83 protein-coding genes (1 of these 83 only partly in view) are annotated in these 85,911 nt (G+C 65.7%); 48 read left to right on the top strand and 35 right to left on the bottom strand.

Annotated features, from left to right (window positions below):
- The 3 genes from TX79_RS15500 to TX79_RS15490 all read right to left on the bottom strand — a co-directional run.
- A partial coding sequence (locus tag TX79_RS15500; protein ID WP_268257994.1) for an isocitrate/isopropylmalate family dehydrogenase occupies window positions 1-489 on the bottom strand: 489 nt, incomplete at its 3' end.
- A gap of 102 nt (window positions 490-591) precedes the next feature.
- Complete coding sequence (locus tag TX79_RS15495) at window positions 592-1,551, bottom strand: NAD(P)-dependent oxidoreductase (RefSeq protein WP_049928554.1); 960 nt, start codon at window positions 1,549-1,551, stop codon at window positions 592-594.
- Window position 1,552: 1 nt separating this feature from the next.
- Window positions 1,553-1,987: a universal stress protein gene (locus TX79_RS15490; RefSeq protein ID WP_049928553.1), complete on the bottom strand. Its 435-nt coding sequence runs from the start codon at window positions 1,985-1,987 to the stop codon at window positions 1,553-1,555.
- Window positions 1,988-2,195: 208 nt separating this feature from the next.
- Between TX79_RS15490 and TX79_RS15485 the strand changes: the two genes are divergently transcribed.
- The 4 genes from TX79_RS15485 to TX79_RS15470 all read left to right on the top strand — a co-directional run bounded on the left by TX79_RS15485 (window position 2,196) and on the right by TX79_RS15470 (window position 7,032).
- Window positions 2,196-3,650: an SLC13 family permease gene (locus TX79_RS15485; RefSeq protein WP_081655614.1), complete on the top strand. Its 1,455-nt coding sequence runs from the start codon at window positions 2,196-2,198 to the stop codon at window positions 3,648-3,650.
- A gap of 151 nt (window positions 3,651-3,801) precedes the next feature.
- Window positions 3,802-4,860: a Bug family tripartite tricarboxylate transporter substrate binding protein gene (locus TX79_RS15480; RefSeq protein ID WP_195892523.1), complete on the top strand. Its 1,059-nt coding sequence runs from the start codon at window positions 3,802-3,804 to the stop codon at window positions 4,858-4,860.
- Window positions 4,861-4,933: 73 nt separating this feature from the next.
- Entirely contained in the window at window positions 4,934-5,515 is a 582-nt protein-coding gene (locus TX79_RS15475; protein ID WP_049928552.1) for a tripartite tricarboxylate transporter TctB family protein, read from the top strand.
- Window positions 5,512-7,032, top strand: a complete 1,521-nt coding sequence (locus TX79_RS15470; RefSeq protein ID WP_049928551.1) for a tripartite tricarboxylate transporter permease — start codon at window positions 5,512-5,514, stop codon at window positions 7,030-7,032. Before TX79_RS15475 ends, TX79_RS15470 begins: the two co-directional genes overlap by 4 nt.
- A gap of 209 nt (window positions 7,033-7,241) precedes the next feature.
- Here TX79_RS15470 and TX79_RS15465 read toward each other — a convergent pair whose 3' ends face one another.
- Entirely contained in the window at window positions 7,242-8,219 is a 978-nt protein-coding gene (locus TX79_RS15465) for an aminopeptidase (protein WP_049928550.1), read from the bottom strand.
- A gap of 201 nt (window positions 8,220-8,420) precedes the next feature.
- Here TX79_RS15465 and TX79_RS15460 point away from each other — a divergent pair, with 201 nt between their 5' ends.
- The 5 genes from TX79_RS15460 (at window position 8,421) to TX79_RS15440 (ending at window position 15,494) form a co-directional block, all read left to right on the top strand.
- Window positions 8,421-9,548: a 2-methylaconitate cis-trans isomerase PrpF family protein gene (locus tag TX79_RS15460; RefSeq protein ID WP_049928549.1), complete on the top strand. Its 1,128-nt coding sequence runs from the start codon at window positions 8,421-8,423 to the stop codon at window positions 9,546-9,548.
- 190 nt (window positions 9,549-9,738) lie between these two features.
- Entirely contained in the window at window positions 9,739-10,698 is a 960-nt protein-coding gene (locus tag TX79_RS15455) for an aminopeptidase (protein ID WP_195892522.1), read from the top strand.
- A 344-nt stretch (window positions 10,699-11,042) separates the two neighbouring features.
- Window positions 11,043-13,637, top strand: coding sequence for a methyl-accepting chemotaxis protein (locus tag TX79_RS15450; protein ID WP_049928547.1), 2,595 nt, complete (start codon window positions 11,043-11,045; stop codon window positions 13,635-13,637).
- Between the two features lie 280 nt (window positions 13,638-13,917).
- Window positions 13,918-14,307 carry a cupin domain-containing protein gene (locus TX79_RS15445; protein WP_049928546.1) on the top strand — a complete coding sequence of 130 codons (390 nt, stop codon included), beginning with the start codon at window positions 13,918-13,920 and terminating at the stop codon, window positions 14,305-14,307.
- A gap of 86 nt (window positions 14,308-14,393) precedes the next feature.
- Window positions 14,394-15,494, top strand: a complete 1,101-nt coding sequence (locus TX79_RS15440; RefSeq protein ID WP_049928545.1) for a zinc-dependent alcohol dehydrogenase — start codon at window positions 14,394-14,396, stop codon at window positions 15,492-15,494.
- 4 nt (window positions 15,495-15,498) lie between these two features.
- On the opposite strand, the gene TX79_RS15435 is transcribed toward TX79_RS15440, so the two are convergent.
- Complete coding sequence (locus TX79_RS15435) at window positions 15,499-16,767, bottom strand: MFS transporter (RefSeq protein WP_049928544.1); 1,269 nt, start codon at window positions 16,765-16,767, stop codon at window positions 15,499-15,501.
- 451 nt (window positions 16,768-17,218) lie between these two features.
- Between TX79_RS15435 and TX79_RS15430 the strand changes: the two genes are divergently transcribed.
- The 8 genes from TX79_RS15430 (at window position 17,219) to TX79_RS15395 (ending at window position 24,630) form a co-directional block, all read left to right on the top strand.
- Window positions 17,219-18,559, top strand: coding sequence for an MFS transporter (locus TX79_RS15430; RefSeq protein ID WP_049928543.1), 1,341 nt, complete (start codon window positions 17,219-17,221; stop codon window positions 18,557-18,559).
- Window positions 18,560-18,628: 69 nt separating this feature from the next.
- A complete protein-coding gene (locus TX79_RS15425; RefSeq protein WP_049928542.1) occupies window positions 18,629-19,186 on the top strand; it encodes a carboxymuconolactone decarboxylase family protein in 558 nt (185 codons plus the stop codon).
- Window positions 19,187-19,286: 100 nt separating this feature from the next.
- On the top strand, window positions 19,287-20,078 hold the full coding sequence (locus tag TX79_RS15420; protein ID WP_049928541.1) for an SDR family oxidoreductase: 792 nt from the start codon (window positions 19,287-19,289) through the stop codon (window positions 20,076-20,078).
- Window positions 20,075-20,425, top strand: a complete 351-nt coding sequence (locus tag TX79_RS15415; RefSeq protein WP_049928540.1) for a cupin domain-containing protein — start codon at window positions 20,075-20,077, stop codon at window positions 20,423-20,425. The genes TX79_RS15420 and TX79_RS15415 overlap by 4 nt, the downstream gene beginning before the upstream one ends.
- 439 nt (window positions 20,426-20,864) lie before the next feature.
- Window positions 20,865-22,046 carry a threonine synthase gene (locus TX79_RS15410; RefSeq protein ID WP_049928539.1) on the top strand — a complete coding sequence of 394 codons (1,182 nt, stop codon included), beginning with the start codon at window positions 20,865-20,867 and terminating at the stop codon, window positions 22,044-22,046.
- Between the two features lie 86 nt (window positions 22,047-22,132).
- Window positions 22,133-22,648, top strand: coding sequence for a gamma carbonic anhydrase family protein (locus TX79_RS15405; protein ID WP_049929221.1), 516 nt, complete (start codon window positions 22,133-22,135; stop codon window positions 22,646-22,648).
- Window positions 22,649-22,807: 159 nt separating this feature from the next.
- Entirely contained in the window at window positions 22,808-23,782 is a 975-nt protein-coding gene (locus TX79_RS15400; protein WP_049928538.1) for a PLP-dependent cysteine synthase family protein, read from the top strand.
- Window positions 23,783-23,910: 128 nt separating this feature from the next.
- Entirely contained in the window at window positions 23,911-24,630 is a 720-nt protein-coding gene (locus TX79_RS15395) for a hypothetical protein (RefSeq protein WP_081655612.1), read from the top strand.
- A gap of 63 nt (window positions 24,631-24,693) precedes the next feature.
- On the opposite strand, the gene TX79_RS15390 is transcribed toward TX79_RS15395, so the two are convergent.
- The 3 genes from TX79_RS15390 to TX79_RS15380 all read right to left on the bottom strand — a co-directional run bounded on the left by TX79_RS15390 (window position 24,694) and on the right by TX79_RS15380 (window position 27,357).
- Window positions 24,694-25,314 carry a DUF5804 family protein gene (locus tag TX79_RS15390; protein ID WP_049928537.1) on the bottom strand — a complete coding sequence of 207 codons (621 nt, stop codon included), beginning with the start codon at window positions 25,312-25,314 and terminating at the stop codon, window positions 24,694-24,696.
- A gap of 61 nt (window positions 25,315-25,375) precedes the next feature.
- A complete protein-coding gene (locus tag TX79_RS15385; protein ID WP_049928536.1) occupies window positions 25,376-26,089 on the bottom strand; it encodes a DUF2270 domain-containing protein in 714 nt (237 codons plus the stop codon).
- Between the two features lie 89 nt (window positions 26,090-26,178).
- Complete coding sequence (locus TX79_RS15380; protein ID WP_049928535.1) at window positions 26,179-27,357, bottom strand: tRNA sulfurtransferase; 1,179 nt, start codon at window positions 27,355-27,357, stop codon at window positions 26,179-26,181.
- 153 nt (window positions 27,358-27,510) lie between these two features.
- On the opposite strand from TX79_RS15380, the gene TX79_RS15375 reads away from it, so the two are divergent.
- Window positions 27,511-28,905, top strand: coding sequence for a methyl-accepting chemotaxis protein (locus TX79_RS15375; RefSeq protein WP_081655610.1), 1,395 nt, complete (start codon window positions 27,511-27,513; stop codon window positions 28,903-28,905).
- A 152-nt stretch (window positions 28,906-29,057) separates the two neighbouring features.
- On the opposite strand, the gene TX79_RS15370 is transcribed toward TX79_RS15375, so the two are convergent.
- On the bottom strand, window positions 29,058-29,888 hold the full coding sequence (locus TX79_RS15370; RefSeq protein ID WP_049928533.1) for a hypothetical protein: 831 nt from the start codon (window positions 29,886-29,888) through the stop codon (window positions 29,058-29,060).
- Between the two features lie 302 nt (window positions 29,889-30,190).
- Here TX79_RS15370 and TX79_RS15365 point away from each other — a divergent pair, with 302 nt between their 5' ends.
- Window positions 30,191-30,751 carry a hypothetical protein gene (locus TX79_RS15365; RefSeq protein ID WP_049928532.1) on the top strand — a complete coding sequence of 187 codons (561 nt, stop codon included), beginning with the start codon at window positions 30,191-30,193 and terminating at the stop codon, window positions 30,749-30,751.
- Between the two features lie 39 nt (window positions 30,752-30,790).
- Here TX79_RS15365 and TX79_RS15360 read toward each other — a convergent pair whose 3' ends face one another.
- From TX79_RS15360 to TX79_RS15350, 3 genes are all read right to left on the bottom strand, one after another.
- Complete coding sequence (locus TX79_RS15360; RefSeq protein WP_049928531.1) at window positions 30,791-31,996, bottom strand: methionine adenosyltransferase; 1,206 nt, start codon at window positions 31,994-31,996, stop codon at window positions 30,791-30,793.
- A 130-nt stretch (window positions 31,997-32,126) separates the two neighbouring features.
- Window positions 32,127-33,884, bottom strand: coding sequence for a Na+/H+ antiporter NhaC family protein (locus TX79_RS15355; RefSeq protein ID WP_049928530.1), 1,758 nt, complete (start codon window positions 33,882-33,884; stop codon window positions 32,127-32,129).
- Window positions 33,885-33,991: 107 nt separating this feature from the next.
- Window positions 33,992-35,104 (bottom strand): OBG GTPase family GTP-binding protein, encoded by a 1,113-nt coding sequence (locus TX79_RS15350; RefSeq protein WP_049928529.1) that lies wholly within the window; start codon window positions 35,102-35,104, stop codon window positions 33,992-33,994.
- 225 nt (window positions 35,105-35,329) lie between these two features.
- On the opposite strand from TX79_RS15350, the gene TX79_RS15345 reads away from it, so the two are divergent.
- The 3 genes from TX79_RS15345 (at window position 35,330) to TX79_RS15335 (ending at window position 38,365) form a co-directional block, all read left to right on the top strand.
- Entirely contained in the window at window positions 35,330-35,533 is a 204-nt protein-coding gene (locus TX79_RS15345) for a VNG_1110C family protein (RefSeq protein ID WP_049928528.1), read from the top strand.
- A gap of 288 nt (window positions 35,534-35,821) precedes the next feature.
- On the top strand, window positions 35,822-37,813 hold the full coding sequence (locus TX79_RS15340; protein WP_049928527.1) for a hypothetical protein: 1,992 nt from the start codon (window positions 35,822-35,824) through the stop codon (window positions 37,811-37,813).
- An 81-nt stretch (window positions 37,814-37,894) separates the two neighbouring features.
- Window positions 37,895-38,365, top strand: a complete 471-nt coding sequence (locus TX79_RS15335) for a hypothetical protein (protein WP_049928526.1) — start codon at window positions 37,895-37,897, stop codon at window positions 38,363-38,365.
- Between the two features lie 54 nt (window positions 38,366-38,419).
- Here the strand turns inward: TX79_RS15335 and TX79_RS15330 are convergent, their stop codons facing one another.
- Complete coding sequence (locus tag TX79_RS15330) at window positions 38,420-39,745, bottom strand: tRNA(Ile)(2)-agmatinylcytidine synthase (RefSeq protein ID WP_049928525.1); 1,326 nt, start codon at window positions 39,743-39,745, stop codon at window positions 38,420-38,422.
- Between the two features lie 237 nt (window positions 39,746-39,982).
- On the opposite strand from TX79_RS15330, the gene TX79_RS15325 reads away from it, so the two are divergent.
- Window positions 39,983-40,954, top strand: coding sequence for a transcriptional regulator (locus tag TX79_RS15325; RefSeq protein ID WP_049928524.1), 972 nt, complete (start codon window positions 39,983-39,985; stop codon window positions 40,952-40,954).
- A gap of 30 nt (window positions 40,955-40,984) precedes the next feature.
- On the opposite strand, the gene TX79_RS15320 is transcribed toward TX79_RS15325, so the two are convergent.
- Window positions 40,985-41,230: a glutathione S-transferase N-terminal domain-containing protein gene (locus TX79_RS15320; protein ID WP_049928523.1), complete on the bottom strand. Its 246-nt coding sequence runs from the start codon at window positions 41,228-41,230 to the stop codon at window positions 40,985-40,987.
- A gap of 74 nt (window positions 41,231-41,304) precedes the next feature.
- Window positions 41,305-42,750: an NCS2 family permease gene (locus tag TX79_RS15315; protein WP_049928522.1), complete on the bottom strand. Its 1,446-nt coding sequence runs from the start codon at window positions 42,748-42,750 to the stop codon at window positions 41,305-41,307.
- Window positions 42,751-42,916: 166 nt separating this feature from the next.
- On the opposite strand from TX79_RS15315, the gene TX79_RS15310 reads away from it, so the two are divergent.
- Window positions 42,917-43,579, top strand: a complete 663-nt coding sequence (locus tag TX79_RS15310; RefSeq protein ID WP_049928521.1) for a potassium channel family protein — start codon at window positions 42,917-42,919, stop codon at window positions 43,577-43,579.
- A 262-nt stretch (window positions 43,580-43,841) separates the two neighbouring features.
- On the opposite strand, the gene TX79_RS15305 is transcribed toward TX79_RS15310, so the two are convergent.
- Window positions 43,842-44,864 carry a DNA methyltransferase gene (locus tag TX79_RS15305; RefSeq protein WP_049928520.1) on the bottom strand — a complete coding sequence of 341 codons (1,023 nt, stop codon included), beginning with the start codon at window positions 44,862-44,864 and terminating at the stop codon, window positions 43,842-43,844.
- Between the two features lie 103 nt (window positions 44,865-44,967).
- Here TX79_RS15305 and TX79_RS15300 point away from each other — a divergent pair, with 103 nt between their 5' ends.
- The gene (locus TX79_RS15300; protein WP_049928519.1) at window positions 44,968-45,948 is read left to right on the top strand and encodes a calcium/sodium antiporter; all 981 of its coding nucleotides are present in this window, start codon (window positions 44,968-44,970) and stop codon (window positions 45,946-45,948) included.
- Window positions 45,949-46,030: 82 nt separating this feature from the next.
- Entirely contained in the window at window positions 46,031-47,038 is a 1,008-nt protein-coding gene (locus tag TX79_RS15295; protein WP_049928518.1) for a glutathione S-transferase family protein, read from the top strand.
- Between the two features lie 26 nt (window positions 47,039-47,064).
- Here TX79_RS15295 and TX79_RS15290 read toward each other — a convergent pair whose 3' ends face one another.
- Together TX79_RS15290 and TX79_RS15285 are read right to left on the bottom strand one after the other, a co-directional pair.
- Window positions 47,065-47,340, bottom strand: coding sequence for a DUF7535 family protein (locus TX79_RS15290; protein WP_049928517.1), 276 nt, complete (start codon window positions 47,338-47,340; stop codon window positions 47,065-47,067).
- A gap of 60 nt (window positions 47,341-47,400) precedes the next feature.
- Window positions 47,401-48,207 (bottom strand): NAD-dependent epimerase/dehydratase family protein, encoded by an 807-nt coding sequence (locus TX79_RS15285; RefSeq protein WP_049928516.1) that lies wholly within the window; start codon window positions 48,205-48,207, stop codon window positions 47,401-47,403.
- A gap of 96 nt (window positions 48,208-48,303) precedes the next feature.
- Here TX79_RS15285 and TX79_RS15280 point away from each other — a divergent pair, with 96 nt between their 5' ends.
- Both TX79_RS15280 and TX79_RS15275 read left to right on the top strand, forming a co-directional pair.
- Complete coding sequence (locus TX79_RS15280) at window positions 48,304-49,926, top strand: potassium channel family protein (RefSeq protein ID WP_049928515.1); 1,623 nt, start codon at window positions 48,304-48,306, stop codon at window positions 49,924-49,926.
- 315 nt (window positions 49,927-50,241) lie between these two features.
- Window positions 50,242-50,670 (top strand): hypothetical protein, encoded by a 429-nt coding sequence (locus tag TX79_RS15275; protein ID WP_154660557.1) that lies wholly within the window; start codon window positions 50,242-50,244, stop codon window positions 50,668-50,670.
- Between the two features lie 270 nt (window positions 50,671-50,940).
- Here the strand turns inward: TX79_RS15275 and TX79_RS15270 are convergent, their stop codons facing one another.
- On the bottom strand, window positions 50,941-53,292 hold the full coding sequence (locus tag TX79_RS15270) for an IGHMBP2 family helicase (RefSeq protein WP_081655609.1): 2,352 nt from the start codon (window positions 53,290-53,292) through the stop codon (window positions 50,941-50,943).
- Between the two features lie 139 nt (window positions 53,293-53,431).
- Between TX79_RS15270 and TX79_RS15265 the strand changes: the two genes are divergently transcribed.
- The 5 genes from TX79_RS15265 to dps all read left to right on the top strand — a co-directional run bounded on the left by TX79_RS15265 (window position 53,432) and on the right by dps (window position 57,862).
- Window positions 53,432-53,806, top strand: coding sequence for a 2Fe-2S iron-sulfur cluster-binding protein (locus tag TX79_RS15265; RefSeq protein WP_049928513.1), 375 nt, complete (start codon window positions 53,432-53,434; stop codon window positions 53,804-53,806).
- Between the two features lie 109 nt (window positions 53,807-53,915).
- Window positions 53,916-54,122, top strand: a complete 207-nt coding sequence (locus tag TX79_RS15260) for a hypothetical protein (RefSeq protein ID WP_049928512.1) — start codon at window positions 53,916-53,918, stop codon at window positions 54,120-54,122.
- A 117-nt stretch (window positions 54,123-54,239) separates the two neighbouring features.
- Window positions 54,240-54,695 carry a DCC1-like thiol-disulfide oxidoreductase family protein gene (locus tag TX79_RS15255; protein WP_049928511.1) on the top strand — a complete coding sequence of 152 codons (456 nt, stop codon included), beginning with the start codon at window positions 54,240-54,242 and terminating at the stop codon, window positions 54,693-54,695.
- A 187-nt stretch (window positions 54,696-54,882) separates the two neighbouring features.
- Complete coding sequence (locus TX79_RS15250) at window positions 54,883-57,084, top strand: universal stress protein (RefSeq protein WP_049928510.1); 2,202 nt, start codon at window positions 54,883-54,885, stop codon at window positions 57,082-57,084.
- Between the two features lie 115 nt (window positions 57,085-57,199).
- Window positions 57,200-57,862 carry a DNA protection during starvation protein gene (dps, locus tag TX79_RS15245; protein ID WP_049928509.1) on the top strand — a complete coding sequence of 221 codons (663 nt, stop codon included), beginning with the start codon at window positions 57,200-57,202 and terminating at the stop codon, window positions 57,860-57,862.
- Window positions 57,863-57,931: 69 nt separating this feature from the next.
- On the opposite strand, the gene TX79_RS15240 is transcribed toward dps, so the two are convergent.
- The gene (locus TX79_RS15240) at window positions 57,932-58,585 is read right to left on the bottom strand and encodes an HAD family hydrolase (RefSeq protein ID WP_049928508.1); all 654 of its coding nucleotides are present in this window, start codon (window positions 58,583-58,585) and stop codon (window positions 57,932-57,934) included.
- Between the two features lie 177 nt (window positions 58,586-58,762).
- On the opposite strand from TX79_RS15240, the gene TX79_RS15235 reads away from it, so the two are divergent.
- Window positions 58,763-59,314 carry a DUF6735 family protein gene (locus tag TX79_RS15235; RefSeq protein WP_049928507.1) on the top strand — a complete coding sequence of 184 codons (552 nt, stop codon included), beginning with the start codon at window positions 58,763-58,765 and terminating at the stop codon, window positions 59,312-59,314.
- A 7-nt stretch (window positions 59,315-59,321) separates the two neighbouring features.
- Here the strand turns inward: TX79_RS15235 and TX79_RS15230 are convergent, their stop codons facing one another.
- On the bottom strand, window positions 59,322-61,091 hold the full coding sequence (locus tag TX79_RS15230; protein WP_049928506.1) for a MutS-related protein: 1,770 nt from the start codon (window positions 61,089-61,091) through the stop codon (window positions 59,322-59,324).
- A 212-nt stretch (window positions 61,092-61,303) separates the two neighbouring features.
- Between TX79_RS15230 and TX79_RS15225 the strand changes: the two genes are divergently transcribed.
- From TX79_RS15225 to cheA, 3 genes are read left to right on the top strand one after another with little or no spacing between them, the layout of a single operon-like run.
- The gene (locus TX79_RS15225; RefSeq protein ID WP_049928505.1) at window positions 61,304-61,534 is read left to right on the top strand and encodes a hypothetical protein; all 231 of its coding nucleotides are present in this window, start codon (window positions 61,304-61,306) and stop codon (window positions 61,532-61,534) included.
- Window positions 61,534-62,589, top strand: coding sequence for a chemotaxis-specific protein-glutamate methyltransferase CheB (gene cheB / locus TX79_RS15220; protein WP_049928504.1), 1,056 nt, complete (start codon window positions 61,534-61,536; stop codon window positions 62,587-62,589). Before TX79_RS15225 ends, cheB begins: the two co-directional genes overlap by 1 nt.
- Window positions 62,577-64,568 (top strand): chemotaxis protein CheA, encoded by a 1,992-nt coding sequence (cheA, locus tag TX79_RS15215; protein WP_049928503.1) that lies wholly within the window; start codon window positions 62,577-62,579, stop codon window positions 64,566-64,568. Before cheB ends, cheA begins: the two co-directional genes overlap by 13 nt.
- A gap of 16 nt (window positions 64,569-64,584) precedes the next feature.
- Here cheA and TX79_RS15210 read toward each other — a convergent pair whose 3' ends face one another.
- Window positions 64,585-65,253, bottom strand: a complete 669-nt coding sequence (locus tag TX79_RS15210) for a hypothetical protein (protein WP_049928502.1) — start codon at window positions 65,251-65,253, stop codon at window positions 64,585-64,587.
- 1 nt (window position 65,254) lies between these two features.
- Window positions 65,255-65,965: an RAD55 family ATPase gene (locus TX79_RS15205; RefSeq protein WP_049928501.1), complete on the bottom strand. Its 711-nt coding sequence runs from the start codon at window positions 65,963-65,965 to the stop codon at window positions 65,255-65,257.
- Between the two features lie 234 nt (window positions 65,966-66,199).
- Between TX79_RS15205 and TX79_RS15200 the strand changes: the two genes are divergently transcribed.
- The gene (locus tag TX79_RS15200; protein ID WP_049928500.1) at window positions 66,200-66,946 is read left to right on the top strand and encodes a protein sorting system archaetidylserine decarboxylase; all 747 of its coding nucleotides are present in this window, start codon (window positions 66,200-66,202) and stop codon (window positions 66,944-66,946) included.
- A gap of 78 nt (window positions 66,947-67,024) precedes the next feature.
- Window positions 67,025-68,227, top strand: a complete 1,203-nt coding sequence (locus tag TX79_RS15195) for a cystathionine gamma-synthase (RefSeq protein WP_049928499.1) — start codon at window positions 67,025-67,027, stop codon at window positions 68,225-68,227.
- 36 nt (window positions 68,228-68,263) lie between these two features.
- Here TX79_RS15195 and TX79_RS15190 read toward each other — a convergent pair whose 3' ends face one another.
- The gene (locus tag TX79_RS15190) at window positions 68,264-69,253 is read right to left on the bottom strand and encodes a hypothetical protein (protein ID WP_049928498.1); all 990 of its coding nucleotides are present in this window, start codon (window positions 69,251-69,253) and stop codon (window positions 68,264-68,266) included.
- Window positions 69,254-69,401: 148 nt separating this feature from the next.
- Here TX79_RS15190 and TX79_RS15185 point away from each other — a divergent pair, with 148 nt between their 5' ends.
- Both TX79_RS15185 and TX79_RS15180 read left to right on the top strand, forming a co-directional pair.
- Entirely contained in the window at window positions 69,402-70,073 is a 672-nt protein-coding gene (locus tag TX79_RS15185; RefSeq protein WP_049929218.1) for an MBL fold metallo-hydrolase, read from the top strand.
- Between the two features lie 77 nt (window positions 70,074-70,150).
- On the top strand, window positions 70,151-70,933 hold the full coding sequence (locus TX79_RS15180) for a hypothetical protein (protein ID WP_049928497.1): 783 nt from the start codon (window positions 70,151-70,153) through the stop codon (window positions 70,931-70,933).
- A gap of 115 nt (window positions 70,934-71,048) precedes the next feature.
- On the opposite strand, the gene TX79_RS15175 is transcribed toward TX79_RS15180, so the two are convergent.
- Window positions 71,049-72,170, bottom strand: a complete 1,122-nt coding sequence (locus TX79_RS15175) for an RNA ligase (protein WP_049929217.1) — start codon at window positions 72,168-72,170, stop codon at window positions 71,049-71,051.
- Window positions 72,171-72,286: 116 nt separating this feature from the next.
- Here TX79_RS15175 and TX79_RS15170 point away from each other — a divergent pair, with 116 nt between their 5' ends.
- Both TX79_RS15170 and TX79_RS15165 read left to right on the top strand, forming a co-directional pair.
- Window positions 72,287-72,724 carry a hypothetical protein gene (locus tag TX79_RS15170; RefSeq protein WP_049928496.1) on the top strand — a complete coding sequence of 146 codons (438 nt, stop codon included), beginning with the start codon at window positions 72,287-72,289 and terminating at the stop codon, window positions 72,722-72,724.
- A gap of 57 nt (window positions 72,725-72,781) precedes the next feature.
- Window positions 72,782-73,456 (top strand): RNA ligase partner protein, encoded by a 675-nt coding sequence (locus tag TX79_RS15165; protein ID WP_049928495.1) that lies wholly within the window; start codon window positions 72,782-72,784, stop codon window positions 73,454-73,456.
- Window positions 73,457-73,493: 37 nt separating this feature from the next.
- On the opposite strand, the gene TX79_RS15160 is transcribed toward TX79_RS15165, so the two are convergent.
- From TX79_RS15160 to TX79_RS15150, 3 genes are all read right to left on the bottom strand, one after another.
- Entirely contained in the window at window positions 73,494-74,801 is a 1,308-nt protein-coding gene (locus TX79_RS15160; RefSeq protein WP_049928494.1) for an MFS transporter, read from the bottom strand.
- A gap of 140 nt (window positions 74,802-74,941) precedes the next feature.
- On the bottom strand, window positions 74,942-75,208 hold the full coding sequence (locus tag TX79_RS15155) for an elongation factor 1-beta (protein ID WP_049928493.1): 267 nt from the start codon (window positions 75,206-75,208) through the stop codon (window positions 74,942-74,944).
- 5 nt (window positions 75,209-75,213) lie between these two features.
- Complete coding sequence (locus tag TX79_RS15150) at window positions 75,214-75,393, bottom strand: HVO_2753 family zinc finger protein (RefSeq protein WP_049928492.1); 180 nt, start codon at window positions 75,391-75,393, stop codon at window positions 75,214-75,216.
- A 379-nt stretch (window positions 75,394-75,772) separates the two neighbouring features.
- Between TX79_RS15150 and nreA the strand changes: the two genes are divergently transcribed.
- The gene (gene nreA / locus TX79_RS15145; RefSeq protein ID WP_049928491.1) at window positions 75,773-77,125 is read left to right on the top strand and encodes a DNA repair protein NreA; all 1,353 of its coding nucleotides are present in this window, start codon (window positions 75,773-75,775) and stop codon (window positions 77,123-77,125) included.
- A 37-nt stretch (window positions 77,126-77,162) separates the two neighbouring features.
- Here nreA and TX79_RS15140 read toward each other — a convergent pair whose 3' ends face one another.
- A complete protein-coding gene (locus TX79_RS15140; RefSeq protein ID WP_049928490.1) occupies window positions 77,163-77,429 on the bottom strand; it encodes a hypothetical protein in 267 nt (88 codons plus the stop codon).
- Between the two features lie 159 nt (window positions 77,430-77,588).
- Between TX79_RS15140 and TX79_RS15135 the strand changes: the two genes are divergently transcribed.
- Window positions 77,589-77,795, top strand: a complete 207-nt coding sequence (locus TX79_RS15135; RefSeq protein WP_049928489.1) for a hypothetical protein — start codon at window positions 77,589-77,591, stop codon at window positions 77,793-77,795.
- A gap of 200 nt (window positions 77,796-77,995) precedes the next feature.
- Window positions 77,996-79,432: an arginine/ornithine antiporter ArcD gene (arcD, locus tag TX79_RS15130; RefSeq protein ID WP_049928488.1), complete on the top strand. Its 1,437-nt coding sequence runs from the start codon at window positions 77,996-77,998 to the stop codon at window positions 79,430-79,432.
- A gap of 17 nt (window positions 79,433-79,449) precedes the next feature.
- Here arcD and TX79_RS15125 read toward each other — a convergent pair whose 3' ends face one another.
- Both TX79_RS15125 and TX79_RS15120 read right to left on the bottom strand, forming a co-directional pair.
- The gene (locus TX79_RS15125) at window positions 79,450-80,541 is read right to left on the bottom strand and encodes an AI-2E family transporter (protein ID WP_049928487.1); all 1,092 of its coding nucleotides are present in this window, start codon (window positions 80,539-80,541) and stop codon (window positions 79,450-79,452) included.
- A 198-nt stretch (window positions 80,542-80,739) separates the two neighbouring features.
- Window positions 80,740-81,204: a DUF302 domain-containing protein gene (locus TX79_RS15120; protein ID WP_049928486.1), complete on the bottom strand. Its 465-nt coding sequence runs from the start codon at window positions 81,202-81,204 to the stop codon at window positions 80,740-80,742.
- Between the two features lie 120 nt (window positions 81,205-81,324).
- On the opposite strand from TX79_RS15120, the gene TX79_RS15115 reads away from it, so the two are divergent.
- Window positions 81,325-82,860 (top strand): outer membrane protein assembly factor BamB family protein, encoded by a 1,536-nt coding sequence (locus TX79_RS15115; RefSeq protein ID WP_049928485.1) that lies wholly within the window; start codon window positions 81,325-81,327, stop codon window positions 82,858-82,860.
- 187 nt (window positions 82,861-83,047) lie between these two features.
- On the opposite strand, the gene TX79_RS15110 is transcribed toward TX79_RS15115, so the two are convergent.
- Both TX79_RS15110 and TX79_RS15105 read right to left on the bottom strand, forming a co-directional pair.
- The gene (locus tag TX79_RS15110) at window positions 83,048-83,740 is read right to left on the bottom strand and encodes a CPBP family glutamic-type intramembrane protease (protein ID WP_049928484.1); all 693 of its coding nucleotides are present in this window, start codon (window positions 83,738-83,740) and stop codon (window positions 83,048-83,050) included.
- 11 nt (window positions 83,741-83,751) lie between these two features.
- Window positions 83,752-84,039 (bottom strand): DUF5789 family protein, encoded by a 288-nt coding sequence (locus TX79_RS15105; protein WP_049928483.1) that lies wholly within the window; start codon window positions 84,037-84,039, stop codon window positions 83,752-83,754.
- A gap of 136 nt (window positions 84,040-84,175) precedes the next feature.
- Here TX79_RS15105 and TX79_RS15100 point away from each other — a divergent pair, with 136 nt between their 5' ends.
- On the top strand, window positions 84,176-85,219 hold the full coding sequence (locus TX79_RS15100; protein WP_049928482.1) for a DUF7139 domain-containing protein: 1,044 nt from the start codon (window positions 84,176-84,178) through the stop codon (window positions 85,217-85,219).
- A 76-nt stretch (window positions 85,220-85,295) separates the two neighbouring features.
- Here TX79_RS15100 and TX79_RS15095 read toward each other — a convergent pair whose 3' ends face one another.
- Window positions 85,296-85,793 (bottom strand): metal-dependent hydrolase, encoded by a 498-nt coding sequence (locus tag TX79_RS15095; protein WP_049928481.1) that lies wholly within the window; start codon window positions 85,791-85,793, stop codon window positions 85,296-85,298.
- Window positions 85,794-85,899: 106 nt separating this feature from the next.
- Window positions 85,900-85,911: the final stretch of a CinA family protein gene (locus TX79_RS15090; protein WP_049928480.1), read on the bottom strand. It continues 507 nt past the right edge of the window; the window shows 12 of its 519 coding nt (coding positions 508-519); the start codon falls outside the window, past its right edge; its stop codon occupies window positions 85,900-85,902.

The raw sequence follows: 85,911 nt of genomic DNA, 5'->3' as shown, positions 1-85,911 counted from the left end.
TTCCCACTCGATGCCGGCGTAGACGTCCTCCGTATTTTCGCGGAAGGTGACCATGTCCATCTGTTCGGGCTCGGACATGGGCGAGGGGACGCCATCCAGATGATACGTAGGCCGGACGTTGGCGTAGAGATCGAGCAGTTTGCGCAGGCCGACGTTCAGCGAGCGAAAGCCCGCGCCGACGGGGGTCGTCAGCGGCCCCTTGATGGCGACGCGGTGTTCCTTGATCGCCTCGACGGTCTCGTCGGGCAGGTTCTCGCCGTACTTCTCGCGGGCGCTCTCGCCGGCGTAGACGCGCATCCAGTGGATTTCGCGGCCGGTCGCCTCCGCCGCGGCCTGCAGCACCTTCTGGGCGGCGGGACCGACGTCGCTACCGACGCCGTCGCCGTAGATGATCGGGATGATCGGATTCTCCGGCACCTCGAGTTCGCCGTCGTCGGTCGCCGTGATCTGCTCCCCGTCTTCGGGGACCTCGATCTTGTCGTACGTCATAATCGTTCGGAGGGGCTCTCTCCACGACCATAAACTGTGCTATTCGAACGGCATCGTCGTGTTCGCCGTTCGATCGCTATGGCTAGAGGCCGCTCGAGGGAGTTACGCGGGATCGGCGGCGACGAATCGGTCGGGAAGCGACTCCTCCCGGACGTAGGCGTTGACCAGTTCGATCAGCGCCTCGATGGTGGCACGGCGGGAGCGATCCGTCGAGGCGGCGATGTGGGGCGTCACGACGATCTCGTCGTACTCGTGCAGCGGGGAGTCGGCCGGGAGCGGTTCGGTCTCGAAGACGTCGAGTCCGGCACCGGCGATGGACCCGGTGCGGATGGCGTCGACGAGCGCCGACTGATCGACGATGGGGCCGCGTGCGGTGTTCACGAGCGTCGCGTCCTCGGACAACTTCTCGAACGCCGCTTCGTCGATCATGCCACGCGTCTCTTCGGTCAGTTCGGCCGTCACCACGACCGCGTCGGATTCGGTGAGCAGGCGGTCGAGCGAGACGAGTTCCGCCCCCGTGATCTGGGTATCGATCTCGTGGACGTAGGGGTCGTACGCGAGCACGTCCGCGTTGAAGCCGTCGAGCAGGCCGGCGACCCTGCTGCCGACGTTTCCGAACCCGACGATCCCGATCGTCTGGCCGGCGACGGGTCGGCTCGTCGGCATCGCGTCGCGCCACTTGCCAGCCTCGAGCGCCTGTTGGCCGAGGAACACGTTCCGGTTGACCGCAAGAAGCAAGGAGAGCGCGTGTTCGGCCACGGAGAGCGCGTTGAGTCCGGGCGTGTGGACGACGGTGACGCCGTTGTCCGCCGCTGCCACGAGGTCGACCGAGTCCAGCCCAGTCCCGATCTTGGCGACGAGTTCGAGGTCCGGGGCCGATTCCAGCACCCGTTCGGTGACCGGCAATCTGGAAGAGGTGACCAGTACCGGCGTGTCGGCCAGCGCCTCGATGAGCGCGGATTCGTCGCTCTCGACGCCGACCTCGAACTCGAGGCGGTCGTCGGCGACGTCGAAGAGTATCTCCCTGGGTTTGATGTCCTGATCGACCAGCGCCCGTACCATGTTATTCTTCGCCCCGCGTAATCGTAACGACCGGACACGACGCGCTCAGAAGCACCGGCTGAGCTGTACTCCCGAAGAGCACCTTCCCGACGGGGGACCGTCTCCGTCCACCGAGGACGATGTACCTCGCGTCGACGTCCTCGACGTACTCGAGCAGTTCCTCCGCGGCTTCGCCGACGAGGCCGACCGGCTCGTACTCCTGGGCGATCCCGTCAGCCGCGTCGTCGGCGATCCCTTCGGCGTACTCACGGATCTCGTCCAGGGGGACGGTCGTCCCCGTCTCCTCGACGCTCGCGCGTTCGATCCCGCGGAACTCCTCCTGGCTCAGCACGTGGACGACGTGGAGGTCTTCGTCCATCGCTTTCGCGAGCGTCTCCGCCTCCGTAACCACGTCGTCGGTCGATTCGCCTCGATCGACTGCTGCTACAACGGTCATACGTCCCGTCATACTCACTAACGGGATATATAGACTGGTGCTTGTGTTAGTCGATCACATGGGCGAAGGAAACGAGTGACGGCACTACGGAGACGTGCGTCAGAGGGAGTCGGGTCGACCGAACTGCAGCGCTGTCTCGGCCCACAGAACGGGTGCAGAATCCCCGGAACAGTAGCCTTTTTCAGCGCCGTCTCGGAATGCCCCTCCAATGGATTCGGACGACGAAGAGACGGAACCGGTATCACGCCGTACCCGTCTCATCGAGCTGGGCGGTACGCTCGTTTCGGTCTCGATCCTGGTCGCCGGCCTCGCGTTGCCGCCGCTTGGCGGTCTCGAGCGGGAGATGCAGTTGGTCCTGGCCGTCTTCCTGTTGACGATCGTCCTGTGGGTCACGAAGCCGGTGCCGTTTACGATCTCGAGCGTGCTGGCGATGGCTTTGCTGTTCGCTCTCGGCATCACCGACTCGTTCGACGCGGCCGTCAGCGGGTTCGCCTCCGAACTCGTCTTCTTCCTGTTTCTGCTCATCCTGCTCGGGAACACGATCGCGAAGACGGGGCTCGACGAACGAGCGGCCCAGCAGGTCCTCTCGAGGGAAAGTACGCCACGGCGGACGATTCGAGCGCTGGCGGCGAACCTGTTTGCGTTGTCGTTTTTCATGCCCTCGGCGGTCGCACGGACGGTTACCTTCGTTCCCCTCGTCAAGGGAATCACCGACCGGTACGGGCTCGGCCGGGGGAGTAACTTCGAGAAATCCTCGTTTTTCATCCTCGGACACGTGAATCCGATCGCCTCGATGTCGCTGATGACCGGCGGCGGGATGGCGATCATCACCTCGGAAGTGATTCGGTCCACGGTTCGGGACGTCACCTGGGTCGAGTGGGCGGTGTACATGATCCCGCCCGTCGCCGTTCTCTACGCGTGCGGAGCGATCGCGGCAGCGCGGCTGTACCCGATCGACGATACGACGACGATCGGCGACGGTGGATCGACCGCCAACGACGAGGCCGCCGTTGATGGTGACGACCCCGATCCCCTGAGTCGCGACGAACGGATCGTCGCTCTGGTCATGGGTGGAACGGTAGCCGCCTGGGTCGTCGGCTCTTTCCTCGGCGTGCCGACGATCCTGCCGGCCGTCGCCGCCGTGGTCGTGCTCGCGCTCCCCGGCATCGAGATCATCACGGCCGAGGACGTTCGCTCGATGAGCTGGGGTATTCTCTTCGTGATCGGTGCGATGTTCTCGATTCTGGAAGTGATGGAGACGACCGGCACGCTCACGTTCATCGTCGATACGATGACCGACCTGATCCCGTTCGGGACGATGACGACGTGGCAGATCGTCGCCATCCTGTTGGCCATCGCCATCGTCATGCGCACGTTCTTCTCGACGGCCTCCGCCGCGATCACCGTCGTTCTCCCGATCGTCCTCGAGTTCGGCGGCGTGCTGGGTATCGACCAGTTCTATCTCGCGCTGTCGATCCTGCTGGTCATCGGGTCGACCACGTTCCTCCCGTTCAACACGACTGCCGTCCTGGTCTCGTTCGATCAGGGGCCGCTGGACTTGCGAGAGGTGTTCGCCTTCGGCTGTCTCACCATGCTGTTCGCGCTCGTCGTTATCCCGCTCACCTGGCTGTTCTACTGGCCCCTCGTCGACGTCATGCTCTAACCCGGCGCTCGTGGGGCATCCTCGAACCTGCACAGTGTCACTTGTGTAGGACGAAATCGTCGCGATATGACGGAACACAGCCGTATTCGAACCTCGTTCACAGTCGACCACCAAAATTATAAATATGAGGAGAAGCAACGTGCGGGTTGCAATGGCACGCAAGTTCACTACGGACGACTGCAACCGCCGGAAAGTGCTGCAAGGCGCTGGGGCACTTTCTGTCGCCGGGCTGACCGGTATTGCGGGTTGCCTGGGTGACGACGGTGAAGGCAACGGCAACGGCAACGGCAACGGTGGGGGCGACGACTATCCCTCGCAGGACCTTCGATACATCATTCCCTTCGGCGAAGGTGGGGGGACCGACACCTACGCTCGAGAGATGGTCCCGCTGATCGACGAGCGACTCGACGTCAACATCGCGATCGAAAACATCTCCGGGGCCGCGTCGCTGCGTGGCACGGGTGAGATGATGTACTCCGACCCGGACGGCTACACGCTGGCCGCGTTCAACCCGCCGTCGACCCCGGTCTCCGAGATGGTCAACCCGCAGGACTTCGACCTCGAGGAGGTCACCGGCGTCTGTACGTACGCGAGCACGCCGTTCGTCATCGTCGCGAACCCCGAACACGAGATCGAGGGCTACGACGACCTGATGGACCGCTACGCTGACGGCGACCTCGAGATCTTCAGCGGGAAGGAACGTGGCGGCGTCGACCACGTGATGGCGATTCTCATGCAGAACCTCCACGGCCTCGAGTGGGACCAGTACGTCGGCTACGACGGGACCGGTCCGGCCGTCCAGGCGACTATCTCCGGCGAGGTGCCGGCCTGTATCGCGACCGACACGGGTGCCGAGGCGGCCGTCGAAGGCGGCGACGTCGACCTCGTCACCGGTCTCGTCAGCGACGGAACCGAGGTCTTCCCGGACGTCGAGACGATCACCGATCTCGGCTACGAGAACATCGACTTCATCTCCCAGCTCAGCCGCGGGATCTACGCGCCCCCCGAGACGCCCCGTGAACGCACGGAAGTCATCGCCGACGTCGTCGAGGAAGTCCTCCAGACCGACCACATGCAGGAGTGGTCCGAGGAGACCGGTAACGTGATCCGGTTCGGCGACGGCGAATCCGCCGAGCAGGCCGTCCAGGACGCCTACGAGATCATCCCCGAGAACGTCGATCTCGAGGCAATCCGAGAAGAAGCCAACTAACGGATCGAGAACCAACTGCCGCCGGGTCGGCGGTCAACAATACTTATATACCATCCATTAAAATACATCGGTTATGGGTTTCCAATCAGCGTACCGTGAGGTAGTCTCCCGGATCAATCTCGAGTACGTGCTTCTTCTGCTGATGGTGGGCTCGTCCACGTACATGATCTGGGAGTCGTACAACTTCTCGATCAGCGCCGCTGCGACGTTCCCACGGCTGACCGGTGGCTTCGTGTTGATCGGTTCGCTGTTGCTGCTTTTCCGGTCGTACCTCCCGGAACCGCTGTACTCGTTCGTGGCCGAATCGGCCGACCTCCTCGACGTCGAGGACGAAGAGCTCTCCGACGTCGAGGACGAGGACGCGAGGGAGGCGAGCGACGAGGCCACCGACATCTCGACGGTCGGACGGCCGATCCACGATTCGGTCTTCACCGGCGCGTCGGCCTTGGGGTATGGAATCCTGTCGTACGCGATCGGAATCATGTGGGCGAGCCCGATTTTCGTGCTGGTGTACGGACTCTGGTTCAAACTCTCGTGGAAGTCGCTGCTCGTCCTGATTCCGCTGTCGTTGCTGATCTGCTTCGGCTTCTACGAGGCGCTCAACCTCCGCGTCGACAGGGGTAACTTCATCTTCACGGAAGGTGTCCTCCAATGAGTACGATAGCAGCACTCACGGAAGCGTTGCAAGTTCTCTTTACGGGACAGACGTTCCTCTGGGTGGTCGTCGGAATTACCCTGGGAACGATCGCGGGCGCGCTGCCCGGCGTCGGCAGTTCGATGGGGATGGCGATCGTGCTACCGCTGACGCTCCCGCTCGAGCCGGTCAACGCGATCATCTTGCTCGTCAGTATGTACAGCGGAGCGATGTACGGCGGTTCGATCGCGGCGATTCTGGTCAACGTCCCGGGTACCGGTGGTGCGGCCGCGACCACGCTGGACGGCTATCCGATGTCACAGAAAGGGCAGGCTGTTCAGGCGCTGTCGATGTCGGCGACCTCGTCGGCCATCGCCGGCTTCCTGTCCGTGCTGACGCTGTTGCTGTTCTCGCCGGTGCTGATCGAGGTCGTCCTCATGTTCGGCTCGCCCGAGTTCTTCCTGATGGCTGCGTTCGGGCTGGCGATGATCACCGTCGTCGTCCAGGGGTCGATTGTCAAGGGACTCGTCGCCGGCGCGTTCGGCCTGATGCTGACCTCGATCGGTATCGCCCCGAACTCGCCCGAACTCCGGTATACGTTCGGCTCGCTCGCGCTGTACGACGGCCTCGATTTCATCGCCGCACTGATCGGGATGTTCGCGATCGCCGAGATGATCAAGCTCTCGTCGAAGGAAGGCGGTATCGCCGACAAGTCGATCAGCATGGGCGGCAGCGCAATCCAGGGGATTCGGACGACCATCAGCCATCCGATCACCGTCGTCAAGTCCGGCTACATGGGGATGTTGATCGGCGCTATCCCGGGTGCCGGCGCGACCGTCTCGAACTTCTTCGCGTACGGCGAGGCGATGCGGTCCTCGGACGATTCCGAGAGCTTCGGGAAGGGGAACCCACTCGGCGTGATCTCGGCCGAGGCGTCGAACAACGGGACCATCGGTGGCTCGCTGATTCCCACGCTCGCGTTCGGGATCCCTGGCAGCGGATCGACGGCAGTGTTGCTGGGCGGACTCCTGATGCACGGGCTTCGTCCGGGGCCCCAGCTGTTCGATTTCAACGAAGAACTCGCGACGACGTACACGTTCCTCCTCGCGTTGATGGTCGGGAACGTCTTCATCCTGCTCGCCGGCGTCTTCCTGGTCACGCGAGCGGGCCGCATCACGCAACTCGACACACACCTCATCATCCCCGTCATCATCGTGCTCTCGGTCGTCGGCGGCTACTCGCTCAACACCAACTGGGCGGACGTCGCGACCGTCCTGATTCTCGGCATCGTCGGCTACATCATGGTCCAGCACGACTACTCGATCATCGCGTTCGTCCTGGGGGTGGTCCTCGGTCCCATCGCCGAGGAGAACCTCATGCGATCGTTACAGCTGTCCGATGGGTCCTACCTGATATTCATCAATCCGTACGAGCAGCCCATCTCGTTCCTGATCACGATCATGATCTTCGTGGTCATCTTCGGACCGTTCATCAAGCCGTGGCTCGCGAAGAAACGGGCCGGCGCAGGCGGTTCGTAGGAAGGCATCGGCCGCTCGTTCTCCTGCAGTCTCTCGGTGTTCGGTTTTCTGCGTTCGCGGTACCGTTCGTCTCCGATCCACGGAGTCGGTCGGCCGCTTCTCCCTGACGGCAGACTTCCAGCAGGACGCCGAAACCGAGCCACGGCCGACGAATCACGATCGTCCCGTGGCTCGAGACGGCAGGCTCGAAAAACGAGGACTGCTCGCGGTTAGAAGAACGTAAACTCGCCGTCCTCGAGGACGACCTCGCCGTCGAGTTCGAGCGTCGGTTCGGCCATCATCGCGTCGAAGTGGACCGGCGCTCGGGTGGTACCGCCGAGGTTGCTGCTCGTGCCGATCCCGAAGTGGACGTTGCCGTAGCGGCCGTGGTCGTTCGAGAACCAGCCGTTGAACTCGGGACACTCGGGGTTCATCCCGACCGCGAGCTGGGCGATGTTGTAGACGGCGGGATCGTCGTGTTCCTCCCAGACGCGCTGAATCGTCTCGGCTTCCTTGCCGCCCTCGACCGACGTGACAGCGCCGTCTTCGATCTCCATCTCGACCGGCTCCTCGAGGACGCCGATGTCGAGGTTCGGGATAGCGCCGTCGAAGACGACGGTCCCTTCGGTCGTCCCCTCGACGGGAGCGATGTTGGATTCGATGTGGACCAGGGCGGTGAACTCGCCGGGCTCGTCGGCGATGCCGGGGTGGGCGTTGCCGTCGCGGCCCTCGAGGCCGACGGTGACGTCGGTCCCCTGCGGGGACGTGACGCGGGCCTCGCTGGCTTCGGAGAACTTCCGGGCCATCTCCTCGCAGTGGGGACGCATCCCCTCGTAGTCGGCGTAGAGGCCCCCGCGGACGAGCTGTTCGTCGGTGAACTTGACCATGCTGATCAGGCGAGCGCCGTTCTCCTTGGCCTCCGCGGCGGCCTCGGAGTGGGTGATCGAACGGTGGACCGGCGTGATGATGACGTCGGCCTCGAGCATGGCGGCGGCGACGGTCTCCTCGGGCTCGTTCCCGTCGTACTCGCGGGGGTCCATCAGCGTCATCGTCACGTTGGCGTCGCGTTCGTTCGCGGCGGCGGCGACGCGCTCGGCGACGTCCGCGACCTTCCAGTCGCTGACGACCAGCACGTCCTCGCCGGGTTCGATCGCTGCACAGGTTTCGACGACGATACTCGCGCCTTTCATCTCCTGAACGGAGTCCATGGTCACCGTTCGAGTAGCGCGCTACTAATACGTTCCTGAAGCGGTCATCACCCGACGTTCAGGCGATCGAACACCTGCGACCGTGCTCCGTTCCACTCTCTCCCCGTCTTAGCGCCACCGGGAACAGACGACCGTGGCAACCGGGAATTTGCGAGAAGCGACACTATCAATTAGCCGCGCCCCCAACCGGCACGTAGACTGATGGATCAAGAGCAACTAGAGTGTGCGATCGTACGCGGCGGAACCAGCAAGGGCGTCTACATCCGGGAGGAGGAACTCCCCGAAGAGAACCGGGACGAGGCGATCCTCTCGCTGTTCGGGAGCCCGGACGACCGACAGATCGACGGACTCGGCGGCGCGACGTCGACGACTTCGAAGGTGATGCTCGTCACGGACAGCGACCGCGACGGCGTCGACGTCGACTACACCTTCGGCCAGGTCGCCATCGAGGAACCGGTCATCGACTGGGGTGGCAACTGTGGCAACCTCACGTGTGCGATCGGTGCGTTCGCCGTCGACGAGCGCGTCGTCCCGATCGACGAGGACGCCGACGAGGTCACCCTGCGGCTGTACAACACGAACACGGACTCGATCATCGACCAGACCGTCCCGCTGGCCGACGGCCGCGCGGCGACGGAGGGCGATTTCAAGGTCCACGGCGTCCCGGGAACCGGCGCTCGCGTCGATACGACGTTCGTCGATCCCGCGGGCGCGGTGACCGACGACCTCCTTCCGCTGGGCGAGCCGACGACAGAAATCGAGGTCGACGGCGAGACGCTCGAGGTCAGCGTCGTCGACGTGACGACGCCCTCGGCGTTCGTCCGCGCCGAGGACGTCGGCCTCACCGCGACGGAACTGCCCGAAGAGATCGACAGCGATCCCGATCTGCTCGAGCGCCTCGAGCGCATCCGCGCCGAGGTCTGTGCCGCACTCGGCCTCGTCGACGACCCCGAGCGAGCCGAGATCGAATCGCCGGGCTATCCGAAACTCGCGTTCGTCACGGAGCCGACGACCTACGAGGCGACGACCGGCGAGACGATCCACGCGGAGGAGCAGACGATCACCTCGCGGATCATGAGTATGCAGAAGCTCCACCCGGTCTACGCGGTGACGGGCGCGTCCGTGACGGCGGCCGCCGCACTCATCCCCGGAACGATCCCCAACGAGGTCGCCGTCGACGACGGCGACGAGGTCGTCATCGGCCACCCGAAAGGGACGATGACCGTTCGCGCGGACGTCGACCGCGACGAACCCGCCGTCGACGGCGTCACGATCTACCGGACCCAGCGTCGGCTCATGGACGGGACCGGCTACTACAACGTCGACTGATACGGACCACCGAAACGAGTATCGATGCAGCCGCGACCGGACTGCGATTGCACCGGAAAAGGCTTCCAGCAGCCCGTATGGCTCGCTGACGCCGAACGCAGCAACGCCCTAGGCGATCGATAGCCGGCTTCGGTATTTTTATCTCGCGTGCGACCCTGTTTCACACGAACCACACATGCTCGACGTAGAGATGGCAGCGGCAGCACGGGGTATCGTAGAGAATTGTCTGGACGTCCAGCCCGGCGAGGAGGTGCTGGTCATCGCCGACGCGAAAAAGGAGGAGGTCGGACGCGCCGTCGCCCGAGCCGCGACGGGCGCAGGTGCCGACGCGATCACGACGACGATGCCGTTGCTCGAGAGCCACGGCAACGAGCCACCGGAGACGGTCGCGGAAGCGATGAAAGCCGCCGACGTCGCCTTTACGTGTACCACCCACGCGATCACGCACACGCGCTCGCGCCTCGAGGCCGCCGAGGCCGGCACCCGATTCGGGATTCTCCGGAGCGTCACCGAGGAGATGATGGTCGAGGGCGCGATGAGCGTCGACTTCGAGGAACTCCGCCGCCGCACGGAGGCCGTCCGTGACGTCCTCGACGCCGCCTCGGACGTCCACGTGACCAGCGACAAAGGGACCGACGTCACGTTCAGCGTCGACGGCTGTTCGGCCTTCTCGCTCGACGGCTACTTCCACGAGAACTACGGCTTCGCGACCCTCCCGCCGGGCGAGTCGCCGACCCATCCCGCGGAGGATACGGCCAACGGGACCATCGTCGTCGACGTCTCGATGGACAACCTCGGCCAGCTCGAGGAACCGATCACGCTCGAACTCGAAGACGGCTACGTCAGCGAGGTCTCGGGCGGTGAACAGGCCGACGAACTCCGCCAGCTGATCGAAGAGAGCGACGAGAACGCCGGCAACCTCGCCGAGTTCGCGATCGGAACGAATCCGGAGGCGAAGTTGATCGGCAACCTCGCCGAGGACAAGAAGCGGGCCGGCACCGTCCACTTCGCCATCGGCGACAACGAGTCCCTCGGCGGCACCCGCAAGAGCGAGATCCACCTCGACGGCGTCGTTCGCACGCCGACGGTCCGACTCGACGACCAGGTCGTCGTCGAGGACGGCCAGCTGGTCGAGGACGTCGTGCAGTAAGAACGGGAAGGGAGCGAGACCGGACCCGCGTTCGGCCCGGGAAGTTCCCACTACCGCGACGACCTGCCTGCGGACGTGCAGCCGTATTCTCTTCGCCTGTCAGCGTTCGAGTCACGATCCTCTGATCACGTCCCCGGAGGAGGCGTCCGCTCGAGACGGTCAGATCACGCTCGAGTTACGGTGCGCCCTCGTCGGGAACCGCTGCAGGTCTCCTCGCCCGGCGTGCGTACACCGGCGGCCGGGGGTGGGCTGTGACGTTACTACAGACCGAAAGAACACACAAATGGATTGGCCGGAATATACTTTGACACGTCGCCGAATCGGTTTGGTATACTCGAGAAACAATGGTAGGATTATCAACGACGGTGCTCCCGGATCGGATTAGCCGGAGCTATCTCGCCAAATTCGGGATCGTGCTCGGAGTCATCCTCTTGCTCACTACGATCGTCGGGATGTACTTTTTCTTCGATATCTCGGGGACGATTACGAGCGACCGACAGGACGAGATGGTGCTCTCGACCGATACCGAGGCCGACGAGGTCAGCAACTGGCTCGAGAACCACAAACAGAAGACGAGACTGCTCACCACCCACGAGGCGATCGTTAGCCAGGACGAGAGCAGAATCGAACGAGCGCTCGAGGAGGAGCTCGCGGAGTTCCCCGAGACGACGCAGGCGATCCACTACTTCGAGTACGGACTGGGGTCCGCTGACGCCAGAATCGCTGCGAGTAGCGATCCCGAATCCGTCGGCGAGGACGTCCGCATGCTGGTCGGGACGGCGGAGGTCCACCTCCCCACGGAGGACGGCGTTCGGGAGGAGGACATGAGCAATCTCGACGAGGAGTTCGAGACGACCTACACGGACACGTTCGAACACGACGGCAACGCGTTGGTCGGCTTCCTGAGCCCCATCCACGTCGACGGCGAAGCCACTGGGATGGTGATGGTCACGGTCGACGTCGAAGAACGGGCGTCGATGTTCCACACCCCCATCGACGGCAGCTACACGCAGGTACTCGATCAGAACGACGAGGTAATCGAGTTCGCGGCGAACGACGAAGCCGTCCTCGAGACCTACCGGGAGGATCGAGAGGAGTCGGTCCTCGACCTCGAACCCGATCAGCCCGACTTCACCGAGTACGCGAGTACCGGCGAAGCGGTCTCGTACGCTCCGATCGAGGGCACCGACTGGCTCCTCGTCTCGCACGCGCCCCAGGCGAACGCCTACGCCCTCACCGACGACGTGAGGCAATCGCTGGTCTGGGTCATCGGGGTCGCGCTGCTCGGGCTGGTCATGGTCGGCGTGCTCATCGGCCGACCGACCGCCAAGACGCTCGACGACCTCGCGGCGAACGCGAACGCACTCTCCGAGGGGGACCTCGACGTCGACGTCGCCACGACCGACCGGCGGGACGAACTCGGACGCGTCCAGAACGCGTTCGCGAGCATCCAGACCTACCTCCAGACCGTGGCCGGGCAGGCCGACGCCATCGCACGCCAGGAGTTCGACGACCCCGCTCTCGAGGAGGAGGTCCCGGGCGACGTCGGCGAGGCACTCGAGACGATGCGAGCCGATCTCGAGGCGTTCATCGAGGAACTCGAGGCCTCGAAGGCCGAGGCCGAACAATCCCGGGAGAACGCCGCACAGGCGCGGCAGGAGGCGGAGGAACTCGCGCGGCGACTCGAGACCCAGGCCGAGCGCGTCGGCGAGGCGATGGCCGCCGCGGCCGACGGGGACCTCACTACGGAACTCGACGAGGATCTCGACAACGAGGCGATGGCCGCGATCGCGGAGTCGTTCAACGCGATGCTGGCCGACCTCGAGGAGACGATCCTGACGATTCAGGAGTTGGCCGGGGAGGTGAACGAGGTCAGCGTCGACGTCGCGACCAGCGTCGACGAGATCGAACAGGCCAGCCGCGACGTCAGCGAGTCCGCCGAGGAGATTTCCGTCGGAACGACCACCCAGACGGACCAGTTCCAGGAGGTGCTCTCGGAGATGAACAGCCTCTCGGCGACGGTCGAAGAGATCGCCTCGACGGCAGACGACGTCGCAACCGTCTCCGATCGTGCGGCCGACCGCGCCGACGACGCGAGCGACGTGACGGGCGAGGTACTCTCGGAGATGGACCGCCTCGAGCACCGCACGGAGGAAATCACGGCGCAGATCACGGCGCTGGACGAGGAGATGGACCGCATCAGTGCGATCGTCGACCTGATCGACGACATCGCCGAGCAAACGAACCTGCTGGCGCTGAACGCCTCGATCGAGGCTGCCAGCGCCGGCGAGAGCGGCGACGGGTTCGCCGTCGTCGCGAACGAGGTCAAGAGCCTCGCCGAGGAGACCAACGACGCGACCCAGCGCGTCGACGACCTGATCAGCGACGTTCAGCAGTCGACGACCGAAACTGTCGAGGACATCGAGGAGATGCGCGAGCAGGTCGCAGACAGCATCGACGCCGTCGAGGACGGCATGACGGCCATCGACGACATCGCGACCCAGGTCGACGACGTGAACAACGGCATCCACGAGATCAACGAGGCGACGGACGAACAGGCCGCGGCCAGTCAGCGCGTCGTCTCGATGGTCGACGAAGCGACCGAGATCAGCGAGGAGACCAACGCGGAAGCCGACAGCGTGGCCGCCGCGGCGGAAGAACAGACCGCCACCGTCTCCGAGGTCGCCTCGGGAACCGCGGCGCTGGCCGAGTCGGCGCAGTCCCTCGAGGAGTCCGTGGCCGTCTTCGACGTCACCGAGGGCGTGCTCGAGGGGGACGGAGCGTCCGGTGCACGCGACGCAGCGACCGACGTGGAAGCGGACGGGGACCGATCCGCCGCGGCGTCCACGGACGAGGTCGTCCCGGTCGAGGACGAGGCGGCCGGCGAACTGGTCGAGTACGACGAAACGGAGTCGCACGCGCCTGACGGCGAGGAATAGTTCCCGTTCTCACAACTTCGAGCCACAGATCCGACACTGGTCGAGTTCGGTCTCCGCTGTGATCTTGTGGACGAAGCCACAGCTTCGACATCGTTCGAATCGGTCCGCGGAACAGTTCGACATACTGTGTCGTATTCCAATCAGGACGATTATTCATCGTATCGGAGAGAATTTTGCCCCTTCGTGACGATTGGTTCCCACGTTCGATGCCGTCGGCAACGGATTCAGCGGACGGACACGGCAGAGATATCGTTATATCCGCACGGTCGCTTCCATCGGTATGGTTCGCGACTACGACGAGTCGGCGATTCCGACCGTGCACAACCTGCAGGACGCTCCCGCGTACCGCGAGGGCGAGGGGATCACCCAGACGGTCTTCAGGGGCATCGATCGCATGCTCGGGTTCTCGGTCATCGACCCGGACAAGCCGGATGCCGAGCCACACGACCATCCCTACGAACAGCTGAACGTCCTGCTCGAGGGAGAACTCGACTTTATCGTCGGGGACGAGCAGGTCTCGCTCGAGCGCTACGATACGATCGTCATCCCGCCGGAAGTAGAACACACCTCCCGGGCCGTCTCGGACGAACCGGCCGTGCTCCTCGCGGTCTGGCCGCTCCGGGAGGATCGGCTGTCGGGGACGGAGTACCAGACGGAGTTCCGGATCTAGGTGGTCGGACGGCGGCAGTGATCGGGACGGGGCAAGAACCGGGGGCACCACAGCTACTTTACCCGTGCTAGGGAATCGTTCCCAGTATGGAAACAGTCCTGGTCGACGACTTCGAGTCGTCACGAGTCGCCGAGGTCCCGCGACCGACGCCGGAGCCCGGCGAGGTGCTCGTCGAGGTCTCGCGCGTCCAGTTGAGCGTCACGGAGTGTCTGCTCTACCGCGGGGCGGAGATCATCCACCACGAGTCCGTCAAAGAACGGCTCGAAGGCGGACCGGCGCGGCTGTTCGGCCACGAGTTCTGCGGCCGGATCGTCGAGGTCGGCGACGAAGTCACGGCGTTCGACCCCGGCGAACGGGTGTACGCGCCCGGCAAGATCCATTGCGGCGAGTGTACCTACTGTCGGTCCGGCTACGACAACCTCTGTCCGGACACGGTCGGTATCGGCTACGATCGGCCGGGGGCACTGGCCGAGTACGTCAGCCTGCCGACCGATCCGCTGGTGACGCTCCCCGAGGACGTTTCGGACGCCGCGGGGGCGGCGCTGCAGCCGATGGCCAGTTCCCTGCTTTGCGTCCTCGATGCGGACATCGATCCGGGCGACACCGTCGTCGTCTTCGGGACCGGCGTCATGGGCTTTCAGTGTGGGCTCTCGGCCGCCCAACTCGGTGCCGGGGAGGTGTTCACGGTCGACGTCCGCGACCGACCGCTCGAGATCGCCGAACGCAACGGCCTCACACCGATCGACGCGAGCGAGGCGAATCCGATCGCGGTCGTCGAGGAGGCGACGGACGGCCTCGGTGCGGACGTCGCCTTCGAAGCCGTCGGCGGCGAACAGGACCACGCGACGTCGGGCGACGACCCGCTGGCCCAGGCCTTCGAGAGCGTCCGGCGCGGCGGGACCGTCGTCCAGGTCGGTCACGTCACCGGCGATATCGAACTCACACCACGGACCCTCCGGTCGAAGATGGTTCGCTGGATCAACCCGGAGAAAGGCTACAAGTCGGTGGGGCCGGGCACGTCGACGGGCGACCTCGCCGCCGAACTGGTCGCCGACGGCGACGTCCCCATCGAGGAGTACGTGACCCACGAACTCGAGGGCCTCGAGTCGTTCGAGAAGGCCGTCGACGTCACGCTCGAGAAGGGCGAGTACGACGCGCTCGGGCCGGCCCAGCTGGTGCTGGAGTAGCCGCTCACCGGCTGTCGGTCCCTGCCTTCGCGTACTGCGCGTCCGAGAGCGGCGGCAACGCGAGACACAGCAGGAACATGACGGCGCTCACGCCTGAGAGCAGCCAGAAGGCGTGATCGAAGAACCCGGCCTCGCCGAGCACGCCGACGACGACCGGGCTGGTCGCCCCGAGCAGGATGTAACACGTCCGCAGAACCCCCAGTCCCGTGCCACGGATCTCCTCGGCCAGCGATTCCGTGAGGTAGGTGAGCGCGAGCACCGCTCGAGCGAGGAGACTGCTCAACGCGACCGTGATCCCGAGGAGCGGCCAGAAGCCCTCGACGAACGGGAGCACGGCGAGGACGCCGGTGACGAAAAGCAGTACCGAAAACAGGGTCGTCCGTTCGCCGAGCCTGTCGCCGATCATTCCGACGACCGGCTGGATGAGGATGCCGCCGGCGAAGAAGACGCTGAACAGCAGCGAGGCCTGGCCCGCGGAGAGCCCCTTCACGTCGATGAGGTAGGTGGGGTAGAAGCCGGTGAACCCCTGATAGGTGAACGACCCCAACATCTGGATCGTCGCGACGACCAGCACCGACCTGACCGCGAGTCGCGAGAGCACGAAGCGGGCCGACTCCAGGGAGAGCGACAGCGACGAGCCGTCGGCATCGTCGCTCGAGCCGGCGCGTCGGGGGACGGCCCACCGGATTCCAACGGCGACGACCGCGAACAGCGGGACGAACAGCAACGTCCCGAGTTGCCAGGCGGCGACGCCCGCGAGCGTTCCGACGATCAGCGGAAGGAGCGTGTTCCCGAGGTTGCCGGTCGCCTGCGTCAGTCCGATCGCGGTTCCGGGGCGTTCGGAGAACACGCCCGAGAGCACGGGGAACCGCGAGGGACCGTACATCGCCGTGCTGAACCCGAGCAGCGCGGTCGTGCCGAACAGCACTGCTGCGTGCGGCGACAGCGACACGAGGAGGATGGAGACGCCCGAGAGGCTGGTGCTCGTGAGCAGGACGAGCCCGGCACCCCAGCGGTCGGCGAGTACGCCGCCCGGGAACTGTCCGAGTGCGTACGCGGTCCAGAGGACCGTCAGCAACAGGCCGGCCATCGACAGGTCCAACTCGAGGTCGCCCATGATATGCGGCAGCGCGACGGGATAGCTGAGCCGAACGCCCATCGAGAGGAACCAGCCAAAGGCGACCGCGACCAGGATCCAGCCGCGGCCGTCGCTCCGGAGGTATCGGGTCGTCTCCCGCAGCTCTCGGACGTACCGATCGACGAGCGCCTGCATTGGCTTCGAGCACTCGCGTCGGCTGTCGAAAAGGTATCAGCTCCGGCAAGACGGTCCGCCAATCCCGACGGTCGCCCCGAACTCCGCACTCGAGTCGGTCGGGGCCGTCGACCTGTACCGGATCGGGCGTCCCGAACAGTTCCATGATCACCTCGTCTCGGTCGTCGGGATCGGTCGGAAACACGTCCGGCGTCGCGAAGAACCCCTAGCTCGTCCCGCCACGGATGAGCCGCCCCTCTACGCCGTGCTGGAGGGACGAATCGTCGCGTACCATGGCCTCGAGTTCGACCAACGAAACGGAAATCCTGGTGTCGGACTTCGGTCGGCGTCGCCGGACGACCGGAGTGTGGAACCCGTTGCCGCGAATCCGTACACTCATTGGGCCGTGGGACCGAACCCCACTAACGATGGCGATTCGACCGAGTGCTGCTCGAGCGACGAGGAGGGGACGATGCGCGAACTGATCGACGACTACCGAGGAATCGAACGGCCGCGCAACGTCGCGCTCGTCAGCCTCTCCCACGGAATCAACGAGTTCTACGGGCTCGTTATCCCGCCGATCATCCCGCTGCTAGTGACGGATCTCGAGATCACGTACGCGGCGGCGGGGCTGCTGCTGACCGTCTTCTACGCGATGTACTCGATCTTCCAGCTACCCGCGGGGATGATCGCCGACCGAATCGGGAAGAAACGCCTCCTCGTCTGGGGCCTGGTCGGGATGGCGATCGGACTCCTCGTCGCCAGTACGGCCCGGAGCTACGAGGTCCTTCTGGTGGCGAAAGTACTGATGGGAATCGCCGGCAGCACCTACCACCCGGCCGGGATGGCGATGATCAGCGACAGCGAGACGAACGATACCGAGGGGAAGGCGATGGGCGTCTTCGGCCTCGGCGGCCAGATCGGCGTCGCGAGCGCGCCGGTGATCATCGGCGGTATCGCGGCACTGTTCCACTGGCGTACGGCCTTGCTCGTCGCGGCAGGCGTCGGGATCGGCTTCACGGTCGCGTTCCAGTTTCTCTACCGGACGCCGCCGGCGACCACGCCCGACGGTGGGGCAGTCGACGAGTCGCCGGACTGCGAGACCGATCCCTCGAGCACCGACGACGAGCCAACAGCCGCCACGGACGCGCACGGGTCGGGTCGATCGACCGGCGACGGTGGCGGCTCGTCGCGACTGCAGGGTTGGTTCCGGCGCGTCCTCCGGTTCGAACTCACCCCTGGAATCGTGCTCGTCTCACTGGTCACCCTGCTCGTCTCGCTACAGATCCGCTCGATCCAGACGTTCGCCACGGGTTTCGTCGCCGACGGCGTCGGACAGGGGACCTCGATGGCCAACGGCGTCTTCTTCGTGATGCTGTCGGCCAGCGCGGTGTCGTCCATCTGGGTCGGCAGCCTGGCCGACCGGTTCGACCGCGGCCGACTGGGTGCACTCGCCGCGATCACCACCTCACTGCTGTTGCTGTCGACGATCCTGGTCGTCGTGATCGAGGGCGCGCTGGTCGACTGGATGGTAGCCGGACTCCTCGTGGTCCTGTTCGCCCTCCTCGGACTGGCTGTCTACGGCTGTACGCCGATCAAGAACGCGCTGATCTCGGAGTACGCGACGACCGAGGCCAGCGGGAGCATCTTCGGGGTCACGCAGACGGCGTCCTCGGCCGGAAGCGCCGCCGGACCCGCGATGTTCGGCTACGTGGCGACCGAGTACGGCATCGCGGTCGCGTTCCCGCTGATCGCCGTCGTCGGCGGGATCATCGCCGTCGGCTTCTACTCGCTCTCCCGGCGGACCGCCTGAGTGGCCGCGATCGGGCGTTTCCCGTCGACCGCCGAACGATACATGTGGCCGGCCGTCGCAGATCCGTGCATGCCCGACGACGCACCGAGAGTTCCGTTTCTCGACTCGAAAGCCGACCTCCCCGCCGACCAGCACCACAACTACGAGCGGATCGTCGAGAGTCGCGGGCAGGTCATCGGCCCGTTCGGCGTCCTGCTGAACAGTCCGGAGATCGCCGGCCGAACGGGCCATCTGGGAACCTACGTCCGCTTCGAGAGCAAACTCCCCGGCGACGTACGGGAACTCGCGATCGTCACGACGGCCCGCGAACACGACTGCGCCTTCGAGTGGGCGACCCACGAACCGATCGCCCGCGAGGAGGGGGTCAGCGACGCCGCCATCGAGGCGGTCGAAACGCGGGCGGACCTCGACGACCTCGAGGATCGCGAGGCCCGGATCGTCCGCTTCGGCCGCGAACTCCTCCGGGAGAACGAGGTGTCGGACGCGACCTTCCAGCCGGTAGCCGAGCGCCTCGGCGATACCGGCGTGACGGAACTGGCCGCGACGTTCGGTTACTACAGCATGCTCGCCGTCGTCCTCAACGCCCTGGAGGTAAACCCGGGCGAGGACGCACCGACGCTCTCGTAATGACGGACGAAAGTTCGCCGTTGCTCCGGTCACGGCCGGCGACACAGAGGTTACCGCAACGACAATCTTTTTTCCCTTCTCGTGGGGCACTACGCACGAGATGGACCTACAGATCGACGGCAACGCGGCACTGGTAACGGCCTCCTCGAGCGGGCTCGGGAAGGCCTCGGCGACGGCGCTGGCCCGCGAGGGAGCGAACGTCGTCATCAACGGGCGCGACGAGGACCGCCTCGAGGACGCCAAGGCGGAGATCGAGGCGGTCGCGACCGGCGAGGTCGTCACCCAGCAGGGCGACCTGACCGACGAAGACGACCTCACGCGACTGGTCGAGACGACCGTCGACGAGTTCGGCACGATCGACCACCTCGTCACCAGCGCCGGCGGCCCGCCTTCGGGCCCGTTCCTCGAGACCGACGACGAGGACTGGTATCACGCCTACGACCTGCTCGTAATGAGCGTCGTTCGACTCGCCCGCGAGGCCGAACCGTACCTGAGCGAGGGCGAGGAGACGGGTACCATCGTCAACATCACCTCCCGCAGCGTCAAGGAGGCCCTCGACAGCCTCGTCCTCTCGAACTCCGTCCGGATGAGCGTCATCGGCCTCGAGAAGACCCTCTCCCAGGAGTTCGCTCCCGACGTGCGGGCCAACGCGGTGTTGCCCGGCCCCCACGAGACCTCGCGCATCCAGGACCTCGTGGAGCAGGCCGTCGAGCGCGACGAGTACGACTCCTACGAGGAGGGCCTGGACGACTGGGCCGGCAACCCGCTCGAGCGCGTCGGCGACCCGATGGAACTCGGCAACACGGTCGCGTACCTCTCCTCGCCGGTCTCGGGCTTCATCAACGGCGATAGCATCGTGATCGACGGCGGTTCCACGGGGGCGAACCTATGAAGCCCGTCGACTTCGACGACGCCGAGACCTACGAACCCGACGAGGGGTGGCAGCGGCGCTCGCTCGCGGGCAGCGACGCGTTCAGCTTCGAGTGGTTCGAGAAGCCGCCGGGCCACAGTTCGCCGATGCACCACCACGAGAACGAGCAGGTGTGTCTCTGCCTCGAGGGCGAACTCACCGTCACCAACGAGGACGGCGAGTCGGTCACCCTCCAGCAGTACGACTCCGTCTGGCTCGAGTCCGACGAACCCCACAAGGTCGAGAACACCGGCGACGAACTGGCCGTCGGCCTCGACGTCTTCGCGCCCGGTCGGTCGTTCGACTTCTGGACGGATCGCGAAGAGTAAGGCCCTCTGCGGGGTCGATTCGGCAGGCGACTCGTCCGTCTGATCCGCACTATCGAAGAACAATTATCAGATCAAGCATCTGAATGTGAAACAGATAGGTTCCGATAAGTCATCAGTCGGTTGTCGTACCGGTCGTCGCCGGAGTCGATCCCGATAATAACCGATATGGAGACTGTGACCGGCCAGAACCGGACGGTTCTGTCCCGGGTACACTCCGAAGGCTGCCACGACCGGCGAGTCACGAACCACTCGAGACGAACGTCAGAATACGAACCGAAAAAGTACTTTACCGGACGCATATCTGGCGTAGACGGCCGATCGATTCTCCGATCGACGGTGTCGGGATCTGACCCTCTCCAAAACTATCGGTTATGATATAGTACCCCAATAGTATTTAAACACGAATGATTTTATTCGTGCGGCGTGATCGACGCGATAGATGACCGATCGTGTGCGCTGTTACGACTGCGGAAACGACTACGAACTCGGCGAGCAGGCGCACTGTACGTGTGGTGAAACCCTTTGGCTCGAGACCGACGTCGGCGACTTCGAGTGGCCCGGCGGCGGAATCGACGATAGCTGGCGCTACGCGGACGTCCTCCCGACGGTCGAGCGAGTCGGGGTCGAGCCAGGTGGTACGCCGCTGGTCCGTGCGGAACGGGTCGACGCGTTCGCCGGGTGCCAGGTCTCGCTGAAGGTCGAGGGCTGTAATCCGACGGGGAGTTTCAAGGACCGCGGCAGCGCCGTCGGCGTCGGATACGCCGCGCGGGCGGGCTACGACTGGGTCGGCACCGTCTCCCACGGCAACATGGCCCTGAGCACGAGCGCCTACGCGGCCGCCGCCGGCCTCGAGTGTGCCGTCTTCGTCCCGTCGGAGACGCCGCCCGAACGGCTCGAACTGATCGCCCGTCACGATCCGCACGTCTTCCGCGTCGAGGGAGATTACGGCCAGTTGTACGCCGATACGCTCTCGCTGGAGGCCGACGTCGCGTTCGTCAACTCCGACACCCCGTTGCGGGTCGCCGGCCAGAAGACGACCGCCTACGAGATCCTCGAGGCGTTCGCGCCGTCGGTGCCCGACGCTATCGTCCTGCCGACGAGCAGCGGCGGCCACGCAAGCGGCGTCTGGAAGGGCCTCCGCGAACTCGAGCGGGCGGGACTGATCGACGAGGTGCCCCGGATCTACGTGGCCCAGGCGGCCCCTTGCGATCCCATCGCGACCGCGTATCGCGAGGGTCGGGGGACGGTCACGGCGGTCGACGCCGACGAGACCATCGCGGTCTCGATCGCGAACAGCGATCCGCCGAGCGGTACGCGAGCCCTCAGGGCCGTCCGCGAAACCGGCGGCGGGGCCGTCTCCGTCACCGACGACGAGACACGCGCGGCGATGGCCGAACTGGCGACGACGGCCGGCATCTCGGTCGAACCATCGAGCGCCGTCGCGCTCGCCGGAGTGCGAAAACTGAGCCGGGACGGCGAGTTGGCGGCAGACGACGAAGTCGTGACGATCCTCACCGGATCGGGCTACACGGAACGGCTCCAGACCGACGTCGGCCAACGGACGCGGACGATCGACCTGGCGGACCTCGAGACGGAACTCGACGCGATCGTTGGGGAGTGAGCCGCGGTTCGAGACAGGTGTGGTACTGTGGAACAGTCACGGCAAGCTGAACTACCGTTATGTCGTTGCTCGTGGACGCCTCGGCTATGGACAGCCGACGTTACGCGTTCGAGGGGGCGGAGCCGTCGATCGACGACGAGGCCGCAGTGAGCCGTGACGCGGTGCTCGTGGGCGACGTCGAGGTCGCGTCCGGGGCCAGCGTCTGGCCGGGCGTCGTCCTCCGGGGCGACATCGGACCGGTTCGGATCGGGTCGCACACCCACGTCGGGGACAACGCGACGATCCACGCCTCGCGGCTCGCTGACCGCGTGATGGTCGGACACGGGGCGGTTCTGAACGAGGCGACGGTCGAAGACAACGCGCTGGTCGGGTTCAACGCGACCGTCAACACCGACGCGACGGTCGGCCGAGGCTCGGTCGTCGCCGCTGGCACCGTCATTCCCGACGAGTACGACATCCCACCGGAGTCGTTCGTCCGGGGCGTCCCCGCCGAGATCACGCCGCTCGAGGAGACGACGATCGACCCCGAGGCGATCTTCGAGGACTTCTCGTCGGGCGACTACACGAACCTCGCCCAGCGCCACGGTGATCTCTTCGAGTGATCCGCGACCGTCGGATCGTCGCAGTCGGGCGCGTCGACGCCGATCGGCTCGTCCCGTGGTCCGATCTCGAGTCGACTCGGTGCGCGTGGACGCCTGAGCCGGTCGCCACTGTCGCCGGGACAGCAAACAGTTTACGGCTCGACTCGTTACGAATCGGCAATGAACGGGAGCATTCTGGACACCATCGGGTCGCCGCTCGTCCAGGTCGACTCGCCCGAAGGGGCAATCGTCGCCGCGAAGGTCGAGTCGTTCAACCCCGGCGGGTCGGCGAAGGACCGGCCCGCACTGGAGATGATCCGGGCCGCCGAACGTGAGGGCCGGATCGAACCGGGCGACCGACTCGTGGAACCGACCAGCGGCAACACCGGGATCGGCCTCGCGCTCGTCGCCGCCGCGCGGGGGTACGACCTGACGATCGTCATGCCCGCGGACAAATCCGAGGAGCGCCGCCGGATCATGGCCGCCTACGGGGCGGACCTCGAACTCGTCGAGGGCGACATGACCGACGCGCGCGAGCGCGCCGACGAACTCGAGGCCGAAGGTGCGACCCAGCTCGGCCAGTTCGAGAATCCCGCGAACCCCGAGGCGCACTATCGTACGACCGGCGAGGAGATCGTCGAACAGGTCGGCGACCGCGAGATCGACGCCTTCGTCGCGGGCGTCGGCACCGGCGGCACCATCTCGGGCACCGGGAGACGGCTCCAGGAGGCGTTCCCCGAGATGGAGGTCGTCGCCGTCGAACCCGAGCGCAACGCCGTCCTCTCGACCGGCGAGGCCGGCGACGACGACTTCCAAGGGATGGGGCCGGGGTTCGTCAGCGAGAACCTCGATCGCGACCTGATCGATCGCGTCGAGACCGTCGCGATCGAGGACGCCGAACGGGAGTGTCGCCGACTCGCTCGCGAGGAGGGAATTCTCGTCGGCCAGTCCAGCGGCGCGACCAGCCTGGTCGCCCAGCAGGTCGCGAGCGAAATCGCGGATCCGGACCGTGACTGTCCGACCGTCACCGGCGCGTTCGACGAACCGGCAGTCCCCGAGACCGACGGCGGCCAGGACGTCGAGGACTGTCCGCTCGTAGTGACGGTGTTCCCGGACAACGGCGAGCGATACCTCTCGACTGGACTGTTCGACTAGCGCGGTCACCGACCCGATCGGACAGCGGTCGTCCGATCGCGTGTAAGCAGTTTCGGTTGTCACCGTAGGCAAAATCACTCTTTCAGTTTGGCGAACCGTTTTTTGAACCGGGATCGTTGACTCCGATAATGACGGACCTATCCCGACGAACCCTGCTGTGTGGAGCCGCCGGCCTCGCCGCGGTCAGTGCCGGCTGTCTCGACGAAGGTAGTGATCCAGCGACCGGCGGTAACACCGGCGACGGCACCGAAACGAGCGGCGACGACACCGACGGCGACGCAGGCAACGAGACCGACGGGTCGGACGACGGGGGCGAGTCCGACGAGAGCGACGCCGAGGACGGAGACGACGAGAGCGACGGATCGGCAGAGGGTGAGACGGACGCCGACCAGGCGTCCCTCGAGTCGACGGGGTTCTCACACCCGAACGTGCCGACTGAGCCCGACGTCGAACTGATCGACGACGCCGACCAGGCGTCCGAGTGGGTCGAACAGCGGAACCTGGACGAGACCGCGGAGTTCGTCGACGAGACCGACTTCGAGGAGCAGGTGCTCGTCGCCCTGGAGGCCGACGCGCCGAACCTCTGTCACACGATGTCCCTCGAGGGCCTCTCGTTCGAGGACGACGAACTCGAGGTCCGTGCCGCCGTTCACGACGAATCGACGCCGGACGAGGCCTGCGCACAGGCCGAGACGACCGTCGGCCAGTTGGTTCGCGTCCCGACGACGGAACTGACGGTCTCGGCGACCATCACCGACCGCGACGGACGGACCCGCGGAATCAGCATCGCGAGCGCCCGCGATTCCGAGAGCGACACCGGTATCGAGTCCGACGGTGGAGACGAGTAAGCAGGCGGACGACGTCGAGTAGAACGACCACGGTAGACGACCGGCCGGAGCGAACGCCGATTGCTACGGCGTGTGTTCGGCTTCGGTCACGCGGACGACGAGCGTCTCGTCGACGTCCCGCAGGTCGTACTCCGGCAGATCGCTGCCCGTCCGGCGAACGTACAGCGGTTCGACCAGCCGCCACGACGGGCCGCTTCTGCGTGCCCGATCCGCGTCGTCGGTCGCGGTTTCCTCGCCGTCGTCTCCGCTCGAGTCCGCGTGCTCGTCCCCGTTCCGCTCGTCGGCGTCCGCGCGATCGGTCTCGCTCGAGTCACCGGCCGACTCCCCGGCGTCGGACGGACCGTCGTCGAGCGCTTCGAGACCGTATATTTTGCAGAACTCGGCGGTGGCTTCGGGATCGACGTCGCCGTTTCGCAGGTCGCGTGCGAGCTCCCGCGAGAGCCACTCGTCCTCGCTGACGCTCGGCTCGAGGACGAGTGCCTCGTCGACGAACCGGGTGAGATACCAGTCGAGGTCGTTCAACAGCGACACGGCCGCACCGACGCTGACGGTCCGGACCGCGAGCGAATTTTCGAACGGCCGCGTCAGGTCGTACGTCGCGAGCGCCTCCCGCGACGTCTCCCGCGAGAGGAGTTCGTACTGGAGGTTACAGTCGGCATCCCCGATGAGACAGACGCGGGTCACTAGCTGCTACTGTGAGCGGTTCCGTAATGTCAATTTCGTCTCCGACTACGGGTGACGGGGATCAGTCGTCGTTTGCCTTCCACTCGCCGGGCTCCTCGCCGTACACCTCGCCTTTCGCCTGTCGTCGGCCGGGCCACTTCGCGAGGACGACGATGGCGACGTAGAAGGCGAGCAACGACCCGGCGACGACGACGCCGGGCACGCCAGGGAGTTCGGCGGCCTCCGTCCACTGCGTCTCCGGGGTAAAGAGCGTCACCTTCGCGACCCAGGCGACCCCGATCACGGCGAACAGGAGGCCGTAAATACGCCGAATCCGCCGGGAGAGCGCCTCTCGAGCGCTCACCTTGAACGTCGGGTACCGGAGGTCGTCGCTCAACTCCTCGCGCCAGCGCGGGTGTTCGGTCCCGACGGGTTCGAGGGCGTTCGCGTACACGTTCTCCTGGAAGAACCGAACGCGAGCACGGTACATGTCGAAAAAGCGGTAGCGGCGTACCTCGTACGAGAGGAAGATCGAGAGCGCGATCAGTCCGATCAACAGCAGGTACGCCGGCATGTCGGGACTCGAGAAGACGACCGAGAGCAACGCGACCAGCACGGTGATCGCCCAGTTGGTCGTCTGGTCGATCCGATCCTGGGCGCTGTTGGCCTGCGAGACTTCGCCGCGGTAGTAGTGCGGGAGCGCGTCGAGCAGGGCGTCGGCGTCGTCGGCGACCGCCGCACCGATCTCCTGATCGTCACGCTCGAGGGGGCCGTCGTCGTGGGAGTCGTCCGCCATAGGGTCCGTTCCAGAGAACCGCGTAAAGTACTGCCACCGTGAGACGACGGCCGCGCGGGCCACCCCGGGGCACATCGGGACGGGGCGCGTCAGGGATCGACGAGTTCCGCGTGTTTCGCCGCCGTCTCGGCCCTCTCGAAGAGGTCGTCGGGTTCGTTCTCGAGCAGGCGCTCGAGGCGAGCGTTGGTCTCGGCGCGATCGGGCGCGACGCGGTTACAGCCGGCGTCGATCGTCGCCTGCGAGAAGGTGCCGATCTCGCGGGCCTGGGCGACGATGTCCTGTTTGTCACGGGTGAGCAGCGGGCGGTGGATGGGCAGGTCCGTCGCGCGACTCGTCACGGCGAGGTTCTGCATCGTCTGGCTGGACTTCTGGCCGATAGCCTCGCCGGTGACGATGGCGTGGGCGTCCACCCGTTCGGCCAACACCTCCGCGGCCCGGTAGAAAAAGCGCCGCAGGGAGAGCATCCGCCCTTTCTCCATCTCCTCGACGAGGTGGTCGACCGTCTCGCCGCCCGGAATCTCGTAGACGCGCATGTCGAAGTTCGGCGCGTACCGCGAGAGGGTTCGGACGGTCTCCATCGCACGCGCCTCGTGATCGACCCCGCCGTAGGCACCCAGGTCGACGTAGACGGGAACGATCGGGCTACCGCGTTTCATCACCTCGTAGGCCGCGACGGGCGAGTCGATGCCGCCGCTGACCATCGCGATGACCGGTTCCTGGGAGCCGAGCGGAAGCCCACCCGGGCCGGGAACCGCCTCGAGATAGACGAACGCCGCGTCCTCCCGAACCTCGACGCCGAACGTGAGATCGGGGTCCTCGAGGTCGACCTCGGGGTCGAACTCGTCCTCGACGGCCTCCCAGACGGCGTTGCCGCCGTCGCGTTCCAGTTCGTCGCTGTCGTACGGGAGATCCGTGGTCGCTCGACGGGCGTCGATCGCGAACGCGCCACCGTCGTAGTGAGCGCGGGCGGTTTCGGCCAGCGCCTCGAGAATCCGTTCCTTCTCGGTGCTGACCGTCCGGCAGGCGCTCGCGGAGACGACGCCGAACGTGTCCGCGGCGGCCGCGGTGGCGTCTTCGACGGCGTCCGCGGAGGTGTGGATCAACGGCCGGTTCCAGCGACGCTCGACGTCGCCGGGGATCGAGCGGTCGTCGAGCATCGCCTCGAGGTTCTCCACGAGGATGCCCTCCATGTACCGCTTGACGGTGGTGCTTTTGGTATTGAGATCCCCGTGGCGGACGAGGACCGTATCGGCTCCCGGAGGGTGCATAGACACCAGTAGACGAGGGTAGCTATAAGGGAATTACGAGGACCGGTGGTCGCCGCCGACGAATCGGCTCCCCTCTCCGGCCCCGTCGTTCGGGGGGTCCCGGACGCGAATCGGCCGGAGTGGTTAAATATCCAGCATATTGTGTCCTGTGTAATGGCGAGTACCAGTAGTGATGGGGGAGTCGAGACCGCCGACTACAGCCAGGGCGAGTCGGCGCTAATCGAACCGTTTCTCGACTCGCTCGAGACGGAATCAGTCGACGAACGAGAGCGGCTTCGCGCGGAGCGTGACTTCTGGCGGTCACTGTACGCCCAACTAATCGCGAGTTTCCCGGAAGGGGCGTTCGCGGTGGCCGCGGACGGGGAGATCACGAACTGGAACGGGGCGATGGAGGACCTCAACGGGACCGCGCCCGAAGACGTCCTCGGCGAGAACGCTTACGAGATCTTCGAAACGGAAGGCGAAGACGAGACCCTCGCGGAGACGGTCATCCGGCGCAACGAGACGGTCCAGGAGGACGAAACGCGGACCGTTCCTCACTCCGACCGGTACCACCAGGTGTACGCTGTCCCGCTTCGGGATCCGAACGGTCAGCCGGTGGGTGCGTTCGAGGCGACCCCCGACGTGACGGAGTTCGTTCACCAGCGCCAGGAGCACGAACGACTCCAGGAAACCGTCTCCAACGAGGTCGAGTCCGAGGTCATCGACCTCGAGGCCCATACGGAATCGATCGCGGAGACGATCGACCGGATCCACGACCTCGGCGTCGAGGAGGTCGAACGCATGGAGACGATCGCGACGGAGGTCTCGAACCAGAGCGCGACGATCGAGGAGATCGCATCGACGACCGAGAACGTCCAGCGAACCAGCGACGAGGCCGCCGAGTTGGCCGACGAAGGGTCGGAGTCGGCGACGGACGCCATCGAGACGATGACCCAGGTCTCCGAGGCCGCCGAAACGGTCTCCGAGGACATGGGTTCGCTCCGCGAGAGCATCGACGAGATCGGAGGCATCGTCGACGTAATCGACGACATCGCCAACCAGACGAACATCCTCGCGCTGAACGCCCAGATCGAGGCCGCCCAGGCGGGCGAGGAGGGAGCCGGGTTCGCCGTCGTCGCCAGCGAGGTCAAATCGCTGGCCGAGGACACCCAGGAGCAAGCCGGCCGCATCGAGTCGACGATCGAGGAGATTCAAGCGGAAATCGAGGACACCGCCGACGGGCTAGAGACGACGACCGAACGCATCGACGAGGGAGTCGACCGCGTCGAGGGGGCGCTCGAGCGACTCGACGACATCGCGGCCGCGGTCGACGACGTGGCGACGGGCGTCGACGAGGTAGCGACGGCGATCGACGACCAGTCGGCCGGCAGCGAGGAGATCGCCGCGACGGTCGATACGGCCGTCGACGAGATGAGCCTCCTCCGGGACGAACTCGAGACGATCGCGGACGCGACCCAGGACCAACGCGAGAGCGTTGCCGCCGTTCGATCGACTGTCGGACGGCTCTCGAACGCGGCGGACTCGCGGGCCGACTCCGCCGACTGACGTCCCTCGAGCAGGGCGTCACCGTCGGTCTGCCCGACACCGGCCGCGTATCAGGCTCTCCGGCGGAGCCTCGCCGGCAGAACTCGAGGCCTTGTGGCGACCGGCTACAGGCGGAGCAAGCCGAGTGGCTCGGAGCTTGCCCCCGAGGTGGTTCACTGCTGGCGAATCCGTGGGGAGAGGAGATACGTGACCGCTCCCTCACCCGCCGCGACGTCGAACCGAATCTCGAGCGGTGCCTCCGTTGCGACCCGAACTCGGACGTCCGCGTCCGCCGGGAGCGCCCGCTCGAATTCGCGCAAGTACTGTACCGAGAACAACGATCGAATCGCGTCCGTCGACTGGTCACACTCGGCAGTCGAGATCGATCGCAGTTCGTCCTCGGCCACGGAGAGGACCATCTCGTCCGTATCGCCGGCGGCCGCTACGTAAAACGTGGGATCAGTGCCCGGTACGACGCCGATCTCGAGGAAGTCCGCGACCGTCTCCGCCGCACGGACCGCCGCTCCGATCCGCCGGCCCGTCGTGCCGACGGTTGCCCGCTCGACGCCGTCGAGGTCGAACTCCTCGGGCGACGGCGGCGTTCGGATCGCGTCTGGATCGAGCAATCCGATCGCGTACTCGAGGTCGCCGCTCTCGATTCGGAGCGATCCCTGGTCGGGATAGCCCGTGAATCGAACGGCTCGCTCCCGATCGGCGAGTGACAGGACCTCGTCGAGTCGCTTGAGGTCGACGCCGATCGCCCGGTCCCCGGCCGAGTAGTACTCGAAGGCGTCGGCAGGCAGCTCGAGGTCGACCATGGCGACGAGTGCGGGATCGACCGCGGTCACGTGAATGCCGTCCGGTCGCCAGCGTAGCAGACACTCGTCGACGACGGTTCCGAGAACGTCCAGCGCCGCCCTGAGGTCGTCGACGCGACCGACGAGTTCCAGCGACGGTTCGGAGTCGATACGATCGGTCTGTGGTGGGGTTTCGAGTACCGTCATGGTGGGCGAGAACGGCGTGGACGCCGGTCCGAAGACAGCAAACGCTATGTGGCCGCTCGCCCCACCGAAACGTGGGGCGGAAGTCGTTCCGTCCGTCGGCGATCGGGAGGACAGCCCTGCCAGAGACTGCGTCGCTCCCGATCGCACGCGTCGACCCGTGCGACCGGCGTCTCGTTCTCGAGAACCGATCCCTCGCCGAGAGACATAACTCCTGTGAAATATATCCGACACTATCACCAGGTATAACCCGATATGGATTACGTATATATTTATGATACCGCATACATACTCCGAAACAGGTTATGAAGGGCGGCGAACGAGATCGAGGAATCCTGACGCCGGCGGACCGCGCGTACCTGCGCGGAGAGACGCAACTGGCGAGCGACCAATCCGAACGAAACGCGCGCAGTCGGATCCGGAACCGCGTTCGCGAGTCGATCCGTGACTTCGAGGTGTTGATCGAACACCTCCCGGAACGGGATCGGCGTCTCGTCTTCGAGAAGCAGTTCGACGAACTCGACGGGCCGGCGGCCTACGACGCGCTCGTTTCGGCGATCGCCTTCCTCTATCTGGGGGTCGAAGACACCGACTTCGCGGTCGAGGAACTCCTGGGCGAGGGGATCAACGTCGCCGAAGCGAAACGCGATCGGTCGGCGTCGGTCACCTTCGAGCGGACCTATCACTCGCTGTCGACGGAGACGCTGCTCGACCGCCTCGAGGGCGGCGAGTCGCTGTCGCTGACCGAACTGGCCTATCTGCAACGCAGTGACGACCTCTCGCGCAGTGAGTTGGCCGAACACCTCGCGGACGACGAGACGGAAATCGACGACGGCCGGATTCAGGCGAAGGTAACGAACTTCTGATCGGCCGTCACCACAGGCAGAAGGTGCTAACGGCCGACGTTAGAACGTCGAGAGTTCGCCGTCGATGACTCGACGGGTGATGTCGGTGACGTTCGCGAGTTCGTCGTCGACGATGGCCTCGACGTCTCCTTCGACGTCGGAGAGGGCGACGTCGTCTTCGGTGACGACGTGGACGTCGGCGACGTGGGGCTGGTCGATCGGACGGCCGATCTGCGAGAGGAGTCGAACGCGCAGATCGCGGATGCCGTCGACGTCGGCGACGACCTGTTCGGCGATTTCGGTCGAGAGCAGGTTGTAGATCTTCCCGATGTGGTTGACGGGGTTCTTGCCGCTCGTGGCCTCCATCGACATCGAACGGTTGGGCGTGATGAGCCCGTTGGCGCGGTTGCCGCGGCCGACGGAGCCGTCGTCGCCCTGCTCGGCGGAGGTACCCGTGACGGTGAGGTAGATCGATCCTTCTTCGTAGTCGTCGGCCGTGTTGACGTGGACGGTCACCTCGCGGTCGGTGTGTTCGTGTGCGACGTCCTCGACGAACTCGCGGACCGATTCGACGGCGTCGACGTAGGCGTCCATGTCCGGGACGTGTTCGTCGATCATCGCCGCCGCGACGGTGACGTCGATCCGGTCGCCTTCGCGTTTGCCCATCAGCTTCACGTCGGGGCCGAGGTAGGGGTTCTCCGCGGCGAACTCGCCGTTCAGGCGGCGCTCGGCCTCGAGCACGATCTGCTCGGTCTCCGTCAGGGGCGCGTGGCCGACGCCGAAACTCGTGTCGTTGGCCATGGGGACGGACACCTCGTCCTCGCCGAAGACCTCCTGCAGGTCGCCGCTTCCTTCCCCGAGTTTGACGTCGACGACGATGTCCTCGCCGACCTCGAGATAGGGTACCGTCTCCTCGAGGTACTCGCGGGCGGCCCGCAGCGCGATCGTTTCGGCGGGGATCGTCTGGTCCCCGTAGTGTTTGGTCGCGCGACCGACGATCAGCAGGTAGATGGGATCGACGACCTCGCCGCCGCCGAACGCGGGCGCGGCCTCGCCCGCGACGAGCTGGGTCTCGTCCGTGTTGAAGTGCAAGACCTCGCCGACGCGGTCGATGTACTCGCGGGCCAGCGCGCTCGAGACGCTCTCGGCGACGCCGTCGCAGATGGAGTCGGGGTGCCCGATCCCCTTTCGCTCGACGATTTCGACCTCCTGATCCTCTACAGCCTGACGGTCGATCGGCTCGACCCGAATGTTCCGCTCGCTCATTGGCGGCTATAGATGACTCGAGGTTCTATAACTTGCGGAAACAAATCAATCCAGAAAATACGCTATAGTAATCGATGCGTCCACGCCGTCCGAATCGATACGGTAGGTGGGTCTGCGGAGGCCGAACGTATCAGTCCTGCGAATCGTGTCGGTCATCGGTCGCGCTCGAGACGTCACTCGCTGGCTCGACGCCGCTCGCCGGTGGTGCTGGCTCGACACCTTTCCGACCGGCGTCGAGTTCGGAGAGGCCGTAGACCAACACGACGAGCGCGAGAACGCCGCCAGGAAGGAAGATCACCGGACCGACGTCGAGGTAGCCATAGACGGCATAACACGCCAGGACGACGAGTATCACGGTCAGCGCGTAGGGCAGTTGCGTCCGGACGTGATCGATGAGGTCGGCACCGGTAAACGTCGAGGAGAGGACCGACGTATCCGAGATCGGCGACGTGTGATCCCCGAAGATCGCCCCCGAGAACACCGCACCGACCATCACCGGCATCAGGTCGAAACCGCCGGTGAGTTCGTAGGCAACGGGAATCGCGATGGGCGTGACGACGCCCATCGTCGCCCACGAAGAGCCCATCGTGAACGCGACGACGGCCGAGACGAGCAGGACCACGATCGGGAGCAGTTCGGGTGAGACGACGTTCCCTGCGACCCCCGCCACGTAGTCTCCAGTCCCGAGGTCTTCGGCGACCGCGCTGATGCCCCAGGCCAACACGAGGATCGTCACCGCGGTAGTCATCAGCCGAAAGCCGTCCAGGACCGTATCGACGCTCTCACCGAGCGAGAACAGGTCGTAGGCCAGCCCGATGCAGATTACGGTCAGGACCATCGCGAACGAGCCCCAGACGAGCGCCCCCGCGAAGTTGCCTTCACCAATGACGTCGACCAGCACCTGTAACGTCCCCTCCGCGGCCATCGCTGCCTCGAGCGAGGTCGGTGCATCAGCTTCGGCCTGTAGCTCGACCCACCCCCCGTAGCCCGTCCAGAGCGCGCCGGAGAGAGTGACGGCGATCAACACGACGACGGGGACGAAGAACGTCCCCAACATGGGCCGGTCCTCGATCGGCGACCCGAGGTCCCGCTCGACCTGCTGGAGGGGCTGGGCGTCCTCACGGGTGACACGTCCCGTCTCCCGCGAACGGTGTTCGGCGTCGAGCATCTCGCCGTAGTCCCGTCCGGAGAGGACGACGATACCCACCATCACGATCGCGAACAGCGCGTACGTGTTGTAGGGGATCGACTGGACGAACGTCTCGAACAGTCCCGGCGTCTCGATGCCGTGGTCCTCGGCGACGACGTCGTACCCTTCGCCGATCATCGATAGCTGGAACGCGACCCAACTCGAGAGCCCGATCGTCGCGACAGGGGCGGCCGTTGAGTCGACGATGTAGGAGAGTTTCTCGCGGGAGATCCGCAGCCGATCCGAGACCTCGCGCATCGTGGAGCCGACGATGGCGGTGTTCGCGTAGTCGTCGAAGAACATGAGCACCCCCAGCGCCCACGTCGCGAGACCGACGGACCGTTGGGTCTCGAGGCGGTCCGTCGCCCACTCGTGGACTGCCGTGGCACCCCCGAGTCGCCAGATGAGCGCGACGCCGGAGCCCAGCAGCAGCGTGAAAAGCAGGATCTCGACGTGGAACCCTTCGTCGGCGATGATCCCGCCGACGATCCAGTCGAACGTCGGTACTACTCCGAAACCGGCCGTAACGACGCCCGCGAGCCAGCCACCTGGATCCGCGAGCGGATCGGGACCGCCTGCGTACAGGATTCCGCCCGACCAGATCCCCAGAAAGAGCGACAGGATCGGCTGCCGGGTGACGATCGCCAGTCCGATCGCGAGTAGCGGCGGCACGAGCGAGAGCGCCCCGAACTCCGACATACCCGATTCGACATCGAACGGGCGGATAATGCTATTCGTTCACACAGGTCGGCGACTGTCACGGATCCCAACCGACGTCGCCGCCGAGCGAGCCGGAGAGATAGACGTTACCGCCGTAAAATCAGCTTGAGCACGTCCTCGTCCTCGAGTACGTGGTCCTGGCCGACCTGCTGTTCGTCGTGGGTCGCGCTGGGACCCGTCACGCGGGCGAACCTGAATCGCTCTTCCATCTCGCCGCCGAGTTTCTCGATGGCTTCGCCGACGGTGGTCCCCTCTTCGACGACTAGCGGTTCCTCCCAGTCGACGCCGCGACCGGGTTTGTCCATGTAGACGCGGATGAGGCCGAGGTTCTCCCAGATGCGGTCCTTGAGTACGTCGAGGCCCTTCTTCTCCTCGGCGCTGATGAAGGTGACCTCCTCGGGATCGAGGCCACGTTCGCGGAGTTGCTCGTCGACGGTCTCCTTGTAGTCGGGTTCGATGAGGTCGACTTTGTTGACGCAGGTGATCGAGGGAATGTACTCGCGGTTGTCCATCAGCCCGTCGATCAGTCGGTCGATGGTGACGTTCTCCTGCAGGTTGAGGTCGGCGTTGACGTACCCCTGATCGCGGAGGACGTCCTTGATCGTCCCCTCGTCTAAGTCCTGGTCGGTGCTCGAGGTGATCTTGATGCCGTCCTTGTGCTTGCGGCGGACGGTGACTCGCGGGGGCTCCTCGTCGACGCGGATGTTGATGTCGTACAGTTCCTCATGGAGGCGATCGTACTGTTCGATCTCGAAGACCGAGAGGACGAAGAGGATGAGATCGGCGTTGCGGACGACCGACAGCACCTGCTGGCCGTCGCCACGGCCCGCCGCGGCACCCTCGATCAGCCCGGGGACGTCGAGCAACTGGATGTTCGCGCCACGGTGCTCGAGCATCCCGGGATTGACGTCCAGCGTCGTGAACTCGTAGGAACCGGTCTCGCTCTCGGCGTTGGTCAGCGAGTTCAGCAGCGACGACTTGCCGACGCTGGGGAAGCCGACCAGCGCGACCGTCGCGTCGCCGTGTTTCTCGACGGCGTAACCGCCACCGCCGCCGGAGCCGGACTGGCGTTTCTCGAGTTCCTCTTTCTTCTCCGCGAGCTTGGACTTCAGCCGACCGATGTGGGCCTCCGTCGACTTGTTGTAGGGCGTGTTGGCGATTTCTTCCTCGATCTCCTCGATCTCCTCCTCGAGCCCCATTTGTCAGTATCCAACCGCCCGTGCCGAAAAACACTTTCCATGCCGGCCGGTCAAAGGCGTCGAACGGCAGCGCCCGTCGCCGCCGTTGGCGAAGATGGCGGGCGTTCGCCTGTCCGACGACTCGTTGCTCGGAGCGGGCACGAACGCCGCTCGAACCGACTCATTACCGATACAAACGTACTTCGATACGCATAAACGCCGAGCCGGACAACGTCGATCCGTAGGATGCCCGATCCGGCGCGACTGCGTGACAGTACGCAGATCGTCCTCCCCCAGGAGACGCTCGAGAACCTCGAGACCCAACTCGAGGAAGAGTTCACCGTCACGGTTTTCGAGGAGGGGGAGGAGTACTGTCGTATCATCGGCAGTCCCGTCGAGATCAAGGCGGCGAGCGACTTTCTCGTCCGACAGGGCGTCAGCGTTTCCTGACGGGTCCCCGTTTCCCTTCGGGAACTGCTCCGAGTCGAGCCCTAGCGGTTCCGCAGATGCAGGCGGGGCGCTTCCTGCCGTTTATCGGCCTGCTACCCACGAACGGAGGCGGAATACGGTCGACCCGTCACGAGGCGACAGCTACTCCTTTCAGTCGGAACCGAATTCTACCGTCACGCGACCCAGACAGCGGTTGCGCCGGTAACCCGCTCTAGCATCCTATCCAGTCATTTTATCGGGAAAGTAGAGTTTGAACATTTATAAGTGAGTGCTGCAAACAGAACGTACATGGTTACGAATACGAAAGACACGAGAACAGTTCCGAGACGGCGCTCGTGGCGAGCGCTCGGTCTCGCGGTACTCGTGGTGCTTTCGGTGCTTGTGACGAGCGGGCTGGCCGGTGCGGTGACCCAGGCCGGTGGGGATGCCGATCCGGACGCCCTCGGGAGTGCCGACGAACTGCACCTGAACGACGACGGAACCGGCGTCCTCGTCTACGCGGACGACGACACCGAAGCCGACGAGTTCCAGATCGGTGCCGACGTCACCGAGGGACTGGCACACGTCCTGATCGCCGAAGACGTCGAAGACGACGATCTTGAGAACGTCGACGGGAGCCTGAGCGCCGTTCTCGAGGACGACATGTTCTCGGCCAGCGGCGCGCTCACGATGGAACAACCGCCGGAGATCGAGGACCTCGACGTCGAGATCACCGGCGAACAAAGCGCCGAGACCAACGAGTTCGACGCGAACGTCTACGCGCTGATCGGCAGCGGCGAGACGGGCGGCATTCAGCAGCTGTCGTCGACGACCCAGCAGGGAGGGATGTTCGAGTCCGTACAGACGTCCGGTGAGATCGAGACGAGCGCCGACACGTTCCGGACGACCGGCGACGTGAGCGTCGACTTCGACGCCGGTCCGATGGCGACGGGAGACTCGCCCGAGGAGACGGTCGCGTTCGAACTCTCGGGAACCGGAAACGGCTACGTGCTCGAGGTCACCGAGCACGAGATCGTGCAGGCGTTCTTCACGGATCCGGCCGAACAGTGGGGGACCGAGGCTGACGCGAAGGAAACCCTCGAAGAGCAGTACGAAGACCTCGCGGACGAGCTCGGCGGCGACGTGACGGTCGAGATCGACCACCACGAGTTCGAAGAGCAGGGCGTCGACACCTACTGGAAGGAACTCGACTACACGATCACCTACGAGGGGGTCGACGAACTCGCGGACAACCTCGCCGACGAACTCGCCGACGATTCGACGGCCGACCTCGAGCGCGAGGAGGCCGAGGAGATCGCCGAGCAGGTGACGAACGTCGATATCGAGACGGTCCAGTTCGATCTCACGACGAGCAGTGAGGGGATCGATGCCACGTGGACGATCGAGATCGGCGAGTATGCGCCGCTTCTCGAGTCCGTCATCGAACTTAGCGCTGCTTCGATGGAGGGCGAATTCGAGGACGAGAACCTCTTCGGCGACCAGTTCGAGGACTTCGAGGCCCGACTCGAGGCACAGCAGGCGGCGAACCTCCAGTCGACCGTCGAGTGGGACGCGAGCGCGACCATCACTGACGACAACCGGATCGAAATCGACGCGACGGCGACCGGCGACACGGAGAACTACGGCACCTACACGGACGAACTCGCCGACCGCGGGATCGACGTAAGCGACGAACGCGTCGTCTTCGAGTTCAACGCCGTCACCGAAGACGGCGAAATCGACGTCGACGGTAACGTGGAGATCGGCACGGACGACCTGGCCAAGACCGCGCTCACCTCGTTCGCCGACGCGATCCGGCAGGAGCAAGACGCCGACCAGATGGGGACGTTCGCATCCGCGCTCGAGGAGTCCGAACTCGAGATCGCGAAAGTCGACCTCGACTTCGACAGCGACACCGTCAAATTCGAAGCGGGCGCGAAGTTCGACAGCGCGGAATCGCTCCTCGAGGACGGTATCATCGGCGACAACGTCGTACTGAAGCAGGTCACCGGCGGACTCGAGGACGGTGAGGCCACGACGTACGTCTACGTCGAGGACTCCGACGGGGAGGCACTCGATCGGGAGACGCTCGCCGAACAGGGCCTCGTTGACGACGACACCGAGGTCTACGAGTCCGGCGAGGGAGACCGCGAGTTCCCCGAGATGGACACCGAAGCGGCGGTGAGCTATCTCGACGTCGATTCCGACGACGGTGACGGCATTCCCGGCTTCGGACCGTCCGCTGGGCTGGCCGCTATCGGTGCCGTCGTGGCGCTGCTGTTGGCCCGACGGCAGCCCTAACCCGACGCGTCGACGGTAACCGGCGACTCACGTTCGAACGCTTTCTAAACGTTTACGTTCCAGTGCTGAAACGAATCGGCCGTGAGCGGGCCGACGGAATTCGAGCAACTCGACGCGGAGTTACGCGAGTCACGCGTCTACGCAGTTAAAACGCACCTCGACAAACTGCTGCCGGTCGCACTCTTGCTCATCCCGGTACTGCTCTATCTGGAGTTCCTGACGGCCTCGGACCATCCGCTGTATCCATACAAGCCGTATCTTAACGCGGGGCTTCTCGCGTACTTCGTGGTGGAACTGGCGGCGAGTTTCGCGCTGTACGAGGACCGGAAAGCGTTCGTCAGCGATCGATGGCTGGACGTCCTTCTGACGCTCCCGTTCTTCACGTTTTTCAAGGGTGTGAACCACCTCGTCCACTCGCTGACGGGGCTGAAGACGTTCAAACTGCTGAAGACCGGTAAAATCGCGAAAACGCTGAAGTTGACGAAGCTCTGGCAGAAACTCGGCAAACTGTACACGAAGGGCACGAAACGCGTGAAGCGATGGCTCGAGTAACCGACCCCAGTGGACGTCCAACGACGGCGACGCGGGACAGGTACCCGCGCGTCGCTATCGCTCCGGGTGGGTCGGTGCGTCGAATCCGCCACGAACCAGCGGCTTCGCGATGTGACGGCGTGCACACGGCGGGACCTCGTACCACCCTTCTTCGAGGTCACGCTCGAGGGGGCGTTCTTCCCTGGTCGGTGCACTCGTCCCGCACTCGCGGCAGCGATACCCCTGGTTGCGGCCGGCGCTTTCCATCCGCCGGTCACAGTCTGGACAGGTCGGCGTTACCCGCTCGGTCCTCACGAGGTCGCGAATCGCGACCTTCTCGAGTTTGAGCGTCCCGCGAGAGACTTCGCCACAGACGGTGAGTCGGTCGCCGACGCGAAACGAGCGGACGCGGTCGCGGAACCGTTTGGTCGGTTCGAAGGCCGCACACTCGAGGCGCTCCGTCCCCTCGCGTTCCGTCTCGTCGGGGTCAGCCCCCGTCTCCGGCGACATGAGGTCGAAGAAGACGTGGCCGCCGCGACGCGTCTCGGGCGGCGTCGCGACGCGTCCGTCGACGCGATAGGCACGGCCGTCTCGTACGTCGCCGATCGTGCCCTCCCGAAGGTGGGCGTCGGTCCCCTGGTTCGTGACGAACAACTGGCTCGAGTCGACGGGTTCGCTCTCGATTCGCTCGGCGACCTGACGCACGACCTCCGGGTCGTCGCCGCGGATGCCGTGGAGGATCGGCCCGGGCGTATGGGGGACACAGACGGTCTCGCTCTCGCCGCGATCGACGGTGTCCCACGCCGCCGGATACCCCCAGTCGGCGGCCGCGAAGACGCTCTCGGGGTCGACCTCGCGGGGGGTCCCCCAGCGCTCGGGGTCGCGGTAGGAGATGTACTCGTAGGTCCACTCGGAGCACGCCCGCCAAGCGCCGACCGCCGCGAGCGCGCCGATCCGTCCCCGGCCGTCTCCAGCGTGCCACGTGCGGTAGCCGTGTCGGTCGCACTGCTCGCGGGCGTCGTCGATCTCGAGGTGGTCGCGGACGGCCTGCTCGGCGAACCGTGCGACGGCTTCCGGGATCGACGCCGGACCGGCGTCGTGATCCGCCACGACCAGCCCGGGATGCGTGCGTTCGTCGGCCGTCTCGGCGAGCGACGCGAGCGTCTCGCGGGCGACGGAAAAGGCCAGGTCGGGGTCGCAGTCGACGTGGATCGCCAGCGCCGCGTTCCCGCGGGTCTTGTACTCGACGGCGGGATTGAGCCGAACGAGCAGTATACGGGAGACGGGGTCGGCGTCGGAGTCGAGTGTCCGGCGCAGTCGCGTTGCGATCCGCGCGGCGACGTAGGTCGTACACATTCCCCGCTCGCGCGAGTCGGTGTCGTCGAGGCCGACGATCGTCATCGACGGTCCTTGGAGGGGGAGGCGGTAACGACTTTCGGGATCGGCCACAAACGAGGCCGTCGGTCCCTCGTCGGGTCCGCTCTCGAGAAAGCGATCCCGCCGCTGCTCGGCAGACCAGAACCGCCCGAGGGCGAACGATCCTATGTAATTCTACCGCCGGTTCGGGAGCGAACCACCACACGGGAACCGGACATACCGGGGAAAACGTCTTATACGAGGAATAGCTTACATCCCCCTATGTCCCGCTCCGCACTGGTCGGCAACGTGACCGCGATGTTAGAGGATGCGGGATTCGTGGTTAGCGACCGGTGTGCGATCCGGCCGAAGAGCTTCGACGTCGCCGCTCGCCGTGGCGACGATCTCTTGCTCGTGAAGATTCTCGGAAACATCGACGCGTTCAACGAGGCGACGGGTCACGAGATGCGACGGCTCGGTACCTATCTCGACGCGACGCCGCTCGTGATCGGCCTCCGGAGCCGCGACGAGGACTTGAAACCCGACGTCGTCTACTTCCGACACGGCGTCCCGGTCTTCAGCCCGGATACGGCCTACAATCTCTTCATCGAGGACGTCCCGCCGCTGATCTACGCGGCACCCGGCGGGCTGTACGTCAACATCGACGGCGACCTGCTCGCCGACGAACGAGAGGACAGGGATTGGAGCCTCGGCCGACTGGCGAAGGAACTCGGCGTCTCCCGACGCACCGTCTCGAAGTACGAGGATGGGATGAACGCCTCCGTCGAAGTCGCGATGGAACTCGAGGAACTGTTCGACGCGCCGCTGACCAGCCCGGTCGACGTGCTGGACGGCGCGGAGGACGTCCACGAGACCGAGTCGACCCCGGAGGACCCCGAGGCCGACCCCGACGACGAACAGGTCGTCGCCGTCCTCACACAGGCCGGCTATCGGGTCCACCCGACGGTTCGCTCGCCGTTCAAGGCCGTCAGCCAGGAGGAGGAGGAAAGCGACGAGGAGGTCGTCCTCACCGGTCACTCCGAGTTCACCAAGGCCGCCGAGAAACGCGCCCGCATCATGAGTTCGATCAGCCGCGTGACCCGCACCCACTCGGTCTACGTCGTCGACCGCGCCAAGCGCGATTCCGTCGACGGCACGGCCCTGATCGAACGCGACGAACTCGAGACGCTCCGCGAGGCCGACGACCTCAAGGACGTCATCCGGGAGCGGGCCGACAGGGAAGAAGCGGCCTGATCGGCCGATGTTCCGACGACCCGACGACCCTCAGGCGTACGTCTCTTCCAGGTAGTCGACGATGTCGTCGCTCTCGTTCATTCCTTCGACGCCGTTCGCCTCGTCGGTGATGACGGGGACGCCCGTCTGTCCGCTGACCTCCTTCACCTGCGTCCGGTCGTCGTGATTGCGCGGCACCTCGATCACGTCGTACTCGAGCTCGAGTTCGTCGAGTTTGGAGCGAACCTTCGCACAGTACGGACAGCCGGGAAGCTCGTACAGCGTGATGTCTGCCATAGCATCTGGTAGTCGACTGACGCGTAAGAGACCACCGGTCGGATGGTAGCTTGCCGCCACCTCGGAGCCGCCGGTCAGAAGGTGAGTTGGCCGGCCTCGACGGCGAAATAGATGGCGAAGTAGGCGACGAAGACGATCGCGAGCACCCACTGCCCGAGCGAGACGTCACGCGATTCACCCATCGCGGTTTTCACGAGTGGATAGCTCATGATCCCCGCGGCGAGGCCGTTTGCGATGGAGGCGGTCAGCGGCATCACGGTGATCGTCAGGCCGGCGGCGATGGCCCAGGCGGGGTCTTCCCAGTCGATGTCGGCGACCCCCTGGAGCATGATGATACCGACGACGACGAGAGCGATGTAGCTCGCGTAGGTCGGAATCGCGGTGATGAGGGGGACGAGAGCGAGTGCGGCGAGGAAACAGAGTCCCACGACGAGTGCCGTGAATCCCGTTCGACCACCCTCTTCGACGCCAGTTGACGACTCGACGTAGGTCGTTACCGTCGAGGTGCCGATCATCGCACCGACGGTCGTTCCGATGGCGTCTGCCATCAGCGGTTTTTCGACCTCGGGGAGGTCGCCGTTCTCGTCGAGGAAGCCAGCGATCTGGGAGACGCCGATCAGGGTCCCCGCCGTGTCGAAGAAGTCGACGAAGAAGAACGTGAACACGACGAGGACGAAGAGGAGCGGATCGTCGCCGATCATCCCGAGGCCGTCGACGAAGCCCCAGAACAACGGGGTGAAGTCGTACTGTGCACCGCTGATTCCGCCGTCCGTAATCGTCCCCGGCTCGACGAGTCCTGCGAGCGTGAGGAGCCACGCTACGATAGCGGTCCCGAGAATGCCCATCACGATCGATCCACGGACGCCGCGTGCGTACAGCAACAGCGTAGCGACGAGCCCCAGCAGCGAGAACGCCGCGATCGGGCGCTCGAGGACGTTACCGATCTGGACGAGGGTCGCCGGATCCGTGACGACGAGTTGCATCTCCTGGAGCCCGAGAAACAGCAGGAAAACGCCGATACCGGCCCCCACGGCGAACTTCACTGGTTCGGGGAACAGTTCGATGACGTATTTTCGTGCGCCGACGGCCGTCAGGAGGATGAAGACGATACCCTCGACGAAGACGGCGGCGAGTGCGACCTGCCACGGGACGCCGAGCAGGAGAACGACGGTATACGTAAAGAAGGCGTTCAACCCCATCCCGGGGGCGAGACCGAACGGTCGATTCGCGTACACCGCCATGACGACGATCGCGACGATCGAGGCGAGAATCGTGACGACCGCGAGCATCTGTTGGACCTCGGCGAAGGTGTACATCGATCCGCCGATCTCGGTCGTCGATTCCGGGCTGAGTTCCTCGGGTGGGAGACCGAAGATGGCCGGTGCCAGGATCGACGGGTTGACGACGATGATGTAGGCCATTGCCAGAAACGTCGTCAGACCCGCGATCGTCTCCGTCCGGTAATCCGTGTCGTGTTCGTCGAACTCGAAGAAGTCGGCGATGGTGTCGGATGCCCCCATGTTGGACGTTCGAGCATAGCTACACCAGTTAGTTAAAAGTTCCTGTCTCGGTTATCGATTTGTATTGCATATTCGTGCATATACCAGTGGAGGGAAGAGCAGCCTCGCTCGAGCGCACGCCGGCGTCGGAACCAACTATATGGGTCCCCGTGGCGTACGTACTCGCATGAGATTCGTTATCGTGGGATACGGTCGAGTCGGCTCGAGAACCGCCGAGATCACGGCGGAGGAGGGACACGACGTAACGATCGTCGACGACGACCCGGATCGGGTCGAACGGGCCGAGACAGAGGGGTTCGAAGCGTTTCACGGCGACGGTGCCGACGAGAGCGTCCTCGTCGACGCCGGGATCGCCGAGGCCGACGCGATCGGGGCGTTCACGCCGGACCTCAACGCCAACTTCGCGGCCTGTATGGTCGGCACTCACTACGGCTGTCGCACCGTTCTCCGGATCGACGAGGACTACCGACAGGACATCTACGAGAAGTACGCGGCCGACGTCGACGAGATCGTCTACCCCGAACGACTGGGTGCTGCGGGCGCGAAGACGGCCATGCTCGGCGGCGACTTCAACGTCGTCTCCGACCTCGCGACGAACCTGCAGTTGACCGTCCTCGAGATCGAGGAGGGGTCACCGGCCGTCGGCAAGCGGATCAGCGAACTCGACCTCCCCGAGTCGGCGCGGATCTACGCCCACGGGCGGGCCAAGGAGTCCCTGACGATTCCGCTCCCGGGCACCGAACTCGAGGTCGGCGACGAGGTCGCGCTCATCGTGGAAACGGATCGGGCAGAGGAGGTCCGGTCGACGTTGACGCCGGCGTCGGCGTAGTACCGACTAGGCATCGGTTTGGGCTCGAGAATCGGGGGAAACAGGCCACCGGAATCCTACGTGGCGGGAGCGTACCGGTAGCCCGAACGGTCCGATCGTTCGCACGTCACCTCGATCACCGCATCGGGAAACGGGAGCGGCGGAAAGTGGCGCGCGGACGGGGTGGATGGGGGTTGTTGCCGTTCGTGCGCGCCATCCGTATCGTCTCGTCGAACACCCATAAAACCGCGTCAGACTGTTGTCATCCGATCGTCTGACGCAGTTATCGATCGTCCGAAACACGGAAGACGAGCACGTTCTGGTGGACCATCGACGGAACGAACGAGAACGGGTAGCCGTAGACGTGGAGGTCCTTCGTCGGGTCGTACCAGATCAGGTTCGCCGCCAGCGTCAGTCCCGTCGCCGACTCGATCGCTCGTGCGAGGTCCGCCGAGAGGAACTCGTAGGACTGGTCGCGGTACATGTCGCCGATGAAGACGACGACGTGTCCGCCCGGTGCGACGGCTTCCGTGAAGCGGTCGAACTTCGCCGCCATATCCTCGAGCCATGCGTCTTTCGTCTCCCACTCCGGGTCGGCGTCCCCGTCGCCGTCGAACGCGTCCAGTTTGCTCTCGCGGGTGGCCCGCTCGTTGCGCGTCTGCTCGAGTTCGTCCATGTGCCAGTAGGGGACGTCCGTCAGCAGCAGGTCGACCGAGTCGTCGGGCACGTCCTCGATCAGGTCGATGCAGTCGCCGTGGCGCAGCTCCTGGGGGGCAAGCGGCGGTTCGCCCCGTGCCCGGCGCTCGGCGTTCTCGCGCTCGAGGACCTCCTCGTAGAGTTCGACCCACCGTTCGTTGCGCTCGAAGCCGATCGCCTCCCGGAGGCCGGTCCCCTCGTGTTCGCAGAAACTCGCGCCCAGGAGCGTGCCGCCGACGCCGGCGAAGGGGTCGAGGACGGTGTCGCCGGCCTTGCTGAACCGCCCGATCAGGTCGGCACAGAGCCGCGGGGGCTTCTGCCCGCCGTGTTCGCTGCGCAGGTCGTGCTGGACGGCGGGCGGATACCCCTCCGCGATGACGGACTTCGTGGCGTACTTCCACTCCTTGCCGGTGAGGTCGTTGAGCCGGTTGCGCTCGTCGTAGATCCCGCGCCCCTCGACGTACCGCTGGTGGTCGGCCAGGTCGTCCGTGTCGATCACCTCCCCGTCCTCGACGGGGAGGGACTCCTCGCGGGCCCGTTCGGCGTCGAACCCGCCGTCGTCGTCCGTGAAGAGGCGACTCTGCCGGTGGCCGTCGCCGTCGTCAGCCATTACGACTCGAGTGCTCACCGGGACCGCATAAACGCTTTCGTGGCGTTCGTCCCGCCGTCCGAGTGCCCGACGCTTTTTACCTCCCCATTCGTAGGCAAACTGGATGCCAGTGCCGCCGTCGGCCGGAGTCGCCGGCAACGTCGTCGCGCTCGTCGTCTCGATCACCGCGCTGTGGATCGGCGCACGGCTGCTCGTCACCGGGGCCTCCAGACTCGCCGGCGCGGCCGGAATCTCCTCGCTGGTGATCGGCCTCACGGTGGTCGCCTTCGGCACGTCCGCCCCGGAGGTCGTCGTCTCGACCGGGGCCGCACTCGAGGGACGCGGCGACGTCGCGGTCGGCAACGCCGTCGGCTCGAACCTGTTCAACATCGGCGTGATTCTGGGGCTGGTCGCCGTCATCACCCCGTTTCGCGTCGCCGAGTCGCTGGTCCGACGCGACGCCGTGGCGATGGCGGCGGCGACGGCCGTCGCCGGTCTGGTCCTCTTCGACGGCCTCCTGATGCGGGCCGAAGGCGTGGCACTCGTCGTCCTGCTGGGTTGCTATCTCGGCGCGCTCTGGCTGGCGATCCGTCGGGATGGGGAGTCGACCGACGCGCCCACGGCCGAACCGGGGACCGAAACGGGTCCACCGAACGACGTGCAGTACGGCCTCGAGATCGGGCGCGTCGTCGCCGGCCTCGTGCTGGTGGTCGGCGGTGGCCGTGTGCTCGTCGACGCCGCAGTCACGCTCGCGGTTGCCGGTGGCGTCTCGGAGTGGCTGATCGGCGCGACCATCGTCGCTGCTGGTACCTCGATGCCCGAACTCGCAGCCTCCGCGGTGGCGGCCCGACAGGGCGACGTCGGCATCGCTGCCGGCAACGTTGTCGGCTCGAACGTCTTCAACGCCTTCGGCGTGCTGGGAATCGCCGCGGTCGCCCGGCCGATGGTCGTCGATGCCGCCGTCTTCTTCGGTCTCGCCTGGCTCGGCGTGCTGACGGCGTACGCCACGGTCGTCCTCGCCACTGGGCGGTGGCTGAGCCGCCTCGAGGGCGTCGGCCTCCTCGCCCTTGGACTCGGCTACTGGGTCGCGAGCGCCCTCCTCTGATCGGAACTCTCCGACCGAACCGAGCGACCGGTAACGGTGGTGTTAGCGAGGGCCTTTCCCGCTTGCGTGCCAACGCTCGGGTATGAACATGCTCGTCGACGGTGAGTGGCGAACCGACGCGTACGAGACGACCGACGACGACGGTTCGTTCCAGCGCCAGGAGACCACGTTCCGCGACCGGATCCACGACGAACCGGACGCGCGGTTCCAGCCCGAAGCCGGCCGGTATCACCTCTACGTGTCCTACGCCTGTCCGTGGGCCCACCGGACGCTCGTGGTGCGCGCGCTGAAGGGGCTCGAGGACGCCATCTCCGTCTCCGTGGTCGACCCGTACCGCGACGAGGACGGCTGGCAGTTCACGCCCGAGAAGGAAGGCTGTACGCGCGATCACGTCCACGACGCGGATTACCTCCGGGAGTTGTACGTGAAGGCCGACCCGGACGCGACCTGTCGCGTGACGGTGCCGGTCCTCTGGGACGAGCAAGAGGACACCATCGTCAACAACGAGTCGAAGGAGATCATGCGGATGCTGGACACCGAGTTCGACGAGTACGCGGAACGGGACGTCGACCTCTACCCGGAGGGATACCGCGAGGAGGTCGACCGGATCCTCGACGAAATCTACGAACCGATCAACAACGGCGTCTACCGCGCGGGGTTCGCGACCGAGCAGGAGCCCTACGAGGAGGCCGTCGACGACCTCTTCGCCGCGCTAGATCACTGGGACGAGGTGCTGGGCGAGCAACGGTACCTCGCGGGGGACCGGCTCACCGAGGCCGACGTCGCGATATTCACGACGCTCGTCCGGTTCGACAACGTCTACCACACACACTTCATGTGTAACGTCCAGTACGTCCGCGAGTACGACAACCTCTGGCCCTATCTCCGTGATCTCTATCAGACGCCTGGTGTAGCACGAACGGTACACATGGACCACATCAAGGAACACTACTACACGACCCACCCCGACGTGAACCCCCATCGGATCGTTGCCCGGGGTCCGGACCTCGCGTTCGACGCGCCCCACGACCGCGACGAATTACCGGGTAGCCCGCCCGCCGATCTGGCTCCTGCAAGCGCGGACGACTGACCGCCGTTCCGATCGGTTCGAACCGCTCAGGCTTCGGCCTCCGCCTGTTCTGTTTCCTCCTCTTCTTCTTCCGGTTCGAACGGTAGTTCGGGACGTTTCCGATTCGGATCGTTTCGCCAGGTTTCGTACCGGGACTCCGTGGGCTCGTCCATCACGAACACCCGCCAGAGTACCCACGCCAGCGCGATGATCGGGAGCGCAGGCAGGAGGACGATCACCATGACCGCGGCGATGACGTATCCGAACGCGGACATCTGCAGGTTCGGAACGTAGCCCGTCGACTCGCCTACTGTAGTGGACATAGCTGAGAGTTCGTCCGGTCCGATATTCGGTCTTTCGATACCCTCCACGCGAGTCGGTCGTCAGCCCGTCTCGAGTCCGTCCCGACCCTCGTCCCCGCCGTCGAGAACCGCCTGTGCGTCGTCTTGCGGCCGATAGCCGAGTCCCTGCATCGTCTCCGTCAGCGAGAGGAACCGCTCGGTGTTGTCCGAGATGCCGTGGGCGACCATCGGGTTGGTCTCGAGGGCGGTCGTCGCCGCGGCTTCGATCACCCGCCGGCAGTCCCCTGGGCTGAGCCACATCGCCCGGGCGAACCGTTCGCCGGAGGCGTCCCGGTCGGCGACCTCCTGGCGGAGTTCGTCGCGAGTGAGCAGCCAGCCGATCCGAAGGGTGACGACGTCGAGTCCGTGTCGCTTCGCGTAGTACGACCCCATCGCCTCGCCGAAGACTTTCGTCACCCCGTAGTAGGTGTCGGGGTCCGGCGGATCGCCGGGGCGGACGATCGACGGCGTTCCTACGGTCGACTCCGGGCGGATGCCCGAGACCGCGTTGTCCATGTTGACCGCGTGGTTCGAACTCGCGAAGACGACGCGCTCCAAGTCGTTCTCGACGGCGGCCGCGTAGGCGTTGTAGAGGCCGTCGACGTTCGGGCCGCGGACGGCGTCCCACTCGGCCCGCGGGTCCGGGTTCGCCGCGAGGTGGATCAACACGTTCTGGTCCTCGAGCGCGTCGACGAACTCCTCGTAGTCGGCGATCTCGAGCGTCGTCGTCTCCAGATCCTCGGTCTCGCTGTGGGAGAACAGCGTCAGGTCGACGTCCCGATCGTCGAACGCTCCGATGGCCTCCCTGCCGACGGTGCCGGACGCGCCGGTGATCGCGATGTTCGTCATACGGTCCCGACACCGCTGTCGCGGAAATAGCTGGACCCAGCGCCTTCCGGTCTCCGGTTGAGAACGTTCTTTACGCCGCCATCGAAAGGGCGATGCATGGAACGATGGCAACGGCGGGCGGTCCGGACGATCGCCGGGGTCGTAGTTCTCGCCGTGCTCGCGTCGCTCGTCTATCACTACGTAGTAGTCGTCGTCGAGGGTCGGTCGCCGAGTTACTTCCACTCGACGCAGGTCGTCGTCGAGACTTTCACCGGGACGGGATACGGCTCGGACGCCCCGTGGGAGTCGCCGATCGCGAACCTCTTCGTCATCGGGATGGACTTGAGTACGTTTCTGATCCTCTTTACCGTCGTTCCGTACGTCTTCCAGCCCGTCCTCGAGGAAGCGATGTCTCCGACGATCCCGAGAACCATCGACGCCACCGACCACGTCGTGGTCTGTGGCTACACCGCCCGGGGAGAACGGCTGGTCGACGAGTTCGAGGCGCGCGACGTCGACTACGTCGTGGTCGTTCCGGATCAGGACGACGTGCTCGCACTGACGGAGCGAGACGTCTCGGTGATCCACGGTGATCCAACGGACGCGGACGCCCTCGAGCGGGCCTGCGTCGACGATGCGGTTTCGGTGGTCGTCGATACGGACGACGAGGACGCGGCGAGCTGCGTCCTCGCCGTCAGGGAACACGACGAGCACATCCACGTCGTGGTGATGTGCGCGGACCTCACGCTCGAGCGGCCCCTCCGGTACGCGGGTGCCGACCAGGTCGTGACGCCCCGACACCTGCTGGCGGAGCGAATCGCCGAACGCGTCCAGACCGAACTCAACCCGCAACTGAGCGACGTCATCAGGCTCGGCGAGGACCTCTCGCTCGTGGAGGTGACGGTGTCGGAACGCAGCCCGTTCTACGGGATGACGCTCGCGGAAACGGGCATTATCGAGGAGCCGACCGTGACGGTCGTCGGCCTCTGGGTCGACGGCGAGTTCGACACGTCTCCCTCGCCCGAGACGACCATCGACGAACAGTTGACCCTCCTCATCGCTGGCGACGAATCCGAACTCAAGGCGCTCGAGAGCGAGGTTTACGCAGGGACCGGCAGCGACGCCGACGGATCGGTCGTCGTCGCGGGCCACGGCGAGGTCGGCGGCACGGTGAGCGCCGTCATGCGCGATGCCGGCGTCGACTGTACGGTCGTCGACGTCGAGGACGGGGATGGCGTCGACGTCGTCGGGAGCGCCACCGACGAGGAGACGCTCCGACGGGCCGGTATCGAATCGGCGACGACGTTCGTCGTCGCCATCGCGGACGACGCCGAGGCGATCCTCTCGGTGCTCGTCGCCCGCGAACTGGCCTCGGACCTCGACGTCGTCGTCCGGATGAACGACTCGGACAACGAGGCCAAAGCCAGGCGGGCCGGGGCCGACTACGTCCTCAACTTACCCGACATCAGCGGTCGACTGCTGGCGCTGAACGTCCTCCGCGAGGAGATCCTCACGCTCGACCGGCAGCTAAAGATCGTCCGTCTCGAGGCGGACGCGCTCGTCGGCCGCACAGTTCGTGACGTCCGATTTCGGGAGCGAAACTGTACGCTCATCGCCGTCGAGCGCAACGGTGAGACCGTCACCAACGTCGAGCCGTCGTTTACGTTCCGGGCAGGCGACAGTCTGTTGCTCGCCGGGAACGACGTCGCGATCGACGAGCTAGAGTCCCGACTCGAGTGATCGCGAGCCCGGTTCCGCGTCGACGACCCCTCGTACTCGGCTATCTCGAGGGGCGTCGTCGCGAGAGCCTCGATCACGCTGTGAGAGAAAGCTCGAGTTGGACGTCGTCGCCGGAGAACGCTTCGATGGCTTCCCTGCCGACGCGTCCGGACGCGCCGGTGATGGCGATGTTCGTCATGGGGGCGTCGACGTCGACCGTGTGGAAATAGGCTGGTCCGAGTCTTCCGGAGTGACGCTGAACGCCCGACAGGGGTCCGCTACCGCTCGAGGACGGGTCTACCAACACTTATCACTCAGAATTTCTATTGGTTTCCTATGGTAGAAACAGTCAAAGAGACGAGAGTAACTACGGAATCCGTCGAGTTGTACGTCTGTCCGAACTGCGAGCAACGGTACGAAGGGAACGAAATGGTGGCTGTTGGCCTCGGCACGGTGAAAAGAAACGACGAGGAGATGGCGTCGGTCGAAGAGGTGACCGTGATCTGTAACGCCTGTTCCGAATCCATCTTCGGCTTCGATGGGGATGGTGGATTCGTCGAAGACCTCGAAACGTCTCCATCCGGCACGGGAAGCGACGAAACGAACGATACGTTGTGGAACGTACTGGGCGGCACGATTGCGACCACGTTCGTTTCGTTCGTATTACTCGGTGTGACCGATTCGGTCGTGTTCTTACTCGTATTCTTACTGGCGTGGCTACTGTTGCCAGCCGTAGCGTACTTGACTTATAAGGAATACCGGTAACTGCGCCGAGATGTGCTCGATGGATCTTCTTCCTCCGCTCGAGATCGTCTCTTGGTCACGTTCCTTTCTACCACCTGGCAGCGACGGCCGACGTGCCCACGAACACCGCGAGCGCCAGCGCAGGCAACGTTCGTTGTGGAGCCGTCGCCACCGACCGAGCAACGTTGTACGCACACCTCACGATCAAACCGGTGGCTATCGCGATCCGATTTAGTACGGTAGCGACGCCGATGCAGGGCCGAGGTGTGGAGAGAAAACGGTCCGTTGCGGTCAGTTCGTCGACGGCGTCTTCCCGCGCCCTGCAGTCGCGTCGGCGACTCGCCCGCGAGTCCGTGCGTACTCGAGAACGTCCTCGAAGATCGACGCCTCGGTGACGGTCTCGCAATCGCCAACGACGACGGCCTTCCGACGCGAACGCGTGAGCGCCACGTTGAACCGTCGAGGTTCGTCGAGGAAGCCGACCTCGCCGCGATCGTTGCTGCGGACCAGCGAGACGAGGACGACCTCCTTCTCCCGGCCCTGGAAGCCATCGACGGTGTCGACCTCGACCGCGTCGGTGTCGTGACCGCGGTCGGCGAGTTCGTCCTCGATCCGTTTCACCTGGTCGTCGTACGGCGAGATCACCGCGAGGTCGGCGGGATCGAGGCCTGACTCGAGCAGTCGCGTCGCGTAGGCGGCGACCCGCTCGGCTTCGTAGGGATTCTCCTTCGACGGCGACCCTTCGCGGCTGCGTTCGGACGCGTCGGCGTCGCTCGTGTCGACGAAGACGAGCGGCTCCGACGGATCGAGCGCGGGATCGCCCGTGAGGTCGTCGTCGAGTAGGCCAGCGAGGGTGTGGGTGCGCACGTCGTCGTGGGGCTCGAGCGCGCCGTCGTAGAACCGCTCGCTCGAGAAGTCCTGGATGCGTTCGTGCATCCGGTACTGGGTGGAAAGCAACGAGCGGATCGGATCGACGGCACCCGGCGATTCCGTGGTTCCGCCGGTCGCATCCTCATTACCCTCGCTTTCGTATCGCTCGGCGAGTCGTTCGAACAGCGTCTCGTCCAGTCCCTCGCGTTCGGCCTCGCGGCTCCGGATAGTCGGCGGCAGTTGCCGGTGGTCGCCGGCCATGATCACCCGGTCGGCCTTCCCGATCGGGATCAGACAGGAGGGTTCGGTCGCCTGCGTGGCCTCGTCGATCACCAGCGTGTCGAACCGCTGGCCCGCCAGCAGGTCGCTGCCCGCCGTCGAGTTGGTCGTACAGACGACGTCGGCCCGCTCGATCTCTTCGGCGATAGCCTCCTGCTCGAGCCGTTCCGCGCGGTCGAACAGGTCGTCCGCGCGCTCCTGTAACTCGAGCCACTCGGCCATCTCCTCGATCTTCCCGGGCGGGATTCCCCGCGAACCGCGCCCCTCATCGGCCAGTTGCTTGATCCGCTCGTCCGAGAGGCCGCGACGCCACCGGCCCGACGGCGCGGTAAGGTCGTCCTGCTGGTCGAGCAGGTCGAACGCTTCGTCGCGGACTGCGCGGGATTCGCGGTAGGTTTCGTTGCCCTCGAGTCGTGCGTCGAGGGTGTGTTCGCGCAGCGTCGGCGTCACGCGAGCCGGGTGGCCCACCCGCAGCGGCCGGTGGTCCCCCTCGGCGAGGAACTCGACGACGTTGTCGACCGCGGTGTTCGAGGCGGCCGTCGCGAGAACCGAGTCCCCGCGGTCGACGGCCTGTCTGATCGCTTCGACGGCCGTCGTCGTCTTGCCGGTGCCGGGCGGGCCGTGAATCAGGTGGACGTCGTCGGTTGCAAGCGCCCGCCGGACGGCCTCGCGCTGGCTCTCGTTTAGGGCCTCGTCGTACCAGTCGTCGACGACGGCCCGAACGGGGCCGCTCGAGACCGCCTCGGGGTCGTCGACGCCGACGATCACGTCCCGGAGGTGTTCGCGAGGGACGTCACCCTCGGGATCCGCGTCGGCCTCGAGCATCGATTCGAGGGCCTCGAGCATCCGCTGGTAGGTGACGTCGTTGACGTAGAGGTCCAGACGGATGCCGTCGTCGAACAGCCACCCCGGCGGCGTCGTCTCGAAGGAGACGGTCACGGAGTGGTTGGTCACCTGCGTGACCGTCCCCGTGGGGTTGTCGTCCCGCAGTGGGTCCCGCTTGGAGACCATTACGAGGTCGCCGACGCCGATTTCGACGTCGGGGAGCGCGTCGCCGTACCGTTTCGTGAACTTGACGAGGTGGCCCGACAGCCCTTCGCCCTCGTCGCGACCGCGCATCTCGAGCAGCGCGCGCCCCTTCGACTCGCGTTCGCGGCCCGACAACTGTCGAATCTCCCGCTCGTGGCGTTCCATCTCGGCCTCGCGCTCGAGTTCCACGAGTCGGGCGTACTCGTCAATGTAGGACTGTACCTCGCGCGTGCGCTCGTCGAGCGTCGTCACAGACACCTCCGACCGACCGACGCGATTGCCGTCCATCCGCTCGACGACGCGCTCGAGGTCGTCCTCGGGGAGCGCGAGGTCGACCTCCGCCTCGTCGTCATTGACGTCGATGTTTCCGATGTCATCGGGGTCGACGTCCGCTTCGCCGGCGAACGCTCCGACGATGTCGCCGGGTCCTTCCTCGGAGAGACCACGAACCAGCACCGTCGGCATACTTACGCGTTCGTAGGGGCATCCGTCACGTTAGGCCCAACGGTTCGGATTCGGAACGCGACCGGTTCCGGACCGGAACGCGACCCGACGCCTGCGTCCCGAAGGTTTTCCGGTCCACCCTTCATACGACCGGTCACCAGTGACGAATCAGCAGACGTGGGACGTCGAACTCCGGATTCCGTCCGACGCAGACCTCGAAGCCGCCGGCGAGTCCAGAACCATCACGGTCAGCGAGGACGAGTCGATTCTGGCGGCCGCCCGTCGAAACGGAATCTGGCTCTCCGCGGACTGCCAGCAGGGGTGGTGTATCACCTGCGGTGGGAAACTGGTGGAGGGCGAACTCGACCAGTCGAGCGCCAAACGCTACTATCCGGAGGACGAGGAAGCCGGATTCGTCCTCACCTGCGTCGCGAAACCGCGTTCGGACTGCGTGATCGAAGTCGAACGGTACGGCGAGATGCTCCACCACCGCGCCGATCACGGCAGGCCGCCCGGCCGGTCGAAACTCGGGTGAGACGATACCGGTGAGAGACGCACAGTACCTCTCGATTCGCGCTTCCCCCACTGTGACAATTCTCCTGACTTATCAGCAGGTATTTCAAACGCCGTCCGATAGCCGGAGTATGCTCGACGGCTCCTCCCCGGATGCGAAAACGAAAGCCACAGTCGGCGTCGCTTTTCTCGCCCTCACTGTGTTCTTGCTGTACGGTCAGGAATTCGGTGACCTCGGATTGCACGTAGCGATTATCGGGGTCGGATTCGGTATGGCGCTGCTCTACTACGTTCGTCGATTCGTGCTTGCAGTGGAGGCGCTCGCGGTCGACTCGTAATCGATCGACTCCAATCGGGACCCCAGCGGACACGGTCGGATACGGCCCCGGACGTAGCGACCTGCCGGCCGAACGCTATTCCGGATCCGCGACGTGGCTCTCGGTGGGCACAACTAGATGACGGAATCACAGCCACCGGTCCACCCCGAGTTCACCGGTATCCTGGTCTACGACGGCGACTGTCCGTTCTGCTCGGCGGCTGCGACGGCCGTTCGTCAACTCGAGGAGGTGGGCATCGTCGCGTGGGACGATCCGGCCACGCGACGGTTCCTCGAGGCGCAGTTCGACGGAACGCCGTTCGCGCTCTTTTTCGTCGACTGTGAGACCGACCGAATCTGGGCGGGTCGGGCTGCGGCGAGCGAGGTGTGTCGCCGTGCGGGGATGCCCGTCCTCGTGCAGGACGTCGTCGACGAGAACTACGAGCGGATAGCGGACGCGATCCGATTCGTCGCCGGAGTCGACCGGGGCATCGATCCCTACCACGACGTGTATCCACTCTCGGCCGCGGCGAGCCAACGTGTCGACGACCTCGCCGCGAGCGCGTCGGCGACGCACGTACCGGCGAACCGGTAGCATCCGAGCTGTTCAGTTTCGGACCTGGAACGTCGATGCCGGAGCGGCAACGACGGCGACGCGGGTTGCGTGAACCCGGGGGTTTATCCTACAGGCGTTGGGGAATCCAAACGAGAACTGGTCAGTGGAACGTCACGGCGGTCTCGGCCCCGTGTCCGGACGCGACCCTACCCGTACTCCCGCTACCATGACGAAAGACCTCGAGCGAGACCTCGGACTTCCGGCCGTGTTGGCCATCAGCATCGGTGCGATGATCGGGAGCGGCATCTTCATCCTGCCGGCGCTGGCCGTCGACATCGCGGGGCCGGGGGTGGTGCTCGCGTACCTGATCGCCGGCCTGCTCGTCGTCCCGGCCGCGCTGAGCAAGTCCGAGATGGCGACGGCGATGCCCGAAGCCGGCGGCACGTACATCTACATCGAGCGCGGGATGGGGCCGCTGTTGGGTACCGTCGCCGGCGTCGGGACCTGGTTCTCGCTCGCGTTCAAGGGTGCGCTGGCACTCGTCGGGGGCGTTCCCTACCTCGTGTTGCTCTTCGACCTGCCGGTCAAACCCGTCGCACTGGTGCTCGCCGCCGTCCTCATCGGCGTCAACCTCCTGGGTGTGAAACAGACCGGCCGGCTTCAGGTCGGCATCGTCGTCGTCATGCTCGTCGCCTTGCTGTGGTTCATCTACGGCGGACTCCCCGCGTCCGAGGCGGCCAACTACGAGGGGTTCTTCGCCGAAGGCGCTGGCGGCCTGCTCGCGGCGACCGGCCTCGTCTTCGTCTCCTACGCCGGCGTCACCAAGGTCGCGAGCGTCGCGGAAGAGGTCGAGCGCCCGGATCGGAACATCCCGCTCGGCATCCTCGGCTCGCTCGCGTTCACGACGATTCTGTACGTCCTCATCGTGGCCGTCATGGTCGGCGTCTCCCCGCTCGAGGAACTGGCGGATACGAACACCCCGATGGAGATCGCCGCCCGAGCGACGCTCGCACAGGCGGGCGTCGTCGCCGTCGTCCTCGCAGCCGTTCTCGCACTCGTCAGCACCGCGAACGCGGGCATCCTCTCGTCGTCACGGTATCCGTTCGCGATGAGTCGGGACAATCTCGCGCCCGACCGATTCGGCGAGGTCAGCGCCCGGTTCGGGACGCCGACGACCGCGATCACCCTCACCGGCGGCGTGATGCTCGTCCTGATCGCGTTCGTCCCCGTCCTCGAAATCGCGAAACTCGCCAGCGCGTTCCAGATCCTCGTGTTCGTCCTGATCAACGTCGCCGTCATCGCCTTCCGGAACGCCGACCTCGAGGAGTACGATCCGAGTTTCGAATCGCCGTTGTATCCCGGGGTACAGGTGTTCGGGATCCTCAGCGGTATCGTCCTGCTCACACAGATGGGAGCCGTCGCGCTCGGCGGGGCGGTGATCATCACGGCTGGGAGCGTCGCCTGGTACTGGTTCTACGCCCGTCCACGGACCGATCGCGAAGGGGTCGCCGTCGACACGATCCGCCGGAAGACGGGACGGGAGGTCGTCGATCGAACCGAGGCGTCGCTCGAACCGCGAGCCGACGACGTGTTGGTCGCGCTCGCCGAAGGGACGACCGAGGAACGCGAACGCCGACTCGTCCGCATCGCCGCCGACGTCGCACGGAAACACGACGGGGGCGTCTCGATCGTCCAGTTCGACGAGGTTCCCGACCAGGTGCCCCTCGAGTACGCCTCGGAGACGCAGTCGCCGGCCGACCTCGAGTTCGAGGCCCAGACCGACGCCCTCTCCGAGGAGTTCGACGTGCCGATCCAGTACGGCGAAATCGTCAGCCACGACACGAAACGCGCTATCGTGAACTTCGCCGAGCACGAGGACGTCGACGCCATCCTGCTGGAACGGCGTCCCGACTACCTCGAGCAGCAGTTCCTCGGCGGTTCGATCGAGTGGATCCTGCGCCACGCGCCGTGTGACGTGCTGCTCGCGGAGGACCGCTCGTTCGACGACGTCTCGGAAATCACGGTTCTCACCGATCGGGGGCCGTACGATCCCTCGAAGGTCCGGATCGCCGACGCGCTCGCCAGCGAACTCGGTGCGACGATCAGACTGGTCTACGCCGTCGAGGAGTCCGCGACGAGCGACTTCAAGGAGACCCTCGACGACTATCACGAGGAACTCGTCGCCCTCTGCTCGGCACCGGTCACGACGGAGATCGTCGAGACAGAGTCGGACGAGGACCTCATCGGCGTGGCCGAATCCGCGGAGTTCCTGGTGACGAGCCGGAATTACCGGCTCGGTCACGAACTCCGAGAGAGCACGACCGATCGGATCATCGACGCCGTGAACGTCCCCGCTGTCGGCGTCCACACGCACGAGTCGAAACGGCCCGGACTCATCGGCCGACTCGTCGAACGCTTCGTGTTTTGATCCGACCGTAGTTCCGTACGTTCACTTCAGTCTCTACCCGTCAGCTCTACGTATAGTCGGTCTCGAGCGAGTGTGGAAAAAGCACTAAATAGCGCGTTATGGCAGGAACCGACGCATGTCCGACGACAAGCCACACGCCGCCGGCAACGTCGACGCGGGAGACACGAGCGAGCGCGTCGGGATGGCCGTCCTCCGGGAGCGCGGCCTCGAGCCAGAAGAACTCCGGGAAAAACTCATCGACGCCATCGGTGCCGAGTTCACCACGTACTACTACTATACGAACTTGCGGATGCACCTGGCAGGGCACGAGGACTACAAGGAGATTACCGAGGACGCTCGCCTCGAGGACCGAGCGCACTTCGAACTGGTCGCGCCGCGAGTGTACGAACTGGGTGGGCACCTGCCCAACGACATCCGCGACTTCGCGGATCGGGCGTCCTGTCCGGACGCGGAACTGCCGGTACCGTACGACGACCAGGGCGAAGCGCTGAACATCCAGGACCTCACCGCCGAGGACGTACTCGAGGTACTGCTCGAGGCCGAACGCTGCGCCATTCGAACCTGGTCAGAGATCTGTGACATGACCCACGGCGTCGATCCGCGAACCTACGACATGGCCCAGCGCATCCTTCAGGAGGAGATCGAGCACGAGGCGTGGTTCGTCGAACTGCTCTCGATGGAGCGCGACGGCGAGATCAACCCCGCGGGTCACTTCGTCCGGGGCGAACCCGGCGACGCGCCCTACTCGACGAACCGCCGATTCAACGACAGCGCTTGAACTGGCCGCCACTGCGAAACCCTCCCGGCGTCCCCCGAACCGACCGGCAACTCGAGACGCCTGCACGGATCAGAGGAGGTCCGGCAGCGCCTCGAGGGAGTCGATCTCGTAGGTCGGTTCCGTCGAGAGCCGGTAGTCGCTGCGGTGGTCACGGCGGAGGAACGCCGCGTCGATCCCGAGCGCGTCCGCCGCCTGGACGTCGACCCGGCTGTCGCCGACGAACAGCGGGTTCGACGCCTCCAGGTCGTCGATCGCCCGCTCGAGGTAGTACGGCCGCGGTTTCTTGCGTTCGATCCCCGCAAGCGTCGGCTCGCGGCCGTACCAGCAGTCGAACCCGTGCAGTTCGAGGTGTTCGAGTACGTTGGCGATCGTCTCGTGCTGGTTGTTGCTGACGATTCCCGTCGCCGTCTCGAGGGAGTCGAGGGTCGCGACGTCCTCGTAGGGGCGTTTCCGCCCGGCCTCGAGTTCCGCCCGCTGGGCGTCGATCGCGGCGCGTTCCCGGGCGCGCCACAGCCGTTCGGGATCGACGTCGTGCTCGGATGCGACCCCTCGAAGCGAGGAGACGGTCGGACTGCGGAGCGTCTCGAGGTGATCGTCCGGGGGATCGCTCACGCCGACGCGCTCGAACGCCCGGCGCATCGCCTCCCGTAACACGTTACCGTCGGTCGGCGTGGTCAACACGCCGTCGTTGTCGAACAGCACTGCGTCGTACGTCGCTCCCATTGCGGTTACGTCGGCGTACGAACGCGACCACTATCGGCGTTGCGACCGGCGATCGACGCGTACTGCTTCACGACGCCGATCCCCGTCGACGACTGCCGCTGCCGTCCGGAGGTTCAAATACGGAGGGCCGGCCAGAGGCAGCGATGTTCGACACGCGACGCGGGGTCGGTGGTACCGATGGGACATAGAGCCCTCGTCGCCTACCGTCGGCCGGACGACCGTTACGATCTACGGTACAGTCACTGGGGCGGCGAGGACCCATCGCTCGCGGGGCGGATCGACGCCCACACTCCGCTGGCCGACGGCGCAGTCGACGCCAGCCCACTCGCGGAGTCGATTTCGTTCGACGGCGTGCTCACTCGGTACCTCGATCCCTGCACCTACGAACTGCTGTACGTCGTCGCGCCCGACGCGGCCTACGCCGCGGACGTCTACCGCGTCTGCTGGCTCGAGTGGGCCGACCGACCCGGAACGGACCGGGGCGTCGTCGTCGAGACGACGCCCGAACGAGACCGTGCGCTCGAGGCGTGGACTCGGGCGACGAAAACGACGCTGGCCGACGTCGTCGACATGGGACGTCTCTCCGAGAACGCAGCCCGGAACTACCTCGAGTCGCGGCTCTGTACGGACGAACGCGGCGTCGCCTACACGTATCTCGGCCGACCGAGTGGGGCGTCCGCCGCTCGAGCGGCGACGTCGTCGCGCGAGGAACGTGAAGAAAGCCGATGAAGGAAGGTCACTCGTTCCAGCGAGCGTCGGCGAGCGTGCGCTGGACGACGTCGTTACCGACCGCCTCCGCGAGCGTCTCGAAGCCGGCCCGCTCGCCGCGGTCGCCGGCGTTCGCGACCAGCCGCGAGACGATGAATTCGGGCGTCGACCGGCCGACGGTGTCGAACCGCGGCTGATAGTCCACCAGCAGTTCGAGCTCCGAGTCCAGTCCCTCGGCGAAGATCCCGTCGACCCGGGCCTCGGGGGGCAACGGCTCGAGGTCGTCCGCGAGGTGGGTGACGAACACGCCCAGCGCGTCCCGGTCGACGGTCAGCGTCACCAGTCCGTGCAACAGGTCGGCCGCACTGCCGGGTTCGGTGATCGCCTCGAACTCGTCGACCAGCATGAGCGTGCGCCCGCCGGTCGACAGCGGCGGGACGATCGAGCGCAGCGTCGACTCGAGGACGCCGGCGTTGAAACTGGCGTGGCGACGGTGGAAGACCAGCGAGTCGACGGGGGTCACCTCGGCCCGCTCGGCGGGGACGGGCAACCCCATCATCGCCAGCAAAACGACGTGACACAGCGTCTCGAGCAGCGTCGTCTTCCCGCCGCTGTTGGCCCCGGTGAGGACGGCCACCCGTTCCTCGCCCGGCGGTGCCTCGATACTGCGCGGAACGTCGGTCACTCCGTGATCGCCCAGCGCGTAGGTGATCGGCTGGACGGACTCCTCGTCGGCCGCGGCCAGGCGCAGGTTTCGGGCCTCGACGACCGACACCGCGCCCGTCTCGCCCTCGACGAACGTCGGTCGGGTGCAGTCGTACGCGAGCGCGAACCGGGCCAGCGAGAGGTGCAACGCGATGTCGTCGACTGCCGCGACGGCTTGCTCGACCGCGTCTTCGGTCTCCTCGAGCGCCGATTCGTACTCCGCCGCGACTCGCTCCTCGCGGTCGTCGATCGCCGCGGTGAGGTCACGTCGCAGCGTCCGCAGCGTCTCGCCGACGAAATCGGTCGCGTCAGTGGCGTCGGTGGGCATCGCCTCGCGGACCCGATCGATCGTCACGCTCGTCTCGCTGACGACGTGGTCCTCGAAGGCATCCCTGAACCCCTCCACGTCGCGAACGCCGTCCGAGCGCAGGTCCTCGATCAGGTTCAACGCGTTGGCGTCCATGTCCTCGATCGCGCCGAGCGCGGTTCGCAGGCGGTCGAGTTCCTCGTCCGCGCCCTCGCGAACCCGGCCGTCCTCGAGCGCGCCGAGTGCGTCCGCCGCGGCCTCGAGTCGGTCCCGCTCGAGGTCGGCGATAGCGCCGAACGGGCCGGCGTCGATCCCCGCTTCCAGGAGGGCGAGGGCGGCCTCGACCGCCGCGTGTTCGCTCTCGTCGCGCTCGTCGTAGCGGTCGTAGGCGGCGAGGACGGCTTCGCGGTCGTCCTCGTCGAGGTCGGCCCAGGCGTCCCGCGCCGCCAGGACGGCCGCGAGTCGGGACTCCATCGCCTCCCGGCTCGTCAGCGGCGTGAGCACGCGGATCCGGTCGGCCGCCCGCTGCGTGACGGCGTGCTCGACCGCGAGATCCAGCAGGTCCTTGTACGCCGCCCGTGCGTCGCTGGTCGCCAGTATCTCCATCCCGTCGCCCCCGGTGGCCCGACGCAGGATCCGCGTCGCGCGTCCGCGAGCGAGTCCGGCGTCGGCCAGCGCCCGTACGTCGCCGCTCTCGATGGCCTGAATCGCCCGCTCGCGGCCCAACTCCTCGACCAGTAGCTCCCGCGTCTTCGGACCGACACCCCAGTACTCCTCGAGTCGCATACAGGAGACGTACGAGTCGACGGTCTTGAACGCTCTGTCACGTCGTCGACACCGGCAGCCGGGACCACGGCTCCGCGACCGGCACCGATACGGGTTCGATCGCCCCTCGAGTCCGGCGGCTCACGAAATCGAAATTCTGCGCGAGAAGGTGTTTCCGCGCCGTCAGTTGGTTGGCCGCATTCTTTAAGCGGGGATCATCACAATCGATGCCCATGGCAGTGAGCGTATCGATCGTCGACACCGCCGACGCGACGCGGGTCGCCCGTCGGGCGGCGATCCACGAGGACTGCGGCGTCGGCGGTCGGCCCACGGCATCCCGTGGGACCGACTCGTCGCACACCGGCGAGATCGACGAACAGTGGACGGCAACCGCGACACCGGGCGGTGCCTCGAGGACCGGAGGCGGTCCGAGCGGCGACCGACGGTTCCGGGTCGAATCCTGATGGTCCGAGCAGTAATCGCCGACGACTCCGCCGTAATGCGGGAGACCCTCGGCAAGATCCTCGAGGACGGCGGCATCGACGTCGTCGGCCGCGCGAAAGACGGCGTCGAGGCCGTGGAGATGATCGCGGACCTCGAACCGGACGTCGCGACGATCGATATACAGATGCCGAGGCTGACCGGCCACGAGGTCATCGAGCGGGTGATGGCGGAGAACCCGACGCCGATGCTGGTCATCAGTTCGCACACGACGAAGAACGCGGACGCGACGTTCGAGGCACTCGAGGCCGGTGCCGTGGACTTCATGGCCAAACCCTCGGGCGACAACTCGGTCGACATCTGGAGTCGACAGGACGTCATCGTCGAACGCGTCCAGGCAGTCGCCGAAGCCGACGTCGGTACCGAACGGCCCGAGCGGACCGAGTCCCGCCCATCCCCGACGCCGACCGTCGATCCGGACGACGAGTTCCCGAACGATCCGACGCTGGTCATCGGAGCATCGACCGGCGGCCCCCGAGTCGTCGAACAAGTGCTCTCCGATCTCCCCGAGCGAGCGGGGTTACGAATTCTGGTGGTACAACACATGGCAGATCACTACACGAAACGCTTCGCATCGCGTCTCGACGAGCGAACCGAGTACGACATCCGGGAATCCTCCGGCCGCGAACGAGTCGGCCCGGGCGAGGGCGTGCTCGCGAAAGGCGGCACCCACCTCGCGGTGACCGGATTCACGAACGGCCAGGTCGTCGTCGACACTGACGACGGCCCCGAACGACACAACGTCAAACCGGCGATCGACGTGACGATGGAGACGGCAGCCGAGACGGTCACCGGTAACCTGGCGGGCGTCGTCCTGACCGGCATGGGTGCCGACGGGGCGGCCGGCCTCGGGGCGATCAAGGACGCCGGCGGGAAGGCCATCGTCCAGGACGAGGAGACCTCCCGCGTCTACGGCATGCCGAAAGTCGCCGCCGAACAGGTCGACGTCGACATGGTACTGCCGAAAGGGCGGATCGCCGAGGGCATCACGAACGCCTTCATGGGGTGGTCGGCGTGAGCGACCCCACCAGCACCTTCGTCCAGGAGAGCCAGGAGGACATCCAGACGCTCAACAACGCCCTGCTCGAGCTCGAGGAGGCCGACGATCCGGAGAACTCCGACGCCATCGAGACGGTGTTCCGGGTCGCGCACAACCTCAAGGGCAACTTCGGCGTGATGGGCTACACCGACGCGAGCAACATGGCCCACGCCGTCGAGGACCTGCTCGACTGCATCCGCGACGGCGAACTCGCGGTCACCGGCGAGCGGATGGACCTCATCTTCAGCGGGGTCGACCAGCTCGAGCAGATGGTCCGGGAGATCTCGGACGACGGCGAGACGAAGACCGATCCCGGGGCGACGATCGAGGAGATCCGCGCCTCGATCGAGGACGGTGAGAGCGGGATGGCCGACGAAGACGCGACGGCCGACGACGACGCCGGCGACGACGGCATCGAGCCGGCGAGCGAGGTCCCCGTCGAGGACCTCGCGGAGGACGTCGGCGAGGAGTTCGCAGGCGAGGTCTTCCAGGCGGTCCTCGAGTTCGAACAGACCGGGTCCGAACACGTCGACGCGATGTTCGTCCTCGACGCGGCCGACGACGAGTACGAACGCCTCCGGACCGTTCCCGACGAGGAAGGGATCGAAGACGGCGAGTTCGACGGCTCGTTCGACCTCTACGTGAGTGCCGAGGAGGACGTCTCCGCCGCGGACGTCGAGGGGTTCTTCCAGGACAATCGGTACGTCGAGGACGCGTCGGTCGCGCGAGTGACCGCCGAGGTCGAGGCGGCGTTCGCCGACGAGGAGGAGGACGACGAGACGTCGGATTCGGGTTCGAGTTTGACCCACGATAGTCAGGAAGTCGAGTCGATCCGGGTCGACGTCGAGCAGATCGACCAGCTGTACAACCAGGTCGAGGAGATGGTCACAAGCCGGATCAAACTCCGGAAGATCATCGAGGAGAACGACCTCGTCGAGGCCGAGGACGAACTCGAGGAGCACGGCAAGATCACCTCGAGCCTGCAGGATACCGTCCTCGAGATCCGCCTGGTGCCGCTGAAGAAGATCGTCGGCAACTTCCCGCGGGTCGTTCGCGACATCTCCCGCAAGCAGGGCAAGGAGATCGACTTCCAGATGGAGGGGGTCGACATCGAGATGGATCGTTCGATCCTCAACGAACTGGGCGATCCCCTGATGCACCTCATCCGGAACGCGGTCGATCACGGGATCGAACCGCCCGAAGAACGCGAGAAGAAGGGCAAACCCCGCGAGGGGACGATCAAGCTCATCGGGGAGCGCGAACGCGACCGCGTCTCCGTGACCGTCCAGGACGACGGCAGCGGACTCGACGTCGAGCGCATCAAGGAGAAGGCGATCGAACAGGGCGTCATCACCGAGGAAGAGGGTCGCATGCTCGACGACTCGGAGGTGTACGACCTGATCTTCCACCCCGGCTTCTCGACGACCGAGGAGGTCACCGAAGTCAGTGGCCGCGGCGTCGGAATGGACGTCGTCAACCAGGTCGTCCGCAGCGTCGACGGCTCGATCAACGTCGAGAGCGAACCCGGAGCCGGTACGAGCGTCACGCTGATGCTACCCGTCAGCGTCGCCATCGTCCGCGTCCTCTTCGTGACCGTCGGCGACGAGAAGTACGGCATCCCGATCAAGAACATCGACGAAATCTCGGAACTCGAGGACGTCACCGTCGAATCCGTCGAGGGACGGGCGACGATCACTCACGACGACCAGGTCTATCCGCTCCTGTCGCTCTCTGATCGCCTCGACGTCCCCGACACCGAGGTCGGTGACGACGACATGGTCGTCCGCATCAAAGACTCCGTCCGACAGGTCTGTCTGCGCTGTTCCGACGTCGTCGGACAGGAAGAAGTCGTCATCAAGCCCTTCGAAGGCGTTCTGAGCGGTGCCCCGGGGATCAGCGGGGCGTCGGTGCTCGGCGAAGGGGAAGTCGTGATGATCCTCGACGTCGACACGCTGTAGCCGGCCGATTCAGCACTCAGTTCTTCGATTCGTCCGAATCCGCGTTCGCGTCCCCGTCGGCTTCCGACGAGCGACCGCGAAGTTCGTCGATCCGATCGCTCAGGGACGGCTCCCCGTCCGCCGATTCCGAGTCGTTCGGCTCCGGCGATTCGTCGGGTTCCGAGGCGTCCCCGTCGCTGGAGCGATCCGGACGGTCGGCGTCGGTACCCCTCACGTCGCTGACGGGTCGCCCGAACACCGTTCGCTCCTCGTCCCCGTAGAGTCGATCGTCGCTCTCCCGATCGAGGAACGAGGGCCGGCGGACGCGATCGGTGCTGTCGTCCGGCAGGGTATCGATGTCGATCAACCCCAGTGCATCGGGCAGCGACCCCTCTGGGTCGCCCCAGTCGAGGTCGTCTTCCTCGTGGTCCGGTGGAGTGATCTCGATCTTCTCCTCGACGAGTTCTTCCCACAGCGCCTCGGCGTCGTCGATCGGCGACGCCGCCGCGTCGTCGCGTCCCTTCTGGTAGGCGAGTTCGACGAAGCTCCGGTCGTAGGTTCGGGACACCGCGTCGGTGAGTCGCTCGAGTTCCTCAGGATGGTGCTCGCCCAGCCGCGTCGCGACGCCGAGTGCGTAGGCCCGGAGGACGATTTCGTCCCGATCGTCGATCGTCTTCCAGTCGGTACCGAACGATTCCTCGTACATCTCAGGCCTGGACCTTCTCGTCGGGGAGCACGCGCAACCCACGGTCGGTGAACTCCACCTTGCGAATGTCACAGTCGATCTCGGTCCCCCGCATCTTGATGATCTGGATGCCCCGCGTCATGCTCCCCGAGTCGAGGTAGTTGTGCATGAAGATCACGCCGTGTGCCAGATAGTGGCCGTCGGTGTAGGAGGTCGGATCGGTCATCTCCGAGATCAACATCACCGTCGCGTCGGCGCGTTTGAGCGTCGAGAGGAACTTCACGAGCGCCCCGAGGTCGTCCGAGAAGTAGTACTCGAGCAACATCGTCGAGTCGATGACCAGTCGATCGACGCCCCGGGACTCCACGAACGCGACCAGTTGGTTGGCGAGGTTGTCGACGTTCGTGGGGAACTCGCCGCTGCTGCGCGAGGACGACGAGAGGAGTCGCTGTGCTTCACTGTCGAAGACGTTCAGGACCTTCACGTGACCGGATTTGACAGCCTGGTCGAAGCCGAACTCGTAGCTCCCCATGTCGGAGACGAGTTCGGCTTCGGTCTCGTGAAGGGTCAGAAAGAGGGTCGTCTCGCCGTCGACCGCCCCGTTCGTGACGAACTGCGAGCAGAACGTCGTCTTGCCGCTTCCGGGTGGGCCACTGACGATGTAGAGACGATCCTTCAGGAGACCGCCGTCGACGAGTGCGTCGAAACCCGGCACGCCGGATGAAATTCGCATCGTCGGGAACGAGGCACGGTTTCGGTAAATAAATTCCCCGATTTTCTCAGACGCGCCATCGCCGAAACGATGGGAAACTGGTCGACGAGGGGACTGGGCCGGGCGTGAACGGGCTATATTGGGGCTACAGGAGAGACTGCCGACGACTCGTCGAATCGTGCGACGTGACGATCGCGGATCGCTCGATAGGTCCCATCCGAAACGGCCAAACGCGTTGGCGTCCACAGCTAGCCTATGAACTTCGCGCCGGGTGCCTGGAAGTACGCCATTTTCCCCCTGTTGGCAGCACCGTTCGCGCTGCTGATCAGCGCCGGCGCTGGCCTCGCCACCCTCGCGCTTGCGGTGGGCACGCTCGCGTTCTTCCGCGACCCCGACCGGAATCCGCCGCCGACGGGAGTCGTCTCGCCGGCAGACGGAACCGTCTCGGTACTCCGGGAGGAAGGCGACCGCGTCCGACTCGGCGTCTTCATGAACGTCTGGCACGTCCACGTCGTCCGCGCACCCGTCGCCGCCAGCGTCGTCGACGTCGAACACGTCTCCGGTGCGCACCGCCCGGCCTTCTCGAAGGACTCCGATCGGAACGAGCGAGTCCACCTCGCGCTCGAGACCGATTCGCCGAATCTCCCCGACGCTAGCGGACGCGAGGCCGACGCTACCCAGGACGCGACGGTGACGCTCGTCGCCGGCGCGTTCGCCCGTCGCATCTTCCCGTACGTCGAACCGGGCGACGACGTAGAGCGCGGCGACCGCCTCGGCCACATCGCCTTCGGGAGCCGCGTCGACCTCGTCTTCCCGCCGTCCGTCGATCCCGAAGACCTCGCCGTCGAACCCGGCGATTCGGCGACCGCCGGCGAAACGGTCGTTCTCGAGGGCGACGTCCCCGAGGCCCCCTTCGACGTCACCATCGAGGGTGTCGATACCACAGGCGAGGAGCGAAACACCGACGTCGACGGCGAGGACGCCGCCTCGAGCGCGTCCTGACCGCCGGGCGTCGTCACCCGTCGCGGCGGTCGGCGCGATGCGGTAATTCATAACCCCCTCGAGATACTCGGCTAGAGTATGGACGATTCGAACGGTCAGGCGCAGGAGCAGGACGCTCGGTTCCCGGACGGCTTTCGGTTCGAGACGCGGTCGATCCACGCCGGCCAGGAGCCTGATCCCGAGACGGGCGCGTTGATGACGCCGATCCACGCCAACTCCACGTATAAGCAGGACGCCCCGGGCGACCACCGCGGCTACGAGTACTCCCGGACCGGAAATCCGACCCGGACGGACCTCGAGGAGAACCTCGCGAGCCTCGAGAACGCCGCCCACGGCCGCGCGTTCGCCAGCGGGATGGCCTCGATCAACACCGTGCTCAATCTGCTCGAGGCGGGCGACCACGTCGTGACGGGCAACGACGTCTACGGCGGGACCCACCGTATCTTCACCCAGGTGTACGAGGACTACGACCTCGAGTTCTCCTTCGTCGACATGACCGATCTCGACGCCATCGCTGACGCCTTCCGCGAGGAGACGGAACTGCTCTGGCTCGAGACGCCGACGAACCCGCTCATGTCGATCGTCGATATCGAGGGTGCGGCCGAAATCGCCCACGAGCACGACGCCCTCTGCGCGATCGACAACACGTTCGCGACGCCGTACCTCCAGCGCCCCCTCGATCTCGGCGCGGACGTCGTCTCGCACTCGCTCACCAAATACCTCGGCGGCCACTCGGACGTCGTCGGCGGCGCGCTCCTGACCAACGACGAGAACCTCGACGAGCGGTTCGGCTTCTACCAGAACGCCGTCGGAGCGACGCCCGGCCCCTTCGAGTCGTTCCTCGTCCTCCGGGGTACCAAGACGCTCCCCGTCCGCATGGACCGCCACTGCGAGAACGCCCGCGCGATAGCCGAGTGGCTCCAGGACCACCCGGAGGTCGAGCGGGTGTACTACCCCGGTCTCGAGAGTCACCCCGGTCACGAGATCGCCCGCCAGCAGATGGACGACTTCGGCGGCATGCTGAGCTTCGAACTCGACGCCAGCCTCGAGGAGACGAGCGAGGTCGTCTCGAACACCGAGGTCTTCACCCTCGCGGAGAGTCTGGGCGGCGTCGAGAGCCTGATCGAACAGCCCGCGCCGATGACCCACGCCGCGATCCCCCGCGAGGAACGGCTCGAGGCCGGCCTCACCGACGGCTTGATCCGCGTCTCCGTCGGCGTCGAACACGTCGACGACCTGATTGCCGACCTCGAGGGGGCGATCGACGCCGTTCTGGGCTGAGCGGCGACTGGCTTCGGAGTCGGCGTCGAACCGATGTTACACCTCTCCCCGTACTGCGAGGTGCGAGCGAAGGATCGTCTCGAACCCGTCGAGATACGACGCACCGTCGACGGACTCGAGCGAGGGAACGATCCGCGACGCCGCGTCGTATTCGGCGTACCACCGCTCGAGTAGCGCCGTTTCGACGCTGGAGTCGTCGATCGCGTCGACGATCGGTCCGACGGTCTCGGCGGTCGGCTCCCGCTGAATCGCCCGGATATCACCTCGCGTGATCACCCCCGTCTCGAGTGCGCGGGCGACGACGCCGGAGCTACAGTCGCCGTCGTGGAGTTCCCGTTCCCAGGAGGCGATCCAGTTGCCGATCCGGGCCATCCGCTGGGTGTGCGCACAGAGGTCACGAAGCGTCGCCAGGTCGCTCGTCTCGAACGGCCGTCCGGCCGCGAGGTCGACGTCCGCGTAACAGAAGACGACCATGTTGTGGACGTCGTGTTCCCACAGTTCCCGCGTGGAGAGGAGGGCTGGCTGGCGCTCGAGGAGCGACGAGTACTCGATCGCGCGCAACACCTGTCGCAGGTCGAAGCGCAACAGGCGGTCGAGCTCGTCGCTGCGCGGACACCGGTCGTACAGCGTTCGGAACCGGTTCCACAGTCGACGGGCGAATCGGATCACGTCGCCGTCTACGGCGGGCCGTTCGGGATCGACCCGCGAACGCTCGAAGGGGATCGTCGCGAGTTCGTCGAACGTCGCCCGGTCACCGTGACGTTCGGCGACGTCGTCCGTGAGGGTGACGTACACCGACAGCAGCAGTTTCATCTCACGAGTCGTTCGACGCCGATCCTCGTCGACGCAGGAGAGCCTGAACGCCGGGAAGACGTGGTAGAGCCACTGCCAGAGCGATCGGTCTCGGATGCCGACGACCGCATCGTACTCGTCGGCGATCGGGAGCAGGTCGTCAGGGAGCGGCTGGCTTCGGTCGATCGGATCGGTCACGTTCTCCGGCGGCGAGAGGGGACGGCCACGTTGCATACGCGGATCGCCGGGCCTACCCCGGTGTTCGTATATAAACCTGCGTCCCGGTGTCGGTCGTGCCCCCGTGATTCGCGACTCGGCCGCCATCCCGTCCGACCGGCCGTCGACCGTACGACCTTTCGTCCAGGCGGTCGACCAGCGGGGTATGAGCGACCGTGACGACGCAGGAGTCCACGCGCTTCCGATCACGACCGAGTACGGTGGCCGCGAGATCACCCTCACGCCGTCGGTCGTCGAAACCGACCGCGGACTCGTCTTGCTCGACGTTGGCCCCGAAGGAGCCGTCGGTGACCTCCGCGTCCACCTCGAGAGCATCGGGTACGCGCTCGAGGACGTGTGGCTGGTGCTGTGTACTCACCACGACGGCGACCACGTGGCCGGCCTCGCGGAACTGCTCGAGTACACGGACGCGGTCGTCGCCACACACTGCGACGAGGCACCGTACGTTCGGGGAGATCGCGACCCGATCAAGGGCGGCGACGGCTATACCCCGGTGACGGTCGACCTGGAACTCGCCGACGGCGTTCGGTTCCCGACGGTCGCCGGTCCGATGGAGGTCGTCGCGACGCCCGGCCACGCGCCCGGTCACGTCTCGCTGTACTTCCCTGATGGGAACCTCCTGATCGCCGGCGACGCGCTCGTGGCCGACGGCGACGGACCGCTCGCGGGACCGAAACCCGAGTTCACGCCTGACCTGGATCGCGCCTACGAGTCGGTCGCCCGCCTCGCCGACCTCGAGATCGATCACGTCGTCTGCTACCACGGCGGCTACGTCGAGGCAGGCAGCGATCGAATCGAGTCGATAGCCGCGCGGTGATCGACAGGAACCCGACAGGGGACTCGGCGACCCATCTCCGACACAAGGCATTTATCCAACCTCTCGGTGGCCGAAATATGAACAGACGGTCCCTGCTCGCGTCGCTCGCCGTTTCCACCCCTGCGGTGGCAGGCTGTACCGCCGTCCGGGACCAGGTGTCGACTGGTGCTGACGACGCGGCCGAAACCAACGACGAGGGCGGTCCCGAGGACGAATCGACCGACAGCAACTCGTTCACTCCGGCGGACGTCTCGGAATCCCGGATTCAGGCCTGCGAAATCGCCCACATCGAACGGCACGACGAACTGCCGGGCGAAGACGAACTCGAGGCGGACGAGACCGTCAGTGACCTCATTTCGATAGCGCCCCGCGTTCACTCCGTCGAGGAGTACGACGACGAGTGGGTTATGGCCAGGGTCGGGACGTTCTGGGGCTACGAAGTGGAGCACGGTGAGCAACTCACGATTCGATCGGTCGACGATCCCGACGAGTCGGCCGACCACCCCGCGACCGACGAGAAACCCCTTGCCGACCTCGAGACGTTCAACGAACGCACTACGGCGGTCGCGAACGGCGAGACGAACACAGCGAGGCTACTGAGTTACGAGCACGAGGAGTACGAAGAGACCGTCGACGCGTTCCTCGACGTCGCCGGCGACGCGTTCGAACTCGACGACGACTGGGAAACCGACCCGGTCCGCTTCGAACACGACGGGGCGATCCTCGAGGCTCGCCGTGAAATCGTCAGTGAGTACGTGCACTACAGCCACTTTGGGACGTACTTCGTCTCCGAATCGGAGATCCGCCGGGGCGACGACACCATCGACGAGCCGTCCGCAGCCGAGCCGATCGATTGCTGATACGGTCTACTGTACGTCAGTGCCGGCACAACCGTGACTCGGACGGCGGGTGCGCCGGGAAATCGGCAACCCGATCCGTACACGTCGGTCCTCCCGAGCAGCTTCCGCATCTCCGCTACTCCCGCACGACCTGCCCCTCGAGGTAGTTTTCCGTCCGATCGGTGGTCGAGCGGCTGGGTTTGCGGAACGTGACGACGCGGTCGCCGTCCTCGGTCCGGTCCTCGAGGACGTCGACCGCCAGCCCCTGGCCCCGGAGGTGCTCGAGCAGGGCGTCGATCGTCTCCCCGCTCGCGCGGACGGTGTGTTCCTTGCCGGCGACACCGCCCGCGTCGATCGTCTCGATGGTCTCGCACATGGACAGCAGGATCGCTTCGCCGAGGTCGTGGGCGCGGGCGGCGGCCTCGTCGGTCGATTCGTCCCACTCGACCGACTGGAAGGCCTCGCGAATCAGCCGCCGGAAGACGAACGAGCGGCCGTACTCGAAGGGCAGCGAGAACGCGTAGGCCAGGTCGCCCCGGTTGGCGGCCGACGTGGTGTACTTCAACTGCGTCGTCGCGTCGGGGGATTTCATCACGACGCCCTCGCGATCCTGGGCGTCCAGTTCGTCGACGATCCGACGAACCTCCCCGGCGGCTTCGTCACGGTCGAAGGTCCCCAGCGAGGGCGCTTGTGGGACGGCGAACCGGTCGTACCGGCGTCTACGCTCCTCCACTGGCAGCGGGTGGCCCGTGACGCGGTCGCGCCAGTCGAACGCGCGAAACGCGATCGAGTCTATCCCGTCGTACTCGTGGGCGGTGTAGGGGTTCTCGGGGCCGATCATCTCTCCGCAAACCATCGCCTCGGGGTGGGCCTCGAACAGACCCTCGAGCGCGAGGTCCCGCTCGACGATCCGGGTCGTGAACGGACAGACGATGCCGCTACGGGAGAACGCCAGCAGCTCCCCGTCGACGCGGGCGATGCGGACGTTGTAGCCGTTGAGTTTCTCCTCGACGGCGACCGTCCGCGCGTCGAACCCTTCGGGGATTCCCGTCTCGAGCACCAGCGTTCGCGGAACCTTCGGGAATCCCCGGACGACGGTTCCCTCGATGAGGACGGTTCCACGTTCGACGCCACGGCGGGCGTCCGGGACGTGCCGATACGTCCGGCCCTCGTAGTCGCGCTCCTCGAGGTGGTCGGCGAGGCCGTCGAACGCCGTCGGTCCGATTCCGAGCAGTTTGTGGTACTCGGTAGCACTCATCATTGCTCGTCCCACGTGGAGACGGAAAGAGCCCCGGCCCTGCGCCGCCCCGTCGTCTCCGCAACGGCCGGGTGGAAGCGGAATTCTCATCGGGCTCGAGCCGCTAGTCCGTAGCAATGCGAATCGAACTTCGCGTCTGCCAACACTGTCTCGAGGGGGACCACGGTGCCGACGAGCAGAAGACGAACCTGCTGCAGGACATGGTCGCGTGTGCGGAAGTGATCAAAGAGCACAAGGAGGCGATCGACCTCGACGCCGTCCACATCCGCCGCGTGCGCGACGACGAACCCGGCAAACCCGAGGCGCTGCCGGTCGTCGCGGCGACGATCCAGAACGACCAGGTCGTGCTGAACGACACCCAACTGGTCGCCGAGGGACAGGACGGGAACATGTTGCTGTACGCGAACCCGGACGACATCCTGACGGTGCTGGCCGGCAACGTCGACGAAATAAGCAAGGCCGTCCACGAGGACGTCACGGTCGACCTCTCGGAGATCGGCGCGAAGATCGTCTCCCAGGCGGGGCTGGGTGCGAAGGTCAACAAGGACGACTAACCGATCGTCTCCCGGTCGGGCTGTTGGTATTTTCCGCCCTCGCGTGGTACTCCCGGTATGTCACGCGAGGCGTTCAAACAGCGGTTCGTCCTCGACACGTCGGTGTTCATCACCGACGAGATCCGCCGCGACGACGAGGACGTCGAGGCGGCCGTCCGTCGACTGCTCGAGTTGATCGCCAACGCGCGGCTCAATCTCGGGGTCTCCTGTTACGTCCCGCCGACGATCCACGACGAACTCACGACGATGCTCGAGGCGCGGGAGGTCGGCGACGACGTGTTCTCGAAGCTGAACACGTGGGTCATCCGGAAACACCCGGACCGGTACGGCGTCTCGATCCCGGCGAACGTCGTCTACAGCTTCGTCGACGAGATGAGCGACCGCGTCGACCGCGGCCTGCGGGTCTCAGAGAAGGCCGTTCGACGGGCCGAGGAGTCGGTCGACGAACCGCTCGAGGATCACGAACACATGACCGAAGTCGACGCGGTCGTCTCCGACCTTCGCGAGAAGTACCGCCGGGCCATGCGGACCGGCGTGCTCGACTCCCGCGAGGACTTCGACCTGTTGATCCTCGCGCGGGAACTCGACGCCGGCGTCGTCACCGAGGACAACGGGATCATCGACTGGACAGAGGACTTCGGTCTGCGATTCATCCGCGGCCGGGAGTTCCCGGACCTTCTGGAACAGTATCTCACCGCCGTCGATCCGGAGTCCAAGCGAACGATCGACTGACCCGGACGTGGCGCTGACAGCGTTCGGCGGACAGCCATCAGCGGGCGCTCGAGCGAACGTCGTACGACGACGCGTCGCGGTCCCGGATGGCCAGCCACAGCGCACAGCAGAACGCGATCGCGACGGCACCGGCGAGGATGCCGAAGGCGATCCGGTAGCCGGTCTCGGTGTAGGCGACGGTGCCGCCGACGGTCTCTCCGGTCCGGTAGGCGTCGAGCACGATCCCCATGGCCGTCGGGAGGATCGTCGCACCGACGAACCCTGCCGTGTTCACCGTTGCCGTCGCGACGCCGCTGGCTCCCGCGGGATACCGTTCTTTGATCGCCGAGAGCGACAGCATGGCAGCGCCGAACAGGAAGCCACAGGCGAAGTACGCCAGCGCGATCAGACCCAGCGGCGGCCGTCCGAAGGCGGGAACGACGGCGAGTGCGAGCGCGAACAGGCCGATACCGGCGGCCATCGGGAGGAGCCGACGGCTGATACGGTCGGAGAGCCAGCCGATCGCCGGCGGGCCGAACAGCGATCCGACCGACCCGAGCAGCGTGAAGTACGACGCGGTCGTCACCTCGAGGTCGTAGACGACGACCAGGTACGGAACGCCCCAGAGACCGATCAGCGTCAACATCGCACCGTTGCCCGCGAAGAAGACGACCGACAGCAGCCACTGGTCGAGGTCGCCAGCGAGCGTCCGCAACTGCTCGAGCGCGTCCGAGAGCGTCACCGACGGCTGTTCGGGGACCCCTGCGATCGGCTCGAGGCCCGCCGCAGCGGGTGACTGGCGGGCCAGAACGAAGACCGCGCCGGCCGCGAGAAAGCCCACGCCGGCGAGCCCGAGGATCGTGTCCCGCCAGCCGACAGCCTCGACGGCGACGGCGAGCGGCGTCGTCGCGAGGATCGCACCCAGTCCGGCGACGCTGCCCGTCAGCCCCGCCATCGTCGCGAACTCGTCGGCCCGGTACCAGTTGGCACAGAACCGGAGGATCGAGACGAAGATGACCCCGCTGCCGAGACCGATCAGCGCGCGGGCAGCAAAAGCGCTCGCGTAGCCGTCGCTCACTGCGAAGCCGACAGCCCCGAGACTGAGGACGACGGCACCGATCGAACCGACGTAGCGCGGCCCGACCCGATCGGCGAGGATTCCCGTCGGTATCTGGACGACGGCATAGACGAGGAAGAAGGAGGCGTGTAACGTTCCCAACTGTGCGGCCGTCGTCCCGAAGGCCGTCGTCAACCGCTCGGAGAGGATGCCCGTCGAGAGTCGATGGAGGTTGACGAGCAGGAAGACAGTCGCGAGCGCCCCCCACGCGAGCCACCGCCGGTTGGTCGGATCCGACAGCACTGTCACGCTCGCTACGTTACGTGAGCAGCCCCCTAAGGATTGGGAGCGCGGAACGAACGGGCGAGACGCCCCTCGCGGGTCGATCGCTCGAGAAAAGGTGTCGGTGTCGGCGAGTTACGCTCCGCCGGGTTTCGGTGACCGGACCGTTAGATCCGACCGACGTTGTCGACGTCGACGCTCTCGACGCCTTCGACGTCAGTGAAGTTCTCCTCGACGGTTTCGGTACCGCCCGCGCCGTCCGGGACGATGACCGTCGGGTACAGCGCGGTGAGACCGAACGCGACCTCCTCGCGCTCGACGCCGTTGATCTTCGCGCCCTCGGGGAGGGAGCTCTCGAGGCGCTCCTGGAGCGCGTCGAGGTCGATTTCCGGACTGTTCGGCATGACCTTGATCTTGGCAGCTACTTTTCCCATGGGAATCAGGGACCGGTGAACCCGCAGTCGGGGCACTCGTAGAGGTTGCTCTGCTTGCGGCACTTCGCACAGCGATAGATCTGGGTCCCACACTCGGGACACTTGAACGCGGCGGCGTTCGTGCCAGCGATGTTGATCCCGCAGGAGACGCAGGATCGCGACTGGCGGTCGTCCGTCGTACTCATACCCCTCCCTTCCCGCCCGTCGTTTTTAAAAGGATCGATACCAGAATTCCTCGTCCGGTCGTGTGGTGAGGGTGTGTGATCGCACGTACCCGCGGCGTGGATTCGAGACCGTCCCTCGCCCGAGGCCTGCAATCAGCGCGATACACCTCAGGAACCCACCCCGTTCGACAGACAGCGGATCGATTCGACCGGGCGTTTTCTGAGTCAGAAAATCCGCGTCTAGGTCTTTTACCCATGGGGGGAAACGAACACTTGCGGCCTGCCAGCCGGCGTGTGTGCCCGACCGCCGGACGGCCGTGCCTCTGACACTTCTGTACACCATTCCACGCGTCAGCCGCGAACTCAACATTCAAACCCGGGCGCACCCTATCGCCGGTAGATGCGCCTCGACGAGTACATCGAGGAACTCGAGCCCGACGAGGAGGCCCAGCGTCGGCAACTCGCGAAGGAAAAATCCTACGCGGTTACGGACTATCTCGAGGAGTTCGAACAACGGTTCGACGACGCGCTGTCGGGCGATACGCTCGTCGGCTCGACGTCGCCGTCGATCTTCGTCGGGCGCTCGAACTACCCGGACATCCCCGTCGGCGTCCTCTCCCCGGTCGGCGACGAGGACGACGCGGAGGAGTACGTTACTGACGGGACCTGGTATCGACAGGGCTACGGCATCGACGACGTCCTGCAGCGTCGGACCGGACTCCTGAACTCGAGCAAACGGGCCAACGTCGACTCGCCGTCCATCGCGAGTCGGCTCACGCCGAACGTTCACGACGCCTGGGACGGCTTCGTCGGCGTCCAGCGCGAGGTAGCCATCGCCGACCGGCCGGTCGACCTCGAGATCGGGCTGGACGACACGCCCGATCTCGGCCTCGACGCGGGCACCGACGTCGCCACGCCCCGCGGCCCGCGGGCGAACGCCCGCAACGCCGAACTCCGGGAGAACCCCTACGTGCCCCGCCCCGTCAAGAAGACGCTCGAGGACGACGACTGGCAGGCACAGGGGGCGATGACCTACCTCTATCGGCGCGGGTTCGACGTTTACGAGATCAACTCGATCCTCTCGGCGGGCGCGCTCGGGGAAGCCGACCAGCGGCGTCTCGTTCCGACCCGGTGGTCGATCACCGCGGTCGACGACACGATCGGCCAGTACCTGCGCGGACGGATCAGAAACGAGCGGAGCATCGACGAGGTGCAGGTCTGGGCCAACGAGTACATGGGGAATCGCTACTGGATCGTCCTCGCGCCCGGTAGCTGGGAGTTCGAACTCGTCGAGATGAAAGCACCTGGTAGCATCTGGAACCCCGACCCCGAGGGGGACGTCTGGCTGGCCAGCGCCAGCGAGGGATACGAGGGTCGCACGAGTTACGTCGAGGAGACCGCCGGTGCCTACTACGCCGCCCGCCTGGCCGTCCTCGAGCACCTCGCGGAGATCGGTCGACAGGCGAAGTGTCTGGTCCTGCGCGAGGTGAGCGACGACTACTGGGCACCGGTAGGCGTCTGGCAGGTCCGCGAGAGCGTTCGCAACGCCTTCGAGGGGGTTCCCGGGAGCGCAAGCGACCGGGAGCTCGGCAATCGAGATTCGATTGCCGGTGAGTACGGCGAGGCCGAGACCTTCCACGGCGCAGTCGCCGAAATCGCGGCGCAACTGCCGGTCTCCTACGAGCGCCTCCAGCGCAAGTCCGAACTCGCCGCTGCCGTCCAGTCGAACCTCGACGCGTTCTCTCGATCGTGAGGCCGTCTCGAGACCGGCTGTGATCGGCGATCTGCCGCTACCGATCCCCGGCCGTCGCCCCCATATGGTAGGCGAAGACGCCGGTCGGATCGTCGAACTCGGCTCTCGGGTAGTGGCCGGTCGGGAGGCCGCCAGCGACGACCCACCACTCCGTCCGGTCGCCCGCAGACGTCCGCGCAGTGAAGACGTACGATCGCTCGCCGTGAACGTCGAACGATTCGGCGAACTCGAGGTCTCGGACGAATGCGGCTGTTTCCCGTTCGAGGTACTCCTCGGCGCGTGCTTTCGCCTTCGATCGCTCCATTTGCTACCGACGACACAGGCAACGCGCATAGAAGTATCCGATCCGTCCCCATCCGCCCGGAATTGCCCTGTGTCCACCGCTACGGACAGATTCGCGTCCCGCTACCGGCGACGACCGGAGGCAGAAACCCTTTCACCGCTCGGACCCTCGGGTCGACCGATGCCCGTGGCCTCACTTCCGCCGGACGCGTTTACCCTCCTCGCTGCGCTCTTCCTGCTGATCGGGGTTCCAGCGATCCTGTTCGGCGGCATCATGCTCTACACCGGCTACGTTCGCTACGACGGCGAACGCTACCTCGAGGAACTCGAGGCCGAAGCGGTCGACGATGCCGACGCGTCGGGCGAAACCGACGCCGAAACGGAGTAGTTCGCGTACAGAGACCCCCGATTGTTTGCTGAGACGCAGCGTCACGTCCGTCTCGAAGGGCAGCCGCCGTTGGGAGGAACGGTTGCCTCGAGCCTACCGATTGCAATTCAGTTCGTTGAGCAATGACTGCTGATACCAGCCTGCATACGCCCTGATAATACATCGTGCCTCTTTTATTCCCTTGGCGCATAACGTGGCTGATGTCGTTCGATTTCACCCCGACGACGATCGACGAGTTGGATCCAGCGCGTCGTCCGACCGTCGGACAGGCGCTCGTTCCAGTGCTCGCGGTCGTCGGATTTCTCGGGATCGGCTCGGCGGTGCTGGGACTCGATCCCCACGTCCCGCTGCTCTGGAGTATCGTCTTCACCGGCGCGTTCGGTACCTACCTGGGCTACTCGTGGTCGGACCTCTACGACGGAATCGCCAACGCGTTGCTGATGGGGCTGCAGGCGATCCTGATCATCTTCACTATCTACGCGCTGATCGCGACCTGGGTCGACGCCGGCACGATTCCGGCGATGATGTACTACGGCCTCGAGTTGCTGACGCCAACGGTGTTTCTGCCCGTCGCGGCCATCCTCGCGGCGGTGGTGGCCTTCGCCATCGGGTCCTCGTGGACGACGGTCGGGACGCTCGGGGTTGCGTTCGTCGGAATCGGTACAGGCCTGGACGTCTCGGCCCCGATGACGGTCGGAGCAGTGATCTCCGGCGCGTACGCGGGGGACAAGCAGTCGCCGCTCTCGGACACGACGAACCTCGCGGCGGGCGTGACCAACACGCCGCTGTACGATCACATCCGTCGGATGCGAACCGGTACCGCGATCGCGTTCGGCCTCTCGGTCGCGATCTTCGCCGTGCTCGGCCTCCAGGCGAGCGGGACGGTGCCGAGCGGGCAGGTCACGGAGATCCAGACCGCCCTCGCCGGGACGTACAACGTCTCGCCGCTCGTCTTCTTGCCGCTCGTGATCACGTTCGGTCTGGCGCTCTGGGGAGTACCCGCGTTGTCGACGCTCGTCGCCGGCACCTTCGCTGGCGTCCTCACGTCGATCCTCCTGCAGGGTGCGGGCTTCGTCCCCGCCTGGGAGGTCTTCCTCGAGGGGACCGAACCCGTGACCGGCTCCGACCTGGTGGACAAACTCCTCGAGACGGGTGGTCTCACCGGTTCCGCCTGGACGATCACGGTCGTCGTCACCGCGCTGGCCCTCGGCGGGTTGCTCGAGAAGACCGGGGTCCTTGCGGTGCTCGCCCACCGCCTGTCGCAGGGCGTCCGTAGCTCCGGAAGTCTGATCGCCGGTACGGGGCTCTCCGCGATGGCGATCAACGTCTTGACCGCCCAGCAGTACATGAGCATCGTCCTGCCCGGGATGACCCTGCGAAACCTCTACGAAGAGTTCTCGCTCGACAGCGACGAACTCTCGAGGGCGGTCGAGGCGGCAGGCACCCCGACCGGTGCCCTCATTCCGTGGCACGCCGGCGGCGTCTTCATGACGACCGTGACTGAAGTCCCGACGCTCTCGTACGCACCGTACTACCTGTTCGGCATCCTCTCACCGCTGGTCCTGTTCGCGATGGCGCTCTCGGGGTGGGGCGTGCCGACGACCCGACGCACGGAACGGAGCCAGCCGGCCGACTAAGGGCCTCGAGCGGTGTCTCACTCGGTTGGCTCGGCCCGTAACTCACCGTCGTCGATCGACTCCGATCGAAGTGACACTGACTCGCGGGCCTCGAACGTCAGGTTGTGCTCGCTGAAGACGTTCACGCCGGCCTTGAAGACCGCGAGGACGACCGGGCCGAGGAACAGCCCCATGATGCCGAGGACGTAGATGCCGCCGATGACGCCGACGATGACGACCGCCGGATGCAGTCCCGATCCGCGGTCCACGAAGTAGGCTCTGAGGTAGTTGTCGATCGCCGAGAGGACGGTCAGCCCGTAGACGGCGAGAGCGACGCCCCCCAGGACGTTGTCGATCATCACGAGCCACACGACTGCGGGGCCCCAGACGAGCCAGACCCCGATGACCGGGAGGAACGCGACGCCGATCATGACGATGGTCCAGAAGACGACGTTCGGTACGCCGAGGACGTAGAAGCCCAGACCACCCATCACGCCTTCGATGATCGCGACGAACACGTGGCTCTTGATGACCGCCCAGGTGACGACGGATACTTCCTCGAACAGTTCGTCGCGCACGTGGTTCTCGAGCGGGACGACGTCGCGGAGCCAGTCGACGAGGTGGTCGCCGTCGGCCAGCATGTAGTACAGCAGGAAGACGAACACTAGCAGTCCGAGTCCCGTCTCGATGCTCGTCCCGACCAGTCCGACGGCTTCCTCGATAGCGATGTCCAACGCTCCCGAAAGCGACGATTCCGCCTCGGAGACGACCGTGGCCTCGAGCGAGGCGACCTGACTCTCCTCGAGTCCGATGTCCTCCCGGGCGATTCCGCGGACGGTCTCGAGTAGCTGTCCGGCGTCGATGCTGCCGACCATCGTGAAGGCGGTCTGGAGGACGATCACCGAGACCAACAGCAACGGGACGACGACGCCGAGGACGGCGACGACGGTCAGCCCGAAGGCCGTCGGCCGAGCGCCGAACGTCGGCTCGAGTCGTCTGTGAGCCGGATACAGGATGAACGCGAGGAGCCCTGCCGCCAGGATGTACTGGAGGAGGGGTGCGACGATGAGGGTCGCGATCCCGGCGAGGACGAGAAGCAGGAGGGCGAAGAATCCAGTCCGGGGATCCATACCTCGTGTTGATTCGGCAACCGATTAAGTTGTTTCGTTCTATGAATGTTCGTGAGAAGGAATCGTCAGACGATTCCGTCGAACCACCAGGACGTGATCCGGAAACTGATAGCGGCGAATCGGGAGGATGGGGAGGACGCGACGTGGATCAGCCTCGAGCAACCCGTCTCACACGGCGGCGAGTGCGGTCGATTCCGCTCAGTCGGTCACCTCGGTCTCGACCGAATCGAACCGTTCGAAGGCCTCCTCGGTGAGATCACCCGTCGTATCGACGATGTCGGCCCACGCGTCGTTGTCCGGCGCTATCCCGAGCAGACGGGCGATTTTCATGATCGAAACGTGATAGACGCGCTGGCGACCCGGTTCTTCCTGCCAGACGATCATATTGCACGGGAAGAGGCCGCCGATCCGCAACGTCTCGTCCAGCGCCCGATCCGCGATCTCGGGGTTGCAGGCACCCAGCACGTAGTAGGGATCACGGTCTGCGTCGACCTTCTCGTTCAACAGTTCCGAGGGGGAGAACTCGACGGGAATGCCGAAGCCCACCTCGAGACAGACCTCGCGGACGTGTTCGATCGCGTCCTCGTGGTCCATCTCGAGGACGGCCTGCTTCTCGCCGAACGCTTCGGGATCGATCGTTGCTGGGTCGATCGGTAGTGACATGACCGGTAGTTCGACTGCGAGTGACAAAAGGGATCGTCCCCGGATTTATTAATATATTTATATTAGTCTGCTCGAGTGTGTCGGCACGATGTCGAATTCAGCATATGGTGGGGGGAGACGATGAGTGACGGCGGGCCGACGCGGCGAACGCTACTGAAGGCGACCGGCATCAGCGTCGCCGGCGGGGCGATGGTCGCATCGACGGCCGCAGGAGCGACGGCTGGGACGGCGAGCGGCCCGACCGTCTACGTTTCGTCCGCGGACAACACGTTGTACGCGCTCGACGCCGCGAGTGGGGACGTAACGTGGGAGTTCGATAGCCGAGAGGACTCGTTCACGCGCATGACTGCGCCGACGGTCGCGGACGGAACGGCGTACGTCGGCTCGGAGGACGAGACGGTGTACGCGATCGACGCGGCGACGGGGACGGAAGAGTGGGCGTTCGAGAAACCGTCCAAGAAGATCCCGGGATCGCCGACGGTCGTGGATGGGACGGTGTACGCTGGGTCCGGGTCCAGAGACCAGACGCTGTACGCGATCGACGCGACGACCGGCGAGGAGGAGTGGTCGTTCAGCGACTTCCAGTCGCGGTTTCCGACGTCACCGAACGTCGTGGATGGAACGGTCTACGCCGGCTCGGTGAACGCGAACCTGTACGCGATCGACGCGGCGACTGGAGAGCAAGAGTGGCTCTACGGCGATTCGAACTACTACGTGATCAACACGCCGACGGTCGCCGGCGGCATCGCGTTCGCCGGGGGGAACGATCTCCGACTACACGCTGTCGATGCGGAGACGGGCAACCGGGTCTGGCAGTTCGGTACGCCCGACGAACCGGTGCGCGCACCAACCGTCTTCGACGGCACGGTGTACGCCGGTGCCGACGACGGTACGCTCTACGCCGTCACCGCTGCCACCGGCGAGGAGGAGTGGTCGCTCGAGGTCACGGACGACGATGCGGTGATTCCGACGGTGGCTGACGGCGTCGTCTACGTCGGATCGGACGAGGGGCCGGTATACGCGCTCGACGCCGAGACGGGCGATCGGCGCTGGACGTTCGACGCTCCCTCGGGCTCGACCACCGACGCGCCGACGGTCCACGACGGAACGGTATACGTCGGCTCGATCGACGGGTCGGTCTACGCGGTCGACGCCGAGTCCGGGACGCTCGAGTGGAGCCAGGAGCTAAAAGAGTTCGCTGGCGTCTACGCTCCGACGGTCGTCGCGGATCCCGAGTCCGGGGACAGTGTCGGATCGCGCGTCCGTCTCGGAACGCTCGGACACACCGACCACTGGGCCGAGGAGAGCCCTGCGATCGAGTTCGAAGCGCCGGAATCGGACGAGGAGACGGCGGGTGAAAGCACCGAGGACGGCGGTAGCGACGGAACTGACTCGACGGCGGACGGTGATGGAGACGGTTACGATGATACGTCGGACGAGACCGAAGAATCGGCGTCTGCCGGTGCTGACGACGGTGACAGCGGTGACGATAGTGCGACGAACGATACGACCGAGGACGAAACGGAGGCGGCGGACGACGGGATTCCGGGTCCCGGCATCGTCGGGACGCTCGCGAGCGTCGGCGGCGTCGGCTACCACCTCGCTCGACGAACGGAGACGGAGGCAGGGAACCACGACGCGCGGTCCGACGAATAGTACCGGTTACTTCGCGGTCCTCGGTCGGCGACACTGCCGGCGGCTCTGCGGACGCGACCGTGAAACCGACGGCCAAAATTCGTGAGTACCGTTGCCCGCTGTCCGTCGTCTTCTCGGGTCGATTACCCGTGGTCGAAATCTTCGTTGTAGGCCGCCACGGTCGAGAGCGAATCGCCGACGCCGCTCGTCAGAGGGGAACCGGTAGCCACTCCAGGTATCCCAGGGCCTTCGTCGGATCGAACAGCGGTTCGTGCAGGACGAGCCAGTCGAGCAGGACGAGACCGGCCCCGTGGGCCAGCACCGACGGCAGGATGGAGTCCGACTGGTAGTCGACGGCCCCGAAGAGAACGTCCGTCGGTCCCGAGAGGAGGAACTCGACCGGCGGCTTCGAGGAGTGGTGGATCATGTAGACGACCGGCGAGATGAACACGGCCGTGAACCCGATCTCCTTGACGCCGACGCACAGCAGGCCCCGGTAGTAGGTCTCCGCCGCCAGCGCGAGCAGAAACAGCTGTACGGCGTGGGGGACGAACGACCCCAGTGCTGCGGTGGTCTCCCACATCGGGTAGTACGCCCGGATCGTCGGCAGCGTCGAGCCGACCAGGTAGAACGGCAGGACGAACAGCGAGAGCAGGACGGCGTTCCGGACGGCGGTCCGGTTGATCGTCCAGCCGACGTGACGACCGTGCGTCAGCCCCAGTGCCAGCGGGCCGCCGATGAGCAAGACGCTATCGACGACGACCCGCCGCTGGAGCTCGTTCGGGACGGCGTGCATCCAGAGGACCGTCAGCACGGCCCCCGTTAGCAGCGACTTCTGGACCCACGAGAGCCGGTCGAACTGGTCGCGGGCCCAGCCGAACGTGCGGTCCTCGGTCGCCACTGTTTCCGTCGCTACTCCTCGGCCGTCGGGATCGGTCCGGTCCCGATGACCGCACGGACGTGGGACTCGAACTCCTGGTGGCGCTCGAAGTACGTCTCGTCGACATCCTCGAGTACCGCCGAGAGTTCGCGCGGCCCGTCCGGGGTCCGGATGACGCTGTCACCCTCGAGCCGGTCGACTTCGCTTTTCTCCTTGGGCCAGGTCAGTCGCGAACTCACGCGAGCGAGAGGCGCACCCTCGACCGGCGTCCGCTCCCCCAGTTCGACCGCCGGCTCCTCGTCCTCGGTGTCGTCGCTCATGTGCGGTCGGTTCGCGAGCCCGTCGATTCAAGGTTTCGCTTCGGCGGCCGATCGGCGGTTCGCCGGCCGACAACCCCTCTGCGAACCGAGAGATGTCTGACATAGCGTTTTGTGGCGGGAGTTCGTACGCGACCGCATGGCAAGCCTGACGGAGGTCTACGATGGGAGCGCTCGGGACGCCACGAGCCTCCGGCGGCTGTACGCGGGGACGGCGCTCGTCCTGCTCGGGGCGGTCCTCTCCGTAGTGGCCGTACTGTTGGCGACGACCGATCTCTTCGCCGGCGTCGTGGAGACGATCGCCGGCTCCTGGGCGTCGACCGAACAGTATCCGTCGGGAGAGACGGAGTTGTACGCGTCCGTCCGGATCGCGGGCGCTCTGGCCGGTCTGGGCGTCCCGGCGGTCCTGGTCGGCATCTTCATGGTGTTACCCGCCGGTCGCTGGGTCCGGGCTGCCGGCGCGATCAGTGCCAGCCTCTGTCTCCTCGGCGTGACGCTGTTCTGGTACGCCTACCCGATCCACTGGCGCGGCCACGGCGAGGAACTCACCCTGCAGGTCTCGGCGGTCTATCTGCTCGGACTGTTCATCGCCGTCTGGTGTCTGTTCACCGCCGTCGTCAACTTCAAGACGCGGAACGATCCCGGCGGGATGCTCGAGATGAACGTCACGCGGCGCAACCAGACCGTCGTGGAGGTCTCGGAATCCGAGGACGAGTCCGCCGGTCTCGGCGGCATCGGCTTCTTCGGCGGTACGCCAGACGGCGAGGTCGAGACCCAGACGAACGCCCCCACGCAGGCGTCCGACGGGGCAAACGCATCCAGCGACGACGCGACCGTGATGTCCTACGACGAGGAGACGGCCACCTCGTCCCGCTCCCGACGAACTGCGGAACCGACCGGTCCCGGAACCGGCGCGGCCACCAGCGACGGCGGGTCGACGACTGCGGACATCTCCTCGCCGCTCGACGACGGGCCGACCGCGGCCCAGCAGGGTCGCGACGCCGTCGTCGTCGACGGCTCGAGCGCGGCTGACGACACCGAACTCGGCGACCGCTACTGCGGGAACTGCGAGCACTTCGAGTACGTCCGCTCCTCCTCGGGCATGGTCCCCTACTGTGCCCGCCACGAAGAGACGATGGACGACATGGACGCCTGCGACGCCTGGTCGCCGAACCGACGGTAACGTTCGAAGACGGTTTTTCGAGGCTTCGCGATTCGTTCTCGAGGCAGAGTATCGACGAGTCGCGGCGTGACGGGCGCTAGAGTCCCAGCGACTGTCGGCCGAGTTCGAAGCCCCACTGCGGGGCGTCGTAAACGATCGCTGCAGCGCCGCCGAGTTCGAACACCGTCACCAGCACGGTCACGATGGTCGATCGGCTACTGCTGACGGCGACGCCGAGCGGGAGCCCGTACTCCTTCGACGAGAGGGGATAGAACAGCGCGATGCCGCGTTTGCTCCCCGCGACGTCGAGGACGTAGTGGGTGAGCACGCCGATCCAGACGAACTCGAGGTTCCCGAAGTGGTAGGGGAAGGCGAGGAAGGCACCGAGTACCGCGAGGTTGTGCAGCGTTTTCCGGTGTCGACCGAAGGCGGTGTCGACGTCCGGAAACAGCGCGCCGAGCGTCACCGGGACGCCGATTTTGACGATGGTCTCGAGCGTCGCCACCGCCTCGGCAGGTTCGGTCGCCGGCTCGAGCATGATTCCGAGGCCGACGCTCAACAGGACGGCGTTGAGGACGTGTCCCTTCTTGTTCATTCACGTGTGACTCTCGAACCGACCGCCGAATAGCTTTCTTTCCGAACTGTCGTCCGGACCGAACGATCGGCTCGAGCGGTCGGGCAATTCGAGTCGGGGTGGCCGATCAGGAGCGTCG

Origin of the sequence: Halopiger goleimassiliensis, from assembly GCF_000455345.1 — an archaeon.
In the GTDB taxonomy this organism is placed as follows: domain Archaea; phylum Halobacteriota; class Halobacteria; order Halobacteriales; family Natrialbaceae; genus Halopiger_A; species Halopiger_A goleimassiliensis.
This window is presented reverse-complemented; position numbering and strand designations above follow the sequence as displayed.

Excerpts from the sequence above, each read along its gene's own strand:
- TX79_RS15095 (WP_049928481.1), bottom strand. The coding sequence starts at position 85,793 with ATGAACAAGAAGGGACACGTCCTCAACGCCGTCCTGTTGAGCGTCGGC.
- TX79_RS15255 (WP_049928511.1), top strand. The coding sequence starts at position 54,240 with ATGACGGAATCACAGCCACCGGTCCACCCCGAGTTCACCGGTATCCTG.
- TX79_RS15460 (WP_049928549.1), top strand. The coding sequence starts at position 8,421 with ATGGATCAAGAGCAACTAGAGTGTGCGATCGTACGCGGCGGAACCAGC.
- TX79_RS15355 (WP_049928530.1), bottom strand. The coding sequence starts at position 33,884 with ATGTCGGAGTTCGGGGCGCTCTCGCTCGTGCCGCCGCTACTCGCGATC.
- TX79_RS15120 (WP_049928486.1), bottom strand. The coding sequence starts at position 81,204 with ATGTCACTACCGATCGACCCAGCAACGATCGATCCCGAAGCGTTCGGC.
- TX79_RS15410 (WP_049928539.1), top strand. The coding sequence starts at position 20,865 with ATGACCGATCGTGTGCGCTGTTACGACTGCGGAAACGACTACGAACTC.
- TX79_RS15250 (WP_049928510.1), top strand. The coding sequence starts at position 54,883 with ATGACGAAAGACCTCGAGCGAGACCTCGGACTTCCGGCCGTGTTGGCC.
- TX79_RS15330 (WP_049928525.1), bottom strand. The coding sequence starts at position 39,745 with ATGACGATCGTCGGCCTCGACGACACCGACTCGCGCGAGCGGGGAATG.
- TX79_RS15185 (WP_049929218.1), top strand. The coding sequence starts at position 69,402 with ATGAGCGACCGTGACGACGCAGGAGTCCACGCGCTTCCGATCACGACC.
- TX79_RS15125 (WP_049928487.1), bottom strand. The coding sequence starts at position 80,541 with ATGGATCCCCGGACTGGATTCTTCGCCCTCCTGCTTCTCGTCCTCGCC.
- TX79_RS15480 (WP_195892523.1), top strand. The coding sequence starts at position 3,802 with ATGGCACGCAAGTTCACTACGGACGACTGCAACCGCCGGAAAGTGCTG.
- TX79_RS15485 (WP_081655614.1), top strand. The coding sequence starts at position 2,196 with ATGGATTCGGACGACGAAGAGACGGAACCGGTATCACGCCGTACCCGT.
- TX79_RS15180 (WP_049928497.1), top strand. The coding sequence starts at position 70,151 with ATGAACAGACGGTCCCTGCTCGCGTCGCTCGCCGTTTCCACCCCTGCG.
- TX79_RS15140 (WP_049928490.1), bottom strand. The coding sequence starts at position 77,429 with ATGGAGCGATCGAAGGCGAAAGCACGCGCCGAGGAGTACCTCGAACGG.
- TX79_RS15365 (WP_049928532.1), top strand. The coding sequence starts at position 30,191 with ATGAAGGGCGGCGAACGAGATCGAGGAATCCTGACGCCGGCGGACCGC.
- TX79_RS15450 (WP_049928547.1), top strand. The coding sequence starts at position 11,043 with ATGGTAGGATTATCAACGACGGTGCTCCCGGATCGGATTAGCCGGAGC.
- dps (WP_049928509.1), top strand. The coding sequence starts at position 57,200 with ATGTCCGACGACAAGCCACACGCCGCCGGCAACGTCGACGCGGGAGAC.
- TX79_RS15360 (WP_049928531.1), bottom strand. The coding sequence starts at position 31,996 with ATGAGCGAGCGGAACATTCGGGTCGAGCCGATCGACCGTCAGGCTGTA.
- TX79_RS15315 (WP_049928522.1), bottom strand. The coding sequence starts at position 42,750 with ATGGGGGCATCCGACACCATCGCCGACTTCTTCGAGTTCGACGAACAC.
- TX79_RS15210 (WP_049928502.1), bottom strand. The coding sequence starts at position 65,253 with ATGTACGAGGAATCGTTCGGTACCGACTGGAAGACGATCGACGATCGG.
- TX79_RS15300 (WP_049928519.1), top strand. The coding sequence starts at position 44,968 with ATGCCAGTGCCGCCGTCGGCCGGAGTCGCCGGCAACGTCGTCGCGCTC.
- TX79_RS15150 (WP_049928492.1), bottom strand. The coding sequence starts at position 75,393 with ATGAGTACGACGGACGACCGCCAGTCGCGATCCTGCGTCTCCTGCGGG.
- TX79_RS15370 (WP_049928533.1), bottom strand. The coding sequence starts at position 29,888 with ATGACGGTACTCGAAACCCCACCACAGACCGATCGTATCGACTCCGAA.
- TX79_RS15115 (WP_049928485.1), top strand. The coding sequence starts at position 81,325 with ATGAGTGACGGCGGGCCGACGCGGCGAACGCTACTGAAGGCGACCGGC.
- TX79_RS15295 (WP_049928518.1), top strand. The coding sequence starts at position 46,031 with ATGAACATGCTCGTCGACGGTGAGTGGCGAACCGACGCGTACGAGACG.
- TX79_RS15325 (WP_049928524.1), top strand. The coding sequence starts at position 39,983 with ATGTCCCGCTCCGCACTGGTCGGCAACGTGACCGCGATGTTAGAGGAT.
- TX79_RS15135 (WP_049928489.1), top strand. The coding sequence starts at position 77,589 with ATGCCCGTGGCCTCACTTCCGCCGGACGCGTTTACCCTCCTCGCTGCG.
- TX79_RS15455 (WP_195892522.1), top strand. The coding sequence starts at position 9,739 with ATGGCAGCGGCAGCACGGGGTATCGTAGAGAATTGTCTGGACGTCCAG.
- TX79_RS15100 (WP_049928482.1), top strand. The coding sequence starts at position 84,176 with ATGGCAAGCCTGACGGAGGTCTACGATGGGAGCGCTCGGGACGCCACG.
- TX79_RS15165 (WP_049928495.1), top strand. The coding sequence starts at position 72,782 with ATGTCACGCGAGGCGTTCAAACAGCGGTTCGTCCTCGACACGTCGGTG.
- TX79_RS15385 (WP_049928536.1), bottom strand. The coding sequence starts at position 26,089 with ATGGCGGACGACTCCCACGACGACGGCCCCCTCGAGCGTGACGATCAG.
- TX79_RS15170 (WP_049928496.1), top strand. The coding sequence starts at position 72,287 with ATGCGAATCGAACTTCGCGTCTGCCAACACTGTCTCGAGGGGGACCAC.
- TX79_RS15400 (WP_049928538.1), top strand. The coding sequence starts at position 22,808 with ATGAACGGGAGCATTCTGGACACCATCGGGTCGCCGCTCGTCCAGGTC.
- TX79_RS15440 (WP_049928545.1), top strand. The coding sequence starts at position 14,394 with ATGGAAACAGTCCTGGTCGACGACTTCGAGTCGTCACGAGTCGCCGAG.
- cheB (WP_049928504.1), top strand. The coding sequence starts at position 61,534 with ATGGTCCGAGCAGTAATCGCCGACGACTCCGCCGTAATGCGGGAGACC.
- TX79_RS15290 (WP_049928517.1), bottom strand. The coding sequence starts at position 47,340 with ATGTCCACTACAGTAGGCGAGTCGACGGGCTACGTTCCGAACCTGCAG.
- TX79_RS15345 (WP_049928528.1), top strand. The coding sequence starts at position 35,330 with ATGCCCGATCCGGCGCGACTGCGTGACAGTACGCAGATCGTCCTCCCC.
- TX79_RS15195 (WP_049928499.1), top strand. The coding sequence starts at position 67,025 with ATGGACGATTCGAACGGTCAGGCGCAGGAGCAGGACGCTCGGTTCCCG.
- TX79_RS15260 (WP_049928512.1), top strand. The coding sequence starts at position 53,916 with ATGCTCGACGGCTCCTCCCCGGATGCGAAAACGAAAGCCACAGTCGGC.
- TX79_RS15430 (WP_049928543.1), top strand. The coding sequence starts at position 17,219 with ATGCGCGAACTGATCGACGACTACCGAGGAATCGAACGGCCGCGCAAC.
- TX79_RS15230 (WP_049928506.1), bottom strand. The coding sequence starts at position 61,091 with ATGCGACTCGAGGAGTACTGGGGTGTCGGTCCGAAGACGCGGGAGCTA.
- TX79_RS15235 (WP_049928507.1), top strand. The coding sequence starts at position 58,763 with ATGGGACATAGAGCCCTCGTCGCCTACCGTCGGCCGGACGACCGTTAC.
- TX79_RS15190 (WP_049928498.1), bottom strand. The coding sequence starts at position 69,253 with ATGCAACGTGGCCGTCCCCTCTCGCCGCCGGAGAACGTGACCGATCCG.
- TX79_RS15105 (WP_049928483.1), bottom strand. The coding sequence starts at position 84,039 with ATGAGCGACGACACCGAGGACGAGGAGCCGGCGGTCGAACTGGGGGAG.
- TX79_RS15445 (WP_049928546.1), top strand. The coding sequence starts at position 13,918 with ATGGTTCGCGACTACGACGAGTCGGCGATTCCGACCGTGCACAACCTG.
- TX79_RS15155 (WP_049928493.1), bottom strand. The coding sequence starts at position 75,208 with ATGGGAAAAGTAGCTGCCAAGATCAAGGTCATGCCGAACAGTCCGGAA.
- TX79_RS15310 (WP_049928521.1), top strand. The coding sequence starts at position 42,917 with ATGAGATTCGTTATCGTGGGATACGGTCGAGTCGGCTCGAGAACCGCC.
- TX79_RS15240 (WP_049928508.1), bottom strand. The coding sequence starts at position 58,585 with ATGGGAGCGACGTACGACGCAGTGCTGTTCGACAACGACGGCGTGTTG.
- TX79_RS15275 (WP_154660557.1), top strand. The coding sequence starts at position 50,242 with ATGGTAGAAACAGTCAAAGAGACGAGAGTAACTACGGAATCCGTCGAG.
- TX79_RS15415 (WP_049928540.1), top strand. The coding sequence starts at position 20,075 with ATGAAGCCCGTCGACTTCGACGACGCCGAGACCTACGAACCCGACGAG.
- TX79_RS15320 (WP_049928523.1), bottom strand. The coding sequence starts at position 41,230 with ATGGCAGACATCACGCTGTACGAGCTTCCCGGCTGTCCGTACTGTGCG.
- TX79_RS15285 (WP_049928516.1), bottom strand. The coding sequence starts at position 48,207 with ATGACGAACATCGCGATCACCGGCGCGTCCGGCACCGTCGGCAGGGAG.
- TX79_RS15205 (WP_049928501.1), bottom strand. The coding sequence starts at position 65,965 with ATGCGAATTTCATCCGGCGTGCCGGGTTTCGACGCACTCGTCGACGGC.
- TX79_RS15375 (WP_081655610.1), top strand. The coding sequence starts at position 27,511 with ATGGCGAGTACCAGTAGTGATGGGGGAGTCGAGACCGCCGACTACAGC.
- TX79_RS15495 (WP_049928554.1), bottom strand. The coding sequence starts at position 1,551 with ATGGTACGGGCGCTGGTCGATCAGGACATCAAACCCAGGGAGATACTC.
- TX79_RS15225 (WP_049928505.1), top strand. The coding sequence starts at position 61,304 with ATGGCAGTGAGCGTATCGATCGTCGACACCGCCGACGCGACGCGGGTC.
- TX79_RS15420 (WP_049928541.1), top strand. The coding sequence starts at position 19,287 with ATGGACCTACAGATCGACGGCAACGCGGCACTGGTAACGGCCTCCTCG.
- TX79_RS15270 (WP_081655609.1), bottom strand. The coding sequence starts at position 53,292 with ATGCCGACGGTGCTGGTTCGTGGTCTCTCCGAGGAAGGACCCGGCGAC.
- TX79_RS15405 (WP_049929221.1), top strand. The coding sequence starts at position 22,133 with ATGGACAGCCGACGTTACGCGTTCGAGGGGGCGGAGCCGTCGATCGAC.
- TX79_RS15395 (WP_081655612.1), top strand. The coding sequence starts at position 23,911 with ATGACGGACCTATCCCGACGAACCCTGCTGTGTGGAGCCGCCGGCCTC.
- TX79_RS15380 (WP_049928535.1), bottom strand. The coding sequence starts at position 27,357 with ATGCACCCTCCGGGAGCCGATACGGTCCTCGTCCGCCACGGGGATCTC.
- TX79_RS15465 (WP_049928550.1), bottom strand. The coding sequence starts at position 8,219 with ATGGACTCCGTTCAGGAGATGAAAGGCGCGAGTATCGTCGTCGAAACC.
- TX79_RS15470 (WP_049928551.1), top strand. The coding sequence starts at position 5,512 with ATGAGTACGATAGCAGCACTCACGGAAGCGTTGCAAGTTCTCTTTACG.
- TX79_RS15475 (WP_049928552.1), top strand. The coding sequence starts at position 4,934 with ATGGGTTTCCAATCAGCGTACCGTGAGGTAGTCTCCCGGATCAATCTC.
- TX79_RS15425 (WP_049928542.1), top strand. The coding sequence starts at position 18,629 with ATGCCCGACGACGCACCGAGAGTTCCGTTTCTCGACTCGAAAGCCGAC.
- TX79_RS15305 (WP_049928520.1), bottom strand. The coding sequence starts at position 44,864 with ATGGCTGACGACGGCGACGGCCACCGGCAGAGTCGCCTCTTCACGGAC.
- nreA (WP_049928491.1), top strand. The coding sequence starts at position 75,773 with ATGCGCCTCGACGAGTACATCGAGGAACTCGAGCCCGACGAGGAGGCC.
- TX79_RS15340 (WP_049928527.1), top strand. The coding sequence starts at position 35,822 with ATGGTTACGAATACGAAAGACACGAGAACAGTTCCGAGACGGCGCTCG.
- TX79_RS15350 (WP_049928529.1), bottom strand. The coding sequence starts at position 35,104 with ATGGGGCTCGAGGAGGAGATCGAGGAGATCGAGGAAGAAATCGCCAAC.
- TX79_RS15175 (WP_049929217.1), bottom strand. The coding sequence starts at position 72,170 with ATGAGTGCTACCGAGTACCACAAACTGCTCGGAATCGGACCGACGGCG.
- TX79_RS15435 (WP_049928544.1), bottom strand. The coding sequence starts at position 16,767 with ATGCAGGCGCTCGTCGATCGGTACGTCCGAGAGCTGCGGGAGACGACC.
- TX79_RS15490 (WP_049928553.1), bottom strand. The coding sequence starts at position 1,987 with ATGACCGTTGTAGCAGCAGTCGATCGAGGCGAATCGACCGACGACGTG.
- arcD (WP_049928488.1), top strand. The coding sequence starts at position 77,996 with ATGTCGTTCGATTTCACCCCGACGACGATCGACGAGTTGGATCCAGCG.
- TX79_RS15200 (WP_049928500.1), top strand. The coding sequence starts at position 66,200 with ATGAACTTCGCGCCGGGTGCCTGGAAGTACGCCATTTTCCCCCTGTTG.
- TX79_RS15280 (WP_049928515.1), top strand. The coding sequence starts at position 48,304 with ATGGAACGATGGCAACGGCGGGCGGTCCGGACGATCGCCGGGGTCGTA.